The following is a 111,552-nucleotide window of genomic DNA, read 5'->3' as shown; positions in this document are numbered from 1 at the left end:
GGCTTTCGAGCCAGCGCCGGGCTCGCGTCACGCGACGCCCGGCCCGGAAATCCGGGGATTACCCTAGGGTGTGTTGCGAAAGCGCATCCTGGGACGCAATCATCCCTGTCGCGCGCATGTAAGCGTCCAGCGTCCAGCCCTTGCCCAGCAGGATCATGCGGGTGTGCAGATCCTCCCGCACGCCGGGACTTACCTCGCGCCCCAGGTAGGTCAACTGCTTGCGGCGCAGGTCCACGAAGCCCAGCGCGTAGTCGCGCGCCAGCCCCATCCACAGGCGGTGCGCGCCGATCGACTGGCGAGCCCCGCTCAGGATGCACAGGCCCGCGTCCAGCGCCCACCGGTACACCGCGGTGGCCAGGCCCATGCCCTGGTACGGGGCGGCGTACTTGGAATGCGGGGCGCGCACATAGGGATCGGCGCGCCGGCCCACTTCGATCAGGCGGTTGAAAACGGTATAGCCCGCCAGCCGGCCCCGCCGCACGTCCACCACATACACGTAATACTCGCCGTCAGCCTCGCGATAGCGAAGCACAATGCCAGGGATGTCGGTCTTGACCTCCGGCAGTCCATGCAGGCGGTCCATGGGACGATTCATGCGGTTGTGGATGGCATCGAGTTCCTTGTCCACTTCCTGCGGGCAATGGTTAACGTCGATGCGCAGTTCCGTCACGATCTGCAAGACGTGACGGAAAGCGTGCAAGGCCAGCGTAGGCAAGGCCACCTCCTGTACAGGGTAGTAAAGCTGTCCGCGAGGGACGGGAAGACGTAAAAAAAGCCGCATCCGCGGCTCAAGGGGTTGTGGGCGGGTGCGCCGCCTGCTGGGGCGGCATATCGGCGGCATATCGGTGGCAATCGGCGGCATGTTCGGGCACATGGCGGCGGGGAAACGGTCAGGCTGCCGCATGCGTGTCCCTCCGCGCCGCGGGCTGTGCGTCCGCAGGGCCAAAAAAAGCCGGGAACTGCCGCTCGCCCTTGGACGTGACGCGCAACGCGCGCGAGTCCAGGTCCTTGCTGACCCAGCCGCGCGCCAGCAGCGCGTCGAGCAGCGCCGCCCCGAGGGCGCCGCCCAGATGCGAGCGCCGCTCGCTCCAGTCCAGGCACGCGCACGCAAAGCGCCGGCGACGCAGGCGCGCCTGCGCGACGTCCACGCCCACCTGCGCCAGCGAGGCTTCGCCCAGCGGAGTGAGCGCATAGTCGCGGCCGTCGGGCAAAAGCCAGCAGCGGGCGAGCATGGCGTCATGGATGCGCACGGCCAGCGTGCCCGCCATGTGGTCGTAGCAGGTGCGGGCGTCGCGCAAAAGGGATGGCGTGGTCGGCTTGAACGGCGCGCGATCGGCGCCCGCCACCACCAGCAGGGCCTCCAGCGCGCGGCCGACCTCGGCGCTCGCCAGCCGGAAGTACCGGTGCTTGCCCTGCACCGCCATCTCGACCAGGCCCTGCTCGCGCAGGCGCTGGAAATGGCTGCTGGCCGTGGACGCGCCGATGTCGGCGGCCGCGGCCAGCTCCGTGGCGGTGCGCGCACGCCCGTCCAGCAGCACGCACAGCATGCGCGCGCGCGCCGGGTCGGCGATGGCGCCCGCCACGGCGGACAGATTGATGTCGGCGAATCCGGATTCCATGATTCGGGGTGGACCAAAGTGTTGTGTGTCAGGCGTAAGCATACTTCGACTCACCAAAACTTGCCCCTCGCTGCTCATGCCCTCCTCTGCCCCCTTCTTCGGCTGGAAAGTCCTCTACGCCACCTTCGTGCTCGCCATCTTCGGCTGGGGCGTGGGCTTTTACGGACCGCCCGTGTTCCTGCACGCCGTGGTCCAACGCACCGGCTGGAGCGTCGCCCTGGTGTCGGGGGCCATCACACTGCACTTCCTGGCGGGCACGGTGGTCGTGGCCAACCTGCCGCGCCTGCACCGCCGCGTCGGCGTGGCGCGCACGACCGCGGGCGGCGCGGTGCTGCTGGCGCTGGGCGTGGCGGGCTGGGCCATGGCGCAGGCCCCATGGCAACTGTTCGCCGCCGCGGCGCTCAGCGGCATGGGCTGGGTCACGCTGGGCGCCGCAGCCGTCAATGCGCTGATCGCGCCATGGTTCGTGCGCCGGCGCCCTGCCGCCCTGGGCATGGCCTATAACGGCGCCAGCGTGGGCGGCATCGTGTTTTCGCCGCTGTGGGTGTTCCTGATCGCGCAGGCCGGCTTCGCGCAGGCCGCGCTCTGGGTCGGCCTGGCGATGGTCGCCGTCATCGCCGTCCTGTCGCGCAGCGTCTTCTCGGTGACGCCGCAGCAGCTTGGGCAGGAGCCCGACGGCGACTCGCCCGACAAGGCAAAGCCTGCCGCCGCAGCGGCGCCCGCGCGCGTCGGCAACCTGTGGCGCGACCGGGCCTTCCTGACGCTAGCTGCCGGCATGGCGCTGGGCCTGTTTGCCCAGATCGGGCTGATCGCGCATCTGCTGTCGATGCTGGCGCCGCTGCTGGGCGCACAGACGGCGGGACTGGCAATGGGGCTCGCGACCGCAAGCGCCATCGCGGGACGCGCCGCCGTGGGCTGGCTGATGCCGCCGGCCGCGGACCGCCGCAAAGTGGCCTGCGCGGCCTATGCCGTGCAGATAGGCGGATCGCTGATGCTGATGCTGGCCGCGGACCACGCCTGGGCGGTGTGGGCCGGCGTGGTGCTGTTCGGGTCGGGCATCGGCAATGCCACGTCCCTGCCGCCGCTGATTGCCCAGACGGAATTCGCCCGCGAGGACGCGGCGCGCGTGGTGCCGCTCATCGTCGCGCTGTCGCAGGGCGCCTACGCCTTCGCGCCGGCGGCGTTTGGGGCGCTGCGAACCGTGTTGCAGGCGTCGGGACTGGCGCTCTTCGGGTTCCTGGCGGCCGCAGCGCTGCTGCAGGCGGCCGCCATCGTCTGTTTTGCGGCCGGACGCGGCGCGCGCGGGGAACGGGCGCACGCCGCGCCGGGCGCGCGTTGACCCGGCCAGGGTTAGCCGCCCCCGCCGCGCCGCGCCACCAGGCCGGCCATGACCGCATCGCCGCGTTCGCTGACCAGGCCCTCGGCCACGCCATGGCGATCGGCCGCCGAACGGTTCTGGCTGACCTTCCATTTGCCTTCGATGCGCGAGATGGGGATCTCGACGCCGACAATGGCGCGCATCTGCGCGGCGATGAAGTCGGCGGGCGCCTCGTCCACCGTCCAGGGTTGGACGCGGGCCTTTTCCTGTTGCGCGGTCAAGGCATCGAGCTGGGCGCGCAGCCAGGCCGGATCGTCCTGGATCACCGGCGTGCCCCACACGTGGACGGCCACGAAATTCCAGGTCGGCACGACCTTGTGCGTTTCCGCCTTGGTGGCGTACCAGGAGGGCGTGATGTAGGCCTGCGCGCCATGGAACGCCACCAGGCATTCGCCGCCCGCGGCCAGCTCGGCCAGCTGCGGATTGGCGCGCGCCACGTGTAGGCGCAGGACGCCGTGCGGTCCTTCCGGATAAAGCAGACAGGGGATGTGGTTGGCCATCAGCCCCCCGTCGCCGCTGGTGATGAGCACCCCCAGCGGATGGGCGCGGATGAACTCGTGCTGGACATCCAGGGAATCTTCGCGAAAGGCGGCGGGCAGATACATGATGGCGGCGCAACAGGTCGGGGAAAAGCGACAACATACCGCCATCGTGGCACCACTGAAAGAGCCACCGAATCCGCGATTCATGGAACCAGGGCGGTTTGCGCGCCGCGCTCGCCGCGGGGCCGCTATCGTCGCGAGCGCTCGTAGGCGTCGTTCATCCGGTCGCGGGCCTGGGTCTCGTGCGCGTAGGCGCGGTCGTAGTTTTCCAGGCAGCCCGGCGTGGGGTTGGGCCACTTGATCGCGGCGATCGCCGCGGTGAGCTCGTCGCGCGCGCGCTGCCATTCCTTGACGGCGGCATACCATTCGTTGGCGGTGTCCATAGATGTCTCCTTCTATGTGCACACACCGATCGTAGTCCCGTCCGATCCGCCAGGACAACGATTTTGCATGGCACGCAAGGATGACGCGCGCCGGAAATTTCCGCCCGCATATCACGATGTAATGAATATTGACGTCAACCCTCACTTACCCAGGGCCACGGCTAATGCTACTGTTCCGCCTGTGCAAGGAGTACATGCAATGGATCAGAAAACGAAGCCCTGGGCATTTCCCAAACCCCACCCCGAAAACACCCCTCGCGGCGAGCGCAATAAACAAGAGTTCGACACGCCGCCCCAAGACCAGAAGCCCGCGGCCAAACCGCGCGCCAAGAAGCAGACCCCTGCCACCGGACGGGCGCGTCCGTGACGCTGCCGTCCGTTCCGGCCGTCCGGCGGCGATCTCACCGGGCGGGCACGCTGTCCTTGTAGATCACGCCGTCCTTCATGATCACCAGGAAGTTCCTGTCCGGATCCCCGATCAGCTTGATGTCCTGCAGCGGATCGCCATCGACCAGGATCAGGTCGGCCAGCGCCCCTTCCCGCACCACGCCCAGGTCGCCGCGATAGGGATTGCGCTTGCCCGACAACTTCAACAGTTGCGCATTCGTGCCCGTCGCCATGATCAGCGCCTGCGCGGGCGTGTACCACCGCGTCAGGCTCGCCAGAATCATTCCCTGCTGCTCGGCCAGCAGGCTTGAAAACAGGATGTCGGTGCCGAACGCCGTCTTCAGCTTGTGCTTGATCGCGAGCTGGTAGGTGCGGTCGGTGCCGGCAAAGACCTCCTGCGCCTTCAACCACTGATCCGAGCCGTGCGGAAACGCGTTGGCCAGTTCATCGGGAAACGGCTGCGTGCTGAGCCAAACGCCCGCCTTGGCCATCGCCTGCGCCGTGTCATCGTCCATCAGGCTGCCGTGCTCGATGCTCAGCACGCCCGCCTTGACTGCCCGCTGAATCGCCGTCGGCGTGTAGGCGTGCACGGCCACGTAGGTGCCCCAGTCCGTGGCGGCGTCCACCGCCGCCTTCAGCTCGGCCTCGGTGAAGGTCACCACGTCCAGCGGGCTGTGCGGCGACGACACGCCCCCGCCGCCCGTCAGCTTGATCTGCGTAGCGCCCTGCATGAGCTGCTCGCGCGTGCGCAGGCGCACTTCGTCGGGACTGTCGGCGATGGTGCTGTCGCCGGCAAGATCATGGCGCGACCCCGGCGCGCCCAGCGTGCGCGGCAGGTCAGCCATGGACCGGAAATCGCCATGCCCGCTGGTCACGGTGATCATCGCCCCGGACGGATAGATGCGCGGGCCGGGAATCACGCCCTGGTCCACCGCCTGCTTCAGGCTGAAGGCCGACCCGCCCAGGTCGCGCACGGTGGTAAAGCCGCGCATCAGCGCCTTGCGCGCCTCGACCCCGGCGACGATGTTCAGGTAAGCGGCATCCTGCGTCAGCGCCACCGCCAGCGGCACGCCCACGAACATGCTGTGCCAGTGCATGTCGATCAGCCCCGGCATCAGCGTGCGGCCGCCGCCGTCGACGACGCGCGCGCCCGGCGCGGACAGCGCGTCCTGCGACACTTTCTCGATCAGGTTCCCCTTGACCAGCACGTGGCTCGCCGGACTCAGCTCGGCGGACACGCCATCGAAGATGCGCACGTTCTGGAACAGGATGCGGGCATCCGGCGCGGGTTGCGCGCTGGCGGGCGTTTGCGCCGGGTCCGACGCGGCCGGCAGTTCGTGGGAAAACACGGCCGGAACGCCAAACAGCAGCGATGCCGCGGCGATTGCAATGCCAGTCCTGACAGCCATAAGCGCGCCTCTTGGTAGGGATTCCGCCCTCAGGACGGGAACAGGATCGGGATCAGCGTCACGCTGACCACCAGCGAAAACAAGGTCAACGGCGTTCCGACCTTCAGGTAGTCGGCAAAGCCGAAGCCGCCCGCCACGCTGACCAGCGCATTGGACGGCGTCGACACCGGCGACATGAACGCCGCGGACGACGCGATGGCCACGGTCATCGCGAAGGCATAGGGCGACGCATGCAGGCTTTCGGCGATGCTGATGGCGACGGGCCCCATCAGCACCGCCGTGGCCGTGCCGGAGACGACCATGCCCAGCGTGACCGTCGCCACGAACACCAGGGCGAGCTGCCCGTAGATGCCCCAGTCGCCCGAATAGTGCAGCAGGAACTGCGCGGCCAGATCCACGCCGCCGCTGCGCTTGAGCGCCAGCGCGAACGGCAGCATCCCCACGATCAGGATCAGCGCCCGCCAATTGATCGAGCGGTACGCCACGTCCAGCGTCACGCAGCCGAAAAGTCCCATCATGAGGCTGCCGATCAGGCCCGCCATCACGTTGGGCACCCAGTCCGTCAACATCAGGAAAATGACCGTGGCCAGCGACAGCAGCGCATGCAGGGCGCGATTGGGCACGGGCACCAGCGAATCGGCTTCGACCGGCATCGCCAGGCTGACCAGGTCGTGTTCCTCTGCCTGCAGGGAAAAAATGCCGGCCCACGGCCCCACCACCAGCAGCGTATCGCCCACCCGCATCTTGGTGTCCTGCACGTCGCTCAGGGCCTTTGCGCCGCGCCACAAGCCCACGATGAACAGCCCGTGCCGCGCCAGGACGACGGAATCGCGGGCGCGGGCGCCGACCAGCCGCGATTCGGACGGGACGATGACCTCCACCATCCCCACGTCGCGCGCCTGGTCCGTGAAATACACGCCGGACATCGCCAGCCGCTTGAGCACATGGCGGCCGCAGAAGCCGTCGATGTCGAACCCCTCGGCGTCCATGTCCAGCAGCAGGACGTCGCCGGGTTCCACCACGTCATCCGCCGTGGCGCGCATCACCGACCGCGCAAAACGCGAACTCCGCTCGATGGCGATGACGCGAGCCGCCTTGCCCAGCTCATCCGCGCAGACGCCAAGGCGCCGCCCGACGAGGTCGGAGTGCTCGCCCACCAGGAGGCGATAGGCCCGGTTCTGCAGGGAATACTTCGTCGCCCAATCGCCCAGGCTGGGCCGGTTCGCGGCGCGCGGGCCCTGCCCCGCGTCGATCAGCCGCCGGGCAAACAGCATGTAGGCCAGGCCGCCCGCCAGCACCACCACCCCGATCGGCGTGAAATCGAAGAACCCGAAGCCCTCATAGCCCGCATAGCCCAGCGCGCTGTTCAGGACGAGGTTGGGCGTGGTGGCCACCAGCGTCAACATGCCGCTGATGGCGGCCGCCGTGCCCATCGGCATCAGGATGCGCCGGCTGGCCATGCCCGATTTGCGCGCGATCCGCAGCACGATGGGGATGAAAATCGCGACCACGGCGGTGGAACTCATGACCGCGCCCATCGATCCGACCGCGCCCATCACCAGCAGGACCAGCCAGCCTTCGCTCTTGCCGCCATGCCGCAGCAGCAGGTCGCCCACCGCCTGCGCGACGCCGGTACGCACCAGCCCTTCCCCGACGACGAACAGGCACGCGATCAGGATGATGTTGGGATTGGAAAACCCGGCCAGCGCCTCGCGGTAAGTCACCGTGCCGCTGAAGGGAAGCAAGACCATGACCAGCAGCGCGACGGCATCGGACCGCGGCCGCCCGATGACGAACAGCACGACCGCCGCGCCCAGGATGCCGAGGACTATCGCCAGTTCGCCGCTCATCGCCGTGTGTTCCCCTGTCCTCGCGTCAGCCTAGAACGCGGTGTTGCCCGTGCTGATCGCCCACACCCCGATGCCGCACGAGACCAGCACGAGCAGCAGGATCGGCCATTCGTAAGGGGCAAAAATGTTCCCGCGCTGCTCGCGCCGCGAAATCAGGAAGAGGATCGTGCCCGGCGCGTAGATGACGCAGGAAAGAATGAAATACCGGAAGCCCCCCGAGTACACCAGTCCGGCCGCATAGACCGTGGCCACCACCGCCAACGCCAGTTCCACCTTGCGGCGCCGGGTCCAGCCGTCATAGGTGTCGCCGCGCAGCGCCAGCATCAGCCCGAACGCCGCCACGAAGAAATACGGGATCAGGCTCATGGAACTGGCCATGTTCTTCAGGAGCACGAAGGTGTCCTCGGTGAAGAGCGTGACGATCAGAAAGAGCTGCACGATGCCGTTGCTGAGCCACAGCGCGGCGGCGGGAACGCCGTGGCGGTTCTCGCGGCCCAGGAACGACGGCATGATGCCCGCGCCGGCCGCGGCGCGCAGGACTTCGGCCGCCAGCAGGATCCAGGCCAGGTAGGCGCCCGCCACCGACACCATCAGCCCCACGCTGACCAGCAGGCTGCTCCAGGGACCGACGGCCGCCCTCAGCACGCCAGCCATCGATGGATTGCGCAGCGATGCGATTTCCGCGCGCGGCAAGACGCCATACGACAGCATGGTGACCAGCACCAGCAGCGCAAGCACCAGCAGGAAGCCGACGATGGTGGCGACCGCTACGTCCTCCCGGCGCTTGGCGTAGCGCGAATACACGCTGGCGCCTTCCACGCCCAGGAACACGAACACCGTGACCAGCATGGTGTTGCGCACCTGTTCGAACAGGCTGCCCTTGCCTTCCCCGTGCAGGCCCTCGGCGATGTTGGCGCGCAGGACGTCAAGGTCGACGGCCATGGCCGCGAACACGATGAAGATCGCGATCGGCACGATCTTGGCGATGGTGACCACGGTGTTCATGCCCGCAGCCTGCCGGATGCCGCGCAGGATCAGGAAATGCGTGGACCACAGCAGCACCGAGGACACCAGCACGGCGGGGATCGTGTCGCCGTCGCCGAAAACCGGCAGCACCGCGCCCAGCGTCGCCTTGAAAATGACGAAGTAGCTGACGTTGCCCAGGCAGGCCGCCGTCCAGTACCCCAGCGCCGCCAGGAACCCGATATACAGCCCGAAGCCGGCCTTGGCATAGGCAAAGATGCCGGCATCCAGGTCCGGCCGGCGTCGCGCCAGGAACTGGAAGACCATCGCCAGCGTCAGCATGCCGGTGCCTGCAATCGCCCAGGCCACCAGGCCGCCTACCGGACCGGTATTGCGGGCAAAGATGCTGGGCAGCGAAAAAATCCCCGCGCCCACCATCGAGCCGACCACCATGGCGGCCAGCGCCATGCGAGAAAGTTTGGCAGTTTCCCCGCTCACGTTGTTCTCCCGAAAGCGATCCGGTTCTTGCGCGTGCGCGCGGCCGCCGCCCCAGGCAGGGCTGCGGCCGCGCGGCCTGTCGCGCGCCCGCCTGCGTCAGGCGGGATCGCGCGAGATAGGGCACGTCATGCAGTGCCCGCCCCCGCGACCCCGGCCCAGTTCGGCGCCGACGAAAGTGACGACCTCGATGCCCGCCTTGCGCAGCAGCGTATTGGTGTACACGTTGCGGTCATAGGCCAGCACCACCCCCGGCGAGATGCAGACCAGGTTGGCGCCGCTGTCCCACTGCGTGCGCTCGCGGACATAGGCGTTGCCGCCCGTCTGGACGACGCGCATTTTCTTGACGCCGAGCGCGCCGCCGATCACGTCCACCAGCGAGCCCTTGTCCTTGTGCAGCTCCAGCGTGCCGGGCTTGCTGCCCGGCCGGTAGGAGAACGCCTGGACGCTGTCGACGATGTCCGGGTACATCAGCACGCAATCGCGGTCCGCGAAGGTCAGCACCGTGTCCAGGTGCATGGCGGCGCGCAGCTTGGGCATGGCGGCCACGATCACCCGGTCCGCCGCCTCTTTCTCAAACAGCGTGGCGGCGAGCTGGCTGATGGCCTGGCGCGAGGTCCGCTCGCTCATGCCGATCATCACCGTGCGGTTGCCGATGGGCATGACGTCCCCGCCTTCCAGCGTGGCCAGCCCATGGTCGGCCGTGGGGTCGCCCCACCAGACGTTGACCTTGCCGGCAAAGCGCGGATGGAACTTGTAGATCGACGAGGTCAGGATCGTCTCTTCGTGCCGCGCGGGCCAGTACAGCGGATTGAGGGTCACGCCGCCGTAGATCCAGCAGGTCGTGTCGCGCGTGTACAGCGTGTTGGGCAGCGGCGGCAGCAGGTATTCCGTGACGCCCGCGGCCTCCTTGATGAGCGCAAGCTGCTCGCCGCCGATCGACTCCGGAAACTCCTCGGTCGACAAGCCGCCGATCAGCGTCTCGGCCAGTTTGCGCGGCGGCAGGCCGTCCAGGTAGCTGCGGATCTCGTCGAGCAGCCCCAGGCCCACCTGGTTGGCGACCACCTGGTTGTCCAGGATCCATTTCTTCGCCTCGGGGACCGCGACGGTTTCAGCCAGCAGATTGTGCATTTCCAGGACGTCCACGCCCCGGTCCCGCATCTTGGTCATGAAGTCGAAATGGTCGCGTTTCGCGTTGTCGACCCACATCACGTCATCAAACAGCAGCGCGTCGCAATTGGACGGCGTCAGTCTTTCATGGGCACGTCCCGGCGCGCAGACCATCACCGTGCGCAGTTGCCCGACTTCTGAATGGACTCCAAATTCTTCGGTATCAGCCATGACTAGCTCCCAGACGTTAAATGGTGATCCAGCCGGAGACCAGGCCAACGATGGCGGCCGCGGCTCCGATGGATGCCACAATGAAAACGGTCAACTCCCAACCGGTGAAGAATGACCTGCCCTGCTCGCGCCGGGCCCAGAAGTACAGGACCGATCCGGGCGCGTACAACAGTGCCGACAGCAGCAGGAACTTCAATCCGCCGGCAAGAATCATGAAGATGGTGTAGATGGCCGCGATGCCGGCCACGATCAGGTCGCGCTTGCGGTCCTTGCCGTCGATATAGGTTTCGCCCCGCTTGGCGAGCAGGTAGCCGAATCCCGCGACCAGCAGGTAAGGCACCAGGGACATGGCGCTGGTCAGGCTCAGCATCAGCGCGAAGGCGTCGCGCGACCAGTACGTGCTGATGACGAAGAGCTGCACGATGATGTTGGTCACCCACAGCGCCACGACGGGCACGCCGTTCTTGTTCTCGCGGGCGAACGCGCGCGGCATGTCTTCGTTCTTGGCGGCGGCGTGCATCACTTCGGCGCAGATCAGCGACCAGGCGAGGTACGCGCCCAGCACCGAGATCAGGAGGCCCACGCTCACGAACACCGCGCCCCACGGCCCCACCACGGACTCCAGCACCCCGGCCATCGACGGCTGGCGCAGCGCGGCGATGTCGCTCTGCTGCATGGCTGCATAAGGCAGCAGCGTGACCAGCACCATCAGCAGCAGCGCGGTGACAAAGCCGATCAGCGTGGCCACGCCCACGTCCGACCGCTTGGATGCGAACCGGGAGTAGACGCTCGCCCCTTCGATGCCCAGGAACACGAATACTGTCACCAGCATCGTTCGCCGCACCTGCTCGAACAGGCTGTAGCCGCTCATCTCGCCCCAGAAGTTGATGCGGAAGAGATCCACCTTGAACGCCACGAACAGGACGATGATGAACACCACGATCGGGATGATCTTGGCTACCGTCACCACGGCGTTGATGAATGCCGCCTGCTGCACGCCGCGCAGGATCATGAAGTGGAACAGCCAGATGCCGACGGAGGCGACCGCGATCGCGATCACCGTGTTGCCATCCCCGAACACCGGGAAAAAGGCGCCCAGCGTGGACTTGATCAGCACCCAGTACGACACGTTGCCGATGCAACTGCCGATCCAGTAGCCAAACGCCGAGAGAAAGCCCAGATAGTCGCCGAACCCCGCCTTGGCGTAGGCGAACACACCGGCGTCCAGGTCGGGCTTGCGCTCGGCCAGCGACTGGAACACCCGCGCCAGCGTATACATCCCCGCGCCCGCGATGATCCATGCGATCACGGCGCCGACCACACCCGTCGCGCCGCCAAAGGTCCTGGGCAGCGAGAAGATCCCGGCGCCGATCATCGACCCCACCACCATGCCCGTCAACGCGAGCAATCCTAGCTTCTTGGGAGTACTGCTTTCCATCATGCACCTCCAGTAATGAGCAAAGACGTGAGCAGATTGGCCGACGTCCCTTTTTTCTGCCCCGGGACGGAAGGCTGTGACGAAGGTACCGCGCGATCAGGTGTTGGCCGCCCCCCGTTTGAAATTTGCGGTCGCGCCATACACCGTCGTCATGACGATGAGCAGCGGAACGCCGATGAAGGTGCCGGGAATGCCCCACACCAGCCCCCAGAAAAACACCGCAACCATCACCATCAGCGGCGACAGCGAAAACGCGCTGCCGGCAAGCCGGGGTTCGAGGTAGCAGCCGTAGACGATCTGAATGCAGTTCAGCACCACCAGCACGGCAATGCTCGTCTGCAGCGATCCGTACTGGACGAAGGCAAAGAACGCCGGAAACACCGTCGCCACCAACGGCCCCAGGAACGGGATGTAGTTCAGCAGGAACGCGAGCCCGCCCCAGGCGGTCGCCAGCTCCAGCCCGGCATAGATGGCGAACAGCCAGACCGTCACGCCGGTGAGCACGCTGGCCACCGTGCGGATCACCATGTACCAGCGCAGCTTGCTGGCGACCTCGCGGGCGACCGAGATCCAGCGCCGCGCGCGGGCTTCGCCCATCAGGCGCGTCAGCCGGCCCGGCGCCTCGTCCAGTTCAAACAGGCCCAGCGCAATGAAGACGAACGCCAGGAAGATCATGCCCAGCATGCTGTTGATCCGCAGCGCCACCTCCTGGATCGCGCGGACCAGCCACGACACGTTGAAGCTGTCCTGGAACATCTGGATTGCCATGGCGCCGTGCGGATGCAGCGTCTCGGTCTCCAGCGTGAACAGGTTCTGGAAGCGGGCGGCATTGGCCATGACCCATTGCGCGACCAGGCTGAAGCCCCAGGCCGCCAGCGACAGGAACACCATCGACACGACCAGCGCCACGATCAGCACCAGGATGGCGGCCAGCGGCGCGGGCATTTTGCGCCCCAGGTACTGCCGCAGCGGCGCGACCAGGCAGATGAGGAACAGCGCGAACGTCAGCGGAACGAAGACCGGACTGGCCAGGTACAACAGGCCCAGCAGCAGGATCGCGAAAATGCCGGACAGTGCAAAAGACATCATCTTGGAATCACCCCATCAACGCGCCCGACCAGATAGGCATAGAACGGATTGGACGTCAGCCGGGTCAGCGTATCCATGCCGATCACGAAGGCGCCGACCTCGCCGCGCATGGACATGGCGCCCAGGCTGATGCCGAATTCCTCGATGTTCCCCGGGTGGGTGCCGTACAGCGCATCGTCGGTCGGAAACGGCAGCGCCACGTGCGACAGCGAATAGACCTCGCGCGGGTAGTCCATGCCGATGGCGCGCTCCACGACCTGCGTGGCGTTCGGCTCGATCACGCGTTCGATCATCGCGCTGGACGTGGGACTGGCGTTGGTCACGAAGGTCAGGCGGTAATTGCGCTGTTCGCCGGGCAGCGTGCCGGCCAGCGACCACGCCACGCCGCGCCGGAACAAGGGGCCGAGCTTGGTCGCGCGGTTCAGGTCGAAGAGCACCAGGTCGCTGCCATTGGCGGGCAGGCGGGCATACAGGGCGTTGATGAGCGCGCGCGTGCTGACCGTGAAATCCAGCACCGAATGGAACGTGATGATGGGCGGCAGGCGCTCCAGGCCGCCGGATCGCTGCTGCGCGACCAGCCGGTCCTGCAGGGTCTGCGTCAGCTCGAAGGATTGGCGGGCCGCGTGGACCGGAAAGGAGTTGTACTTGAAGGGGTTGAATTCGGGAACGATGCTGAGCCAGGCGGCCTTGGCGAACGCCGGCAGCACGGCGGGCAGCCCGGCCACCCCCGCGAAGCGCGCAAACGACGTGATGCCCACCATCGGCGAGATCAGCACCAGGCGATCGGGCTTGGCGATGTCGGGGTTATCTAGCGCATCCAGCGTGTGCATCAACGCCAGCGCCCCGCCATTCGAAAACCCCACCAGGTGCAGCGGGCGCGGTGCGGGGACGCGGTGGCGCGCCTCGCGCACGGCCAGCCGCGTGGCCGCCGCCCAGTCTTCCCAATGCGCGTCCGTCAGCCCGCCAGGCACCGTGCCGTGGCCCGGCATCCGGATCGCGATCGCCACGTAGCCGACGGACTGGTAATGGGCGGCGATGTGGCGAAGGCTGTAGGGCGAATCAGTCAGCCCATGCAGCAGGACGGCCACGCCCAGGGGCTCGCCGGCGGGCAGCAGGACGAACGACCGGTTCCAGTCATGGGCGAAATGCTCGGGATACACCTTCGCGCCCGAAAAATAGCGGTTGCTGTCCACCTTGTCCTCGGGCAGCAGCTTGTCGCCGACGTTCTGCCGGACCAGCGCGAACAGCTTGTCCTCGTGGGCCAGATAGTCGGCCCAGGTGCTCTGGTCCAGCCGTTCGGCGTCCAGCTCCTGCGGCACGTAGGTGTGCCAGGCCGCCAGCGGCGGACCCTGCTGCAGGTCATAAAGGCGCACGCCCATGAGCGTGACGACCACCAGCAATGCCACGGCCACGGCGATGAGCGCCGCCTTTCTGAGCCGCCGCCACAACGGGCGGGGACCGGAAGGCTGGCCGGCGTTCATGGCTGGGCTCCGGCGCCGGACGGTGGGGCGGCGGGCGCGGGGGGGACTGCCGGGGGAATGCCGGCCGCTGCAGCGCCGCCCGCCGCAGCGCCGGCCGCCGGAACGCCGGCCGCCACGAACACCTCCGGCTCGTCGTCGCCTCCCCCCAGCGCCACATACAGCGACACCCCGTTCTGAAGCTGCGAGGCCCGCAGCGACAGCATCTGCTGTTCGGCCGTGAACAGCCCGCGTAGGGCGTCGACGACCTCCAGGTAGATTGAGATGCCGTTCATGTAGCGCAACTCGGCGGTCTCGGCCAGCCGCCGCTGGGCCTGGATCGCCGTCTCCTGCGCCACCACCTGCTCCTGGAACCGCTTGCGGTTTTCCAGCGCCGTCGCCACTTCGCTGAACGCCGTCTGCACGGTCTTGCGGTAGGTGGCGACCAGCTCGTCGCGTTGCGCCGTCGCCAGGTCCACGGCCGCCCGCCGCTGTCCGTAGTCGAAGATCGGCCAGCCGATCCCCGCGCCGATGTTCCAGATCTGGCTGGGCGAGCTGAACAGGTCGGACAGCTCGGTGGACGCATAGCCGAACGAACCGGTCAGCGCGATGCGCGGGAACAGTGCCGCGCGCGCGGCGCCGATGTTCGCGTTGGCGCTGCGCAGCCGGTTCTCGGCCTGGCGGATGTCGGGCCGGACGATCAGCAGGGTCGACGGCAGGCCCGGATCCAGGGCGTCGAACTGCCCCGCCGCCTCGATAGGCCGGCTGGCCGTCATCTCGTGCTGCAGGTTTTCGCCGACCAGCACCCACAGGCGGTTCCAGTGCGCCGCGGTGGCGCGCTGCCACTCCGCAAGCTGGGTCTGCGCCTGGGTGAGCAGAATGGCGGATTGTTCGAAGTCGACCCGCGAGGTGACGCCGGCGTCCAGCCTGTCCTTCGCGACGCCCAGCGCGTAGCTGCGCGTCTCGACGGTGCGCTGGGCCAGCGCGATGCCCTCTTCGCCCGCCAGGGCGTCGTAATACGTGGAAGCCACGTTCGCGATCAGCGTCAGGCGAAACGCGCGCCTGCCCTCCACGGTTGCCAGGTATTGCTGCAGCGCCGAGGCGGTCAGGTTGCGCACCCGCCCCCAGAAGTCCAGTTCAAACGACGAGACCATCACCTGCGCGCTGAACTGATTGAACTGCACCGTCTGCCGGCTGCCCGCCAGCGCCGGATCCAGGATGGTGAGCGGCGCCTGGTTGCGCGAGGCCGCCGCCCCGGCGTCGAGCTGCGGCAGCTGGTTGGCGCGCTCGATGCGGTAGAAGGCGCGCGCCTGCTCGATCCGCGCCGTGGCGGCGGCCAGGTCCTGGTTCAGCTCCAGGGACCGCGCGATCAGGCGCTTGAGCTGGTCATCGCCGAAGAACTGCTGCCAGGTCACGTCCTGGGCGGCCACGGCGTCCGCCGGCACCTCGCCCGGGAACGTGGGCAGCGTCGCGACCTCCGGCCGGCGATGCTCCGGCGCCATGTTGCAGGCCGACAGCCCCAGGCCCAGCACGGCCGCCGCGGCGATGCGGGCCGGCTTCATGGGTTCTCTCCCTGCTCGCCGGTCTTGGCCGGTCCCGCCGGCGGGACCTTGGGCGCGTCCGCGCGGCGTCCCGACCAGCGCCTGGCGACCATGTAGAACAGCGGCGTGAAGAACACGCCGAACAGCGTCGCGGTCAGCATGCTGCCCATCACGCTGGTGCCCACCGCCTGCCGGCTGGCCGCGCCCGCGCCGGTGGCCAGCACCAGCGGCAGCATGCCCAGCACGAACGTGACGCTGGTCATGATGATGGGACGCAGGCGTTGGCGGGCGGCGTCGACCACCGCCTCTTTTCGGTCGCGGCCTTCCAGTTCTTCCTTGAGGGCGAACTCCACGATCAGGATGCCGTTCTTTGCGGCCAGGCCGATGATGGTGACCAGCCCGATGTTGAAATAGATGTCCGCCGACATGCCGCGCCCCAGCGTGAACGCGGCCGCGCCCAGGATCCCGAAGGGCAGGATGAGCAGCACGGACACGGGCACGGACCAGCTCTCGTACAGCGCCGACAGCAGCAGGAACACCACGACCAGCGACAGGGCCAGCAGCAGCGCCACCTGGTTGCCCGCCTGCTGCTCTTCGAACGCCGTCCCGGTCCATTCGTAGGTGATGCCCTGCGGCAGGACGCGCTCGGCGATGGCCTCCATCTCGGCCAGCGCCACGCCGCTGGAGCGGCCGGCGGCGGCTTCGCCCGAAATGGTGATGGACGGGAAGCCGTTGTAGCGTTCGAGCTGTTGCGGGCCGTCGATCCAGCGCATGCGCGAGAACGCCGAAAACGGCACCATTTCGCCCCGGTTGTTGGGAAGCTGCAGCGCCGAGATGTCCTGCGGCTGCATCCGCTGGTCCGCCTCGGCCTGGATGAAGACGCGCTGCACCGAGCCGTCGAGCAGGAAATCGTTGACATAGTTGGAGCCAAAAGCGAGGGTCAGCGCCTGGTTGACCTGCGCCACCTGCAGGCCCAGCGCGCGGGCGTGCACGCGGTCGATCTCCACGTACAGGCGCGGCCCCGGCGGCATGCCGTCCAGCCGCACGCCTGTCAGCACGGGGCTGGCCGCGGCGGCTGCGATCATCGCCGCGCCGGTGGCGGCCAGGCCCGCGCCGCCCTGCGCCGTGCGGTCCTGCACCTTCATCGAGAACCCCGACGCATTGCCCATTGACGGAATGGGCGGCGGGTTCAGCGCAAAAATCATGGCCTGCGGAATCGACCGGAAGGCCAGGTTGCTGCGCCCCACCAGCGCGTCGACCGCCTCGCTGCGATCGGTGCGCTCGCTCCACGGATACAGGTCCACGAACGACAGCGCGGCCGTCTGCCCCTGCCCGAAGAAATTAAAGCCCACCACCGACGCCACGTTGCGCACGGCGCGTTGCTCGCGCAGCATGCTTTCGGCCTGCTGCACCGCCACTTCCGTCTGGTCGGCCGTGGTGCCGGGCGCGCCGGTGTACGACACGAAGAAATACCCCTGGTCCTCCAGCGGCAGGTAGCCGCCCGGCAGGCGCGAAAACAGAAAGACCGTCAGCCCGCAGACGCCCAAGAAGATAAGCATCCAGCGCAGCGGTCGCAGCAGCATGTACTCGACCGCCCGCACGTACTGGCGCGTCATCGCGTCAAAGCCCGCATTGAATTTGTCGAATACCCATTGCTTCGCCTTGGACACGCGTCCCTTGGGCGGCGCGTCGTCCTTGAGCTTGAGCAGCGTGGCGCACAGCGCGGCGCCCAGCGACAACGCCAGCACGGTGGACACGACAATGGCCACCGACAACGTGATGGAGAACTGGCGGTAGATGGCGCCGCTGGAACCCGGAAACATCGCCATCGGCACGAACACCGCCACCAGGACCAGCGTGCTGGCGATGATCGGCCCCCACACCTGCCCGACCGCCTTGCGCGTCGCCTCGGGCGCCGACAGTTTTTCGTCCTGCATGATGCGGGCGACGTTTTCCGACACGACAATGGCGTCGTCGTTCAGCACCCCGATCGCCACCACCATGCCAAAGAGCGACAGCAGGTTGATGGACGCGCCGAAAAGAAACAGGCCGGCGCAGGTGCCCACCAGCGCGATCGGCACGATCAGGGTCGGGATCAGCGTGCTGCGCCAGCTCTGCAGGAACAGGAACACCATCGCCGTCACCAGCAGCAGCGCCTCGACCATGGTGACCAGCACGGAGCTGATGGACGTCGTGATGAAGGGGGTCGTGTCAAACGGCACCGTCCAGCCGACTCCGGCCGGGAACACGGTCTCCAGCTCCGTCATGCGCTGGCGCACCTGGCGCGCGACGTCCAGCGCGTTGGCGTCGTTGGCAAGCTGGATGGCGATGCCCGCGGCCTCCTTGCCGTTGACGCTGAGCCGGAAGTTGTAGCTTTCATTGCCCAATTCCACCCGCGCCACGTCGCCCAGCCGCACCAGCGAGCCGTCGTTATTGACGCGCAGGATCACCTGCCGGAACTGCTCGGGGGTAGAGAACCGGCTCTGCGCGACGATCTGGGCGTTGAAATCCGCCCCCAGGGCCAGCGGCAGGTCACCCAGCGACCCGCCAATGGTCTGCGCGTTCTGTTCCTGCACCGCGCGCATCGCGTCGCTGGCCGACATCTGGAAGCTGGCCAGCCTGCGCTCGTCCAGCCAGATCCGCATGGCGTAGGAAGAGCCGAACAGCTGCACGTCGCCCACGCCCGGGATGCGGCGCAGTTCATTGAGGATGTTGTTCGAGGCAAAGTTGCCCATCTGGACCGCGCTGACGTCGCCGGTCTCCGACTGCAGCGCCAGCAGCATCAGAAAGCCGGACGACGCCTTGGTGACCGCCACGCCCAGTTGGCGGACTTCCTGCGGCAAGCGCGGCTCGACCCGGCTCAACCGGTCCTGCACCTGGCTGCGCGCCACGTCCAGGTCGGTGCCGGGCTTGAGCGTCACCGTAATCTGCGAAGTGCCGTTGGCGCGGCTGACCGACGCCATATAGAGGAAGTTGTCGACCCCGTTCATTTCCTCTTCGATGATCGACGTGACCGTGCGGTCGATGGTGGTGGTGTCCGCCCCCCGGAAGGTCGACTGGATCGTGATCGACGGCGGCGCAATGTTCGGATACTGCTCGACTGGCAACAGCACCAGCGAGATCACCCCGAACAGCAGGACGAACAGCCCCACCACCCAGGCAAACACCGGCCGCGCCACGAAGAATGAGCCCATCGCCGACTCCGCTAGGGTTTTGCGTTTTGCTGCTCGACGGCCTCGACCTGCTGGCCGGGCCTGATCCTGTGCCAGCCGTCCACCACGATCCGCTCTCCCGGCTCCAGGCCGCGGCGCACCAGCCAACTGCCCGCGATCTGCTCGCCGACCTCGATCTGCCGGGGCTGGGCCGTGCCGTCGGGGCCGACGACGAAGACGGTGGCCGTGTCACCGCTCAGCCGCGCCGCCCGCGCCGGGATCAGGATGCCGTCCTGGCGCACGCCGACAAGGATCTGGCCCGTGACGAACTGCCCGGGCAGCAGTTCCCGGTTGGCATTGTCGAAACGGGCGCGTATGGTCTGCGCGCCGGTGGTCCGGTCCACGCTCAGGTCCGCAAAGTCCACCACCCCGGTTTCGCCAAACTCGCGGCCATTGGCGAGCGTCAGGCGCACCTGGAAGGTATTGCCCTGCGCGGTGGCCAGCGCGCCGGACCGGGCGTAGTCCGTCAGGTCCATGATGGCGGTGTTGGACTTGGTGAAGGTGGCGCTGATCGGCGACAACTGGTTGACCTGCGCGAGCAGCGTGGCCGCCGATGCGCTCACCAGCGCGCCTTCGGTGACCAGCGCGCGTCCGACGCGCCCCGCGATGGGCGCCCTGACCGTGCACCGGTCCAGCCGCAACTGCGCCAGCGTGACGGCCGCTTGCGCGTCCGCCACATTGGCCTGGGCCTGGCCCAGCGCCGCCAGCGCGGCTTCGTACTCCTGCGCGCTGACGGCCTGGCGCTTGACCAGCGGGCGGAACCGCTCCGTGACCGAGCGGGCGTTGGTCTGCACCGCCTGCGCGCGCTGCAGCATGGCATTGGCCTGCGCAAGCTGCGCCTGGTAGTCGGCGGGATCGATCTGGAACAAGGGGTCGCCGGCCTGGACGTCGCTGCCCTCGGTGTAGAGCAGCTTTTCGACGATGCCGTCCACGCGCGCCCGGACTTCGGCGGTGCGGATGGGCTCGATCCGCCCGGGCAGGTCCACATTCAAGTCCACGGGCTGGCGCCCGACGGTGACCACCACTACTTTCATCGGCGGAATCGTGACGGCCGACGCGTCGTTCCGATCCCCACACCCCGCCAAAGCCAGCGTCCAGGCGCCCACGGCATGCAACAGGACACGACGGACATTGCAGCTACTTTGCGTCATCCACTACTCCCAGGCGGTCGGACTCGAGGTCTCGCGCTGCCCTTTGCCCCGCGCCGGCGGAAAGGGCCCAACTAGCACTGATCAAAGGCGCGACAAGCGCGCCGGACTGGCGTTGATGTTCTGGTATCCCGGCGCGACAGAGCGCCGGGGGGACATTGAGTCGAGGACGGGAGGAGACGCCGAGCGGGAGAAATCCGTTCGGGGGAGCGCCTGCCTGGCAGGGCGACGCCGGTTCTGGCCCGGCATTGGCCGCCGGGCGCTGCATAGAACCATCGAGACCATCGAGACCATCGACTTTCGCACAGGCATCCTTTATGTCGTTGACAAGGGAAACTGGCAGAAAAAGTGCTACGTGGTCGTAAGCGGGCAAGGCAGCGGTCCGCCTGCGGGCGCGGGCACGGTTCATGCTGGGTCCGCGCGCAAACACAGCTTAAGTAGGGACGGCGCTTAACGCAAGTTTTTATCGTTCAAACGTTTTAGCCGGCGCATGCGACGGCCAAGGTGGCAGCGACGCATCGGTGCAACAATTGTCTGAAAGGACGATGGCGCGCCGGCGGCAAGATGGCGCGCGTCGAGGGAAATGCCGGTGAGCCTGCACGCCGCGCGCGTCAGCCCAGCATCGCGGCCAGCGCGCGCAGGCGGCGCTCAGGGAAGCGTGTGCGCGTCCTCGGTCAGCACCTGCATCAGGGCCTCCACCGAATACGGCTTCTGCATCACCGGAAAGCCCAATGCGCGCGGTCCCGCCATTGCGTCGCTGTAGCCGCTGGCCAGCACGATGCGGATGGCGGGCCAGCGTTCCCGTATCCGGCGCGCCAGATCCATGCCATTCATGCCGGGCAGCACCAGGTCCAGGATGGCCAGGTCGAAGCCGCCGTCGCGCTTTTCCAGCTCGCGCAGGGCCTGTTCGGCGTCGACGGTCCAGGTCAGCTCCTGCCCAAGCTCCTCCAGCCACGCCGAGACCACTTCGCCCACCATGCGGTTGTCTTCGACGAGCAGCACCTCGCGGCGCACCGGAGCATTTGCCGTGGCGTCTGAGGCCGACGTGTCTGGCGCCGCGGCGGCCGGTCTGGCGGCCGGCAGGAACAGCGTGAACGTCGCGCCCTGGCCCGGCACGCTGTCCACCGTGACGTCGCCCCCGGATTGCTGCACAAAGCCCTGCACCTGGCTCAGTCCCAGACCCGAATTCTCATGCTGGCCCTTGGTCGTGAAAAAGGGCTCGAACACGTGCGCCAGCACGCCCGGCTCGATGCCGGCGCCCGAGTCCTGCACCGACAGCGCCACATACGGCCCCGCAAGGTTCTTGCTGCCTTCATGCAGCGCCGGGTCGCGCACGACCTGGGCAGATATCCGGATCTGGCCGCCGGAAGGCATGGCGTCCCGCGCGTTGATGACCAGATTGAGCAAGGCCGATTCAAGCTGGGCCGGGTCGGCGAAGATCATGCAATTGCCAGGCCCGAACTCGTAGCTGATCGCCACGGACGAGCCCACCGACGTCTCGAACAGTGGGCGCAGCGACGCCAGGCTGTCCCGCACGTCGAACGCGTGCGGCTGCAGCGGCTGCTTCTTGGCATAGGCCAGCAGTTGCCGGGTGAGCTGGGCCGCCTTTTCGGTCGTGTCGATGATGATGCCGACGTAGCGCATCAGCGATGCCGGCAGGTCGGGATAGCGCTTCACGAACTCGGCGGAGAACCGGATCGCCGTCAGGAAATTATTGAAATCGTGGGCCACGCCGCCCGTCAGGCGGCCGATCGCTTCCATGCGCCGGGCGTGGTGCATCGAGTCGCGGGCTTCCTGGAGCTGCTCGTGGCGCTCTTTCTGCTCGGTGATGTCGCGGGTGATCTTCGCATAGCCCACAAGCGCGCCGCGATCATCGTGGACGGGGTCGATCACCACGCTGCACCAGAACGTGCTGCCGTCCTTGCGCACGCGCCACCCTTCCGCCTCGAAACGCCCTTCAAGCCGGGCGGTCTCCAGCGCATGCCGGGGCACCTGCGCGATCCGGTCGCTCTCCGTGTAGAAAACGGAAAAATGCTGCCCGATGATCTCGTCCGCGGTGTACCCCTTGAAGCGCTCGGCGCCGGGATTCCAGCTACTGACGCGGCCTTCGGCGTCCAGTAGGTAGATGGCGTAGTCCCGCACCGCCCCCACCAGCAGGCGATAGCGGTCCTCGGACGGAAAATCCGGTAAAGAAGTCATGCAATGTCCCCACCTGCATATTGGATCAAGCCCAGGTTGTCGTCAGCAAACGGCGTGCCGGGGTCAAAGGAGGGACTTTACCAATGTTGAGCCGGGCACGGAATTTGCTGGAAACCCGTCCATAGGCGGCCCATCCCTGGCGCCGCCCGGGTACAGAGGGCATTAGCAATGCAACCCATACGAAAAGCTGTATTCCCCGTTGCGGGCCTGGGCACCCGCTTTCTTCCGGCCACCAAGGCCATGCCCAAGGAAATGCTGCCCATCGTTGACCGGCCCTTGATCCAGTATGCCGTCGAGGAAGCCGTCGCGGCCGGCATCACCGAGCTGATCTTCGTCACTGGGCGCAACAAGCGCGCGATCGAAGACCATTTCGACCGCGTGCCGGAACTGGAATATGACCTGGAAGCCAAAAACAAGAACGCGCTGCTGGAAACCGTGCGCAACGTGATCCCGGACAGCATCAAATGCGTCTACACGCGCCAGCCGGCCGCACTGGGCCTGGGCCACGCCGTGCTGTGCGCGGCGACCATCGTCGGCAACGAGCCCTTCGCCGTTCTGCTGGCGGACGACCTGATCGACGCCGACGCCCCCGTCATCGGCGAGATGATGAAGGTCGCCCGCGAATTCGAGGGCAGCGTCCTGGCCGTCCAGCAGGTTCCCAAGGCCCATACCAACCAGTACGGCATCGTGTCCGGCACCCGCAAGGCGCACGGCGTCCTGAGCCTGACGGGCATCGTGGAAAAGCCCAAGCCCGAAGACGCGCCAACGGACCTGGCCGTGGTCGGGCGGTACATCCTGGAGCCTGAAATATTCGGTCTGCTCGAAAGCACGCAGGCCGGCGTGGGCGGCGAAATCCAGTTAACCGACGGCATCGCCGCCCTGCTCGCGTCGCGCAAGGTCTACGGCTTCGAGTACGAGGGCGTGCGCTACGACTGCGGCAGCAAGGAAGGCTTTTACCGCGCCACCATGGAGATCGGGCGCAAGTATCACAACCTGGCCTGACGTGGCTTAGCCCTTCATCGTCGCAAGCACCCTCGCGCGCACGTCCCGTGCGCGCGCGACATGCTGCGATGCGTATTGACCGGGCGGGGTCCCCATGTCCCAATACCCTTGCGCGATCAACACAGGAGGCGAACATGCCCAACCATGCCTACAAGCGCGTCATGGAAGTGGTGGCCGCTGCCGACGATGGCACGACTTACCGGATCGACCGCTATTGCCGCTCGCAATCCGAAGGCGACGACACGACAAATTCCTATTGCTGCCTGCCCGATGGCCAGCGGGTGCTTTGGCGCGGCGATGGTCACTACCAGTTGCCTGACGGCACCATCGTCGCGACCGTCGCGTCGCGGCTCTGCCAATAGACAGCCGGCCGCGGCCCACCCGCTTCTCCGCCTTGGACCGCGGATCAGGCTACATATTGCGCAGCATCAGGCCCACCAGGAACAGGACGGCCACGACGCCGATCCAGATCGCCAGCATCAGCCAGGGCCCGCGGCCCGTCCTGGCGCCGCGGCGCGCCGGCCGCACGGAGGGTCGGGAATCATCGGCCGGTTTCATGGTGTCCTCCTGGCGCGCGGCGCCGGGGAATGATTATTTCGTCTTCGCGGACACGCTTTGCTGCAGGGCCTTGGCGGCCTGAAGATGCTGCTGCAGGCTGGGAAGCGTTTCGATCGCGAACTGCTTGACCTCAGGATCCTTCACCTCCTTGGAGGCCTTTTCGAACAGCTTCACCGCGGACTCGTGCGCGTCCACCCCGATCTCGTCGGCATACGCCTTGTCGAACCCTTCATCGCGCAGTCCCATGGCCTTGAGCTTGGCCGTCTGCATCAGGGAAGGTTCCTTGGGCGGCTCGTAGCCCTTGCTCTTGGCCAGCGCTTCAAGCTGCTGGCCGACCTTGGTGTGATCGTCGATCATCTTCTGCGCAAATTGCTTTACCTCGGCATTTTTCGACTTCTCCAGCGCCATCTTGCTGCCGGCGATCTCCATATGACCGGACTCCGCGGCATCGGTCAGAAAGCCGCGGGCTTCGCTGTCCAGCTTGTTGGTCGCGGCGGGCACCTGGCCGCCAGAGGTTGCCGGCGTCTGTGCCAGCGCAACCGACCCCATGCTCAAGACCATCGCGGCGCCAAGCCCCAGCTTCAAAAGATTGTTCTTCATGCAGTCCTCCAGTAAGAAACTCGTCTCGCCGAATGACGGCTTGGTGCCGCCCGGCGAGCGCCTACCATGCAGCAAGCGTCATGCCCGCTCCTGGCACGCGTGCCGCTTCTGGGTGGCCAGTCGCTGTCGTGGCTCGTTACCGCAAGTTTTACGTCGATGTAACAAAGAAACGCAGCGTTACACGCACTTCGTTGCATACGCGAAGTGCGCTGGGCAAACTAAGCGCTCGCATCTTTTGGGAGAGTTGCCATGCAAGTGGATATCCAGAAGCTGGGAGCAGACGCCGCGCGCCAGGGGTTGACCCTTTTGGATTGCCCCTACCTTCGCACCGCAGCCATGCCTGCGCAAACCGGCGAATCCGTCACGGAATGGCGCAGCCGTGTGGAAATGTGGAAAGCGGGCTGGAAGGCCGGAGTCAAATCCCGCGCCGTCGTGAGCCGTGCCCCCTCGTCCCCCTTCATGAGCGCGCGCAGGTAGCCACTGCCTGCCGCGAGAGTACCCGGCCAGGGCCCTGGACATCGTCCAGGGCCCTTTCTCTTTGCCCGGGCCTCCTCGTTCTGGCGTCCCACTTTGGGCGTGCCAGCACTGGTCGAAAACTTTTGCATTTTGTTGCACCACGACCCCGCGGTTTCCGGAAAATGCTGCCCGCAGGGCGATTCCTGTGACCCCCATGCTTTGGAGCGCACGATGAATACTGAATCAGGTATTTGCGTAGATGGATTCAAAGTCCACTGCGATGTCATTGAGTTGCCGAGCGGCCAGTACCGCCTGGACGTCAAGACCCGGCGCGACGGCGACCAGACCGAAGGGCAATCTGTGTGGCCGATCCCGAGCGGCAAGCTGTTCTCCGCGCAGCATGAAGCCGAACGGCACGCGAAATGGATTCTCAAGGGGATCCGGCGGGTCGATGCGAGCGGCGCGCCTCAGTTCTGCCTGACCTGACAGCGCCCGTACTGGGAACGACTGGGAGCGCCTGCGGGCGCTCTCTTCTTTTCCGGTCATTGCCGCGGTCGAACCGCTCCTCCATCCTGGAGGCCATTCAACCGGACCGGTACTCATGCGCCATGGCTCGCATTTATTCGCCGGCTGCGTTGACGGCGCCCGTTCCTATTCAGTACCGTAAAAAAGTGAGTTCAAGCTCACGATTTCTCAGTAAGCCATTTCTCAGTAAGCCATATCTCAATAAGCCATTTCGTCTGCAAGCCAACCCAGGAGCTCGAACATGAAGAAGCACCTAGTGATGATTGGTCTGCTTGGATCGTTGACCTTCTCGGTCACGGGCCAGGCAGCGGACGCGAAAAAGCCTCTCGCCATGTGGCAATGCCAGGATTTCCTTGGTGTGCAAGAGTCCTTTCGCCCCGTTGTAGTGAGCTATGCAGAAGCGCTTAACCACAAAGGCAAGCCGGAAGAGGCCGTACTGGACGTGGAGGGCATCAGCTCCCGCACGCCGCTACTGGTCAAGCAGTGCAATGAAAATCCGAAGCTCATGCTGCGCGACGCCCTGGCCGGTCTGAAGAAGTAATCGCCCCTGCCCCTGAGGCTCGCCTCAGGGGTTCGTCCCCCCCACCCAGCAAGGTGCGCAGCCGACGCACCTGCTCGTCAAGCTGCGCCCGCAACCGTTCAATCTCCGCCAGGTCAGCGGACTGCGCGGCCGCGGCGCGGACCTGCGCGACCATCGTGGCCAGTTGCGCGAGGTCGGGGTCGGGCAAGGGGTCGCTCACTCTCCGCACCTGCAGGCGGCGCATCAATTCGGCAACCCGGTCGCGCATCGCAATGGCCGCCATGGCTCTGAGCGGCTGGCGCAGGAAGCGCGGCCATCCCAGCGCCCCGCCCGCGGCCAATGCGGCCGTCCTCACGCACGCCCCACCCGGTCCGCCCGACCTCCCCGCCGGCACGCCGCGCGGCAAGGCAATGGCGAGCGCCTGGCGGTCGCGCTCCATCTTGGCCAGCAGGGCCTCTTTGTCAGCCAGCGTGGTGGTCTTGGACATAATGGCTCCGGGCGGCGGCGGTATCCAGGCGCACCTGGTGACTCAGCTCCGCAAATGGCGACCCCTTGGGCGCGCTGCGGGTCGAAATGGCCAGCGAAATCAACGTGATGAGCAGCCACGCGCCCGCCACCAGCCAGGCGGCCAGCTTGCGATGCTCGGTATCCCAGAAGCTCACGATGGCGGCCACCGACACGAATCCCAAGGTGCCCAACGCGCAGAACACGAGCGCAATGCTGCTGATCACGGTTGCGACCAGCGCGGCACGGTACAGCGACAACTCGATGCCGATGAGCTCCACATAATCCCCCGAGCGTTCCGCGGCAAACGCCGCGATGCGGCGCAATCTGCGCAATCGTTCCGAAATCATGGCGTCTCCTTGGGGCGATGACGCGTGAAGTCAGCAATTGCCATACCCGTGGCCCGTGATCCGTCCTCCGCCCGAGCCGCCGGAAAATTGACGATAGTCAAATCCCTGAATCCTGACCGATCTACGCTGGCGCTGAACACTCGCTCAACACCCGCTCACCCCCCGATCAACGCGCATTCCAACCTACAGGGCATCGTGCCGACCTGCTTCGACAGGCGTCGAAGTCGATATGCATCCGGGCCTGCCGACCAGGATTGTTCGTGCTGGCTCCGCACCGCTATGCCGAGCATCAGAGGAAGCCGGTCGTGAAAGCCCTTTCTGCAGCCGCTCCCGAATTCAGATACGTTGTGTCGATGTTGATCATTGCGGCGCTGCTCGCTGCGATCGCGCTTCCCGTATCCGCCCAATCCTCCGCCGTGGCCCCCTCCCCGAGCGCAAAGCCGCCGAACCGGCCCAAGATCGGCCTGGTGCTTGCCGGCGGCGGCGCCAAAGGCGGGGCTCACGTCGGCGTACTCAAGGTGTTGGAGGAACTGAACATCCCGATCGACTACGTGGCGGGCACCAGCATGGGGGCCGTCGTCGGCGGCCTTTATGCGGGCGGGATGCGTCCGCATGACATCGAGCGGGAAATCCAGGGCATCGATTGGCATGGGATCTTTGTCGACTCCCCGAATAGGGAGGACCTCTCTTTCCGTCGCAAGCAGGATGACATCCTGTATGTTTTCAAGACAAAGCCGGGCTTCAACGATGGCGAGATCGAATTGCCGCTCGCCTACGTCCACGGTCAGAAGTTCGACCTGCAACTGAACCGCCTGACCGCGCGCGTGAGCGGAGTCAAGGACTTCGGGCAGCTTCCCATTCCCTTCCGGGCTGTCGCAACCGACCTGGAAACCGGCCGTGAAGTGGTGCTCAAGTCCGGCAACCTCGCCCGCGCCCTGCGCGCAAGCATGGCCGTGCCGCTCGCCTTCGATCCGGTCGAAATCGACGGCAAGCTGTTGATCGACGGCGGCACGAGCAACAACGTGCCCGTCAATGTGGCCCGAGCCATGGGCGCGGATGTGGTGATCGTTTCCGATCTGGGCAGCGAGCTGCTCAAGCGCGACCAGATCAACTCCGCGGTGGATGTGACCGAACAAATCGTCAACTTCCTTTTTGCGCTGAACTCTGAGGAACAGCTCAAAAGCCTGGGTCCTGGCGATGTTCTCATTTCGTCCAAACTGGGCGACATTGGCGCCGGCAGCTTTGATCGCATCAACGAGACCATCCCGATAGGCGAAAAAGCCGCGCGCCAGGCCACGCGGTCATTGCGGCAGTACTCACTCAAGAACGACGACTACGCCCGGTATTTGGCCGCCCATGCCGCCCCGCCGGCGCGCGTCGTCAAGTTGGCCTTCGTGCGCATCGAAAACCAGTCCAAGGTCAGCGATGCCGTTGTTGCCAGCCACATACACGCCAAGCCGGGCCAGCCGCTCGATGTCGCTCAGCTGGAAAAGGACGTGCAGGAGATCTACGGCCTGGAAATATTCGAGTCCGTGCGCTACGAACTCGTCGAAGAAAACGGTAAAACCGGCTTGCTCGTCCGGACCAAGGAGAAACCCTGGGGCCCCGGCTATCTCCAGGGCGGCCTGATCACGTCAAGCAATTTCAGAGGCGACGCCCCATTCCGCCTGGGCGTGGCCTACACGCGAACGCAAATCAACTCGCTCAATGGGGAATTCCGTCTGGGCGGCCAGATAGGCGACGAACCTTTGTTGTCTGCGGAAATCTTCCAACCGCTCGACCCTGGTGCACGATATTTCGCCATCGGCAGGGTCGGGTATCTGACCAGGAACATCAACCTCTACGACAACTCGGGCAACAATTTCGCCCAGGCCCGCACACGCGGGTATGGCTTTGAACTTGGTGCGGGTCGCCAGTTCGGCACGTGGGGAGAGGCGCGGCTTGGCTACTACTACGAGACAGGAAAAATCGACACCAGCGTAGGCGCGCCGACCCCCAGCCAGCACTATGACACCGGGATGTTGTTCGTACGCCTGACCGATGACAAGCTCGACGACGTGAATTTCCCTACCAAAGGCCATTTCGGCAAATTCGAATACCGCATGTCGCGCAAGGCTTTCGGTGCGGATACCGACTTCGACCAGATATCGCTCGGCTATCAACAAGCCTACAGCTGGGGACGCAATACCTTATTCGGCGGCATGCAGGTACACCTCACCGTCAATGAAAACGCGCCGATCCAGAGCCTTTATCGGCTGGGCGGCTTCCTCCGGCTATCTGGCTATTCACTGGATGAGCTATCCGGCCAACAGACTGGCCTGGCGCGGGTGGTCTACCTTCGTCACCTCAAAGACACCGAGTTCTTCAAGGCCTATGCCGGGGCGAGCCTGGAAGCGGGTAATGCCTGGCAGGATTCCGGAAGGATCTTCGATCGATCCATTTTCGCGGGCAGCGTGTTCGTGGGTGCCGATACGCCTATCGGCCCGCTTTACCTAGGCGCAGGGCATACCAGCACGGGAAGCAATAGCGTGTATCTCTTCCTCGGACCGCTGTTCAGCTTCTGACAGGCATGCCGCTTTGCTCGAGGATGATTTTTGTCAGAGCCGCTTACGAACCCGGGGCAACCCTACAACATCGTATTCATCCTGACTTGGGGTTCAGTTCTAAGATCCAGCAGTGCTTGCAACCCGCCGCGCGCCAGCGCCACTCAGGTCGCAAATTGACTTTCGTCAAGTTTCATCGCGGATCAAATGCTAGCGTACCTGGACGCCGCGTGATTGCTGATGAGCAGAACGGTTGGGTGGCGCGCGCGTCGCGCCGCCTTAGCCGAAACGGGAGAGACCGTCATGATCAGTAGCCTTGGAACGCTCATAAGGTACCCGCTGCGCCAGGCCGGCGCGGCGCTGGGGCTGGCCCTCCTCACGGCGGGAATTGCAGCCGCACAGCAATCCGACGCGCCGCTCGGTTCCCCCGCTGCCACGCGAGCGATCGACGGACTCCAGCTACCTGCACCGGAAGTCCCCTTTGGCGGCAAGATAGAACGCAACGCGATGCAGTCGACCCCGTTCTGGCAGCCTCGCATCGCTCCGCCCAACGGGGCCCCGAACGTGCTCTTGATCATCACCGACGACGTGGGTTTCGGCGCGCCGGCCACCTTTGGCGGCGTCATCCCGACGCCAGCGCTCGACAAGATCGCCGCGATGGGCTTGCGCTACACCAACATGCATTCCACCGCCCTCTGTTCGCCCACCCGGGCCGCGCTGATAACCGGGCGCAACCACCATTCGTCCGGCTTTGGCGTGATATCGGAACAGGCGACCGGATACCCCGGCTATGACAGCGTCATCGCCAAGGACAAAGCCACCGTCGGCACGATCCTCAAGAGCAACGGGTACAACACGTCCTGGTTTGGAAAGAACCACAACACGCCGGGCTACCAGGTCAGCATGGCGGGACCCTTCGATCAGTGGCCCACGGGCATGGGCTTCGACTACTTCTACGGCTTCATGGGCGGCGACACGAGCCAGTGGACGCCGGGCAACCTGTTCCGCAACACGACGCAGATATACCCGTATGAATCCCACAAGGGGTACAACCTGATCACCGCCATGGCTGACGAAGCCATCGACTACATGTCCCAACTGAACGCGCTGGCACCCGATCAGCCGTGGCTGGTCTATTACGCGCCGGGAGGCACCCACGCGCCGCACCATCCAACGCCGGAATGGATCAAGAAGATCGAAGACATGCACCTCTTCGACGACGGCTGGAACAAGCTGCGGGACACGATCTTTGCCAATCAGAAAAAGCTCGGTGTCATCCCGCAGACAGCGGAGCTTACCCCTTGGCCGTCGGACCTATTGAAGAACTGGGACCAATTGACCGATGACGAAAAGAAGATGTTCATCCGGCAGGCCAATGTCTACGCCGCATACCTCGCCTACACCGACGCCGAGATCGGGCGGGTCATCCAGGCCGTCGAAGACGCCGGCGAATTGGACAACACGCTCATCATCTACATTTCTGGCGACAATGGTTCGTCGGCCGAAGGCACGCTACTGGGAACGCCGAACGAAGTGGCGATGTTCAACGGCGTCGAAGTGCCTGTCAGCACGCAACTGAAGAATTTCTACGACCTCTGGGGCTCGGAACACACCTATAACCACATGGCTGTTCCTTGGTCCTGGGCTTTCGACACCCCCTTCAAGTGGACCAAGCAAATTTCGTCCTATTTTGGCGGCACCCGGCAAGGCATGGCGATCGCCTGGCCCAAGGTCATCACCGACAAGGGCGGCATACGCAACCAGTTCGCCCATGTCATCGACATCGCCCCGACGATACTGGAGGCCGCGTCCATTCGCGAACCCTCGGTGGTGGACGGCATCGCGCAAAGCCCAATGGAAGGTTCAAGCCTGATGTACACCTTCGACGCGGCCAACGCCAAGGTCCCTGGTCGGCACCTGACTCAATACTTCGAGATGTTTGGAAATTACGCCATCTACCACGAGGGCTGGATGCTGGTGGACAAGGTCAGCCGTCCGTCATGGGTGACGGCAGGTCCGCAGGACGTCAACCCGGCCAAGGCGGATTGGGCGCTTTACAACATCAATACCGACTGGACCCAGAACCACGACGTGGCCGCGCGCCATCCCGAGAAGGTCAAGGAGCTGGAAGCGATTTGGTGGCGGGAAGCCAGGAAGTACAACGTGATGCCGCTCGACGCCTCGGTGGTAAGCCGTCTGGTCACACCACGTCCGTCCAGCACCGCCGGGCGCTCGGATTTCACATTCCCCGGCAGGATGACCGGCATCTCGAATGGCGTCGCCCCCTCCATCCTGAACGCCTCCTACACCTTCACCGCAAAGGTGACGGTGCCCGAGGGCGGCGGCGAAGGCATGATCATCACGCAGGGCGGCCGCTTCACCGGCTACGGCTTGTTCCTCCACAAAGGGAGGCCCACCTTCGTCTGGAACCTGTTCGGTCTCCAGAAAGTGGCCTGGGAGGCGCCCGACGCGCTGGCGCCCGGCAAACATACGCTAGTTTTCGACTTCAACTATGACGGCCTCGGCGCGGCGACGCTCGCCTTCAACGACTTCAGCGGCATCGGCAAAGGCGGCACGGGCGAATTGAAGGTCGACGGCGCCGTCGTGGCGAAGCACAAGATGGAGTACACGGTCCCGCTCATCCTGGCCTGGGACGAGAACATGGATATCGGCTCCGACACTGGCACACCCGTGGATGACGCGGCGTATGCGGTGCCTTTCGCGTTCACGGGATCCATCGACAGCTTGAACCTGATCGTCAACCGGCCAGTTCTGAGCGACGCCGACAAGGCCAGGCTTGAAGATGCCATGAAGAAGGCCTCGGACTAGGCGGTAAGGCCGACTTCGGCTTACCCCCGCCCCGCAAAATGCGGCGACTGGCCGAAATGCTCGTGGGTAAGGCAATCGGGCAGGTATGCGACCCCAATTTTGGCCGTTGCCGCTGCGATCAAGGCCGCGCCATTGTCGGCCTTGAAGCGCCCTTGCGGACGCACCGCAATGATCTTGTCGCCATCCATGAACTGCCACGTTTCGGTGCCCTGCATCAGGGCTTCATGGGCGACGAGTAGCTCTGGCGATTCTGGCGCCCCATGGGCCTTGATGTAGTCCGGGCTGGCGAGCAGCTTGCCGTGGATGGGACCGACGCGTCTTGCGATCAGGTTGGAGTCCGGCAGGTAGCCCACCCGTATCGCACAGTCGTAACCCTCTGCGATGAGGTCAACGAAGCGATCGCCATAGCAGGTCTGCACATGCAGCTGGGGGTGGCGCCGCGCCAATTCCGCGACTACGGGCGCGAAATGCGTCAGGCCGAATGACACGGGCACAGCCACTCGCAAGCGACCGCGCAGTTCGCCAGAAGGCAGGATCGTCTCCCGGGCCACGTTGATCTCGGCGCAGGCCCTGGCCGCGTGGTTCCGAAAAATTTCTCCGGCTTCCGTCAGCGCCGCCCCGCGTGTGGTGCGCGCGAGCAACTGGATTCCCAGCTCTGATTCCAACCGCAGCAATCGACGGCTGACGATGGACTTGGACACCCCCAGCCGCAGCGCTGCGGGCGACACGCCCCCCGCATCGGCGACTTCGATGAAGGTCTGAAGTCCCCCAGATCACCGATGTGTTCCCCGGCCAGGAAGTCATCGACCGCACGTTCATCAACACATGGGAAGACCCCAAAGTGGTCGGCGCGGCCAAGTCCACGGGCCGCAAGCAGTTGATCATTGCCGGGCTGTGGACCGAAGTCTGCGTCGCCATGCCGGCGATCCAGGCCGCGGGCGAAGGCTGGGACGTGACAGTCATCACCGATGCCTCGGGCGGCGTGTCGGTCGAGTCGCACGAAGTTGCGCTGCAGCGCATGGCGGCGGCCGGCGTGAACCTGATGACGTGGATGGCGCTGGCCGCCGAATGGCAACGCGACTGGGCGCGCGCCGGGACCGCCGCCGGGCTGACCGACATCCTCGTTCAACATGCCGCCGGTAGCGGAATTGCCTATCTATGGGAGCAGCAATTGCTGAACACGCCGGTGCCCGCGTCGACGGCCTGATCCGGCGGAGGCACGGCAACCCTGCGACGATGTGCAGGGTGTGCGACCGGCGCCGTGTCGTGGTGGGCAAGAGCGCCCGATGCCGCCAATGGGTGCTCTTGCCCACCATCGACACAAAGAAAAAGGCGCCTCGCTTTCGCGTAAGTGCCCATGAACCGCCCCGGCTATCGCGGAGGCTGTTTGGTCGCCTCTCGACCGGTCAACGGAAATGGGGCTGCCTTTGACCGGTATGAAAATGCGCGGGCGTATATGGATACGCGCTCAAGTCAATCTCGGCCGGCGAGTCCTGACGATGGTTCCATCGGGCAGTTGGTAAGTTCCCGTGCCTATGTGGTCCACGACCTGCCCGTCGGGAAGGCAGCAGTAGAACGAGGTCCCGGGTGTTTCATCGGGACGAAACTGACTGCGACGTTCGATGCGGTAGGTCCGCCCATCTGCCGCGACGGCGATCACGGCGATGGGATGTTTGGGGTGAATTGAATTGGACATTGGCTTGTCCTTCGGAATTTGTTCAATCAATGAAAAACCCGCTCCTAGTGTGCGCCGGGTGTTCCAGTAAAAACTGACAAAGATCAGTTTTCTTGCAGGGGGGAGTAATCCAAAAGTGGGCGCAGGAACAGCGCTGTGGATGAGCTCAGGTTGCGTGACCTGATCATATTGGGCGCGTACGGCGGACGTGGCTCGTGGAGTGTGCCATTGGACGGCAGTACGCAGGGAATGTCTCGGCAGGCCGGCCCGCGGGATTTAACCCGACCTGCGCCTTATGCGCCCCCCTGACCTCGCCCGTCAATGTCACCCAACCTTGTTGTACTTTGACCTGCACCTTGTTGTCAGGAATGGAGACATTCCATCCGAGGCTGTGGATCGCGCGTTTGGCCAGCTCTTCGTCCGAGTTGCCTTGCTCGTAGCTGGTGCGCACCTCGATTTCCTGTGCGATCCCTTTGACGCCTTTCACGTGCGAGAAAGCGTGATTTTTGTCAACAACAGCTTCCTGTTCGCGTTCAACATGATTTGTCGAGCTGCTTCGCTCATTGGACATCCTGGAGGTCATCATGCAACAGCCCGCCAAAACTCCCAATCCCAAATCTGAGAAGGTGCGGCCGCACCAGAAGGAAGACGCAGAGGAACAGCGCCAGAAGGCCGAACGGGCCGAGATACTGGGGCGGCACAAAAACACCGGACAGAAGGACCACAAAGGCGCGCGCTGAGGTCAAAGGGGCGGCGGCCGACGCGACAAACCGACGACTCTCGATTTAGGTGCTCTTATGAAAATTCTCTTCGAGAATCGGCAAGAGGCTGGCCTGTTGCTCGCGCAAAAGTTGAAGAAGTACGCGGAGCGCTCGGACGTGATCGTCCTGGCATTGCCGCGTGGCGGTGTGCCGGTAGGATTTCAGATCGCCGTCGAGTTGAAGGTCCCGCTTGACGTGGTGGTGGTACGCAAGATCGGAATGCCAGGGAACCCGGAATACGCCATAGGTGCGATCAGCATTGATCAGTCTCTACTTCAGGCAGAGGTAATCGAGGCGTACGGAATCGATCCGAAGGAGATAGAAGCCGTCATAGCGCGTGAGCGCAAGGAGATGGCGCGTCGGGAGTCGCTATATCGCGCAGGGCGGCTACCGCTGCAGTTGCAGGGCAAGGTCGTCATTGTGGTGGATGATGGCCTTGCGACGGGTTCGACGATGCGTGTGGCCCTTCAGTCCGTACGAAAGATGAATCCAGCTAGGGTTGTTGTCGCCGTACCCGTTGCCGCGGCCGAGACCAGGCAGGAGCTCGCAGGTGAGGCCGACGAAATAACGTGCCTCGATACGCCTACGCCTTTTTATGGCGTCGGCCAATGGTATGCCAATTTTGAGCAGACAGAGGACGACGAGGTCATACGCCTGCTGCATGAGGCAGAACGAATGCATCCGCTCGGCGCCTGGACGAAGGCATCCTCAGCGCGTGGCGGCTGAAGCGCCCGTTGCAGATCTTTTGGAATTGCCATGGAATCGACATTCGATGCCAACGCCACCTTTATGGCCCGGCTAACTGCAGCGGCGCGGCCGCTTACTGGAGGCATCAAAGACTATGACGCCCTTCTTGACAACATTGGCGCCGCGCGTTTCGTGCTGATTGGGGAAGCGAGTCACGGCACTCACGAGTTCTATGAAGAGCGGGCTCGCATTACGCAGCGCCTGATTGCCGAAATGCACTTCTCCGCAGTCGCTGTCGAGGCGGATTGGCCTGATGCCTATCGCGTCAACCGGTACCTCCGATGTCAAGGCGAAGACAATTCCGGGGAGCAAGCCTTGGCGGGGTTTAAGCGCTTTCCAACCTGGATGTGGCGAAATACCGAAGTCGTCCACTTTGTCGATTGGCTCCGGTCCTACAACCTGTCGCTGCCATCAAACGTCGCGCCAGTCGGATTTTATGGGCTCGATCTGTACAGTCTCTTCACCTCGATCGCGGAAGTGCTGAGGTATCTGGATAAGGTCGACCCCAGCGCCGCGCGAGATGCTCGCGAGCGTTACGCCTGCTTTGACCATTTCGGAAGGAGTAGTGAGCGTTATGGCTACATGGCTCACCATGGCGTTTCGCCCTCATGTAAAGAAGCCGTTATCGCGCAAATGCACGACATCAACTCCCGTGCGGCCGAATACATGAAGCGCGACGGCCAGGCGGCTAGTGATGAGGTTTTTTACGTACAGCAGAATGCACGCCTCGTTGCCAATGCTGAACAGTATTACCGAACCATGTTCGACCAGCGGGTTTCATCCTGGAATCTGCGGGATCGGCACATGATGGAAACGCTTGATGCGCTGGCCAGGCATTTGCCGCGAACGCAGGACGGAATGCCCGCCAAGATCGTCGTCTGGGCTCACAACTCTCATGTTGGCGATGCCCGGGCCACCGAAGTGGGACACGCTGGGGAATTGACGGTGGGACAGCTGGCGCGCGAGTCCTATGGCGGTCAGGCGGTTCTGGTGGGAATGACGACATACCAGGGAAGCGTAACAGCAGCGAACGATTGGGATGCGCCGGCTGAACGAATGCGGGTGCGCCCGGCACTGCGGGAAAGCTACGAAGCCCTTTTTCATCAGATTGGACTTGAGCGCTTCATGTTGGCGTTCAATGGAGATCATCACTTGAATCAGGCGTTGTCCGCGCACCGGCTGGAGCGCGCCATCGGCGTCGTCTACCGCCCTGAGACCGAGCGGGGAAGCCATTACTTCTATGCGTCTTTGCCGCGGCAGTTCGATTATGTGCTGCATCTTGATCAGACGCGAGCGGTCGAACCCTTGGAATGGGGTGACACCTGGCAATTGGATGAAGCGCCCGAAACCTTCCCTGCCGGCTTGTAGCGGCGCCCGCCCGACTGCATTGATGAGATCGCCGCCGGGGGTGAATTTAAAAGCGGCAAGTTCCGTTTGAAAATTCTCAATGTGAAATAAAAAAACCCGCCGAGGCGGGTTGCTTTGCTGATTATGCGAAACAGATAAAATCCCATCCTTCGACTAGGCGAGGGCGGCATGGCACTTCCGTATTACCGCAAGTTCCCCATCTATGACTTCTGGCGAGGCCTGTTCATGGGCAAGGCGCTCATTCAGCGCAAGCTGTTTGGCCACATGAAGGATCAAGTCAAAGATTGGCCCAAGGAGAAGCAGTATTCCCACGGCTACTTCTATCAGGGCCTGGAACAGCTTGGGATCACCGGAGGCAAGCCCACCGGGTTCCGGTTCAAACAGTACGACGTCGACCAGATCCTGACCGGCGCTGAAGTGCTTGATATCGGCAGTAACGCCGGCTTCGTTGCCGTCTACTGTGCGTGGCGGGCCAAATTCGTCACAGCGATCGAGCTGAACCCGCACCTGAATCGCGTCGCCCGAGACACAGCGAAGCACTTCAAGTTGGACAACATGGAGGTGATCGACGGTGATTTCTCCACGTTCCAAAGCGACCGGAAGTACGACGTGGTCCTGTCGTTCTCGAACCACCACACCATTGATGGGAACCTTGATATGGGGTTCGAAAACTACATCAAGCGGATCGTGTCGTTCTTGCGGCCGGGTGGGTACATGCTCTTCGAAAGCCACAACGTCTTTGCTGAGGGCAAAGGGGGAATGGGCGACGACGGAGACATGGAGCAGAAGGTCGCCATCATGAACAAGTACTTCACCATCGAGCGATACCGTATGGTCAACTGCTTTTTGAAGCACGGGATCGAAGACCTGGACAAGCTCTTTATCGTGGCGCGCCTGGCAGACAACCCCGCGCCCATCGACTTCAAGCTTCCTGAAGCGATCAAGAAGTACGCGTACTAGGCCGGCGCCAGAACGGTAATCGTGCCGTTCCCGCCCATTGCCTTCAATGCGCCGCTTTTTACCTAGAGCTGAACCACTCCAGCGACAGGCGCAATAGGAGTTGTGCCGACACCGACGGCGACCCCGCCGGTCATACCCTGCCCCGCTTTCGCGGGCGGTTCAATCAGCATGTTGGCGGTCTCCGACGCCGTGAAGCGTACACCCCGCGTCATCCCTCCCGTGCCGCTCGTTCGCCATGCTGAGGCGCGCCGGCCAGGCCCCTGCAGGTATCTCATCGATACCGCGGCGCCAAGCACACCGGCAAACTTTGCCGCGAAGGCGTCGAAGTCTTGGATGTTCAATCGCGTCCCCTATGGACATAAAAAATCCCGCCGAGGCGGGTTGGTTGCGTAGCACTGTGCTCACGTTCGCGTCAGTCTTCCGTCCGCGGAAGAACGCCGGTCGAACAATGCCCCGCGTAGCGCCTTGGTCAAAGGGTTGACGAGCAGATCCAAGATGGCCGCGATTACGAAGCTCACCAACAGGACTCCGCAAAACAGGAGCAGGAGTCGCGTTGAGGACAGCGCTCCAACCTGGACGCGAGGGAGCCAGACGTAGATGACTTGATGGTGGACCAGGAAGGCGAGAAACGAATACTGGGCAGTTTTTGAAACCACGGCAGCCATCCGACCAGACACTGGAATGACGCTGCCGACGTATGCCAGAACACAAAAGCAGGCTATGCCAAGCACCAGTCCATAAAACAAAATGTGGATGGGTGGCATCCATACTGCGAGGACCGCCAGCGCTGCGAGCGACACCAAGAACGTGATGAACTTATGCGGCATCACATATCGCGCCACGCAAACACCAAAGAGGAACTCCGGTAAGCGCATCAACGGATTTCGATCAACCTGCAGCGAAAAGAGCGCGGTGTAGTTCCGAAAGAGCAGATACACCAGTGCCGCCACCGCTATCCATGTCAACAATGGTCGGGTGAAGACCGCAGCCCGCAGCAATGGAAAGAGAGCATATAGGCACAGGATGAAGCCTACGAACCACTCGCCGACCAAGTAAAAATTTGGCCCCTTGTAGAAGAAGAAGCCGTCAAAACCCGTCACAGTGAGGATGGCCTTCCATGTTGGCCCCGAGCCGGGCCACACCCCGGATAGACCCAATAGGACCAGGGCGACGAACAACCAGGCCGTCCAAAATGAAGGATAAATGGCTAGGGCGCGCTTCAAATAGAAATCGCCCGTCCCTTTCCATTTGTTGGCGGTGAGGCCCAGCGATGCGCCAGAGATGATGATGAAGAGCGTGACCCCGAGGTCACCCATCATTTGGCGGAAGACTGTCATCGAGCCGACCACCGACGCATCCGGTGCCTGCGCTCGAACTTGGATGTTGAAGTGGTAGAGAACGATCAATACGATGGCTAGCACTCGAATGGCGTCCAAGTAGAACAGGCGCCCCTTCCCGCCGGATTTCAGACCCACCTCGCTTCCAAGCGCCCCAGCCGTCATCGTCATTCCACTCTGTCTCTAATATGGCGGCGGACGATATCAGAACCCGAAACTAGGGTCTACTCCAGGGCGGGCGGGCCCAGAAGCAGCTCCTCGTCCGACGGTACTGCGTGGCCATGTCCGATCACCTGATCCGCCACCTCATCAAAACGGGCCCGAACCAGGCTGCGCCATGATCGCAAGGCCCGCCCGCATTCCTGGAACTGCGGGACCGCAGGCTCTTCCGCGCACGAGACCGCGTCGGCCAAATTTTGATAGCCCATCTCCACTGCTTTCGCGTCCATGAACGCCTGTACCAGGGGTCACTTAACGGCGATTGCGGCGGCCGCATCTACCGGCGCCTCGGCCGGCGGCACCAGCTTGCCCAGGCGGTACAGCCAGCCGTCGCGGACCTCGAAGCCCGCTGGAAGCGTCACAGCACGGCATATGTGTTCGCTGCTCGATCCGGCGCACCGTATACGGATTCCGGGTTCAAAGCGAACTGGTCAAAAAAAATGGCCGATTTCGTGAAAGCTGGCGGGGAGCGCTTACGGCGCATGACCTGCGCGCGATGTACGTGACCGAGATGGTCAGCCGAGATCAGAACCCTGAAACCCACAAAAACGCCGCCACAACACGCCGCGTCTATGCCCGGTGCCGGAAGGTGAAGGTCACCCCAACGTTCTGATTAAATTAGAAAGCGCCTCAGATATTAGAAGTTTGCAGGCGCTAGAAAAGAAAAAAGCCGCTCTAGGCGGCTGATTTCTAAGAAATTCTTGGGGTGGCTGATGGGACTCGAACCCACGACAACCGGAATCACAATCCGGGACTCTACCAACTGAGCTACAGCCACCACTGGGTACTGCTTGGGGTATTGCTTCGGTGTTACCCAATACCTTGCGGTGTTTTCGCTTGCCGCGCTGTCTTCAAAACCTGTTTCGAAGAACGCTCAACAACGAAGAGGCCGAATTCTAGCACGTTTTTTTGGAAGGTGTGAAATCCTGCTGCGAAGGACGTGTTGCCACTCGCAGCAGCCTTGCTATTCTTGCGCATGGTTAATCTCCGGAGGCCGCGTCTCAAGCCATCGCCATGGATCGCATACACGCATTTTTGACTGAATATTGGCCCCATATTGCCTTTGCCATCAGCATCGTGGCGGGCACAGGCGCGGCGGTGCATGCCGCGATGACCAAGCAGGATGTGCGGGCGGCCATCGGATGGGTGGGGGTGGCGATGTTCTCGCCGATCCTTGGGGCGCTCTTCTATTTCGTGGCCGGGATCAACCGCATTCGCAAGACGCGGGTGTCGCAGCAGCGCGACGACGCCATGCTGGAGGATGCGGAACAGGTGGCGACGGCGGCGGTGGACGTGGTGCCGATTTCGGGCGAGCAGTTTGCCTCGCTGAAAGTGCTGGGCGACCGGGTCAGCCGCTTTCAGCTTCTGGGCGGCAACGAGGTGCGGCCGCTGGCTGGCGGCGACGAGACGTATCCGGCGATGCTGCAGGCCATCCGCGCGGCGCGGCGCACGGTGGCGATGCAGAGCTACATCTTTGACAACGATCCGATCGGCCGCGAGGTGGCCGAGGCGCTGATCGAAGCGCAGGCGCGCGGCGTGCAGGTGCGGGTGCTGATCGACGCGGTCGGTTCCAAGTATTCGCGTCCGCCCATCGTGCGCATGCTGGCGCGCGCCGGCGTGCCGGTGGCGCGGTTCATGACGAATCCGCTGGGCGTGCTGCGCATGCCCTATGCCAATCTGCGCAGCCACCGCAAGGTGCTGGTGGTGGACGGGCGCGTGGGGTTCACGGGCGGGATGAACGTGCGCGCGGCGTTCGTCACCGCGCTGGCGGGCGAGGCCACCAACCACGATACGCATTTCCGCCTGGAAGGGCCCATCGTGACGCAGCTCATGTCGGTGTTTGCGCACGACTGGAACTTCACCACGCACGAGTCGCTGCCCGCCGCGTTGTGGTTCGATCCCGACGCCCTGCCGCCTTCGGGCCGGGTGCCGATCCGCTGCGTGCCGTCGGGGCCCGACCGCGCGCTGGGCAGCACGCACAACATGCTGCTGGGCGCGCTGGCGGTGGCGCGGCATCACGTCCGGATCCAGTCGCCCTACTTCCTGCCCGACCAGACGCTGATCGGCGCGCTGGCCACGGCGGCGCGGCGCGGGATCCTGGTGGACATCGTGATCCCGGGCAAGAACAACCTGCGCCTGGTGGACTACGCGATGACGGCGCAGCTTGACCAGGTGGTGCGCACCGGCTGCCGCGTCTGGCGGTCGCAAGGCGCGTTCGACCATTCCAAGCTGATGACGGTGGACGATGCCTGGACCTACGCCGGCTCGTCGAACCTGGACCCGCGCAGCCTGCGGTTGAATTTCGAGTTGGACACCGAGATCTACGATCCCGCGGTTGCGCGCTGGATCGGCGCGCGCTTCGATGCGCTGGTCGCCAATGCGCAGCGCGTGACGCTGGAAGACCTGCTGCGCGCGCCCTTTGCGAAGCGCCTGCGCAACAAGGTGATCTGGCTGGCCACGCCGTATCTGTAGCCTGCCGCGCGCGCCCCGCCCCAGGCCGACGGCCGGGACGGCGCCGCGCACGCCTAGCCGTCTGAGGCGGGCACGGCGGCGTGGCGCACCGCGAACACGGCGCTGGCCTTGAGCATGGGGCGGCCGTCCACCTGCAAGAGGCAGGTCGCATAGATGAGCCGCTTGCCCTGCTTGTCGATATGCACGTGCGCCTCGAGCCAGTCGCCGGGATTGACCGCGTTGAGGAATTCGACGGACATCTGTGCCGTGACGACGGAGACGTGGGCCTCTTCCGAAATGACCAGACCCAGCGCGCTGTCGGCGAAGGTGGCCAGGAATCCGCCATGCGCCATGCCGTGCATATTGCCGTGGGCCGCGTTGACGCGCAGCGCCAGCACGTTGTCGGCCTTGCGCCGATAGAACGCGCCGAGCTCGTTCAGATGGCGCATGAACTGGCTGCTGGGATACCAGGGCGAAAAACCGTCGGGGATGGAGTCTGTCATGGCTGCCGCTGCAAGAGTCCCCAGGTGGGACGATTCCCGGAAGTATTCCAGACACGCCGGCGCCGGCATAGCGCGGTGGTCGGCGCGCGGACGCCTGCCGGGCGTTGCCGCGTCGCTGCCGGCCCGGCCCGCGGGTTCTGAGGGTAAGATTTACGCCACAACAATCACCCCACATGGCAGGAGCAGTAGAAGATGGCGAAAGTCGGCATGGTTGGTATCGGCCTCATGGGCCACGGCATTGCAAGCAACCTGGTCAAGCATGGTCACGCGCTGACCGTGCTGGAACACCCGGGCAACCAGCCACTGGACGCGCTCAAGGCCGCCGGCGCGGTCAGCGTGGCCACTGGCGCCGAGCTGGCCGCGCAGTCGGACGTGATCATCCTGTGCGTCACGGGCAGCCCGCAGGTCGAAGCCGTGCTGCTGTCGCCGGGCGGCGTGCTGGAAGGGCTGCGTCCCGGTACCGTCATCATTGACTGCTCGACCGCGATCCCGTCGTCGACCGTGAAGGTCGCGCAGGCCGTCACCGAGCGCGGCGGGCGCTTCCTGGACGCGCCCATGACGCGCACGCCGAAGGAAGCCGCCGAAGGCCGACTGAACCTTTTGGTGGGCGGCGACGCGGCGCTGTTCGAGGAATGCAAGCCGATCCTGGCGTGCTTTGCAGAAAACATCACCCATGCCGGCCCCGTCGGCGCGGGCCATCGCATGAAGCTGCTGCACAACTATGTGTCGCTGGGGGTGGTGGCGCTGCTGTCCGAGGCCGCGGCCTGCGCGCTGCGCTCGGACATCGACCCCGCGGTGTTCGCCGAGGTGCTGTCCAAGGGCGGCGGCGGCGGCGTGGCGCTTGAACGCATCAAGCCTTATCTGCTGGAACAGGATCCGTCGTCGCTGCGCTTTTTCATGTCGAACGCGCAGAAGGACCTGTCCTACTACAACACCATGGCCGCCGAGGCCGGGGCCGTGCGCGAGATCGGCGCGGCCGTGCAGCACACGTTCGACCAGGCCGTCACGCAAGGCGGCGGCGACCGCTACGTTCCGGAACTGGTGTCGTTGCTGAAAGACCGATAGGTCCGGCCGAGCGGCGGGCGGCGGTTCAGCGCCCGCCGGCAGGCACCACGCGCGGCGGCCGCGCGATTCCCCGGGGCGGCAGCCGCATGGATATCGCCGCGGCCAGCAACAGCAGCGCGCCCGCCGAGCCGAACGCCACCCAGTGCGTGCCGAAGGTTTCAAAGGCCCAGCCTCCGAGCCACGAGCTGATCATGCCGCCCACCTGGTGGCCCAGATAGGTCAGCCCATACAGCACGCCGACCAGCCGGATGCCATACACGTCGGCCAGGATGGCCGACGACAAGGCAATGCTGCCCGCCCAGACGATGCCGCCGATGGTGGCGGCCAGATACAGTTCCCAATGCGCGCCCACCATGACGAGCGCGAAAAAGCCCAACCCCCGCACCAGGTAGATGGCGGCAAGGATGTTGCGGCGCTCGACCTGGTCGGACATGCGACCCAGCACCAGCGTGCTGAAGATGGCGACCAGGCCGATGAGACCGATGCCCAGCGAGCTGGTGGTGGCGTCAAAGCCGTGGTCCATCAGCATGGGCATGCCGTGCGTGCCCAGCAGGTTCATGCTGAAGCCACAGGCGAACAAACCCAGCGCGACCTGCCAGAAGGGCACGCTGCGCAGGGCCTCGCCCAGCCCCGGCGCCGGCGCCTTGGCGGCCGGCTTGGCCGCGGCGGATTTTTCAACGATCTGGTGGGGGAGCAGGTCGGTGTGCTCGGGCGCCTCGTCGCGCATCACGAAGAGCGCCACCGGCACGGTCAGCAGCGCGAACAGCGCGGCAAAGCCCAGCAGGGTCGCCTGCCAGCCCGCCGCCGCGATGGCAAACGTCAGCGTGGGCGTCATCAGCGCAATGCCGGCCATCGAGCCGGTGGACAGGAAGAAGAGCGCCATGCCGCGCTGGCGCGTGAACCAACGGCTGATCACGGGCGTCAGCGCGACCGGGCTGGTGAAGGCCAGGCCGATGGACAGCGCGACGCCGAAGGACAGCAGGAATTCGAGAGGGCCGCGCGCGTAGACGGTCCAGATGGACGACGCCACGACGATGGCGGTGCCGGTCAGGAGCACGAAGCGCGTGCCGCGGATGCTGACCAGATAGCCCGCCAGCGGCATGCCCAGCCCGTAGCACAGCATCCCGATGGCCACGATGCTCGACAGCACGCTGCGCGAAAATCCCAACCCGTCGGCCATGGGCAGGAAGAACGGTCCGATCCCCATCCGCAGGCCGACCGTCAACAGGGTGAGCACCGTGGCGGCGCCCACGATGTTCCAGCCGAAATACCAGCCGCCCGATGCTTGCTTGTCCAATCTCTTCTCCTCCATGTCTTTTTTTGGCCGCTTGCGCGCCCGGACTTGCAGACACCGCGGGGGAGGCACGGAGCGACGCTCCGCTGTCGACAGGGGTGGGAAGGGCCAGGCGTGGATCGGCGTGCTCGTGCCGGCGCAGTCGCGTCGGCGGACGCGACACATATTACTCCCGGCTATATGCGAATGCTGCCGGGGCGTGAAAATCCTGTCCGGTGAGCGGCCAGATGGCCCGCGCAGCGCGGTCGGGTCAGCCCGCCTGCGCCAGGAACGCCTGCAAGGCCGGCACGGTGTTGAGCACGTGTTGGCGCATCGCGGCCTCGCAGCGCGCCGCGTCGCGGGTCTGCAGCGCGTCGATCAGTTCCTGGTGCGACTCGCGCACGCGCAGCACGCGGCCAGGTTGGGCGGCCCACAGGCGCATGTAGGGCTCGACCACGGAATGCAGTTCGGATATCTGGTTCAACAGGCGCGGCTGCTTGCAGAAGCTGCACAGGTATTCGTGGAACTCGCGGTGGGCGGTGGTCCAGTCCAGGTCTTCGCCGGCGCCCTGGTCCAGCTGCTCGAGCATGTTGGTCAGCCGGCGCAGGGGCTCGGCGCCCATGTTGGAGACCGCGTTGCGCACGGCCAGCCCTTCCAGCACGGAACGCATCTCGAAGACCTCGAGCATTTCCTGCTGGTTCAGGCCGCGCACCACGGCGCCGCGGTTGGCGCGGATTTCGACCAGACCCTCCGAGGCCAGGCGGCGCAGCGCGCCGCGCACCGGCATGCGGCTGGTGCCGATTTCCGCGGCGACGACGTCGGGCACCAGGCGCTGGCCGGGCGCGTAGCGTCCCAGCCGGATTTCACGCTGCAGGTGCAGGTACGCCTCGTCTTCGGCGCTGATGGCTGTCTTCTGGAATTGCAGCACTTACGTCCCCGGGCTTGGAAAGCCGCCATGATAGATAAGGGCGAAAATAACACAAACTGGATCCAATGATCCATGGATGCAAACACTAATGGCCGGGTGAGCGCGGCTTGCGTCTAATCCAGCCAGGACGCGGCCCGCCGCGCCCGACCGGCCGGAAGGGGCAAGAGACCCGCCCGGCTTATACGCTTTCCAATACGCGATCAAGGGGAACCCATGAAATTTCGTCTCATCCGGGCGCTGGCAGGCGCCGCCGTGATGGCCTTTGCGGCTCAGGCCGGGGCCCAGGCCACGGACTGGCCGCAGCATCCCGTGCGCATCGTCGTGCCGTTCCAGGCCGGCTCGGCCACGGACCTGATCTCGCGCCAGCTCGGCGCGGCGCTGTCGGCCGAACTGGGCCAGCCCTTCGTCATCGAAGCCCGCCCCGGCGCCGCAGCCGCCATCGGCAGCGCCTCGGTCGCGCGCTCGGCGCCGGACGGCTACACGCTGCTGATGGGCGGCCCGGCCGCGGTCGTCACCAACCGCTTCCTGCAAAAGCGCCTGGCCTACGATCCGGACGCCTTTGAACTGGTGTCGATGGTGGCCTACACGCCCAACATCCTGCTGGCCAATCCGTCGCAGCCCTTCAAGACCCTGCCCGAGATGGTGGCCTACGCGCGCGCCAACCCCGGCAAGCTGACCTACGCCTCGTTCGGCACGGGCACGACCTCGCACATGGCGGGTGAAATGCTCAAGTCCGTCGCGGGCATCGACATCCTGCACGTGCCCTACAAGGGCGCCGGCGAAGCCATCCCCGCGCTCCTGAGCGGCCAGGTGTCGATGTATTTCGACACGATCATGACCGGCCTGCCCCAGGCCAAGAGCGGCGCGCTGCTGGCGTTGGGCATGTCCAACTCGAAGCGGTCGGCGTTGGCCCCCGAGATTCCCACCATCGCCGAACAGGGCTTCTCGGGCTACGACATCGCGCCGTGGTACGGCCTGGTCGCCCCGCAAGGCACGCCCGCGCCGATCCTGGACAAACTCAACCGCGCCGTCAACAAAGTGCTCGCCGACCCCGCGTTGCGCGGTAAGCTCGCCGAAGCCGGCGCCGAGCCGCGTGGCGGCAGCCGCGAGGAATTCGCCGCCTTCATCAAGGCCGAGATTCCGCGCACCAAGCAGTTGATCGACCAGGCCGGCATCACCCCGCAGTAATCCCCTTACGAGTTCCAGCATCCATGTCCTCCCCCTTCGATTGGTCTTTTCCGTACGCTTCCCGAAAAATGCCGGTCCTGGCCGCCAACGCGGTCGCGACCAGCCAGCCGCTGGCTGCGCAGGCGGGACTACGCATGCTGCTGGCCGGTGGCAATGCCGTTGACAGCGCCATTGCCACCGCGATCGCCCTGACCGTCGTCGAGCCCGTCATGAACGGGATCGGCGGCGACATGTTCGCCCTGATCTGGCACGACGGCCAGTTGCACGGCCTGAACTCCAGCGGCTGCGCGCCGGCCGCCTGGACGCCCGAGTACTTCAAGGGCCGCGACGCCATGCCGGGCACCGGCTGGGGAACGGTCACGGTGCCCGGGCAGGTCGCGGGCTGGAAGGCCCTGTCCGACCGCTTCGGCAAGCTGCCCTTCGCCAAGTTGTTCGAGCCCGCCATCGCCTACGCCGAAGACGGCTTCGCGGTGTCGCCCACCATCGCGCGCCAATGGGCCAACCAGGCGCCCAAGCTCGCGGCCGAGCCCGGGTTTGCCGACGCGTTCCTGCCGCAGGGCCGCGCGCCGCAGGCCGGCGAATGGTGGCGCTTTCCCGAGCAGGCCAAGACCCTGCGCGAGATCGCCGAAACCGGCGGCGAAAGCTTCTACCGCGGCGAACTGGCCCGCAAGATCGCCGACTTTGCCAGCCAAACGGGCGGCGCGCTGACCGCCGCGGACCTGGCCGAACACCAGGCCGAGTGGGTCAAGCCCATTTCCCAGTCGTTCCGCGACTACGAACTGCACGAGATTCCGCCCAACGGCCAGGGCATCTCGGCGCTGATGGCGCTGGGCATGCTTGAACAATTCGACCTGGAAGGCATGGGCCGCGACAGCGCCGACTACTACCACGTCAGCATCGAAGCCATGAAGCTGGCGTTCGCGGACCTGCACCATCACATCGCCGACCCGCGCCACATGCGCACCGACGCGCGCGCCCTGCTCGACCGTGCCTACCTGGCCGACCGCGCGCGCCTGATTTCCATGGAACGCGCCAGCGTGCCGACCGCCGGCACGCCCGCCACGGGCGGCACGGTCTACCTGACCGCGGCCGACGCCGGCGGCACGATGGTGTCGTTCATCCAGTCCAACTATCACGGCTTCGGCTCGGGCGTGGTCGTGCCCGGCACCGGCATCAGCCTGCACAACCGCGGATTGAACTTTGTGCTCAAACCCGGCCACGCCAACCAGGTCGCGCCGCGCAAGAAGCCCATGCACACCATCATTCCGGCGTTCGTCACGCGCGGCGGCCAACCCGTCATGTCGTTCGGCGTGATGGGCGGCTCGATGCAGGCGCAGGGCCATCTGCAGATGGTCACGCGCCTGGCGGCCTTCGGCCAGAACCCGCAGGCCATGAGCGACGCGCCACGCTTCCGCGTGGAAAACGGTCCGGTCGTGAACGTGGAATCGCACCTGCCGGCCGACGTGGTCGACACGCTGCGCGCGCGCGGCCACAACGTCGCGGTGGCACCGTCGGACAGCCTGGAGTTCGGCTCGGCCCAGCTCATATGCCGCCTGCCGCAAGGCGGCTACGTGGCCGCCTCCGACTCGCGCCGCGACGGCCAGGCAGTCGGCTTCTGAGGCATTGCGGGGCAAGCCGGACTTTCCCGCGAAAGTTCGGCGACAATCCGTGACCGTCCGGCGCGCGCCCGCGCCGCACGCCAACCGCCTCGCGCGCCGTCACATGCCTGCAGCAGCGCCGGCCGATACTGCCGCCTCGCTGCAAGAAGGACCGAAATGCCCCACCCGGCTTCACCGCCCCGCGTCAATCGCCGCCCCGCCCCGCGGCCCTTGCTCCCGCACCGCCTGCGCGCCACCCTCGCCGCCGCGTGCCTCGTCCTGCTGGCTTGCAGTCACATGGCCGTCCGCGCCGCCCTGCCGCTGGCGGTTGACGGCCAGCCCCTGCCTTCGCTGGCGCCCATGCTCGAACGCGTGACGCCCGCCGTCGTCAACATCTCGGCTTCGGCCGGCACACAGGCCGCGGGCGCCGCGCGCGCGCCAGGCAGCATGCGGCAGAACGTGGGCTCGGGTGTCATCGTCGATGCGGCCCAGGGCAATATCCTGACCAACCATCACGTGGTGCGCGGGGCCGCGTCGATCCGCGTGTCCCTGCAGGACGGACGCAGCTTCAATGCGACGGTCGTGGGCAGCGATCCGGATACGGACCTGGCGGTGCTGCGCATCCCCGCGCAGAATCTGCAGGCACTGACCCTGTCCGACTCCAGCGACCTGCGCGTGGGCGATTTCGTGGTCGCGATCGGCGACCCCTACGGCTTGGGACAGTCTGCGTCGTCCGGCATCGTCTCCGCGCTGGACCGCTCCAGCCTGCGCGCCGCGGGCTACCAGAACTTCATCCAGACCGACGCGTCCATCAATCCCGGCAATTCCGGCGGCGCGCTGGTCAATCTGAACGGCGATCTGGTCGGCATCAACACCATGATCTACACGCCGTCCGGCGGCAACGTGGGCATCGGCTTTGCCATTCCGTCCAACCTGGCGGGCGAGGTCATGCGGCAATTGCTGCAGCACGGCCAGGTGCAGCGGGGCGGACTGGGGCTGGACACGCTGGACATCACGCCGCGCAACGCACGCCAGCTTGGCCTGGCGCCCGGATCGACCGGCGTCGTCGTGGCGCGCGTGGCCGACGGCTCGCCCGCGCAGAAGGCCGGCATCCAGGCCAGGGACCAGATCCTGTCGATCGACGGCAAGGCCATCGGCTCCAGCGCCCAACTGCGCAACGCCGAGGGCCTGCTGCCCGTCGGCCGCCAAGTGCGGCTGGGGCTGTCGCGCGCCGGCGCGAAGACGGAAGTGCTGCTGCGCATCGAACCGGAACAGAGCGAACGCCTGCATGCGGGTGCGCTGGATGCGCGCCTGACAGGCGTGGAGCTGTCCGAGGTCGGACGCGCGCAGCGCCTGCAGGGAAACGACGGGGTCGCCGTCAGCGCCACCTTTCCCGAACGCGGACCGGTAGCCGCGCGCCTGCAGCGCGGCGACATCGTCATCGGCGTGAACCAGCGCCCGGTGAGCAAGCTGGCGGACCTGCGCGACCTCCTGGCCGGGGCCGGCTCGCAGCCGCTGGTGCTGACCCTGCTGCGCGGCCGCGCGACCTACACGCTGGTGGTGAATTGAGGCAGGCGGCGCGGGGGATTCATGGCAGAATGGCCCGATCCCGGACCCAGCGCCGGACCACGGGCACGCGCAACACGCCACTGCCACCGCGGGCGCGCCCGGCCCGCCAGAAGGAGCACGGATGAACCGCATTCCGACTCACAAGCGTCCGGCATTGTCCGCCCTGCTGCTCGCGGCAAGCCTCGCGGCCGCCTCGGCCAGCGCGGCGGCGCAGGGCAACGTGCCGCAGATCATGCAGGTGCCGGCCGACAACCGCATCGTCTGGCAGGCCCCGGCGCAAGGCGCGGTCACGTATGAATGCCGGATGATGCCCACGGACGGCGGACGTTACGCCTGGGTGATCGCCAGCGCGGCCGCCACGCTGGGCGCGGGCCAGTCCGGCCAGACCGGCACGTACCAGAGTCCGCCCGAGACCTGGCGGGCATCCGATGGCTCGGCGTTGACGGGGATGGAAACCGTGCGCGCTTCTGCCGGGCCCGACCGCCTGTACGACCAGCTCGTGCTGGCCAATCCGTCGGCAGGCGTGGGGCTTTTGACTGGCGTCACGTACATCCAGCGGCTCGTCCGCTCGGGTGGCGGCGCGCCGTCCGCGCCTTGCTCGGCGGCCAACAAAGGCCAGCGTGAGCAGGTCAGCTACCAGGCCGACTACGTGTTCTGGAAACCCAACTGACCCGGCTGTCCCGCGAGGGGCTCGGCACAACCGCGCGCGCAACGCAGGCCGGCGCGCACGGCATCACTACCCCGCCGACATGCCCCGCTTCAGCGCTTCGATCAGCTCGGGATGCCGGGCCTTTTCCTGCGCGAGGGTATAGGCGGAAAACGTCACGACCTTCTTGCCCGACGCGGCGAACAGCGCCGTCAGTTCGGCCGGACGGCCGGACAGCCTGCTGCTCGCGTCCAGCTGGAACACGCCGATGCCGCCGACCTTGAAGGCGCCATCGCCCGTCTTCTTGAACGAGGGCACCGCTTCCTGCTGCTGCGACTGGAAGCCCGCGGCCATGGCGCCCAACGTGAATGCGTCGTCGTCGCCCACCGCCAGGTCGACCGGCACATCGATCACGATGATGGCCTGCATGGTGGCGCGGTTCAGATAGATCTTGCCTGCGACCTCGGGCGTGGCCGGGTCGGACGGAAATTCGGTCTCGGTGAAACCCGCGGGAATGACGACCTTGAGCTTGCCGTCCAGCACCTGCAGCGTCTGCGGCGGCTGAGGCGCGGCGTCCACCGGCGCGCCGTTGGGATCCTGCGCCGCCGCTGGGGCATCCTGGGCCAGCGCGGGCGCGCCCGCGCCCATGGCAAGCGCCAAGGCCAGTGTCATTTCCGCGAGCCGTGCGTGGTGCGTGTGCATAGCTATCCGTTGATTGGGCAGAGCTTCCAATACTACAACGGCGCCGGGCCGGAAAATGGCAAGGCCCGCGCATCGCTGCGCGGGCCTTTTGCTTGCCATGATCGGAGTTCGGGTGAGCGGACTGAGAGTGGAGCTAGGGAGGTGGCCGCTTTTTTCGCGTCTGTGGCCGGGTAAGACGCCCAATCCGCTCAGTGCAACCGCGGTGCAGGGCGCAAGCGGCGCGCGCCTGGCGCGCGCCGCCCATCACGTCTGCCGCTTAGAAGCGATGACGGATACCAACCAGACCCACGGTGCTCTTCACGCCGTCGATGAACGCGTAGTCGGTGGCGTAGGACGCCAGCGCGTACAGGTTCGTGCGCTTGGACAGGTTGTACGTGTAGCCCAGGCTGTACACGTTCATGGCGGAATCGCCACCGGTCAGCACATCGCTGTCCGGATCGGCGCGCTGCCACGAGGCCATGATGCTGCTGGCGCCCAGCGGCACGGTCAGGCCGACCATGTACGAGTTGGCCTTGAAGTCGTCCACGGCGACGTTCGTGCCGAAGCCCTTGGCGGTGGGGCTGCCGCTGCCGAAGGCGTTGATGCCCTGGCCGGCGAACCAGCCTTCGCGGGTCTGGCCGTAGGCCATCGCCAGCTTCAGGACTTCAAAGTCATACGAGCCGCCGATGCTCCACGACTTGGGCGTGGCATCGTTGCGCAACTGGTTGGCCGGGTTGAGCTGATCGTACGTCAGGGCGACGTTCAGCGGACCGTTCACGTAACGCACACCGGCGGTGATGCCGCGGGTGTTGTCGGCCGTCGCGAAGCCGGTCTGGGCCGAGGTCGTGTCGGCGACGTTGAACGAGTAGCCGATGCCAGCCTGGAAGCCGCCGAACGACGGGGTCGAGTACTGGACCATGTTGTCGTAGCGGACGGTGTTCGCGGCGCTGAAGGCCACGCCGATGTTGGCCTGGCCGTAGCTGCCGCCGAACGGATCGATCGAGCCCAGGTACTTGGAGGCGATGTTCGTCTGACGGCCGAACTCCAGCAGGCCCCACGACGCGCTCTTCAGGCCGACGGTGGCCTGGCGGCCGAACAGGCGGCTGCTCTGGCCCGACTGGCCGTTGCCCGAGTTGAAACCGCTTTCAAGCGTGAACACGGCGCTCAGGCCGTCGCCCAGGTCTTCCGCGCCGCGCAGGCCCCAACGCGAGCCGCTGGACACGCCGTTGGTCATGCCGAACTTCGACTCGTGGTCGTTGTCGCCCTTGATGCGTTGGTAGCCAACGCCCGTATCGATCAGGCCGTACAGCGTCACCGAGGTTTCCGCCTGCGCCGCGCCGGACAGCGCGGCGAAGAGTGCGGTGACGAACAAAGTCTTTTTCATTACTGATTCCCATTGGTTTGAACAGACATGCGCAGGTGGCCTGGCCCGCAGCGCGGGCGGCACAGTGATGCACACGGCGCATGGCAGGAACGAATTCTAGGGACGCAATATGTCAGTTCTGGGGACGCAAGCGATTTCGCGCCGGGAACCGTAAACAAGGGGATTTTTGTCGCGCACGCCCGACATCCGCGCGGCGATGCGCAGCGCCGGAAAGGGCGTAACGCGCGTGTGCTATGAAGGATGGGCGCGGCTCGAGCGAGCGCGTCGCGCCAAGGCGATGCGCGGCCAGGCGGCCGGGCGCTCGCTCAGTGCGTTGTGATCAATTGCCGAACAGCCGCCGCAGGCGCTGCGCTTCGGCCAGGTTCAGGCGCTTGGCCTCGTCTTCCGCGTAATCGCGTTCGCCCACGTCGTAAGAGCCCTCGTGCAGGCATTTGCGGCGGTTGGCCTTGCATTCGTTGCTGGCCCGGGCGGGCGTGGCCTCCGACATGCTGGCCTTGTCCGCCGCCGGCGGTTTGCTGGACGAGCAGCCTGCCGCCAATGCAACGAAGAACAACGCCGCGCCGCAGCGGCTGATGGTGAGAATCGACATTTACCCGGCCCCTTCCGAAAAGCTATAGCCATTCTTATAGCAAAGCCGGGCCGGGCAAGACGTGTTAAGTCGTAGCAGAACGCCGGGCAGGCGGCCCCCTTTTCCGGGCCGCCGCCTTGCGCGGCCTACTCGATCTGGATGCCGGCCGCCTCGATCAGCGCCGACCACTGCGCCGTGTCGCGCCGTACCGTGTCGGCAAGCTGCTGCGGCGTGCTGGAGAGGAACTCCACGCCCTGCGACTCGAACTTCTGGTTCAGCTCGGGATTCTTCAGCGTGTCGATGACCGCCGCATTCAGCTTGGCCAGCACCTCGGGCGGCGTCCCCGCCTTCGCGAACAGTCCGTACCACGTGGTGTAGGAGACGCCCGGCAGCGTCTGCGAAATGAGCGGCAGCTTGGCCGTGTCCGCGCCCTTGCTCGGCGCGCTCATGGCCAGCGCTTTCACCGTCCCCTTGTCGATCATGGGCTTGAGCGACGGCATGCTGCTAAAGAGCGCCTGCACCTGGCCCGACGCCAGGTCAGTCAGCACCTGCGACGTGCCGCGATAGGGCACGTGCACCACGTCGACCTGGGCCTTGCTCTTGAAGAGCTCCATGCCCAGATGCGCCACGCCGCCCACGCCCGCCGATCCGAAGTTGACCTTGCCCGGGTGGGCGCGGGCGTAATCGACCAGTCCCTGCACCGAGTCCACCGGCATCTGCGCGTTCACCACCAGCACGTGCGGGCTTTCGGTCAACTGGCTGATGGGCGCCAGGATTTCCAGCACCTGCTTGCCCTGCATGGCCTTGGACGGCACCGTCATGTTGCCCGAGGCCGGCATGAGCAGCGTGTAGCCGTCAGCCTCGGCGCCCAGCACCTGATTGAGGGCGGGCACGCCGTGGCCGCCGCCCGCGTTCACCACCACGACCGGCTGGCCGAGCTTTTCGCCGAACAGCTTGGCGAATTCGCGACCGACCATGTCGGCCGGACCGCCCGCCGCGAACGGCACGATCATGCGTATCGGCCTGTCCGGATAATCCGCGTGCGCGGCGGCCAGGGGCGCGAGGCCCGCCATGAGGGCGATCGCGCCCAGGGTGTGCTTGAAGTTCATTGTCTTCCTCCTGTTGTATTGGATAGCTGTTATGCCGACGCCGGCCGGGCCGGGCCGATGTCGATCGTGGCCTGGGCCAGTGCATCGTCGAGCCAGGCCGGACGCAGTTCGCCGCGCGCAATGGCGGCCATGCGGCGGGCTTCGGCCTGGGCCTTGGCCAGCGCGGCCGTGACCATGGATTCGAGTTGCTCCGGCCCGACCACGACCAGCCCGTCGTCGTCGCCCAGGATCCAGTCGCCCGGTTCGACGCGCACGCCGCCGCACTGGATCGGCCGGTTCACGCTGCCGCCCCCGGCCTTGAAAGGGCCGGCCGGCGACACGGCGGCGGCAAAGACGGGCAACGCGCCCTGGCGCAATTCCGCGGCGTCTCGCATCGCGCCGTCGATCACCACGCCGGCGATGCCGCAGGCCGCGGCCTGCGCGCACATGATGCCGCCCATCACCGCGCGCTCGGCGTAGCCCTGGGCATCGACGACCAGCACATCGCCGGGCTGCGCGATGGCCAGCGCGGCGTGGATCGCCAGGTTGTCGCCGGCGGGCACCGAGACCGTCAGCGCGCGGCCGCGCACCGACCAGCCCGCACGCAAGGGTTTGATCGCCGCGCGTAGGTGACGGGCGCCGGCATCGGCCAGCAAGGTGCTGGTCAGGGCGGCTTCCTGCATGTCTTTCATCGGAATCACTCCATCAGGGCCGAGACGACGGCCGGAAAAATGCTTTGAAAGGCCTCGCCATAGCGCGTGCCTGCCGTCTTGCCGCGGCGGCCAGCCTGCGCGCCGCGCTGCAGCGCCACGCGTTCGTAGTACGCCCACAGATTGCTCTGGGTCGGCATGGCCTGCATGGCCTGCCACTTGCGCTCCCAGACGTCGGTAATGTCCAGCAGGACGTTGGGTTTGAAGCCGCACAGTTCGGTCTGGTGCGGCTCGAAGCACAACACCTGCGGCGGCACCACGAAGTCGGCGCCATGGCCGGGCGCCATCGCCTGCATGCGGGCGCGCAGCGCCATTTCGAACGTGCGGCAATGATCCAGATTGGACGGGTCGTGCTCGGGGTGCGTCAGCACCACCGACGGCTTGATGCGGCGCATCGTTTCCGAGATGCGGCGCACGGAATCCGGCGAATCGGGCAGCGGGTAATCGCCCAGATCGTGGAAGTCCAGCGAGCTCACGCCGAGGATCGCGGCGGCGGCCTGGGCTTCGGCGTGGCGCTGGGCCTTGACGGCATCGCGCTGCGTATCGCCCTTCCAGGCGGCGTTGGATTCCCCGTTCTCGCCATAGCTCAGGCAGACCAGGTGCACCTCCACGCCGCGCTGCGCGTGCAGGGCCATCGCACCGCCGCAGCGCCAGACAAAGTCGCCCACATGGGCGGTCACCACCAGCATCGAACTCGACATCTCGGACTCCCGAATCAACAGATTTCCGGTATTGTAGATTTCTGAAACGGCGTTGTATTACGTACAATTACCCAATAAATTCAATACTTTTGGAGCGTTCATGAGCAATGACGGTGTCGTGGCGGTCGAACGGGCGCTAAGCGTGCTGGATTGTTTTCGGCCCGGCGCCGAACATCTGTCGCTGGCGGATTTCGCGACGCGCCTGCCCTTGCACAAGACGACCATCTTTCGCTTGCTCAATTCGCTGGCGCGCTGCGGCTACGTCGTGCGCGAACCCGACGGACGCTACGGCCTGGGGCCGCGGGTGCTGTTCCTGGCGCGCGTCTACGAACGCGGCTTCGACCTGGAGGCGGTCGTCATGCCCGTGCTCGAACGCCTGTCGGCCGATACCGGCGAAAGCGCGGCCTATTACGTCGAAGGCGGGGAACCGGGGCAGCGGCTGTGCCTCTTTCGCCATCAACCGCACGAAGGACTGCACAGCCAGGTCATCGCCGGCAGCGTGATGCCGCCGGACAAGTCATCGACCGGCCAGGTCTTCGCGATCTGGGCGCAAGGCGCCCGGCGCGACCAGACGCGCCTGCCGATCTTTTCCTGCGGCGCGCGCGACCCCTACACCTCGTCGTGGTCGGTGCCGGTCATCGGCCAGGAAGACCGCTTCGTCGGCGCGCTGACGATAGCCGGGCCATCGGCGCGGCTGAAGACGGTGGATGCGCCGGCATTCGAGGCGATGATTCTCGAACGCGCCGATGAACTGTCCCAGCGGCTGGGCGCCTCGGCCGAGATGCGGACCGTGCTGTACCGTCCGGACGCGGCGTAGCGCGCCGCCCCGGGGCCACCGGCTGGCGGCTGTCAGGCGTCGTCCGCCTTGCCGTTTCGTCCCGGGTCCCGCCGCATCCGCAGCGCCTCGATCACCAGGGCCAGCGCCGGTGAGATCTGCCGGCGATTCGCGTAGTACAGGTGGTATCCGGGAAACACGGGCCACCAGTCCTGCAGCACGGGCGCCAGCCGGCCCGCATCGAAGTGCGGCTGCACCAGGTCGTAGGGCACATAGGCCAGACCCATGCCATCCAGGGCCGCCTGCAGCATCAGGAAGGTGTTGTTGAACACCGTCTGCCCGTCGACGCGCACGCTCAGCTTGCGCCCGTCCTTTTCGAAGTCCCACGCATACAACCCGCCGTGCGTGGGCAGCCTCAGGTTGACGCAGCAGTGCTCGGTCAATTCCTGCGGCGTGGCCGGCAACGTCCTGCCGGCCAGATAGCCGGGCGCCGCGGCGACCGCCATGCGCAGGTCAGGCGCGATGCGCACGGCGATCATGTCCTTGTCCACGCGGTTTCCCACCCGCACCCCCGCGTCGAACTGCTGCGCCGCGATGTCGGTCATCGCGTAATCCACGCTGAACTCGATCCGCACGTCGGGATACTGCCGCAACAGGGGCAGAAGGCGCGGCCAGAGGGCTGTCACGATGGCATGGTCATGCGCCGTGATCCGCACCGTCCCCGCCGGCTTGTCGCGCATCGCCGTCAAGGACTCCAGCTCCTGCTGAATTTCGCTCAGGCGCGGTGCCAGCACGCCCAGCAGCCGCACGCCCGCGTCGGTGGGCGACACGCTGCGCGTGGTGCGCGTGAGCAGGCGCACGCCCAGCCGCGCCTCCAGCGCCAGCATGGCGTGGCTGAGCGCCGACCGTGACAAGCCAAGCTGGGCCGCGGCCCGCGTGAAGCTGCGCGCCTGCGCGACGGCCACGAAGGCCTGCAGGTCATTGAGGTTTTCTTTGGACATTGGTGAATCTTTTGCACTAGCGCATGCGCATTTTGCAATCTTCTCAACTAATCGGCTCGATCATACAGTGCCAAGGGTGGCGCCCTTTCCGGGACAAATCCGCACTGTGAATCCGCGCGGGCGGACTCGCGATGCGAGGCGGTGTGCGCCCGCCCCCGCCAATCAAACCAAGGTTGAACAGCATGAAGAAAGACATCAGCAAGTTCGCGGTCTGCGCCGCGCTCGCCCAGACGGCGGCGGCAGGCGCCGCCCAACCGCCGGTCAACGCAGACCTGGACGGCCAGCAGATCACGCGCGCGGGCGAGCAGGCGGCCATTGCCGGTCCCGATGATTACTTCACCGGCCGCGCGCGCATCGACCCCGTCTGGCCGGCCGACAAAGACGTCAACGCCTCGGGCGCCTTCGTCACCTTCGAGCCCGGCGCACGCTCGGCCTGGCACACGCACCCGGCCGGCCAGCGCCTCGTGGTGACGTCGGGGGTCGGGCTGACCCAGGAGTGGAACAAGCCCGTGCAGGTGATCCGCCCGGGTGACGTGATCCACTGCCCGCCCGGCGTGAAGCACTGGCACGGCGCCGCGCCCGGCACGGCAATGACCCACCTGGCCGTCACGCCGTCGGTGGACGGAAAGAACGTCACCTGGATGGAGAAGGTCAGCGATGAACAATACAACGCGCGCTGAACGGCGCAAGATGCCATTTCGCGCCGGCGCACTGGCTGCGGCGCTGGGATTGGCGGCGGCACTCGCGCACCCGGCCCACGCACAAGGAACGGCAACGATGACAGACAAGACACAGCCCGCACCGGGCGCCACCGACTCGCTCTCCGCCCGCCAGGCGGCCATCGTGCCCATCGCGGCCCTCGCGGCGGCCGGCGACATGGCGCGGCTCGACATCGCGCTCGACCAGGGCCTGGACGCCGGTTTGACGGTGAGCAACGCCAAGGAAGTGCTGGTGCAGCTCTATGCCTATGCGGGCTTTCCGCGCAGCCTCAATGCGCTGACCGCGCTGATGAAGGTGTTGGACGAGCGCAAGCAGCGCGGTATCGAGGATGCGCCGGGATCCGCGCCCAGCCGCCCGATACCGCAGGGCGACGCCCTGCTGGCCGCCGGCACGGCCAACCAGACCCGGCTGAGCGGCGGGCCGGTGCAGGGCCCCTTGTTCGATTTCGCGCCCGTGGCGAACGAATACCTGCGCACCCACCTCTTTGGCGATATCTTCGAGCGCGACAACCTGGATTGGCATAGCCGCGAGATCGCCACGGTCAGCATGCTGTCCGCGTTGCCTGGCGTGGCATCGCAACTGCAGGCGCACATGCGGATCAGCATGAACGTCGGCCTGACGGCGCCGCAACTGCGCCAGCTTGCGGACGTGCTGCATGCGCGCGTCGATCCGCAATCGGCGCAACGCGCGACCGAAGCGCTGGACCGGCACTTGCAGGGCTCGTCCGGCAGGTGAAGGCTGGCCCGGCCGATGCGGCCCGGCGGGCCGTTTTTCCCGGGGATAATGGGCCCTTAAAAGGCTTATAAGCCGGCCTAATGAATCCTCCGGGGATTTTTTGGGCAAAATTCCGGACTCTGGACGCCATGCGTCCGATCCCACCACCCGCGGCACGGCAGCGACTGTCATGCCCTCCCCAGGACTCCTCCATGACGCAATTGCAAATCAATGGCTCGACCCAGGACGTCAACGTCCCAGACGAGATGCCGCTCCTGTGGGTGCTGCGCGACGAGCTCGGCATGACCGGCACCAAGTTCGGCTGCGGGATGGCGATGTGCGGCGCCTGTACGGTGCACATGGACGGCGCGCCGGTGCGCTCCTGCCTGACGCCTGTGTCGGTCGCCACGGGCCGCCAGATCTCGACGATCGAGGGCATGGAGGCGGACCCGGTCGGCCGGGCCGTGCAGCAAGCCTGGATCACCCAGAATGTCGCGCAATGCGGCTACTGCCAGGCGGGGCAGATCATGACGGCGGTTAGTCTCTTGAAGGCCGCGCCGCAGCCGACCGAGCAGGAGATCGCGGACGCGATGAGCGGCAATATCTGCCGCTGCGGTACGTATCCGCGCATCCTCGCCGCCATCCAGCAGGCCGCCCGCCAACTCGCCCAGGGAGCCAAGCAATGACCGCCGCCGCTCACTTTTCACGACGCGCCTTTCTGCAGGGCAGCCTGGGCGCCCTCACCCTGGCCGTGACGGCAAAGGGGTGGATCACGACAGCCGCGGCCGCGCAGGCCGAGGCCCGCAAGTACGGCGCCGACAGCATGCCCGGCGGCACCGTGGACGATCCGCTCGTCTTCGTCAGCATCGCCGCCGATGGCGCCGTCACCATCGTGGCGCACCGCGCCGAGATGGGCACGGGCGTGCGCACCAGCCTGCCCATGGTGGTGGCCGACGAAATGGAGGCGCGCTGGGAGCGGGTGCAGGTCATCCAGGCGCCCGCCGACGAGGCGCGCTACGGCAACCAGAACGTGGACGGCTCGCGCAGCATGCGCCACTTCCTGATGCCGATGCGGCGCGTGGGCGCGGCGGCCCGGCAGATGCTGGAAGCGACCGCGGCCGCGCGCTGGTCCGTGCCCGTCGGCGAGGTCAAGGCCGAGCAGCATGAGGTGCTGCACCTGCCCACGGGGCGCCGCCTGTCGTATGGCGACCTGGCCGTCGACGCCGCCAAACAGCCCGTGCCGGCCGGCGACGCCCTCAAGCTGAAGGCCCGGTCCGAGTTCCGGTACATCGGCAAGGAACAGGTCCGCCTCGTCGACCTGGAAGCCATCGGCAAAGGCCAGGCCACCTACGGCATGGACATGCGGCTGCCCGGCATGGTGTATGCGGTGGTCGCGCGTCCGCCCGTGGTGGGCGGACGGGTGCGCCGCGTGGACAGCGCCAAGGCGCTCGCCGTGCCCGGCGTGCTGAAGGTCGTGGAGATCCCCGCCATGCAAGGCGCGCCGGCCTTCCAGCCGCTGGGCGGCGTGGCCGTCGTCGCGCGCAATACCTGGGCCGCCCGCCAGGGCCGCGATGCGTTGCAGATCGAATGGGACGACGGCCCGAACGCCGCCTACGACTCGGCCGCCTACCGCCAGACGCTGCAGGCGGCGGCGCGCGCGCCGGGCAAGACAATGCGCAACCAGGGCGACGCCGCGCAGGCCTGGGCCAAGGCGCCCGACGCCCAGCGCCTGGCCGCCGAATACTACGTGCCGCACCTGGCCCACGCCTCGATGGAGCCCCCGGTCGCCACCGTGCAGATCAAGGGCAATGGCGCGGAGGTCTGGACGTCCATCCAGAACCCGATTGCGGCCCGCGACGCCGTGGCGGCCCGCCTCAAGCTCGAACCTGCCAACGTCAAGGTCAACGTGCTGCTGCTGGGAGGCGGCTTTGGCCGCAAGTCCAAGCCCGACTTCGTGGACGAAGCCGCCATCATCGCCCGCGCCATGCCCGAAGGCACGCCGGTCAAGCTGGTCTGGACGCGCGAGGACGACATCCGTCACGACTACCTGCACACCGTGTCGGTCGAACGCCTGGAAGCAGTCATCGACCCGCAGGGGCAGGTGCAGTCCTGGCTGCATCGCAGCGCCGCGCCCACCATTGCCTCGCTCTTCGCCGAAGGCGCCAAGGGCCAGCAGATGTTCGAATCCGCCATGTCGGCGATCAACATGCCCTACCGCATCCCGAACGTGCGCGTGGAAACCGCCGAAGTCGAGGCCCATGCCCGCATCGGCTGGTTCCGGTCGGTCGCCAATATCCCGCACGCCTTCGCGGCCCAGTGCTTCATTGACGAACTGGCGCACCGCGCGGGCAAGGATCCCCAGGCGTTCGCGCTCGATCTCATCGGCCCGGCCCGCCAGATCGATCCGGGCGCCCTGGCCGACACCTGGAACTACACCGAATCGCCCGAACGCTACCCCTACGACACCGGCCGCCTGCGCGGCGTGATCGAAGCCGCGTGCAAAGGCGCCGGATGGGGCCGCACGCTGCCCAAGGGACACGGACTGGGGCTGGCCTTCTGCTACAGCTTCATGAGCTACACGGCCACCGTCGTCGAAGTGGCGGTCGACGACAAGGGCGAGGTGCGCGTCGTGGCCGTCGACATGGCCATGGATTGCGGTCCGCAGATCAACCCGGAGCGCATCCGCGCGCAGATGGAAGGCGGCGCCATCATGGGCCTGAGCCTGGCGCTGACCAGCGAAATCACCTTCGAAAAAGGCCGCGTGACGCAGAGCAACTTCCACGACTACGAAGTCCTGCGCCACAACGCCTCGCCGCGCGTGATCCGCACGCACCTGGTCAACGACGACCACGCGCTGCCGCCGGGCGGCGTCGGCGAGCCGCCGGTCCCGCCCGTCGCGCCCGCGCTGTGCAACGCCATCTTCGCCGCCACGGGCAAGCGCGTGCGCAGCCTGCCGGTGCGCAAGGTCGCCTAGCCCGGAGCCCGTGCGTATGCCTCATCGTGAACCGCCCCCCCGCCGCCCCCGCCAGGAGCACGCCCATGGAAAGCGTTGACGTGCGCGTGCTGCGCGCCGCGCGAGACTGGCTGGTTGCCGGGCATCGCCTGATGCTGGCCACTGTGGTCAAGACCTGGGGCTCGTCGCCCCGCCCGCTTGGCTCCATGATGGCGCTGCGCGAGGACGGCCGTTGCGTCGGATCCGTGTCGGGCGGCTGCATCGAAGACGACCTGGTCCACCGCTACACGCGCGCCTACGGCGACGGCGCCATTCCGGAATCGGCGCCCGAACTGGTCCGCTACGGCGTGACGGCCGATGAGGCGCACCGATTCGGGCTGCCCTGCGGCGGAACGCTGGAACTGCTGCTGGAATTCGCCCCTGAACTCGAGGCGCTCGATGCGCTGGTCCACCGGCTGGAATCCGGCCAGCTCGTGCAGCGCACGGTCGACTGCGCCACCGGCGCCGTGACCCTGAGCGCGGCGTCGGCGCCTGAAAGCCTGCATTTCGACGGCGCCACCCTCTCCAGCACGCTGGGCCCGCAGTACCGGCTGCTGCTGATCGGCGCCGGATCGCTGGCCGAATATGTCGCCACGATGGCGTTGTTCAACGACTTCGCCGTGACGGTATGCGATCCCCGCATTGAACACCGGGGCGCCTGGTCCGTGGACGGCGTGGCCTTCACCACCGAGATGCCCGACGACGCGGTACGCGCCCTGCGGCCCGACTCGCGGACCTGCATCGTGGCGCTCAGCCACGACCCCAAGCTCGACGACATGGCCCTGCTGGAAGCGCTGCACAGCCCCGCCTTCTACGTCGGCGCCATCGGCTCACGCCGCAACGCCGCCAGCCGGCGGCAGCGCTTCATCGAACACTTCGACGAAACGGACGAATCCCTGTCGCGCCTGCATTCGCCGGTCGGCCTGTACATCGGCAGCAAGACGCCCGCCGAGATCGCCGTCAGCGTGATGGCGCAACTGCTGGCCGTGAAGAACGGGGTGAATACGGGGTAGCGGCAGACGGGGCGGATCAGTCCCGGAGGGCTTCGATACGCGCATGCGATCAGGTCCGGAAATCGGGGTAGTCATGCCGGCTATCTTGGCAAATCGCCTGGACGCCGACTAGCTGATCAATGCTTAGAACCTCTATAAGATTGCCTAATCAATTCCCCGACCCCGCCCATGGCCCGACGCAACCTCAACGACCTCCTCTACTTCGTCACGGTGGCGCGCGAAGGCAGCTTCACCCGTGCCGCGTCCCTGCTGGGCGTCACCCAATCGGCGCTGAGCCAGTCCGTCAGCGGCCTGGAAGCGCGCCTGCGCATCCGGCTGCTCACCCGCACCACGCGCAGCGTATCGCCCACCGCCGCGGGCGAGCGGCTGCTCAATGCCATCGGCAACCGCTTCGATGAAATCGAGGCGGAACTGGATGAACTGACCGAACTGCGCGACAAGCCAGCGGGCACCGTGCGCATCACTTGCGGCGACTACGTCCTGCACAGCATCCTGCTGCCCAAGCTCACGCCGCTGATGCGCGAGTATCCGGACATCAAGCTCGAATTCGACGTGAACTACGGATTCCGGGACATCGTCGCCGACCGCTTCGACGCGGGCGTGCGCATGGGCAAGACCATCGACAAGGACATGATCGCCGTCCCCATCGGGCCGCCCATGCGCCTGGCGGTGGTCGGGTCGCCGGACTATTTCATGTCGCGGCCCATTCCGAAGGTGCCGCAGGACCTCATGCAGCACGCCTGCATCAACCAGCGGATGCAAAGTTCGGGCGGGCTGTACGTCTGGGACTTTGAACGCCGCGGCAAACAGGTCAACGTCCGCGTGGACGGACCGTTGATCTTCAATACGACCCAGCCACAGATCGACGCGGCGCTGGCCGGGCTGGGACTGGCGCTGCTGCCGGACGATGAATTGATGCCGTACCTGGCCGATGGCCGGCTGGTTAGGGTGCTGGAGGATTGGTGTCCCAGTTTCGAGGGATATCACCTCTACTACCCCAGCCGCAGACAGCCGTCGCCGGCGTTTTCGCTGGTGGTGAGCGCGTTGCGGGTGAGCAAGCCGCGGGGATGAAGGGCGCGCGCAAGCGAACTTATGCGCGAGCCCGGACGCCGCAGCGGGTACTCACACGCTGCCAGTGCTGGGCAGCGCCTGGAATTCGCGCTCAAGAATGTCCACGAACGCCTCCGTCACCAACGACGGCGCGGTCTGCGCGGGATAGGCCATGCTGACGCGGACCGGCAGGCGCGGCGTGAACGGGAGTATCGTCAGGCGGTCCGCGAACACGGCGGCAATGTAGGGATTGACCACGCCCAGCCCGCTCCCCGCCGCCGCCAGTGCGCAAATGGTCGATGAATACGTGGTCTCGATTTCCGAGGCCGGCTGCACGCGATGTTCCTGCATGGCGCCGCGCAACTGCAGATAGACGTCATCGTCCGCATTCAGCACCAGCAGTCGGCGCGCGTCCAGGTCCATGATGCCGACGGAAGGCTGCGCGGCCAATGGATGGTCCGGCCGCATTACACAGACGGCCGCGCTCTCGTGCAAAGCCTGCATGTGCAACTGCGCGCCGTCCAGCGTGGCCGTGGTGACCACCACATCGTAAGTGCCATGCAACAGCCCCTCGCGCAGATACTGGCTGCCCACGGTCTGCATGTTGATGTGCACGTCGGGATAGCGCTGCGCGAAGGCTTCGACCGCGCCAGGCAGCGCGCCCAGGCCGAGCGCCGGCGTGCAGGCCAGCCGCAACACGCCGCTGCCGCTGCGCCGCATGGCCGCCACGCGGTCCTCGATGCGCTCCAGGCCCACGAAGTGCCGCTGCACCGTGTCGAACAGGTCCTTGGCCTCGCGCGTGGGCCGCAGCCGTCCCCGTTCCATGTCGAAAAGCTTCAGGCCGCTGGCCTGCTGCACCTGCGCCAGCAGGCGGCTTACCGAAGGCTGGGTCGTGCGCAGCATCTGCGCCGCGCCGGTGGTCGTGCCGGCCACCATGACCGCGTGGAAGGCTTCGATCTGGCGGAAATTCAGGGGTCGGCTCATGGCAAGGCAATGTATAGCAATACTGCATAGCCTATGTTGAAAAAAGAATTTTTTCAAATACTTGTGGACTCCTACACTGGTTTTTCCAAGGGCGCCGCCAGATGCGCCCTGCGCACCGCCCAAACCTTTCAGGGGAAACCACATGAACCTTCGCCGCTACTGGCACCAATTCCTTCAGACGCTGTGCGTGGGCTTGACCGCCGCCTCGCTGCCGCTGGCCGCGCAGGCGCAGGCCAACTATCCTGACCGGCCCGTGCGCATCATCGTGCCCTTCACTGCGGGGGGAAGCTCCGACATCCAGGGCCGTCTGCTGGCCGAACACCTGGGCAAACTCTATGGTCAACCGGTGGTGGTGGAAAACCGCCCGGGCGCCGGCGGCCACATCGGCGGCAAGTTCGTGGCCGACTCCGGTCCGGACGGCTACTCCCTGCTGCTCGGCTCGATCGGGTTGCACGCCACCTACGGGGTCTACAAGCACCTCAACTACCAGCCCGCCCAAGACCTGAAGCTCATCACCATCGTGGCCGAAATGCCGCATGTGGTGGTGGCCAACCCCGGGCTGGAAGCCAACACGCTGGCCGAGCTCACCGCCCTGGCCCGCGCCAAGCCCGAAACGCTGCACTTCGGCTCGGCCGGCGTCGGATCGTCGGTGCACATGGTCGGCGAGCTCTACAAGATGTCTGCTCAAGTGCCCATCGTACACATCCCCTACCGCGGCAGTTCCGCCGCCACCAACGACCTGCTGGGCGGCCAGATCCAGCTTCTGTTCGAGAACGTGCCGACCACCATCGGCTACATCCAGGCCAAGAAGCTGAAAGCCCTGGCCATCACCGGCACCGCCCGCTCCCCAGCCCTTCCCGATGTGCCCACCGCCGCCGAAGCCGGCCTGCCCGGCCTCACCGTCACGTCATGGACCACGCTGGCCGCCAGCAAGGACGTCCCTGACGCGCTGATCGAGAAGATCAGCGCAGACCTGCGCCGCGTCTACGCCGACCCCGCGTTCCGCGCGGGCCTGGAACGCCTGGGCATGACACCCGTGGGCAACAGCCCCGCCGACGCGCGCGAATTCGTGGAGCGCGAGCGCGCCCGCTGGAACAAAGTCATCGAAAGCGAACACATCACCGCGGGTTGAACCTTCGACGGGGCGGCGCCTGCGCCGCCCTGTTGCGTTCGACCTGTCTTCTTTCCGTCTTTCTGCCGCACAGCCACACATGAACCGCATGCTTGCCACCCCCATCGCCTGCCGCCGCCTGGCCGACGCGCCCCATCACCACTTCTTCGGCTACTACAACAAGACGGTCTGGCACCGCGATGGCCGCTACCTGCTGGCCAACCGCACCCCCTTCAAGGATGCACGGCTGACGCCCTTGCTGAGGGCCGAAGTGGGCTACTTCGACCTGCAGGACGGCGACCGCTACCATGCCGTGGGCAGCACCACCGCCTGGAACTGGCAAATGGGCTGCCAGCTGCAATGGCTGGACGGCGAGCGCGACCCGCAGATGATCTACAACTGCCGCAGCGACGATGACAATGGCGTGTATCCCGGCTTTCGATCCGCCGTACACAATGTCGCCACCGGCCAGACGAGATACCTGCCAATGCCCATTTACGTGGCGGCTCCGAACAGCCGCTATGCCCTGTGCGTGGACTACCGCCGCCTCTACATCACGCACCAGACCATCGGCTACAGCGAGCTTGCCCCCGGCCCCGTCGCCAACGCCCCGGTCGACGACGGCATCCATCGCATGGATCTGGAAAGCGGCGCGCACCGCCTGCTGGTCAGCTACGCCGACCTGCGCAACTTCCATCCGCGCGATTCGATGGCGCGCGCCATCCACTGGGTCAGCCACATCGAGGTCAATCCCTCGTCCAGCCGCATCCTGTTCCTGCACCGCTGGACCGAACGCGTGGAAGACGAAACCTGCTTTCTCCACCGCCTGATCACCATGAACGCGGACGGCAGCGATATGCGCCTGCTGGAATGCTCTGATCATCCGCTGCCGCAACTGGCCGACGACTTCGACCCGGCTGCGGTCGGCACCTTCGACTACGAGAAGTCCGAATACCAGATCTCGCATCCGCTATGGCGCGACGACCATACGATCATCGTGTGGGGGCCGCATGCCGGCCGCATCCACTATCACCTCTATGAAGACGCGCCTGACGGCGCAGTCCAGGTCGTAGGCGCCGGCGTGCTCACGGAGAACGGCCACATGACCTTCTCGCCGGTGAACACGCGCTGGCTGCTGAGCGACACCTATCCGGACGCCGCCACGCACGAACGCATCCTGTTCCTCTACGACATGGAGACCGGACAGCGCCACGCGCTGGGCAGCTTCTACGCAGATCCCCACCTGTCCAAGGAAAACCGCTGCGACCTGCATCCGCGCTGGAGCCGCGACGGCACGCAGGTCTGCATCGACTCCGTGCATGAGGGCGAACGGCAGATGTATGTGCTGGATGTGACGCCCATTGTCGGGAGGGGGGCTGAGGTTTGAAATGACCGGCAAGTTGGGCGCGCCCGGGAAAGGTCCGATTTCCGAGCTGCTCCAGCGGAAGCTGCTGACCTTCTGCTCCGGCAGGGGGATGATGGTCTGCGGCTTCGAGAATTCGACTGTTAGGTGAAGGTCTCAGGCAATCAATATTGAAGCAGTCAGGTTTGAAGTAACCGGGAGCCCCGTGCGGGGCCTCTACAAGACCGACTACTCACCGCACTGACACTGGAGCATTACCACTATGTTGCAATACCCCGCAAAGATCGAAGCTGATGGGGATGGCTTTATGGTGTCCTTCCGAGATATCTCCGAAGCGCTTACAGGCGCCGATACCCGGGAAGAAGCCGAGAAAATGGCCGCCGACGCGCTTCTAACGGCCATGGATTTTTATTTTGAAGACGGCCGTGCCGTACCTGAAGCGTCCGCACCGGAAGGTGCAGAGGTTTTGGTCAGCTTGCCGGCCAGCGTCGAGGCGAAGATCCTCGTGCTAAATGGAATAGATCGAGTCGTCCCTTGACCCAGCGGTTTAGCTCGGCGCAACCGTAAACATAGTCGCGTGCGTGAACTTTCGCCGCAGTGCCGACGACGCTAGATTGTCGGCCCCGAGGGAGTAGGTGAAATCGATCAACGCGGCGCACTCTGTCGAGGGCCTCCGCCAGGTCGGTCCTCTCGCCTCGCGTCGCACTCAGCGTCCGTATGGATCCGCTTCGGGTCGATGAGTTGATTTTTATGGTTATTCTGGCGCGGCAGGAGGGGCTCGAACCCTTATATTAGGTGCGGAAGGCTAAACGCCCGCCTCATGCCACGCAAGTTATTGAATTAAAAAAGACTTCTCTCCAGCGCAAGCATGCAATCAGCTGCATGCTTGGGATCGAAGCGATAGGATACACGTTCGACAGCGCTTTGCCACTTAGACCCCAAGCTTGGAGTCTCGACGGCGCCGCCGGCTAAAGGCGCCTTGCCCACAACGCTGCCCACATTGATGACTCGGCCCCAGCGTTGCTCGTGCGTAAGCGCCCGGCAAACCCATATTGAGCGCCGAAGTTGTCCCCGATAGTGTCCACCACTTTAGGCGGACACCATGTCCAACACAGAATTAGCACCGGTGCCTAAGCGCCGGTCTTATCAGAAGGCGCTGAAGGCGCAGACGTCGCTTAGTGCGGCCGGCCCGGAACATCCATTGCTGGCGTGGCGCTGTCGCACGGCGTGAATGAAAACTTCGTGCACAAATGGATTCGCCAGGCTGACCGGCAGCCACCAGTAGCGCCGGCGTTCGTGCCGGTCGCATTGCCAGCGCTGCCCTCGCCAGGCCGTCACATCGAGACACGGTTGTCGCTCGGTCCTGTGCAAGCGGCTGTGCAATAGCCCGTGAGTGAGGCCGGCGCGAGCGTAGCCTGGTTACGCGACTGGCTGCGGTGATCCGTGTCGATGCGATCTGGCTGGCCACCGAGCCGCTGGACATGCGTGCAGGCAACGGCGTTGTCCCGGATGGTAGCCGTGTTCGGTTTGGCCCGTCCGCACCACGCCCATTGCTTCGCAAACCGGCGCGCCAACCGCATGAAGGTGCTGGAGCATGACGGGATCGGCGTGTGGCTGGCCGCGCGCCGGCTGAACCGCGGCAAGTTCGTGTGGGCCGATGCGCTGCGTGGCCCACACGTCGCGGTCGACAGCGAGCAGTGGCTGGCGCTGGTGCTGTGCCTGCCCTGGCCGCATGTGGGCGCGGCAGGCGTGATCTCGGTGTTGTAGCGCCGGACAAATCCGGCAAGACGCCAATACCGCCGCTGCGAGCCCTGCGGCCTACTGTCGGCCATGAGTACCGCATCCCTGGATCACCTCGACGCGCAGCAGCTGCGCGCGTTGGCCGAACGCCTGATGGGCGAGGTGGCCACGCGTGACGCCCAGATAGCGGCGCACGACGCGGTGGTCGCCGAGCGGGATCGAGTACTGCACTTCAAACAGACGCACATCGACCAGCTCATGCAGAAACTGGCGCTGTACAAGCGCTGGCGCTACGGCAAGCGCAGCGAGCAACTGAACCCGGCGCAGGCAAGGCTTCTGGAAGAGACGATGGATGCCGACTTGGCGGCCATCGAAGAGGAAGTCAACGCGCTGCGCGTAGCGGTCTCCACCCCGCCTGCGGCGCCGCAAGCGCCGCTTCGCATGAGGCTGCCGCCCGAGTTGCCGCGCACCGAGCTCCACCACGAACCGGCGTCAACGACGTGCCGCTGCGGCTGCGGCTTGAAACGCATCGGCGAGGACGTCAGCGAGAAGCTGGATTACCTGCCGGACGTCTTTACGGGCGAGCGCCACATCCGCGGCAAATGGGTGTGCGAGCACTGCGAGACGCTCACGCAGGCGCCCGTGCCCGCGCAGGTCATCGACAAGGGCATCCTGACGACGGCACTCGGGCGCAGGTACTGGCGGCCAAGTTCGCCGACCACCTGCCGCTATACCGCCAGGAAGGCATCTTTGCGCGCGCCGGCCTGGCGCTGCCGCGCTCGACGCTGGGCGAGTGGGTCAGCATGTGCGGGCTGCGGTTGCAGCCGGTGGTCGATGCGCTCAAGGCCGATGTGCTGGGCAAACCCGTGCTGCATGCCGACGAGACGCCAGTGCAGATGCTCAATCCGGGCGCGCGCAAGACGCACCGAGCCTACTTGTGGGCATAAACACCGACCTTCGTTCGACAGCCTGCGCGCGGTGCTCTACGACTTCGCGCCAAGCCGGGCCCGCGAGCACTGCCGCACGTTCCTGCAAGACTGGCGCGGCAAGCTGGTGACGACGATTATGCCGGCTACAAGGCCGGCTTCGCTGCCGGCATCCCGGCACTTGGCTGCATGGCGCACGCCAGGCGCAAGTTCCATGACCTGCATGCAAACCACCACAGCCAGATCGCCGGAGAGGCGCTGGAGCTGTTCGGCGCGCTCTAAGGCGCGGAGCGGGACGTAGCCGACCTGCCAGCCAACGAGCGCAGGCCGTTGCGGCAGGAACGCGCCGAGCCGATCACCGCGATGGCTAACGCAAATCGGGAGACGTCCATTGAAATTGGGTTATTGGCTGCTCACCCCTCATCGCCGCAGCAGCATCCCGGACTGATTTTAAGCTCTCGGTGTCTTTATAATTGAGCCGGGGAGAATAGATATTCCCTACATCCGGACGTTGCATTGACAGTTTCGACTCACGCATGATTTCCAAAATCATTTTATTGGAATTCACCACTGTATCCAATTGCGCGGGAGTTAGACCTGGATTGCCTAGAGATATTTTTCCCTCTAAATATGATTCGGTGTAAACGATTCTTTGAAAATCAAACCCAGGCCTAACCATCCCATCAACGATAGCGACCCCACCGAAAAAGCCCCCAGAATTAACGCGAACACCCGCTATGTCTGCTGTCCCACCGGTCATCCGGAACCCTCCGCTACCTCCACCTCCGCACTCTTTGCGGTGCAGGGCTTGCGCAAGACTTTCAATATAATAGTTTTCGCTTGCTTCTCCAGCTGGAGGACTGGCCGGAGGAGTGAGAACAGGGATCGCAATTCCGGGAGAGATCCCCGCAGCGTTGTGGCGATTATAGTCTTCCAGAATGGCCCTCGACAAAGTGTCGCGCATGTCCTTTTCGAAGCCGCTACCGATCATATCCTTCGCTCTTGAGGCGACTTTAGGACACCCCTGCGCGTATATTTCTATGTCCCAAAAAGATTGACTGAGCGCTATAGCTACCGCAATTCTACTACTTGAAAAGGCTACGGATACCCTTTGGTACGCTTTTTCAGCTAGAGGATCGGCAATGTCGCAGGGAATGGCTGGGGCAGCCGCCCAAGATGACGGGGCATAGAAAAAAAGAGAAAGCAGTATAAGTGGCGATTTCATACATTCACCTATCGCAAGGTGAGAATACTAGCCCTGCTAGCCCGGCAGTGGTTTGAAGCTCCCACCACCGTCCGGCTTTGCGGGCGTATCAGTAGCGTAACTAGGCCCTTCATATCTAGTTCTAGTGGTGGCATACAAAGAGCAAACGATTACAACCGCACCAACAATTATTGCAATTATCCCCGGTGAATGACTTGCCAGCCGAAATTTTGGCAACAGAGCTGCAGGCAACTCACCAGCCGAAAACACGCTTGCTTTCTCATGCGCGAAGAACGAAACCGCCAACCCAGAAAATGAAATGCCACCACCAACCAATACCACAATAAGCCTCAACAAAATTAGATTTGAGCTGCTCAACATACTGGCTGCAAATGCACGATCCTTAACACCCTCTTGGATCACCGCCAGGACACGCATCTGTGTTACCGCGACCAGTATTAGCATTGAAATTAGCAACGCTATTAAGGCCAAACCCAATCCCAGCCAAATAACGGACTGCCATTTCGGCACGTCGGATGGACATTGATTCGACATTAAGCGCCCCTTCGTGGTCAGGGATACCGGCTTCGTAGCAATTCGAAGTGCGGGCCGTCAATAAAGGCGGACAGCCCTTGCTTCCCGCGCCGCGAAACGTAATTGGCAGCCAGATCTGCTGGAGATTCTGTAGAGTTGGTGAAGTCCGCATCCCATGCACCACCCCAACGCAGCGGAATTTCCAATTCCTGCGCCCCCATCCGCATAGCATCCGCGATAAGATATATCGGAGGCCATTCCCAACGGGGCTTGCCATTTATATATGGCACAAGATCAACCGCATGCCCCGTAACGTGCCGCGAATCCAATGTCTGGGCAGCGCCTTTTTGGACCATTTTCTTATGTTCATCCACAGTGCGAATGCCGTCGAGCACGGCGCATTCCTGCGCTGAAAGTTGAGAGGCTTTCTTGACAACGCTGACCCAAGCATCATGCACCCTCAGAAGCTCTTTTCGAGATGCCGCACTAAGTTCGAAAGCGCCCATATCGCCCCCTTGCAGCTAGAATTCCAAGTTTGATGCGTCGACGAAAACACTAATCTGCCTTACTTGGCACGGCATGCGCCTCTTTTCGATCCGAGGTAGGCAGCCGGAATTCTGCAATTTATACTTTTGTTTTTGATGCAACGCGTACTCAAATTTGGGTATCGCCGAATGCAGTGGAAACGGTGACGTTTATTATCTCGACCGACCACCCGAAACTTCCCGATCAAGTTCGGTCCGCTGCACCGCGCTCATCCTTGCGCCCCGTTGCCGACCCCCACGGCGCAACGCATTGCGGGCCAGGCGATGATAGCTGGGGGATACCGCCTCCCCTTCGGCTTCTCTGTATCCGCAATTGCGCGCTTCCAACCACGCGGCGGGTCGCGTCCCGACTGATTCATGATTCCCGATGCGCCAATCTTGCGCATTCCTAGCTGTGGCTGGCTGCCGTGACAGGGGGAGCCGACAAGACCTTGACGACGACGGGAATGGCTCTCCAATCGCCCCGCGCCAGGGGTCGTTCGGCGCCTTTTCCGAGCGGGCCTTAATCGTGGTGTCCGAGCAGTGGTGCAAATCATTGTCAAACGCAATTGAACTGTGAGCCTCTTCGCGCGTCGGCGCGCAAAGTAAATCTGGGCCGTGCGATTAGTTCTTGGCGGCGGGCACATACCCAGCGCGGCGCTGGTGTGTGAGGCGTGACGATCTCCCTAAAAACATGCCTCTCGCTCCACGAAGAAGCATTTGATATCATATGGAAAATATCAGTAGCTTTTGACATATTCTGCGACAAAGGGAGGGCTCTTGACTGCTCAGTTTGACAATTGGCCGATCGAACGTATTCGAAGCTTATCTAAGCCTGAAGTACATAACCTTCGCCAAAATGCACTTTGCCTCGGACATGACGTCGTGGTGGAGCGCTGCGACCAAATTCTAAATGCAGTACCCGCCTCAAGGTCAGGAAGTAGGCTGAAAAAAAGAATTGCTATGATCATTCCAAGTACTGCCGCAGAAGAAATTGCGGAGCTATTTGTAAATTTGCCCCCCGTTGCCGCTGTACCTAACGCGCATGCACGCCTCAGACGACTTGCCGACCCCGTAAAGACTTTCTCTGAGCTGTGGCGGCAGTACATCAATTGCGGATTCTCAAGCCAGGAAAAGAGTGACCCCGATACCCCTCTTGGTCGGTTCGCCGAGGGCGAGTCACCACTTATGCATCTGCCGTCCGTTATTGCCAATGGCGAGAATCCGGATTGGATTGCCGCTGAACTTGCCGCAGCAGGTTTGAACCGCATGACGGGGAAGAAAAGGGATCTGGTCCTAGCAGCTCGACGCGCTTTCGTAAAGGCAAGAGGACTTGACGATCTGCTAGTCAATGGAAGATCTGGGGGCGGACTATCTGTCTTCCTCGATTTAGCACGCGGCCTCACGAACGATCACGAAATTGCCACTTCGGCGAGGTTTAGCAGGGGCCTTGACGCCGAAGAACTATATGGAATCAGCCACAAGCAGATTCGCAACATCCTCGTAAATACTGGCCTCGCCCATAATGTCATCCCACTTGATTCCCGCTGGAAAGGGTACATCGGCAACAGGATGCATTTCGACCCAGCCGATCTCGGTCGCCGTAACGCTTACCTTGAAGTCGAAGATGTGATTCGCAAGGCGCTGATGATCGCGCAAAACCATCGAAATGACATTCCAAACCTTGCCGTACTAGACTCAGTCGTTTTCGCTGTCCAATCTTCTAAAGGACATATCGGCGGAGGCTGGACGGGAGCGTGATCGTGGTGATGATCCGCCGGGCACGAGGCTTCACGCATAACTGGGCACAATTTAGCGACCGTAGCGTGCACTACCTATTCCGATCAATACTTTGCATGAATTATTGCCGGCTAGCCATCCGATTTAATACCCACAGAAGCCAATGAATTTCAAGGAATCACCTGGAAATATCGACCCTGCTCGAGCGCTTATATATCTATGGGAAATTCTTGATTCCCACGGAAATATTGTCTATAGATACGTCGGCAAAGCCTCCGGGGGAGCGCACCGACCTCGCACTCAATACAAACGCAATGTTATTAATTTGTTAACCGGCCAGCCATATCGAAAGAGCAAACCGACAAAGTTCAGGCCAATACATAGACGAATGGCGCAAGCTGTTAAAGCTGGCGAGACAATACGACTATCGTTCATTTGCAATGTATCACCAGTTGAGGACATAAATCAGCTAGAACGCTATTGGCAAAATTTCTTTGGATTAAGAAACGGCTAAGTGCGTTGAGGCATAAAACCGGTCGAGGAAAGGCTCTATAGCTCTGCCGCCAATATGTCGTTAAAGGTCAGTGGCTGTGGTATCGAAGCACGATAGAACATGAAGATAGTGGCTGGACTTTAATACTTCTTATATCCCGTGTATGAATACGGAACTGAAATTCACTTCTGATTAGAGAGAAAAATGGGTTTTTGGGATGTAGTAAAAAGCGTTGCGCTTTCTGCCAAGTGTGCAACTGGATAGCATGCAGGAGATTGGCAAAAAAGTGCCGGCGGCCCAGAATGCTCAATGGGAAAGACATGCCCCGATTGCCATACTTACGTGACAACAAACAAACACTCTTACACCGAGTGGAAAAAAATTAACTATTCAAATTGCAGTTCCGTCCGAGAGTGCAAACATTGCGGAGGCACTGAGGAACAAATAATTCACGAATACAAAAATAATGGAAAGGAAGAAAATTGCAGATTAATTAGCAAATGCCGTGACTGCGGCGCCATTGAAACAGGACGAGAAGATCATGAATGGGTAGAATTTCTTGACCACGAAGTGAAGGTTGGTGACAAAAGAAAATACAGACGATGCGGCACAACAGGCTGATTATTAATCAAAATTATTAACAAAAGCCACGCCTGCCCCAATTGAAAAATTGAGTGTGCGTTTACAACGGCGGCTTAGAAAATTGTTTGATACCGAGCCGTTGATTTGACGAAGTCCTCTGGCGCGGCAGGAGGGGCTCGAACCCCCGACCTCAGGCTTAGAAGGCCCGTGCTCTATCCAGCTGAGCTACTGCCGCGCGGTGTGGTGATGCCCGGAAGCTGTCCGGGCGCCGCATTTTACCTCGTTACGGAAAAAGTGGTTCGCGCCCGGGGGCCCCGGGGCAAACCCTATTCCTCGCCAATCTCCGTGTGCGTCGACACCCACAAAACAATCGCATCTTCCGGACTCAAACTGATCACCCGGTGCCCCATGCGGCTATCTATATAGAAGCTCTCCCCGGCCTTCAGCCTGGCGGGCTCGTAGAACTCGGTGTAGAGCAGGACCTCGCCCTCCAGGACGTAAACGAATTCCTCACCGCCGTGGCGGCTCCAGTCGTGGAATTCGTCGAAGGAGCGGGCCTTGACGCGGGTGTGGAACGGCATCATGCGCTTGTGCGACAGCGCAGTGCACAGCAGGCGGTGGTCGTAGTACGGGGTTTCGTACTGGCGCCCTTCCCCCTGGCGGCTCAGGCTGCGGCGGCCGGTGCCCATGTGGGCGTCGGACGCGGTGAAGAGTTCGGCCACGTCCAGGTCCAGGCCCGCGGCGATCTTGATCAGGTTGTCATAGGTGGGAGACAGCAGGCTGTTCTCGATTTTCGACAGGGTCGATGCGGACACGCCGGTGGCCTCGGCCGCCTGCTTGAGAGTCCATGCGCGCGCCTGGCGCAAGGCTCGCAGCCGTTGTGCCAATGCGCTCTGTTTGTTGCCTTGCATCTGTATGCCCTGTCATGCCTGCACTGTCATGCCCGCGATCGACGCTCCCGCCACCAGTCGCGCGCCTGGTAAGACCAATAAGTCAATTGAACCGCCGCCGTGCCCAGGCTGCCTCCGTTCCAGGCCAGCCCGAACGGTTCGAAAAGCCTGTAGCGCTGCGTGTCGCCGGTGATCGCCTCGGCCACGACGCGCCCGCCTATGGAGGTGGTGTTCATGCCGTGGCCGCCGAACGCCGTGCAATACCAGACGCCGGGGCCCAGCAGGCCGATCTGCGGCATCAGGTGCCGCGCGTAGGCCATGCGTCCCGACCACGCCGCTTCCACGCGCACCCCCTGCAATTGGGGATAGACGCTGAGCAGTTCGCGGCGCAGGGACTCGGCCAGATCGGGCGGGTCATCGACACGGGTGGTGATTCTACTGCCCCAGCCGATGCGGCCGCCATCGAGGACGCGGTAATAGTTGCCGGCGCGCCGGTCGTCGCCGATGGCGGCGGTGCTGCGGATGGCGTCGCGCACGCGGTCGCCCAGGGGCTCGGTCAGCATGATGTAGGTGGCGATAGGCAGCATCGCGCGGCGCAGGGCCGGTACGACGTCGCCGGTGTAGCCGCCCGTGGCCAGCACCACGGTGGCGGCGTCGATCTGCCCCTGTTCGGTCTTCAGGTGCTTGACCGCACCTTCAAGCGTGGCCTGCACGACCGGCGAATCCTCATGGATGCGCACGCCAAGCCGGACGCACTCGCGGGCCAGCGCGCGGGCGTAGTTGAGCGGATGGAAATGAAACGATGCCGGGTCTTCGACGCCCTGGAAGTACACGTCCGAGACGAGCCGCTCCCGGACCTCGCTGCGGGATAGCAACCGCACGTCGCGCCCGAAGTCGCGCTGCTGGCTGTCGCACCACTGGCGCAGGGCGTCGGTGGCCTCGTAGCGCACGACGCGCAGGCGCCCGTCCACCTTGTGCGCATCGGCGATGCGCAGGTCGCGGATGTTGTCGCGGATGATCTCGACGCCTTCCATGGACAGCCGGTAGAGCTGGCGGTAGTGGTCTTCGTCGACGTGTTTCCGGATGGCGTCGGCGCCCGCGGAAAACGCCGGGGACACGGAGCCGCCGTTGCGGCCCGACGCGCCCCAGGCGATGCGCCGGGCTTCCAGCAGGATGACGTTGCGGCCCCGCCGGGCCAGCTCCAGCGCGGTGGACAGGCCGGCCAGACCCGCGCCGATCACGCAGACGTCCGCGCTGGCCGCGCCCGCCAGCGGCGGATAGTAGGTCTGGCTGTCGGCGAGCGTGCGCTTGTAGTAGGTGTCGATGTACTCGGAGACCATGGTGTCCGCTCAGTGCAGGCCCGCGCCTTGCAGGCCCCCGGTCAGGCGCTTTTCCAGCCAGTTGGCCAGGCGCAGGAGCGGGTAGCAGTAGATGAAGTAGATGGCGGCGATCATGCCGTAGATGAATAGCGATTTGGCCGGGAAGGTGATGATGAACACTTCGCCCTGTCGGGTCAGTTCCGTGATGCCGACCACCGACAGGATGGCCGTGCTTTTGATCAGCATTACGTAGACGCCGCTCATCGGTTGCACGATCAGCCGCATCGCTTGCGGCAGGATGACCAGCCACAGGATCTGCAAGGGACGCAGGCCCAGCGTCATCGCGCCTTCCGTCTGGCCGCGCGGCACGGCCTGGATGGCGCCCATGACGATTTCGGCCACATAGCAGGACGTGTAGACCGACAGCGCGACGAACGCCGCCGTGCCGGAATCCCAATGCAGCAGTTCGATGCCGGAACTGGGCAGCACGAAATAGAAGATGTAGAGCTGAACCAGGAACGGCGTGCCGCGCAGGATGTGGATGTACAGGCCCAGCAGTTGGTGCACGCCGCGGATGCGGTAGCTGCGGATCACGCCGATGACGAACCCCAGCAGCGACCCGGCGATGATGGCCACGAACGAGATCTTCAGCGTTTCCCAGAAGCCCTTGAGCAGGAAAGGCAGCACGACGCCGGCGGTGGAGAGATAGGATTCCAGCATGCTTACCTCGCGTTCCAGGCCGGGCCGGCCAGCCAGAGGCTCACGCCCTTGGACAGCAGCAGCATGACGCAGTAGATCAGCAGGTAGCCCGCCGCGATGGTCAGGAAGGCTTCGTTGGGCACGATGCGCTCGCTGTTCATCTGCACGCCCGCGGCGACCAGTTCGAACACCGTGATCAGCGACAGCAGCGAAGTGTCCTTGATCAGCACGGCCGTCTGGCCCAACAGCGGCGGCAGCGTGTTGGCGAAGGCCTGCGGCAGCACCACGTAGCGCAGGCGCTGCTGATAGTTCATGCCGCAGGCCTTGGCGCCTTCGATCTGGCCGCGCGGCACGGATTCGATGCCCACGCGGATGATTTCGCTCATGTAGGCCGCGTGGTGCAGCGTCATGGCGATGATGCCCAGCGCCATCTCGCTCCAGCCCTTGGCGCCGGGCACGACAAACGGCACCGCGTAATAGACCAGGTAGATCTGCACCAGCAGCGGCGTGGAGCGGACGAACTGCACATAGCCCGCCACCGGGCGCCACACCACGGCGCGCGACGACATATGGGCAAGCGCCAGCGGCACGCCGGCCAGCACCGACAGCACCAGGCTTGCGCCCGCCGCGATCAGGGTGTTGGCCAGGCCTTCGGCGAATTGGCCCGTGTACTGGCTGACGATGCGCCAGTTATAGAAATCGATCAGCCAGTCCATGGGCGGTCCCGTCTCCGATCAGTGGTCTTTCTTCCAATCGGTGGAGTACCAATATTTCACCTGCTCCGGCAGCGTGTTGTCGGCGGTCTTCAGCGTCTGCCAGTTGTCCAGCCAGAACTTCAGGCGGAACGCGTTGGGGCCGACGGCGAACGCCAGCGGCTCGCGTACCATCACGCCCTCCAGCACCCGCAGGTTGCCGAAGTCGACCAGGAACTGATTGGCGGTGGACAGCGACATGATGCCGGCGTCCAGGCGGCCGCTGGACAGCGCCTGGCCGACCGGAGCGCTGCCGCCCGAGAATTCCTTCAGGGTGGCCTTGGGCAGCATCTTCTTGCCGACTTCGGCGTAGGTGCTAGCGCCCAGCGCGCCGACGGTCACGCCGTCCTTATTGAGCTCCTGGTAGGTCTTATAGGGAGAATCCTTGGGCACGACGGCGACGGTGTCGGCGTAGAACATGGGCAGCGAGAACAGCACTTGCGCGGCGCGCTGCGGCGTGGGCGTCATGTCGGCGGCCACCATGTCGGCCTTGCCCGACAGCAGCGCCGGCAGCAGGCCCTTCCATTCATAGTCCTGCAGCACCAGCTTGACGCCCAGGTCGTCGGCCATGCGCTTGGCCACTTCGACCGCCAGCCCGGTGCGCTTGCCCGACTTGTCCATGAAGCTCATCAGCGGCCCGGACGTCTGGACCGCGACGCGGAGCTCGCCGCGCTTGATGATGTCGGAAAGTTCGTCCGCCTGTGCCGGCAGGGCCACGGTGGCGGCCGCCAGGGCGACGCTGGCCACGCCCAGCCATTGTTTGATTTTCAGCATTGCTAACCCCTTTGGTGATTGGACCCATATCATTCCGGGCAAGGCACATCGCGCCGGCAGCGCCCGGATTAGCCGGACCGGCGGGACTACAGAATCTTTTCCAGGAAGGCGCGGGTGCGCGCCTCTTTGGGGTGGCCGAAGACGTCGTCGGGCGTGCCCATTTCGACGATGCGGCCCGCGTCCATGAAGATCGCGCGGTCGCCCACGTCGCGGGCAAAGCCCATTTCGTGGGTCACGACCGCCATCGTCATGCCATCGCGCGCCAGGGCGCGCATCAATTCGAGAATGCCGCCCACGGTCTCGGGGTCGAGCGCCGAGGTGGCCTCGTCAAAGAGCATGAGCTGGGGGTCCATTGCCAACGCGCGCGCGATCGCCACGCGCTGCTGCTGGCCGCCGGACAACTGGCTGGGATAGCGGTCGCCGAATTCGGCCATGCCCACGCGGCCCAGCAGTTCGCGGGCGTAGCGCTCGGCGTCGGCGCGGCTGCGCCCGCGCACCACGCGCTGGGGTAGCGCCACGTTGTCGAGCGCGGTACGGTGCTGGAACAGGTTGAAGTGCTGGAACACCATGCCCACGTCGGTGCGCCAGCGGTTGACGTCGGTGGCCGGATCCGTGAGGGACACGCCGTTCACCCGGATCGTGCCGCTGTCGATGCTTTCCAGGCCGTTCAACGTGCGCAGCAAAGTGCTCTTGCCCGACCCGGACGGACCGACCACGACCATCACCTCGCCGCGCTCGAGCTGGCAATCGATGCCGTCGAGCGCCAGATGCGGGGGGTGCCCGTCGCGCCGATAGGTCTTCTTGACTGCCTGGACAACGAGCAAGGGTTCCGCCACGTATTCACCTTGAAGGTGCAGTGCGCGGCGGGTCCGCATCCCGCGGGGACCCCTGCCGCCAACACTGGCGTTTCACAAGGCGCCGCCACCGGACGCCTCAAAAATATTTCGCATTTCACGTCATAGTTTCGTATAGTAAATTTTTTTCCAGAATCGCCACTTAGGCATAACCCTTAAGCCCCACGCGAAGGCGCTCACTTCGCAAGGCTTTCCAAGGAACCGGCATGGACACTCCCCAAGACATCCTGCGCAATCTCGGACTGAATCCCAGCGCGCTGACCGGCGGCACGTTGATTGCCCGCAGCCCCATCGACGGCGCCGAACTGGCGCAGGTGCACGAACACACGGTGGCCCAGGCCCACGCCGCCATCACCCGCGCCCGCCAGGCCAGCCTTGCCTGGCGCGACGTGCCGGCCCCGCGCCGCGGCGAACTGATACGCCTGTTCGGCGAAACCCTGCGCCAGCACAAGCAGGAACTCGGCCGACTGGTCAGCCTGGAAGCCGGCAAGATCGTCGCGGAAGGCGAAGGCGAAGTGCAGGAAATGATCGACATCTGCGATTTCGCCGTAGGCCTGTCGCGCCAGCTCTACGGCCTGACCATCGCCTCCGAGCGCCCCGGCCACCGCATGATGGAAACCTGGCATCCGCTGGGCGTCGTCGGCGTCATCAGCGCCTTCAACTTCCCGGTCGCCGTATGGTCCTGGAACGCCGCGCTGGCGCTCGTTTGCGGCAATGCCGTCGTCTGGAAGCCCTCGGAAAAGACGCCCCTCACCGCGCTCGCCTGCCAGGCCCTGTTCGCGCAGGCCGTGCAACGTTTTGGCGACGCCCCCGCCGGCCTGTCCGAAGTCCTGATCGGCGGCCGCGACATCGGTGAAGCCCTGGTCGACTCGCACACCGTGGCGCTGGTGTCGGCCACCGGCTCCACCCGCATGGGCCGACAGGTCGGCCCGCGCGTCGCGCAGCGCTTTGGCCGCGTCCTGCTCGAACTGGGCGGCAACAACGCCATCATCGTCGGCCCCACCGCCGACCTGGACATGGCCGCGCGCGGCATCGTCTTCGGCGCCATCGGCACCGCCGGCCAGCGCTGCACCACCACCCGCCGCCTGATCGTCCACGAAAGCGTCGCCGACGAACTGGTCCAGCGCCTGCACAAGGCCTACGCCAGCGCCCCCATCGGCAACCCGCTCGACAGCGGCAACCTCGTCGGCCCCCTGATCGACCGCGCCTCCTTCGACGCCATGCAGGCCGCACTCACGGCCGCCCGCGAACAGGGCGGCAAGGTCACGGGCGGCGAACGGGTGCTGGCCGACCAATTCCCCGACGCCTGGTACGTGCGCCCGGCCATCGCCGAAATGCCCGGCCAGACCGACGTGGTCTGCCACGAAACCTTCGCGCCCATCCTGTACGTCATGCGCTACAAGGAATTCGGCGACGCGATCGCCATGCAGAACGGCGTGCCGCAAGGCCTGTCGTCGGCCATCTTCACCAACGACCTGCGCGAAGCCGAGACCTTCCTGTCGGCCGCGGGCTCGGACTGCGGCATCGCCAACGTCAACATCGGCACGTCCGGCGCCGAAATCGGCGGCGCCTTCGGCGGCGAAAAAGAAACCGGCGGCGGCCGCGAATCCGGATCGGACGCCTGGCGCAACTACATGCGCCGCGCCACCAACACCGTCAACTACTCGCGCAACCTGCCGCTGGCCCAGGGCATCAAGTTCGGCGAATAAACCGGCCCGCCGCCGCACGCGCGGCGGCGCGCAATGCCGCAAGCAGTACACATTCAGCCCCGCGCCTTGTCGACAATGCGCGGGGCTGCATCATTCTTACAGCCCATACATACGATTAGCCTGACTTACAAACTGTTGCCGGGGACGGTGCTACATTTCTTCATCACAAAAACCATACACGTCCCCAATGACCTCCAGCCGTCCCTTCCACCGCACTCCCACTTCCCGCCTCATCGCCGCCGCCCTGGCGCTGAGCGCCGCCGGCTCCGCCGCGGCAGGCGTGTCGTACCGGCTGGACCGTCCCGCCGCGGCGCCCGGCGAAACCATCACCATCGAGGCGGTGTACTTCAATGAAGGCAGCGCGCGCGTCGACTGGCAGGCCCCGCCCGAACTGGTCCTGCAATGGCGCAGCCCGGACGGCCAGATCGTCCGCAGCCTGGCCAAACTCAAGAGCGGCCGCGACAGCTACAGCGTGCCCGTCAACAACTTCGCGCGCATGTCCTGGACCGCCGAAGTGCCCAGCACCGCGCGCGGCCTGCAAGCCGTGTCCATCGAAGGCCAGCCCTCGCTGATGGCATTGGACGCCACCGGCCGCGACAGCGGCACCCTGGCCACCACGCCCGCCCAAACGCCCGTCGTCGACGCCCGCAGCGGCCAGCCCCTCCCGCCCGCCGCCGTCGCCGCGGCCGGGGCCTCGCCCGACGCCGGCCCCGCGCCCGCAGCCAACGTCGAGCAGACCGTCGAACAGGCCGCCTTCGAGAAATTCCGCAGCGCCTTCTCGGCCTACAAGCCCGTCTACTTCGCCGTGGGCACCCGCGGCCTCACCACGGCCCGCTTCCAGATCAGCGCCAAATACCGCCTCATCAGCCCCCGCGGCACGGGCGACTCGTGGCACGACGACTTCTACTTGGGCTACACCCAGACCTCGCTGTGGGACCTGGAAAGCGACTCCAAGCCTTTCATCGACACCACCTTCAACCCGAGCGTCTTCTGGCTGTCGGACGACATCTGGAAATCCGAGAACCAGAACTGGCGCTTCGGCATGAACACCGGCGTCGAGCACGCGTCCAACGGCAAGGACGGCGAGGACTCCCGTTCGCTCAACGACGGCTACATCGAGCCGCGCTTCCACTACCGCTTCGACAGCGGCAGCACCCTCACCTTCGCCCCCAAGGTCAAGGCCTACTTCGCCGTCGCCACCGAGAACAGCGACTACTCCCAATACGCCGGCCACGTCGACTGGCAACTGCGCTGGGCCCAGGACGACGGCGCGGTCATTTCGGCCATGTACCGCCAGGGCGACCAGAAGCGCCGCACCACGCAGCTGGACTTCGCGTGGCCCCTGCGCCGCACGTTCCTGAACTGGAACGGCTACCTGCACCTGCAGTACTTCAACGGCTATGGCGAGACGCTGCTGGGCTACAACCAGCGCAACGAAAGCCAGTTCCGCGTCGGCCTGTCGCTGATTCCCTAAGCGCCCAACGCGGCACTCAAACTTCAAATGGAAATCGCCGGCCTCAAACGCCGGCGATTTGCTTTGCGTGAAACCCGCGAAACGGTGTGCGAGCCGATGTCAGCCCCCTTGAACTAAAGACACTCGAACGCCAGATAAGGCCGCCCGTGCGGCCGACATCTGGCAGCCCCGCAAGATCTTCCAACCCTCAACAGCCCCACAAAAGAAGGCCAAGCAAGCCGCCCCCCCCAGCAACCGTCCGACCTCACACGACGCAGCCCGGTGCGGCGGCGGCCTGGGTGCGCGGGGCGTGTAGATGCGCCCGAGGGAATCGGAAGGCAGGCGCCGAAGGGCGCCAACGACGATGACGACGGGGCAGTCCGGAGCGAAGGCTCCGGACCGCAATCGTAGCCCCGCGCGCCCAGGCCGCCGCCGCACCGGGCGTCTCAAGAACCATTCACCGCAGCCAAAAACAAGCCAAATAAAGCAACGAAGGGATTTCCCTCGATCCCATCCACAACGCCCCCGGCTCCCGTAAACTCCGCGCCAAAGCGCAGCCACAATCCGCGCAACAAGGGAACCCGGTCAATCACCCCCGGGGGATAAAGAAGCACACACCAAGCCAGTCATGTTCGCCGACCTGAAGCACCTCTCGCACCACGCCGCCTGGCGCCGCCAGCTGGAAATGCTGCTCGAAGCCGCTGGCGAAGGCATCTACGGCATCGACCTGCGCGGCCGCTGCATCTTCATCAACAGCGCCGGCGCCGACATGCTCGGCTACACCCCCGACGAACTCGTCGGCCGCAACATGCACTACCTCATCCACCACTCCCACGCCGACCGCCGCCTCATGCCCGTGCATGACTGCCGCATCTTCAAGGCCTTTCGCGACGGCCGCGGCGAGCGCGCCGACGACGAAGTGCTCTGGCGCCGCGACGGCAGCTGCTTCGACGCCCAATACGCCTCCTACCCCATCCGCAACGACCAGGACGTCGTCGGCGCCGTCGTCACCTTCTCCGACATCACCGCCCGCAAACAGATCGAACGCGAACTCCAGAGCACCCAGGCCCTGCTCGAACGCCGCGTCGGCGAGCGCACCGCCGAACTCAGCGCCGCCCACGAATCCCTGCGCCGCCTGTCCTCCCACCTGAGCACCCTGCGCGAAGAAGAACGCGCCCACATCGCCCGCAACATCCACGACGACCTCGGCGCCTCCTTCACCGCCCTGCAGCTCGACCTGAACTGGCTGCGCCGCCAGCTCGGCGCCGCGCCAGAACTCCAGGCCCATCTGGACCGGATGCTGGACGTCACCCAGACCGCCATGGGCGCCACCCGCCGCATCCTCAACGACCTGCGCCCCGTCGTCCTCGACCACCTCGGCCTCTGGGCCGCCCTGGAAGCGCTGCTGCAGGACCTGCAGACCCGCAGCGGCCTGCAATGCCGCTACCTCTGCCCGCCCGACACCGAAAGCCTGCGCCTGGACCGCAACGCCGAAATCGCCATCTATCGCATCGTCCAGGAACTGCTCACCAACGTGCAGCGTCACGCCCGCGCCCGCAGCGTCAGCGTCAGCGCCGTCTTCGGCGCCGACGGCCTGGTGCTCACCGTCGAAGACGACGGCGTCGGCATGCAGTTGCCCGAAGACCGCCACACCTTCGGCATCCTCGGCATGCGCGAACGCGCCCGCGCCATCGGCGGCGACCTCGCCCTGGACAGCGCCCCCGGCGCCGGCATGCGCGCCCGGCTGCGCCTGAACCCGCTGGCCGCCTAAAGGAACCGCCGCCATGGCCTTGAACCTGCTCATCGTCGACGACCACCTCATCATCCGCCGCGGCCTGGCCCGCATCCTCGAAGAAGACCCGCGCGTCGCCCTCGTGCACGAAGCCGCCGATGGCCCCGCCGCCTTGCGCGCCCTGCGCCAGGCCCACTACGACGCCATCGTCCTGGACGTCGCCCTGGGCGAACGCGACGGCCTGGACGTCTTGAAGAGCGTGCGCGCCGACTACCCCGCATTGGGCGTCGTCATGCTGTCCGTCTACCCGGAATCCCAGTTCGCCGTGCGCGCCCTGCGCGCCGGCGCCCACGCCTACCTCAACAAAGGCTGCGAACCCGAAGAACTGCTGGCCGCCCTGAACAACGCCGCCGCCGGAAAAATGTACGTCACGCCCACGGTCGCCGAACTGCTCGCCCACACCGTCCGGCAGGACAGCTCGCGCCCGCCCCATGAGCTGCTGTCCAACCGCGAATTCCAGGTCCTGCAACTGCTGGTCGCCGGGCGATCGGTCTCGGCCATCGGCGAACAGCTCGCCCTGTCCGTCAACACCATCTCCACCTACCGCAGCCGCATCTTCGAAAAACTCAACGTCCGCACGCTCGTCGAACTGGTCGCCTACGCCAACACGCACCAGTTGGGTGCCATCTGAACCGCCGCGCACTATCGCGGCGCAAGACGCGCACCACGTAGTAGGTCCCCTACACGCGTATCGTTGAACCGGCGATACCGGCCACCGGCGGCCGGCCCCATGATGGCTCCATTCCCGACCGAAGGAGCGACCATGTCCCTTTTCAGCAACCCGTTCGACGCCAACAGCCGCCTCGCGTGCGGCTGCGGCCGCCACGCCTCGCAGGCCGAACACGAGCGCGCCGCGCAGGCCCAGTCACAGGCCAGCGCCACCGACAACGCCGTCGAACAGGCGGTCATGCGCGCCCTGTTCCCGCAGGACGCCTTGCGCCGGCGCTTCCTGCGCGCGGTCGGCAGCAGCACCGCCATGGCCGCCATCGCCTCGATCTTCCCGCTGGCCGCCGCCCGGGAAGCCTTCGCGCAGACCACCGGACCGCTGGAAAAACAGAAGCTCAAGGTCGGCTTCATTCCCATCACCTGCGCCACCCCCATCATCATGGCGCACCCCATGGGCTTCTACGGCAAGCAGGGCCTGGACGTCGAAGTCGTCAAGACCGCCGGCTGGGCGCTCATCCGCGACAAGGCCATGTCCGGCGAATACGACGCCGCGCACATGCTGTCGCCCATGCCGCTGGCCATCTCCATGGGCGTGGGCGCCAGCCGCGCCGTGCCGTGGACCATGCCCGCCGTCGAAAACATCAACGGCCAGGCCATCACCCTGTCCATGAAGCACAAAGACCGGCGCGACCCGAAGGACTGGAAAGGCTTCAAGTTCGCCGTCCCCTTCGACTACTCCATGCACAACTACCTGTTGCGCTATTACCTGGCCGAGCACGGCCTGGATCCCGACACCGACGTGCAGATCCGCTCCGTCCCGCCGCCCGAAATGGTCGCCAACCTGCGCGCCGACAACATCGACGGCTTCCTCGCCCCGGACCCCGTGAACCAGCGCGCGGTCTACGACGGCGTGGGCTTCATTCACACGCTCTCCAAGACCATCTGGGACGGCCATCCCTGCTGCGCGTTCTCGGCCAGCAAGGAATTCGTCACCAGCATGCCCAACACCTACCAGGCGCTGCTCAAGGCCATCATCGAAGCCACCGCCTATGCCCGCAACCCCGCGAACCGCAAGGAGATCGCCACCGCCATCGCCGCGCCCAACTACCTGAACCAGCCCGTCACGGTCGTCGAGCAGGTCCTGACCGGCACCTACGCGGACGGCCTGGGCAAGGTGCTGACCGATCCCAACCGCATCGACTTCGATCCCATGCCCTGGCAGTCGTTCGCGGTGTGGATCCTGACGCAGATGAAGCGCTGGGGGCAGGTCAAGGGCGACGTCGACTACCAGAAGGTGGCCAGCGAGGTGTTCCTTGCGACCGACGCCGTGCGCCTCATGCGCGAGGCGGGCCTGACCCCGCCGGCGGAAGCCGACAAGACCTTCAGCGTGATGGGCAAGCCCTTCGATCCCAGCCAGCCCGAGGCCTACCTCGCCAGCTTCAAGATCCGGAGGACCTGATGCGGTCCGTGCAACACTGGCGGGCAACCTTTCTGTCGGTTGCCCTGTTTCTGGTATTCCTGCTGCTGTGGCACGCCGCCACGCGCCCCGATGCGGGCGAGGCAACGGTGGACCCGGCCTATGCGGCGCTGGTCGGCAACGCCGCGGCCAGCGGGTCCAAGACGCCCTTTCCCGGGCCCGCCGAGGTGGGCGCGCAGTTGTGGCAGCACATCAAGGACCCCTTCTATGACCGCGGCCCGAACGACAAGGGTATCGGCATCCAGCTGGGCTATTCGGTGGCACGCGTGCTCGCCGGCTTCGGCCTGGCCGCGCTGGTGGCGATTCCGCTGGGCTTTCTGATCGGCATGTCCAAGACGGTGTACCGCGCGTTCGATCCCTTCATCCAGATACTCAAACCGATCTCGCCGCTGGCCTGGATGCCGCTTGCGCTGTACACGATCCAGGACGCCGACACGTCGGCGATCTTCGTGATCTTCATCTGCTCGCTGTGGCCCATGCTGGTGAACACCGCCTTCGGCGTGGGCGGCGTGCGGCAGGACTGGCTGAACGTCGCCCGCACGCTGGAGGTGCCGCGCCTGCGCACCGCCCTGCAGGTGATCCTGCCGGCCGCGGCGCCCACCATCATGACCGGGATGCGCATTTCGGTCGGCATCGCCTGGCTGGTGATCGTGGCCGCCGAGATGCTGATCGGCGGCACCGGCATCGGCTACTTCGTCTGGAACGAATGGAACAACCTGTCCATCTCCAACATCATCTGCGCCATTTTCTTCATCGGCCTGATCGGCATGCTGCTGGACAACCTGCTGGCGCGCGCCGCCCGCCTGGTCAGCTATCGGGAGTAACGCCATGAGCCAATCTTTCCTGCAAGTGCAAGGGCTGGGCAAGCGCTACCCCGGACGCGACGGCAAACCCCAGCCGCCCGTCTTCGAAAACATCGACTTCCAGATCGACAAGGGCCAGTTCGTCTGCGTCATCGGCCACTCCGGCTGCGGCAAGACCACCATCCTGAACGTGCTGGCCGGCATCGATGAAAGCAACGAAGGCGTCGTCATCATGGACGGCCGCCAGATCGCCGGCCCGTCGCTCGAACGCGGCGTGGTGTTCCAGGCGCACGCGCTGCTGCCCTGGCTGACCGCGCTGCAGAACGTGGAGTTCGGCGTGCGCTCGCGCTGGCCTACCTACAGCCGCGATCAGGTGCGCGGGCACAGCCTGCGCTACCTGGACATGGTGGGGCTGACCAAGGCCGCGGGCAAGAAACCCTGCGAGCTCTCGGGCGGCATGAAGCAGCGCGTCGGCATCGCCCGCGCCTTTGCGATCCAGCCCAAGATGCTGTTGCTGGACGAACCCTTCGGCGCACTCGATGCGCTGACCCGCGGCGCCATCCAGGACGAACTGCGCGCCATCGTCCAGGAAACGCACCAGACCGTCTTCATGATCACCCATGACGTGGACGAGGCCATCCTGCTGTCGGACCGCATCCTGCTCATGAGCGCGGGCCCCTACGCCCGCATCGCGGAGTCCGTCAACGTGGACCTGCCGCGCGACCGCACCCGCGCCAGCCTGCATCACGAACCCCGCTATTACGAAATCCGCAACCATCTCGTCGACTTCCTGGTCGACAAGGCAGCCCAAAAGGAGTGAACCCACCATGATGTCCCGCGCAGAAGTCACCGAACTCGTCGTCACCCGCAAACTGGAAAAAAAGCTCACCTGGAGCGCCATCGCCGAGGCCGTCGGGCAGAGCAAGGAATGGACCGCCGCCGCGTTGCTGGGTCAGATGACCATGACCGAAGAACAGGCGCAGGCCGCCGCCCGCGTGCTGGACCTGCCCGCCGACGCGGTGGTGCAACTGCAGGTCGTCCCGTACAAGGGCTCGCTGCCGACCACCGTTCCCACCGACCCGCTCATCTACCGCTTCTACGAGCTGATCAACGTCTACGGCACCACCTTCAAGGCGCTGATCAACGAAGAGTTCGGCGACGGCATCATGAGCGCCATCGACTTCAAGATGGACCTGTCGCGCGAGCCCGACCCCAAGGGCGACCGCGTGCAGATCGTGATGAGCGGCAAGTTCCTGCCGTACAAGACCTATTGATGCAACGATGGCGGGGCGCGGCTGCGCCGGCCCCTAGCCTTCGGCGGCCAGTTCTTCCCAGCCCAGTTCGCGCGTGCGCTCCAGCGACGCCGTGACTTGGGCCGCCGCCTCGCGCACCGCCTCGACGAGGTCCTGGTCTTTCAGCAGCCGCGAAGCGACGCCCGCCATGAACACGTCGCCCGTGCCGTGCACAGACGGCGGAATCGCGATCTCGGGATGGGTCACCACCGTGGCGTCGTCGCGCGTCACGACCACGAGCTGCAACGTGCCCGGCGTGGCCGCCATCGGGGCGGCGCTGGTCGCGACGATCCAGCGCGGTCCCCGCGCCATCAGCTCGCGCGCCGCCGCCACCACCTCGTCGACGGACGACAATTGCCGGCCGACCAGCAATTCCAGCTCGAAATGGTTGGGCGTCATGCCCTCGGCCAGCGGCACCAGCAGATCCCGGTACTGCGCCACCAGGCCTTCGTTCACGTAAAGGCCGTCGTTGCGGTCGCCCATGACCGGATCGATGAACACACGCAGCTCGGGACGCGCGGCCCGCACGGCGGAAAGCCATCGGGCCAGCAGGCCCGCCTGCCCCGGCTGGCCGAGATACCCGCAGACCACGGCGCGCGCCACCTGGGTCACGCGCCGGTCATCCAACCCCTGCAACAAGCCTTCGAACCAGTCCAGCGGCACCGCGCCCCCGTGCAGCGTGGGATAGTGCGGCGTATTGCTCAGCAACACGGTGGGAAGCGCGATCGCGCGCAGGCCCGCCTTGCGGAACACCGGCATCGCGGCGTTGTTGCCGACATAGCCGTACACGACCTGGGATTGGATGGAAACGATGTCCACCTGCGCGGTGCGGGCGGGCAGCGCTGCGCCCGAGGCGGGGGCAGCGGGGATGGCGGTCATACGGGTAGCTCCTGGGGGTTGCTCGTGGCAGGAACGCGGATTTGCTGCGTAGCCTGGCGCGGGGTGGCGCCGGAGTGGCGCCGGATGCGCATCATTCTAGTCCCCGGCAGACGCCTGGGGCCTGCGTTCCCGCGCCGTCGCCCAGATGCTCAGGCCATCCGGGTAATGAAATAGATCTTCTTGACGAACTGGTCCACCTCCCAGCGGCCCGTATAGCCTTCAGGCATGACGAAGGCCTCGCCGGCCGTCAGTTCATGCACCGTGCCGTCCGGGTCCACCAGGCGGGCCGCGCCTTCGACGATGTAGCCGAACTCGATGTAGCCGGTGGTGTTGGACTGGAACGACCCCGCCGTGCTTTCCCAGACGCCGGCCTCGGCCTTGCCCGCGTTGCCCTCAAACGCCGTCACCGTGCGAAAGGCCGCATCGCCGGAAATCGGACGGCGGGGCTTGCCGGGCACCGGGTTCTTCATGGGGCCGGCGTCGATGCGGACGAGCCGCGATTGATCGTGTTTCATTGTTGTTCCTATGTCGATATCGGCGGGACGACATGCGCTGGCAATGCCCGCCGTGTCTAGTACCAAAGCCCCGCCAGCGAACGCGCGCGAGCGAGGGTCCCATCGTGCGGCTCGCGCGGATCAAGAGTACAGTGCGGACGCATCGATGGATCATTTCCGCACTTATACCAGCAAGTCGCCTATGTCCACGGCGCCCCTACCTCCATGCACATCTGCTCAATGACTTTCTATGGCCTGAGAAAACTGGGCCTGAACAATGGCGAAATCTCGTCTCATGCCAATACCATGCAGGGGCAGCCGCTGCTGGGGCCGGTGAATTTGTTGATCGGGCCAAACGGCGGCGGCAAATCCACGGCAGTGGACATCATTCGCAGCCTGGGCGACGTGGATGTCCTCAAAACCTTGGTGCGGGAGAACCTTAGAGCCACCACCAGATCGGGCTTTGAGCTGGCCCTCGACAACGACCGCATGATCAACGTCGCGCTCAACAAGACCGGCATGGATGAGGCGGGGGTCGCGGTCGCGGTCAGGCTATCCTCGGCCGAACCGACTTATGCGCTGTATCGCGGCACCCTCGATTTACGCGCCCACGCGGCTGTTCCGGGCGATCTAGAGGTCGCCTTCCAGATGCTGGGCGCCTGCGTGCACTACCGGAACTGGCATGACGAAACCGGTGTTCCCAACGATGCCTGGATCGCGCAGCTCAATCTCCATGCCTCGCATCTGATCGGCGTCGGCGCCTATCCCTTGGCGCCTGGCCAGCATGCCTATCTGGGGCTGTCAGACTGGGAGGCGACACGTATCCCGCCCGTTCAGCTACGAGACGAAGAAAGCCTGTCCATCCGCTTCAATGACGATCAGCTACAGCAGAACCACGTCAGGATCAGCGCCCTTCCTTCCGGTTGGCGCGCCTTCGCGGGCCTGCTGGCCTGGCTGTCCACGCGGCCCGAAAACTGCATCTGCGTGGTCGAAGAGCCTGAAATCCATCTACACCCAACGCTGCAGCGCGTATTGATGCAGGCGATCACGCGCATAGCGACCGAACGTGGCTTGCAGATCTTCATTACCACCCATTCGGCCGCCCTGATCGACTTCGCCCACAGTCCCGCGCCGGTGGGACTTTTCGAAGCCGACGGCTGGCGGTTGCGGCCGCTTTCGGAACCTGCCGCCGCCGTGCAGCGATTGGGAGGACGGCCCAGCGATCTTTGCCTGGCCAACGGATTGGTGTGGATAGAAGGCCCTTCCGACAGGCTCTATCTGCTGCATTGGTTGAAATTGTGGTGTGAGCACACTGGCCAGCCCATGCCCGCCGAGAACATCGCCTTCGCGTTTTCCATGTATGGCGGCGCGTTGCTGCGTCACTATTCCGCGGGCACGGACGACACGCTTATCCGGGTCTTCGATATCAACCCGCACGCATTCCTGTTGATGGACCGCGACCTGGATTTTCTTCCCGGCCCTTACCTCCAGGCAAAGGCCAAGGATCCGGCCAGCACAAAGGCCCGGATCCTCAAGGAAATTCGAGACCAGGAAAGTGGCTCCCGGGTATCGTGGGTGACCGACGGCTATACCATCGAGTCCTACCTGCCGGATGAATTCCGCGAAAAGCACTTCGGTATGCAGGAAGGCAGACTGCATGCGTTAAGCAAAAGCAAAGTGGAAATCGCCCATCTGTTTTCCGACAGCCACACGCGTTTCGCTGACTCGTACGCATCGGACAGGCTGCCCGAGTTCATCGCAAAGCTCCATGCGACGATAAGGACCTGGCAACACGACGCCTGAAGACGCATGTCCAGCACCGCGGCAGACCCTCGGCCCCCGCGGGCCGTCAGTGCGCCGCCACCACCAGCACCTCGGCCATGGCCCGGCTGACCGTGCGCATGCGGTGCGGCAGTTCTGAATCGAAATAGACGGAATCCCCGGTCTCCAGGCGGAACTGGCGCTCGCCCACGTGCACCTCGATGGCGCCCTTGAGGACCAGCAGGAATTCCTCGCCCGGGTGCGGAAAGACCGCGGCGGCATCGGGGAACTCGCGGGGCGGGTGCACGACGAAAGGCTCCATGGCCTTGACCTTGCGCCGCCCGGCCAGGGATTCGTAGTGGTATTCGCTGCCCAGCCCGCGCCGTTGCAGGGCTTCACGGTCGGCCACGCGGACCACGCTGACCACTTCGTCCTGCGCGGCGTCGTCGCCGCCCACCAGTTGCGAGACGCCCACGCCATAGGCTTCGGCCAGGCGCAGCACCGTGGAGATCGACGGCTCGCTCAGCCCCCGCTCCAGCTTGGAGAGATAGCTCTTGGTCAATCCCGTGCGCTGGGCAAGCTGTTCCAAAGACAGCGTTTGCTGGCGGCGCAGGGTGCGTAGGCGGTGCGGCAGGTCGATCATGGGCGGGAAAGGCGCAAATAACAACCGGCAAGAATGCCCGAAACCCGCGCCGCCGTCGAGCGGACCGCTGGCGCGCAGCGTCGGCGCGCGCTTTCCCGACATCCCCGTCGTCGCACGGCCAACCCGATCCGCCGCACTTCAATCAGACCGATTCACGGGCATGACAGGACGATTTTGTCCGACCATAGGCGCGTTGGAAATCGAAGCGCAATCACGATGCAGTTCCACGGCCGCACCACCCGGCACAACGGAGAAAACAGTTGGCGAACACCCCGCACACCACCCTGAAAGGCGGCTTGAAATCCCGCCACCTGACCATGATGTCCATCGCCGGCGTCATCGGCGCCGCGCTCTTCGTGGGCTCGGGAAAACAGATCGCGCTGGCCGGACCAGCCGTGATCCTGGCCTACATTGGCGGCGGACTGCTGGTCATCCTGGTGATGCGCATGCTGGGCGAAATGGCCGTCGCCCACCCCGACACGGGCTCGTTCTCCACCTACGCCGACCGCGCCATCGGGCGCTGGGCCGGCTTTACCATCGGCTGGCTGTACTGGTACTTCTGGGCGCTGCTCATGGGCTGGGAGGCCTACGTGGCCGGCCAGATCCTGCACAACTGGTTTCCTTTCGTTCCTGACTGGGGCTATGCCCTGATCGTCACGCTGTCATTGATCGCCGTCAACCTCATGAACGTGCGCAGCTACGGCGAATTCGAGTTCTGGTTCGCCCTGGTCAAGGTCTGCGCCATCGTCATCTTCCTGGTCATCGGCAGCCTGGCGATCCTGCATCTCTGGCCATGGGGCCAGGCCCGCGGCTTGTCGCAATTGACCGCCCAGGGATTCATGCCCAATGGCGTCAAGTCCGTGGTCGTCGCGCTGCTGGGCGTCATGTTCGCCTTCATCGGCGCGGAAATCGTGACGGTCGCGGCGGCTGAGTCCGCCAATCCCGCAAAGGAAATCATCCGGACGATCAGGTCGGTGGTCGGGCGCATCTGCCTTTTCTATGTCGGCTCGATCTTCATCGTGGTCTGCCTGGTTCCCTATGACGACCCCATGCTGACCCAGCCCACCCACGGAAGCTACAACGCCACCTTGAGCCTGCTTGGCATCCCGTATGCCCAGGTCATCGTCAATTTCGTGGTGCTGACGTCGGTCTGCAGCTGCTTTAACTCCGCGCTCTATACCGCGTCAAGAATGTTGTATTCGCTGTCGCGTCGCGGCGATGCGCATCGCATCATGCAGACCACCGGCCGCCGCACCGGCGCGCCCTACGTGGGCGTACTGGTCTCCAGCGTGTTCGCGTTCGCGGCCGTCTGGATGATGGCGACCGCCACCATGGATCTCTACGACGTGCTGATGCAGGCCACCGGCACGATCGCCCTGCTGGTCTATCTGGTCATCGCCTGTTCGCAATTGCGCATGCGCTACCGCCTGCAGGCCGAGGGCGTGGAGCTGAAGTTCAAGATGTGGCTCTTCCCGTGGCTGACCTACGCGGTGATCGTCTGCATCATCGCGGCCTTGGCCACCATGATCGCGGAAGGCACGTACCGCACCGAAGTGGCCTACACCTCGGCCCTGGCGGGTGTGATCGTCGTCATGGGAATCGCCGCGCAGCGCCTGGGCATCGGTCAGCGCGTCGTCCAAGGCGAAAGCAAGGACCAGCCGCCGGCGGGCGCCAACCTGCGGGAATCGCAGGTCTGAGCGCCAGGGCGCGGCATGAACGTCCGGGCGGCGGCGCGGCTGGCCGCCCCGCCTTAGCCGAGAACGTCGGGGTGCGCGCGCAACGCGCGGCGCGCGTAATACGAAAAGCCCACCTGCGAACGCTTGGGTGTCAGGATCCAGTCGTGCGCCTCGCGCCCCAGCGCCGGCGGAATCGGCTGGATCTTGCCCGCCGCCATCGCCAGCAACTGCATGCGCGCCGCGCGTTCGAACTGCAGGGCCAGCACGCAGGCTTCTTCCACCGACCCCGCCGCGATCAGCATGCCGTGATGCGACAGCAGGATCGCGCGCTTGTCGCCCAGCGCCGCCGAGATGATCTCACCTTCCTCGTTGCCCACCGGCACGCCGGGCCAGTCCTTCAGAAAGGCCACGTCGTCATACAGCGGGCAGTTGTCCATGTGGGACACCTCCAGCGGCACCTCCAGCATCGACAGGGACGCGACATGCAGTGGGTGCGTGTGGATGATGCAATTAACGTCCGGACGCGCGCGGTAGATCCAGGAATGGAACCGGTTCGCCGGGTTGGGCATCCCGCCGCCTTCCTGGACCCGCAGGTCCTCGTCCACCAGCAGCAGATTGCTCGCGGTGATTTCATCGAAGCCCAGGCCCAGGCGCTGCGTGAAATACCGGTTGGGCTCGGGCGCGCGCGCCGTGATCTGGCCGGCCAGGCCCGAATCATGCCCGCCGTCGAACAGGATGCGGCAGGTCAGCGCCAGCCGCTCGCGCAAGGTCCATTGCGGAGTGTCGAACTGGCGCTGCATCTCGGCCTGCGCGCGCGCGATCAGTTCATCTTTTCCCAGGTGCATCGTATCGGCCATCATGTCTCCGTCATGCCGCTTCCATCAGCGGCGTAAATCCCGGCAAGGCGCGCATGCGCGTCAGCCAGGCAGTGATATGGGCAAAGTCGGACAGGTCATAGCCGCCCTCGTCCGCCATGCTCGTGTAAGGGTACAGCGCGATATCCGCAATGGTCGGCGCCGTGCCCACCAGGTAATTCCGGCCCGCAAGATGGGCGTCCATCAGCGCCGCCGCCTTCATCCCGGCGGCGCGCCACGCCACCATCTCCGGATCATCCCGCTTTGCCGTCTGGCGCAGGTGGATCAAGAGCCGCGGCTGCGCAAACGCGTGCATGTGCTGCGTCTGCTCGAAGCTCAGCCAGCTTGACACCTGCGCCTGCGCCAGCCGGTCGGCCGGCACCCAAGGGGTGCCCATGCCCAGATACCAGAGGATGGCCTGCGACTCCGCCAGCCAATGCCCCTCCGGCGTCAGCAACGCGGGCACCTGGCGCCACGGGTTGATGCGCGCGAACGCGTCGGATTCCAGATCGCCCCGGACGATATCGAACGTGCGCCGCGTAAGCCGCAGGCCCATCAGCCCGCAGGCCAACCGAATCTTCCACGCATTGCCCGATCGCAGCGTATCCGCCAGTTCCAGCGGCTTGCCCGCCAAGGGGTGGGACGCCTGAGTCGTCATGCCATGCTCCTTTTCATGAATAGGGTGCCTAGTCCATCCGGATGTTGGCGCGCTTGACGATGTCGGCCCACTTGGCCTTCTCACCGCCGATGAAGCGCTGGTATTCGTCGGGCGTGCCCGTATAGAGCTGCGTGCCCTGCGCCGCAAGCCGTGCCTTCAGGTCGGGCGAGGCCAGCGTCTTCTGCAACGCCGCGTTCAGCGCCGCCACCACGTCCGGCGGCGTGCCCGCCGGAGCAAAGAAGGCGTTCCAGGAACTGATCTGCAGGCCGGCGTCGCCCGCCTCCGGGCTGGGAGGCACGCCCGGCGCGGACGGCAACGGCTTGTCCGACGCCACCGCCAACGCACGCAGCTTGCCCGATGCCACATGCGGCATGATCACCGGACTGGCGTCCATCACCACATCCACCTGCTCGCCGATGGCGGCATTCACGGCCTCGCTGCCGCTCTTGAACGGGACGTGCACGATATCCACGCCCGCGGTCAGCTTCAGCAGCTCCAGCCCCAGATGCGGGGAGCTGGCGTTGCCCGCCGAGCCGAAGTTCAGCTTGGCCGGATTGGCCTTGGCGTACTTGACGAACTCCGCGAACGACGCGGCAGGCACGCCCGCGCGCACGGCCAGCAGATAGGGCGAACCGGACACCATGCCCACCGGCGCGAACTTGTCCGCGTCATAGCTGAGCTTGGCGTAAATCAACGGATTCACCACCTGCGTGCCCACAGTCCCCATGAACAGCGTGTAGCCATCGGCCGGCGCGGTGGCTGCCACCTGCGCCGCAATCACCCCGCCCGCGCCGGGCCGGTTCTCGATCACGATCCCCTGCCCCAACACGTCCCCCATTCCCTTGCCCACCTGGCGCGCCACGATATCCGTGATGCCCCCGGCGCCAAACGGCACCACCAACCGGATCGGCCGCTCCGGAAACGCGGCCTGCGCGCCGCCCGCCATTCCCGCCGCCATCGCCAGTGCAGCCACCATGCTCAAAACCTTCATGCCATTCCCCTTGTGTGCGCCGTCGCGGCGCTATGACACAAAGTGTCCTATAGAGCATTGATTTTCCGCAAGTGAAATTTGATTAGGGAAATCCTTGAGGGGCTGGAATAGGGTTCGCCTTTTTCTTATTGACCAGCAGCTGCACGGCGCCCGTGTCGCAACAATGATGCCCCCCCCCCCGACAATTCCTGATCCCGCGTCGCGAATCAAATCTGCAGCCACATATTGACATATAGCTATATTGCTATTTAACCTAGGGCATGATCGATCCCATAGAACAATCCAAGGCCCTTGCCAACGAGGCCCGCGTAGCCATTCTCGACTGGTTGCGGACGCCGAACGAGCACTTCTCCCATCAGGTCACGGGCGATCCGCGCGAGATCGGGGTCTGCGTCACGTTACTGACCGAGAAGCTGGGCATGGCCCAGCCCACTGTCAGCCGCCATCTGGAGTTGCTCCGCCGGGCGGAGTTCGTGACGGTCCATCGCATTGGCCGGTGGTCCTTTTTCAAACGCAACGAGGCGGCCATTGCCGCCTACAAGGAGTGGCTCCGTGAACATATCTGAGGCGGCCGATGCAAAGCTACTGCCTGGATTCAAACGACAGTTCGTCGAGATCGATGGAAACAAAATCCTGGCACTGGTCAGCGGGTCCGGCCCAGGCCTTCTGATGTTGCACGGCGATCCCCAGACCCATCTCTGCTGGCACGATATCGCTCCGAGCCTGACCGACCGCTTCACGGTCGTGCTGACCGACATTCGGGGCCGTGGCGAGAGCCACAAGCCAAAGGCAGGTCAGTCGCCCAACCCATTCGCGAAGCGAACCATGGCCGCCGAACAGATCGCGGTCATGCGCGAATTGGGTTTCGAGCGGTTTTCACTGGTCGGCCACGACCGAGGTGCACGGGTTGCCCGTCGCATGGCCCTGGATTTTCCTCACGACATCGAACGCCTCTGCGTCATGGACATTGTTCCTGCGCTGGACTTCTATGAGAACGCGACGGCCGAGATCGCGCAGGACTATTTTTATTTTTACTTCCTGACCCAGCCCTACCCGCAACCCGACCGGCTGATCGAAGGCGATGCCGAGGCGTTCCAGCGCCAAATCCTTTTTGGGCTCGGTGACAAGCCTGTGCCCTACGACGAGGACGCGCTAGCGGTGTATTTGGAAAGGTCCACGCAACCCGCTTCTATCTTTGCGATGTGCGAGTGCTTCCGCGCAGGCATTGGCATCGACCGAGAGCATGACGCGGCGGACCGGGCTGCGGGCCGCAAGATTGGCTGCCCCACGCTTGTCCTTTGGGGCGACGCGGGCGTGACTGGACGCCACTTCGACCTTAAAGCGATCTGGAACGCGTGGTGCGAGGATGCCCGCTTTGCGTCCATGCCAAGCGGTCACTTCATTCCGGAAGAGGCTCCCAACGAAGCCTTAGCCGCGCTCCGCCCCTTCCTTACAGAAGGACTGATATCGGCCCAATAGCGGCGGTTATCACCCAGGATTGATGTGCTCGCTCCAAGGGTTGCAGACCGGGGGCTAGCGCCGTGAAGTCGGCCGCGGGCAGCGCGAAGGCGTCATCCCCTGCGAGCGCGAACGGATCCCTTCGGCCGTATGACCCTTCCAGCACGCGTTCCCGTGCTGGCGCCGAACCGCCACGCCAAGCGCCCGTTGACCAACACATAATCAATACCCTGCGCCTGGCTCGTCGGCGCGGCCCAGGTGGCGGTATCCGCAATGGCCTCCGCGTCGAAGACAACAATGTCGGCCGCGAAACCCTCGGCGATGCGCCCGCGCGCGGGAAGGCGGAAATACGCGGCCGGCTTGCCGGTCATCTTGTGCACCGCCTGCTCCAGCGTGAACAGCCCGACGTCGCGGCAATAGTGGCCCAGAACCCGCGGAAAGGTGCCCCACAGGCGCGGATGGGGCGCGGGGTCGTGGGGCATGCCGTCCGAACCGATCATCGTGCCGGGGTACGCGAGGATGCGCTCGACATCGGCCTCGTCCATGATGAAGTAGATCGCGCCCGCCGGTTGCAGCGCATCGACCGCGTCTTCGGGACTTAGCCCCATGTCGCGCGCGATATCGTCCAGATCGCGCCCCGCGTACTGCGGATATGGCACGGACTTGGTCACGATGACCCGGCTGGATACCGCCAAGCGATCCTTGCGCAGGATCGTGGATCCGGCCACGTAGGGATAGCAGTCCAGCGCCACCTCCTGACGCTGGCTGGCCTGGCCGATGTGCGCCAGCGTCTGCACCGAGCGGCCATGGTTGCGAGGACCGATCAGCTTGTGGTGTGAAATCAGCACGGGCGCGCCGCCCGCCGCCCCGACCGCAAAGGCTTCATCCAGCGCCGCGAAGATGCGGTCGCCTTCATCGCGGATATGGCTGGCGTACAGCCCGCCATACTCGCGCAGCACGCTGGCCACCGCCATCAGTTCATCCAGCGTTGCCGGCATGGCGGCCGGATACGCGGTGCCGGTGGACAGGCCAATGGCGCCGCTCTGCATGGCCTCGCGCAGCAGCGCCTGCATGTGCTCGATCTCGGCGGCGGTTGCCGGCCGGTCCAGGTCGTCCATCGCGGCGGCGCGTAGCGACGTGTGCCCCACCAGGCAGGCCGCGTTCACGGCGGGCGGGTGGCGGTCCAGGTTTTCCAGGTAGGCGCGGAACGTCTCGTACGGAAAATCGCCGGCATCGTTGCCCAGCAGATTGACGGGCGCAGGCACCTCGCTGCGCCAGCCCGAACGCCACGGCGCCTGGCTGATGCCGCAGTTGCCGGTCACCACCGTGGTGACGCCCTGGCTCAGTTTGGCAGGCATGCCGGGATCGATCGACAGGTAGCGGTCGTCGTGGGTGTGCGTATCGATGAAGCCGGGCGACACGATGCGCCCGTCCGCCGCCAGCACCTGGTCGGCCACTGCGCCCCCCAGGTCGCCGACGGCCGCGATGCGGCCGCCGCGCACGCCAACATCGGCCCGGACGCGATCGGCGCCGGTCCCGTCGATTACCTTGCCTCCACGGATCAGCAGATCGTAGCGTTCGTGATTCATGAGGCTCAGTCGATCTTTACGTTGGCCTGCTTGATCACCTGGGCCCAGACCGGACGCTCGGCATGTGCGCGGTCAAACAGCTGCTGGCGCGGACCGATGTTCGGCACGTAGGACAGGGCCTTGAGCTTTTCCTGGACGTCCGGCGACTGCAGCGCGTTGTTGATCGTGGCGTTCAGGTAGTCCAGCACCTTGGGATCGGTGCCGGCCGGCGCGACATAGCCCGTCCAGGCCACGGCGCGATAGCCCTTCAGGCCTTGCTCGTCCAGCGTGGCCAGGTTGGGCATGGACGGATCGCGTTGCAGGTCGGTCACGGCCAGCGGCACGACCTTGCCCTGGTCCACGAATGCGGCGATGGACGAGATATTGTCGAACACCAGGTCGGCTTCGCCGCGCAGCACGGCCAGGTCCGCCTCGACCCCGCCCTTGTAGGGCACGTGCATGAACTCCACGCCCGCCATCGCGCCGAACATCGCCGCGCTCAGGTGCCCGGTGGTGCCGTTGCCGCCCGACGACACGACCAGCTTGCCCGGTTCCTTCTTTGCCAAAGCGATCAGCTCGGCGACGCTCTTGACGTTCAGGCCGGGACGCACGGCCAGCAGGTTCTGCACGGAACCGGTCAGCGCGACCGGCGCCAGCTGCTTGTCGGCGTCGTACTGCAGCTTGGCGTACAGGCTCTGGTTGATCGCCAGCGTGGCCACATTGGCAAAGCCGATGGTGTAGCCGTCGGGCGAGGCGTTGGCCACCGCCTGCGTGCCGATGATGCCGGACGCGCCGGTGCGGTTCTGCACGACGAAGTTGCCGCCGGTCTGCTTGGCCATTTCGGCGGCCAGCAGGCGCGATACGAGATCGGGCGTGGTGCCGGTATTGAACGGCACGACGATCGTGACGGCGTGCTCGGGATAGGCGGCCTGGGCGGCGGACGCCGCGGTCAGGCTCATCACTGCGCTCGCTGCCGCGAGCCAGCGCTTGGCGCTGCTTTGGAACGTGGACATGGTTTTCTTCCTTGGACTGTTATAGGTGTATCCGCGCGGGCTCTGCGTCCCCCGCGGGTCTTGCACGGCGCCCAAAAGACGCCGGTACTGCGCGGCGAGGCTTGCGGCCCCGCCGGCCTGGACGGTCGCGCGAGCGCTCAGCCCAGTGCGATCTGACGCAACAGCGGCAGATCGATGTTTCCGCCCGACAGCACGATGACCGCGTCGCGGCCTTCGGCAGACAGCTTTCCCGCCAGCAGCGCAGCCAGCGCCACCGCGCCGCCCGGCTCGACCACCAGGCGCAATTCGTCCAGCGCAAAGCGGATGGCCGCGGCGACGTCGTCATCGCTCACCGACACGGCCGCGCTCAGGCAGCGGCTGTTGATGGCATAAGGCAGTTCCGCCGGCGTCGCAGCCTGCAGCGCGTCGCACAAGGTCTTGGCGCCCGCCGGATTGGTCTCGCGCTTGCCCGAGGCCAGCGACCGCACCGTGTCGTCGAACTCACGCGGTTCCACCGCCACCATCCGGGCCTGCGGCGCCAGTTCGCGCAGCACCAGCGAGCAGCCCGCCGCCATGCCGCCCCCGCCGCAAGGCGTGGCGAAGAGGCCCAGGTTGGCGCGCGCGGCGGCCGGCAGATCCTGCAGCGCCTCCAGGGCCAGCGTGCCCTGGGCTGCCAGCACGTCGGGATGGTCGCCGGGCGGCAGCAGCGTGGCGCCGGTCTCGGCCAGCAGGCGCATCCCGATCTCTTCGCGGCTTTCGCGCGTGCGGTCGTAGCGCACGACCTTGGCGCCGTGGCGCAGCGCCTTCTCGACCTTGTTTTCCGGCGCATCCACCGGCATCACGATGGTGGCCGGCACACGCAGGCAGCGGCTGGCCCAGGCGACGGCCTGGCCGTGATTGCCGGTGGAATAGGCCACCACGCCGCGTTCGCGCTGCGCCGGGTCCATGTTCAGCAGGGCGTTGAACGCGCCGCGGGCCTTGAAGGAGCCCGTCACCTGCAGGTTTTCCAGCTTCAGCCAGATGGGCGCCTGCGCCCGTTCATCCAGCGCCGGCGAGCGCAGCAGCATGGTGCGGCGCACGTAGGGCGCCAGGCGCTCGGCGGCGGCGGTCACGTCGGCGTAATCCGGCACGCGCAGGGTGCCGAGCATTTCGTGTTCGATGGTCGACGGCAAAAGCATCGCGGTCATGAGGCTATCCAGCAAGGTAGGGAAATTCGGGCGGGTCAGGCCGACGGCGTCCAGACGGCGGGCGCGACGCTGCCGGTCTGCTCGACCAGGCGACCGTAGGCTTCGGGACGGCGATGCTTGGCGAAATTGAAGACAGTGCTGCGGCCCAGTTCGCACAGGTCCAGGTCGCAATCGGCGACGATCAGCTCATCGTCCCAGGTCGCGGCCATGGCGATGATTTCGCCCTGCGGGTTGACGATGATGGAGTGGCCCAGCAGTTCATGGCCGTCTTCAGTGCCGGCCTTGGCGACGGCCGCGGCAAAGGTGGCGTTCTGGTAGCAGCCCGCCTGGATGGACAGGTGCGAATGCAGCACGCGCAGGTGGTGCGCCTCGAAGCCGCGGTTGTCCTGGTTGCGGCTGGGCGTGTTGTAGCCCAGCATGACGAGCTCGACTTGCTGCAGGCCCAGCACGCGCCAGGCTTCGGGCCAGCGCCGGTCGTTGCAGATGAGCATGCCCAGGTTGGCGTCGACGCCGGACGCAACCGGCGCGCGCACTACCGGGAATCCCAGGTTGCCCACTTCGAAGTAGCGCTTCTCCAGATGCTGGACCTGGCGATGCTCGGCGAACTCGGCATGCCCGGGCAGATGGACCTTGCGGTACTTCAGCACGATCTCGCCGTTGGGCGCGATGACGACGGACGTGTTGAACCGGCGCTTGCGCACGATGCCCTGTTCGTCCGGTTCCCAGGCCAGTTCGGCGTATCCCAGGTACACCATCAGGCCGTAGCGCTTGATGGCGTCGAACAGTGGCTGCGTGGCGGGCGACGGCAGGCTGGGCTCAAACCAGGCATCCGCCTCGTCCAGGTCCTCGCAGTACCAGCGCGGAAAGAAGGTCGTCAGCGCCAGTTCCGGAAACACCACGACCTGGGCGCCGCGCTGATGCGCGCGCTCCATCAGCCGGACCATGCGGCCGATCGCCACGTCGCGCCCTTCGGAACGTTGAATCGGACCCAATTGGGCGGCAGCGACGGTGACGATGCGGGACATGTGGCAATCCTGGTTGTGTGAGCGATATCCGCTGTCAGCATGACGCGCGCTCCCGGCGGCGTGAAGACCGTCCGCCAGGCGGGAAGCGGATCCCGGCGCCCGGAAAAACATGCCCAAAACCCTTGAAAACAAAGGGTTTTGTCGCCACCGGAAGAGGCTCCCGCCAGCCACGGGACTGTGCATTTAGTAATGGGCTGCGCGCAAAACGTCATGGCAGCCGCGTGGCGCGCACGCCGCGCTGGCGTCCAGGCCATAAAATGGCGGGCGCTGACTTCCCTTCCACTTACGCCCCCTTCCCTATGGCCGGCCCCCTTCCCTCGGCGCCCGGAGCGCTGACGCTTCGCCAGATCGAGGTCTTCCACGCCGTGATGCTGACCGGCTCGCTCAGCGAAGCGGGCCGCATGCTGTCCGTGACGCAACCCGCCGTGAGCCGCGTGCTGGCCTCGGCTGAGAACCGGCTGCGCTATCGGCTGTTCGAACGCGTCAAGGGGCGGCTGCACCCCACGCCGGAGGCCCGGCGCCTGTTTGTCGAGGCCGAAGAGATCTTCGGCCGCGTCAATCGGTTCAATGCCCTGGCGGGCGCGTTGGGCGCGGGCTCGGCGGGGACGGTCAGCCTGGTGTCCAGCCCCAGCTTCAGCGAATGGCTCATTCCGCACGCCATCCAGAAGTTCCGCGAGCGGCATCCCGACACGCCAATCCGCTACCGGCCGCTGGCCTTTGACGCGCTGCTGCCGCACCTGCTGCTGGGACAGGCCGATTTCGGCATCGCGTCGATGCCGCCGCCGGTCAACGCCAATATCGTCAGCGAAGAGATCGGCCAGGGTTGGCTGGGCTGCGCGGTGCCACGCGGCCATCCGCTGGCGGTGCGCAGGCGCATTCGCGTCGAAGACCTGCAAGGCCATCTGCTGATCGGCTATGGCGCCGACACCCCTTTCGGGCGCCTTGCCAGCCGCTTCCTGCACGCCGGCCCCGTGCCGGTGCAGCCGCAGATCGAAATCCGCTCCACGCCCGAGGCGCTGGCGCTCGTACGCCAAGGCGTCGGCGTGGCGCTGGTCGAATCGTTCGGCTATCACCCCAGCTTCGGCAAGGACTTCGTGCTGCTGCCCACCGAACCCGCCATGAGCCACGCCATCCATCTGCTGCATTCGGCCAGCAGCCCGCTGTCCAGCACCGCCAAGCGCTTTGCGACCGTGCTGAAGACGCTGATCCGGCAGGCGCAAAAAGACGCGCCCTACTGAAAGTCCATCTGCGAGATCGGCCGCAGGCGCACGCCCTCTTCCAGCAGCGCCTGGCGCACGGCCCGTGCGATCTCGACGCCCTGCGGATTGTCCCCATGCACGCAGATCGTGTGCACCGGCATGGCGACCACCTTGCCGCCCACCGTGCGGATCGCCTGTTCGCGCACCATGCGCAGCGCCTGCGCGGCGGCCGCGGCCGGATCGTGGATCACCGCGCCAGGCTCGCTGCGCGGCAGCGTCAGGCCGTTGTCGCCATAGAGCCTGTCGGCAAACACCTCGCAGGCCACGCGGATGCCGGCCCGGCGCGCGGCGCGCTCGGTCTCGTTATGCGGGGTGCAGACCAGCACCAGGTCCGGGTCGAGCGCGCGCATGGCCCAGGTCAGCGCCTCTGACAGCGCCCGGTCTTCGAAGGCCAGCGTGGCCAGCGCGCCGTGCACCTTCACGTGCGTCACGCGATGGCCCGCGGCGCGGGCCATGCCCTGCATCGCGGCGATCTGGTACGCAAGCATGTCGCCGATGGCCTGAGGGCTGTCGCCGATGATCTTGCGCCGCCCGAATCCCCACAGGTCGTTGAACCCCGGATGCGCGCCCACATCGATGCCCCGTTTTAGGGCGGATGCCGCAGTCTGGTGCATGACCGATGCATCGCCACCGTGAAAACCGCAAGCCACGTTGGCCGACGTGATGAGGTCCAGCATGGCCTCGTCCGCACCGATCTTGTAGTGGCCGAAGCTCTCTCCCAGGTCGGAATTGAGGTCTACGTCGCGCATCTGAAGGACTCCGAAAAAAACGAATTTCAATGTTTGGCATACCGTTGGCATGCAATTTGCATGCCAAGGACTTGCTGAGGCGATATGCCCAGGATCGGGGCAGGTCTGCCCACCGCGTTTTTTATTGAACGGAGTCCAAGCAATGAATTTCAAATGGAAGAACGCCACATGCGCCGTGGCCGCAGCATTGGCGATGGCGACTGGCGTGGCGCAAGCGGCAGAACTCAATTTCGCCAGCTGGGGCGGCAACTACCAGGGCGCGATCCGCGACGCCTGGCTCAAGCCCTTTTCCAAGGAAGCCGGCATCACCGTCCACGAAGACACCGATCCGCAGGTGGCCAAGATCCGCGCCATGATCGACACCAAGTCGGTCACGTGGGATGTGGTGACCGAGAACAGCGCCCGCCTGACGCGTGGCATCAAGCTGGGCGTCTTCGAGAAGATCACGCCGGACATGGTCAACCAGGACCACGTGATCCCCAATGCCCGCAATGACTATGGTGTGCCGTCGGAGATCTTCTCGACCAACATCGGCTTCTCGACCCAGGCCTTCCCCGCCGGCAAGCCGCAGCCCAGCACCTTCGCCGACTTCTGGGACGTGAAGAAATTCCCCGGCAAGCGGACCCTCCAGGACGATCCCGCCACGGTGATCGAAGCGGCGCTCATCGCCGACGGCGTCGCGCCCGCCGATGTGTACAAGGTGCTGGCCACGCCCGAAGGCCTTGACCGCGCCTTCAAGAAGATCGAAGAGATCAAGCCCCACGTCGCCCGCTGGTGGAAGAGCGGCGCCGAACCCGTCAACGCGCTGGGAAGCAGCGAAGTCGTGATGGCGCTGGGCTGGAACGGCCGCTTCCAGGCCGGCATCGACTCGGGCCTGCCCATCGCCATGGGCTGGGGCGACAGCATCGCCCAGGTCGGGTACTTCGCCATCGTGAAGGGCTCGCCCAACCGCGACGCGGCCATCAAGCTGCTGAACTACATGATCCAGCCCAAGCATCAGGCCGAATTCAGCAAATACATCGCCTACGGCCCGACCACCGAGCAGGCCCTGCCCCTGATCGACGCCAAGCGGCTGGAGCGCCTGCCTTCGACCACCGAGCGCCTGAAGAACAGCATCTTCCTGAACTCGGAGTTCTGGGACACCCACGGCCCCGCCATCACCGAGCGCTACAACCAGGTCCGCGCCCGCTGATCCTCCTGCTTCCTTACTCAGACGCCGGCGCACGCGCCGGCGCCCCAATGCCATGACCACGAGCACCGACGCCCTTACCCTGCCCGTCGCCAGCGTGCGCCCGGCCGCCGCTTCCCGGCGCGGCCGCGTCGCGGCCCTTGCCGCATTGCCGCTGCTGCTGTTCCTGCTGCTGTTTTTCGCCGGCCCGATCGCGGGTTTGCTGGGCAACGGCTTCAAGGGCGAGGACGGCGGCCTGACGCTGGCCCATTACCGCCACCTGCTGGACACGCCGATCTACCGCATCGTGCTGGTCAACACCTTCACCATTGCCGCCGCCGTCACGGTGGCCTGCGTGGTGTTGAGCTATCCGCTCGCCTACCTGATGGCGACCGTATCGCCGACCGTGGCGCGCGTGGTGTTCTTCGCGGTGCTGCTGCCCTTCTGGTCCAGCGCGCTGGTGCGCACGTCGGCCTGGATCGCGCTGCTGGGCAAGAACGGGCCGTTGAACACCCTGCTGACGACCGTGGGCATCCTCGACCAACCCATGGCGTTCCTCTACAACTTCACCGGCGTGATGGTGGGCATGACGCACGTGCTGATGCCCTTTGTCGTGCTGCCGCTGTATGCGTCGTTCCGGTCCCTGGACGGCAGCCTGGTGCAGGCCGCGCAAGGCCTGGGCGCGGGGTCTGCGGGCATTTTCAGCAGGGTCATCCTGCCGCTGACCAGTCCGGGCGCGGTCGCCGGCGGCATCATTGTCTTCATGAACGCGGTGGGCTACTACATCACCCCGTCGCTGATGGGCGGTCCCGCCCAGCGCATGGCCGCCGAACTCATTTCGCACAACATCACCGAAGAGCTGAACTGGGGATTGGCCTCGGCGCTGGCCGGTGTGTTGCTGGCCACCGTGCTGCTGTCGCTGTGGCTGTTCAACCGGCTGTTCGGCCTGAACAGCCTGATCAGCGCCAGTTCGGGCAAAGGCAGCAACACCAGCGGGTATCGCCGCACGCCGGGCGGCCGGGTGTCGGTCATGCTGGGCGTGGCGTGCGCGCTGTTCCTGCTGCTGCCCATCGTCGTGGTCATTCCGATGAGCTTCGGCACCACGGAGTTTCCCATCTTCCCGCCGCCCAGCTACGGGCTGCGCTGGTACGAGAACTTCTTCACCGACGGCAAATGGCTGGCCGCGCTGGCCTCCAGTACGCGGATTGCCATCGTGGTGACGCTGCTGGCCACGGTTTTGGGCACCGCCGCCGCGCTGGGCGTCAGCCGGCTGGCAAAGCGCCACCAGGGCTGGCGGGACGCCTTCTTCATCGTCCCGATGTCGGTGCCGGCCATCGTCACGGCGGTCGCGCTGTACTACCTGTTCGCGCCCATCGGCTGGGTCGCCAATTCCATGGCGGTCATCCTGGGCCACACGGTGCTGGCCGCACCCTACGTCTACATCACCATGCGGGCGGCGCTGCGCAGCCTGGACCCCAGCCTGGAGCTGGCCGCGCTGAGCATGGGCGCTTCCTGGCCGACGATGTTCAGGCTGGTCATGCTGCCGGCCCTGATCCCCAGCCTGATCGGCGGCGCCGTCTTTGCCTTCGTCAGCTCGTTCGACGACGTGGTCATGGCGCTGTTCCTGACCACCATCCGTAACCGCACCCTGCCCAAGCTGATGTTCGAGGGCCTGGCCAACGACTTCGATCCCACCGTGATCTCCGCCTCCTGCCTGCTGGTCGGGGCGACGGCGCTGATCCTGCTTGCAAACCTGCTGATCAGCAGGAAGAAGGAACACTGACATGCATATCGCCAACGACATCCTCCCGCAACGCCCGCCGGAACGCCAGGGCAAGGAACTGACGCTTGCCGGCATCCACAAGCGATACGGCGATTCGATTGCGCTGCCCGACGTCGACCTGACCGTGGCGCGCGGCGAGTTCTGCACGCTGCTGGGCGCGTCCGGCTCCGGCAAGACCACGCTGCTCAAGATCATCGCCGGCTTCGAATCGCCGGACGCCGGCATGGTGAAGATCGGCGGGCGCGACGTCACGCATACCCCGATCGCGGACCGCAACATCGGCATGGTGTTCCAGAACTACGCCCTGTTCCCGCACATGAGCGTGTTCGAGAACGTCGCGTTCGCGCTGCGCATGCGGCGCCAGAACGAAGAGGACATCCGCCGCCGCGTAATGGATGCGCTGGACCTGGTGAGCCTGGCGCCGCTGCAGGACCGCAAGCCCGGCGCGCTGTCCGGCGGCCAGCAGCAGCGTGTCGCGCTGGCGCGCGCCCTGGTGTTCACGCCCGACATCCTGCTGATGGACGAGCCGCTGGGCGCGCTGGACAAGAACCTGCGGCAGTCCATTCAGCTGCAACTGCGCCGGCTGCACCAGGAACTGGGGCTGACCGTGGTCTTCGTCACGCATGACCAGGAAGAAGCCATGAACCTGTCGGACCGCATCGTCATCCTGGAACAGGGCCGCATCGTCGAGGCCGGCTCGCCGGAAAGCCTGTACCGCAAGCCCGCCAGCGCCTTCGTCGCCGGCTTTCTGGGCGAATGCAATTTCCTGCCCGCCAACGACGGCGTGCTGGGCGTGCGCCCCGAACACCTGCGCCTGGGCAGCCGCCTGGCCGGCGCCGATCTGCGCCACGCGGGCAAGGTCGTCGCGTCGACGTTCTGCGGCGTGCACTGGAAAGTCTTCATCGAAGCCTTCGACAAGGTGATCCTGGCCTACGCGCCGCTGGATGTAGACTCGGCCCAGCGCACGCCCGGACAGACGGTCACATGGGGCTTTCATCCGGCCGACGCCATGGAATTCGCCAACGCAGCATGACAGCCGACGCGCCAATTTCTTGCGGCCATGCCGCGCCGCGCATCGTGGCGGCGGGCGATCGCACGCTGCTGGTCGAATTTCCCGACCGCATCGACGCCGAGACCAACGCGCGCGTGCTCGCGCTGTCGCAAGCGTTGCGAGGCAGCCTGCGCAAGGTCCGCGGACTCCAGAGCGTGGTGCCGGCGTACCGCTCGCTCGCGGTGGGCTTCGATCCATTGCTGATCGGGCACGACGCCGTTTGCGAGCTGATCGGCCGCAGCCTGCAAGCCAGCGCCGTCGCGACTGCGCCCGCGCCGCGCCGCTGGGAAGTCCCGGTCTGCTACGGCGGCGCCCACGGCATCGACCTGCAGGCGCTGGCGGATCAGCATGGGCTTGATCCCGCGCATGTCATCGCCCGGCACACCGCGCCGGTCTACCGGGTCTACATGGTGGGATTCCTGCCGGGCTTTGCGTATCTGGGCGGCCTGGATCCTGCGCTGCACACGCCCCGCCGCGCCATGCCGCGCGCGCACACGCCCGCCGGCAGCATCAACATCGGCGGCCAGCAGACGGCCATCGCCTCGGTGCCGGGACCCAGCGGCTGGCACCTGATCGGCCGCACGCCCTGGCGCAGCTTCGATCTGCGCCACGCGGATCCCTTTCTGTTCGAGGCCGGCGACGAGATCGTGTTCACCCCCATCGATGAAGACGAGTTCGAACGCCTTGCCGCCTTGCAGGACGACCCCGCCCGTCGACCGCAACCGCTGACGGGAGTCGGCCCATGAGTGCGCGCCTGCGCGTCGAGAAGGCCGGCATGCTGACCACGGTGCAGGACCTGGGCCGCCCGGGCTATGAACACATGGGCGTGCCGCCGTCAGGCGCCATGGACCCCGGCGCGCTGCGCATGGCCAATGGACTCGTCGGCAACGCGCCCGGCCTGGCCGCGCTGGAATTCACCCTGCTGGGCGGCGCATTGCAGGTGCTGGAGGCGGACTGCACCATCGCCTTCGCCGGCAGCGCCTTGCTGCACGCCAGCGCCACGGCCGCCTCGCCCGCGCGGGCACTGAGTCCGTGGCAATCCCACCGCGTACCGGCGGGCGCCACCTTGACGATCGGACCGCTGGAACGCGGCGTACGCGGGTATTTGGCCGTCGGCGGCGGCATCGCCGTCGCGCCCGTGCTGGGCAGCGCGTCCACCCTGACGCGTGCCCGGCTCGGCGGCCTGGAGGGCCGTGCGCTGGCGCGCGGCGACGTGCTTGCCATCGGCGACGGCCGGCGCCGTTCGCCGCGTCGCTGGCTGGCCAGCCGCGACACCGGCTGGTTCTATCGGGACGCACCCATCGGCGTCATCCTCGGTCCGCAGCAGGATCACTTCGCGCCCGCCGAGATCGGCCGTTTTCTCGGCGCCACCTATCGCCTGGCGCCGCAGTCGGACCGCATGGGCCTGCGCCTGGACGGGCCGGCCATCGCGCACGCCCGGGGCGCCGACATCATCACCGACCCCATCGCCGCGGGCAGCATCCAGATCCCGGGCGCGGGACAGCCCCTCATTGCCATGAACGACCGCCAGACCACCGGCGGCTACCCCAAGATCGCCACCGTCATCTCGGCCGACCTGCCTCGTCTTGCCCAGATGCGCCCGGGCCAGCCGCTGCGGTTCGAAGCCCTGGACCCGGCCCAGGCCGTGCAGC

At 65.4% G+C, this 111,552-nt stretch carries 105 protein-coding genes, 2 tRNA genes and 1 pseudogene (1 of these 108 only partly in view); 51 read left to right on the top strand and 57 right to left on the bottom strand.

Annotated elements, in window-relative coordinates; translation table 11 throughout:
• Window positions 1-58: 58 nt before the first annotated feature.
• Together ACZ50Q_RS09045 and ACZ50Q_RS09040 are read right to left on the bottom strand one after the other, a co-directional pair.
• The gene (locus tag ACZ50Q_RS09045; RefSeq protein WP_464081257.1) at window positions 59-715 is read right to left on the bottom strand and encodes an N-acetyltransferase; all 657 of its coding nucleotides are present in this window, start codon (window positions 713-715) and stop codon (window positions 59-61) included.
• Between the two features lie 175 nt (window positions 716-890).
• Window positions 891-1,619, bottom strand: coding sequence for an ArsR/SmtB family transcription factor (locus tag ACZ50Q_RS09040; protein ID WP_464081256.1), 729 nt, complete (start codon window positions 1,617-1,619; stop codon window positions 891-893).
• Window positions 1,620-1,695: 76 nt separating this feature from the next.
• Here ACZ50Q_RS09040 and ACZ50Q_RS09035 point away from each other — a divergent pair, with 76 nt between their 5' ends.
• Window positions 1,696-2,958 (top strand): MFS transporter, encoded by a 1,263-nt coding sequence (locus tag ACZ50Q_RS09035; RefSeq protein ID WP_464081255.1) that lies wholly within the window; start codon window positions 1,696-1,698, stop codon window positions 2,956-2,958.
• 11 nt (window positions 2,959-2,969) lie between these two features.
• Here the strand turns inward: ACZ50Q_RS09035 and ACZ50Q_RS09030 are convergent, their stop codons facing one another.
• The gene (locus ACZ50Q_RS09030; protein ID WP_464081254.1) at window positions 2,970-3,602 is read right to left on the bottom strand and encodes an FMN-binding negative transcriptional regulator; all 633 of its coding nucleotides are present in this window, start codon (window positions 3,600-3,602) and stop codon (window positions 2,970-2,972) included.
• Between the two features lie 125 nt (window positions 3,603-3,727).
• Entirely contained in the window at window positions 3,728-3,922 is a 195-nt protein-coding gene (locus tag ACZ50Q_RS09025; RefSeq protein ID WP_076519986.1) for a hypothetical protein, read from the bottom strand.
• A 199-nt stretch (window positions 3,923-4,121) separates the two neighbouring features.
• Between ACZ50Q_RS09025 and ACZ50Q_RS09020 the strand changes: the two genes are divergently transcribed.
• Complete coding sequence (locus ACZ50Q_RS09020) at window positions 4,122-4,289, top strand: hypothetical protein (protein ID WP_172805878.1); 168 nt, start codon at window positions 4,122-4,124, stop codon at window positions 4,287-4,289.
• 34 nt (window positions 4,290-4,323) lie between these two features.
• Here the strand turns inward: ACZ50Q_RS09020 and ACZ50Q_RS09015 are convergent, their stop codons facing one another.
• From ACZ50Q_RS09015 to ACZ50Q_RS08965, 11 genes are all read right to left on the bottom strand, one after another.
• Complete coding sequence (locus ACZ50Q_RS09015) at window positions 4,324-5,718, bottom strand: metal-dependent hydrolase family protein (protein WP_464081253.1); 1,395 nt, start codon at window positions 5,716-5,718, stop codon at window positions 4,324-4,326.
• A 29-nt stretch (window positions 5,719-5,747) separates the two neighbouring features.
• Complete coding sequence (locus ACZ50Q_RS09010; RefSeq protein WP_464081252.1) at window positions 5,748-7,568, bottom strand: SLC13 family permease; 1,821 nt, start codon at window positions 7,566-7,568, stop codon at window positions 5,748-5,750.
• A gap of 30 nt (window positions 7,569-7,598) precedes the next feature.
• Complete coding sequence (locus tag ACZ50Q_RS09005; protein ID WP_464081251.1) at window positions 7,599-9,029, bottom strand: basic amino acid/polyamine antiporter; 1,431 nt, start codon at window positions 9,027-9,029, stop codon at window positions 7,599-7,601.
• 96 nt (window positions 9,030-9,125) lie between these two features.
• The gene (gene arcA, locus ACZ50Q_RS09000) at window positions 9,126-10,367 is read right to left on the bottom strand and encodes an arginine deiminase (protein WP_076519983.1); all 1,242 of its coding nucleotides are present in this window, start codon (window positions 10,365-10,367) and stop codon (window positions 9,126-9,128) included.
• A gap of 16 nt (window positions 10,368-10,383) precedes the next feature.
• Complete coding sequence (locus tag ACZ50Q_RS08995) at window positions 10,384-11,805, bottom strand: basic amino acid/polyamine antiporter (RefSeq protein ID WP_092582022.1); 1,422 nt, start codon at window positions 11,803-11,805, stop codon at window positions 10,384-10,386.
• A gap of 96 nt (window positions 11,806-11,901) precedes the next feature.
• A complete protein-coding gene (locus ACZ50Q_RS08990; RefSeq protein WP_464081250.1) occupies window positions 11,902-12,894 on the bottom strand; it encodes an AI-2E family transporter in 993 nt (330 codons plus the stop codon).
• Window positions 12,891-14,375, bottom strand: coding sequence for an alpha/beta hydrolase (locus tag ACZ50Q_RS08985; RefSeq protein ID WP_217646960.1), 1,485 nt, complete (start codon window positions 14,373-14,375; stop codon window positions 12,891-12,893). Before ACZ50Q_RS08985 ends, ACZ50Q_RS08990 begins: the two co-directional genes overlap by 4 nt.
• Entirely contained in the window at window positions 14,372-15,913 is a 1,542-nt protein-coding gene (locus ACZ50Q_RS08980; protein ID WP_464081249.1) for an efflux transporter outer membrane subunit, read from the bottom strand. The genes ACZ50Q_RS08985 and ACZ50Q_RS08980 overlap by 4 nt, the downstream gene beginning before the upstream one ends.
• Window positions 15,910-19,086, bottom strand: coding sequence for a multidrug efflux RND transporter permease subunit (locus ACZ50Q_RS08975; RefSeq protein ID WP_464081248.1), 3,177 nt, complete (start codon window positions 19,084-19,086; stop codon window positions 15,910-15,912). The genes ACZ50Q_RS08980 and ACZ50Q_RS08975 overlap by 4 nt, the downstream gene beginning before the upstream one ends.
• 11 nt (window positions 19,087-19,097) lie before the next feature.
• Entirely contained in the window at window positions 19,098-20,255 is a 1,158-nt protein-coding gene (locus tag ACZ50Q_RS08970; protein ID WP_076519978.1) for an efflux RND transporter periplasmic adaptor subunit, read from the bottom strand.
• A gap of 645 nt (window positions 20,256-20,900) precedes the next feature.
• Window positions 20,901-22,451, bottom strand: a complete 1,551-nt coding sequence (locus tag ACZ50Q_RS08965; RefSeq protein WP_464081247.1) for a PAS domain S-box protein — start codon at window positions 22,449-22,451, stop codon at window positions 20,901-20,903.
• A 168-nt stretch (window positions 22,452-22,619) separates the two neighbouring features.
• On the opposite strand from ACZ50Q_RS08965, the gene galU reads away from it, so the two are divergent.
• Together galU and ACZ50Q_RS08955 are read left to right on the top strand one after the other, a co-directional pair.
• Complete coding sequence (galU, locus tag ACZ50Q_RS08960) at window positions 22,620-23,453, top strand: UTP--glucose-1-phosphate uridylyltransferase GalU (protein ID WP_464081246.1); 834 nt, start codon at window positions 22,620-22,622, stop codon at window positions 23,451-23,453.
• A 134-nt stretch (window positions 23,454-23,587) separates the two neighbouring features.
• Window positions 23,588-23,815 carry a hypothetical protein gene (locus tag ACZ50Q_RS08955; protein WP_092582028.1) on the top strand — a complete coding sequence of 76 codons (228 nt, stop codon included), beginning with the start codon at window positions 23,588-23,590 and terminating at the stop codon, window positions 23,813-23,815.
• Between the two features lie 49 nt (window positions 23,816-23,864).
• Here ACZ50Q_RS08955 and ACZ50Q_RS08950 read toward each other — a convergent pair whose 3' ends face one another.
• Both ACZ50Q_RS08950 and ACZ50Q_RS08945 read right to left on the bottom strand, forming a co-directional pair.
• Window positions 23,865-24,011, bottom strand: coding sequence for a hypothetical protein (locus ACZ50Q_RS08950; protein WP_464081245.1), 147 nt, complete (start codon window positions 24,009-24,011; stop codon window positions 23,865-23,867).
• A 33-nt stretch (window positions 24,012-24,044) separates the two neighbouring features.
• Window positions 24,045-24,560: a DUF4142 domain-containing protein gene (locus ACZ50Q_RS08945; RefSeq protein WP_464081969.1), complete on the bottom strand. Its 516-nt coding sequence runs from the start codon at window positions 24,558-24,560 to the stop codon at window positions 24,045-24,047.
• Between the two features lie 300 nt (window positions 24,561-24,860).
• Here ACZ50Q_RS08945 and ACZ50Q_RS08940 point away from each other — a divergent pair, with 300 nt between their 5' ends.
• The 3 genes from ACZ50Q_RS08940 to hdeA all read left to right on the top strand — a co-directional run bounded on the left by ACZ50Q_RS08940 (window position 24,861) and on the right by hdeA (window position 26,133).
• The gene (locus tag ACZ50Q_RS08940) at window positions 24,861-25,088 is read left to right on the top strand and encodes a CrpP-related protein (RefSeq protein ID WP_076519972.1); all 228 of its coding nucleotides are present in this window, start codon (window positions 24,861-24,863) and stop codon (window positions 25,086-25,088) included.
• A gap of 210 nt (window positions 25,089-25,298) precedes the next feature.
• Window positions 25,299-25,553: a hypothetical protein gene (locus ACZ50Q_RS08935; RefSeq protein WP_076519971.1), complete on the top strand. Its 255-nt coding sequence runs from the start codon at window positions 25,299-25,301 to the stop codon at window positions 25,551-25,553.
• Window positions 25,554-25,833: 280 nt separating this feature from the next.
• A complete protein-coding gene (gene hdeA, locus ACZ50Q_RS08930; protein ID WP_076519970.1) occupies window positions 25,834-26,133 on the top strand; it encodes an acid-activated periplasmic chaperone HdeA in 300 nt (99 codons plus the stop codon).
• Here hdeA and ACZ50Q_RS08925 read toward each other — a convergent pair.
• Window positions 26,096-26,599 carry a hypothetical protein gene (locus tag ACZ50Q_RS08925; protein WP_464081244.1) on the bottom strand — a complete coding sequence of 168 codons (504 nt, stop codon included), beginning with the start codon at window positions 26,597-26,599 and terminating at the stop codon, window positions 26,096-26,098. The two genes, hdeA and ACZ50Q_RS08925, sit on opposite strands and share 38 nt — an antisense overlap.
• Window positions 26,574-26,966 (bottom strand): phage holin family protein, encoded by a 393-nt coding sequence (locus ACZ50Q_RS08920; RefSeq protein WP_076519968.1) that lies wholly within the window; start codon window positions 26,964-26,966, stop codon window positions 26,574-26,576. Before ACZ50Q_RS08920 ends, ACZ50Q_RS08925 begins: the two co-directional genes overlap by 26 nt.
• A gap of 260 nt (window positions 26,967-27,226) precedes the next feature.
• Here ACZ50Q_RS08920 and ACZ50Q_RS08915 point away from each other — a divergent pair, with 260 nt between their 5' ends.
• On the top strand, window positions 27,227-29,530 hold the full coding sequence (locus tag ACZ50Q_RS08915) for a patatin-like phospholipase family protein (RefSeq protein WP_464081243.1): 2,304 nt from the start codon (window positions 27,227-27,229) through the stop codon (window positions 29,528-29,530).
• 282 nt (window positions 29,531-29,812) lie between these two features.
• Window positions 29,813-32,338 (top strand): arylsulfatase, encoded by a 2,526-nt coding sequence (locus ACZ50Q_RS08910; protein WP_464081242.1) that lies wholly within the window; start codon window positions 29,813-29,815, stop codon window positions 32,336-32,338.
• Between the two features lie 20 nt (window positions 32,339-32,358).
• Here ACZ50Q_RS08910 and ACZ50Q_RS08905 read toward each other — a convergent pair whose 3' ends face one another.
• Window positions 32,359-33,066, bottom strand: a complete 708-nt coding sequence (locus ACZ50Q_RS08905; protein ID WP_464081241.1) for a substrate binding domain-containing protein — start codon at window positions 33,064-33,066, stop codon at window positions 32,359-32,361.
• 53 nt (window positions 33,067-33,119) lie between these two features.
• Between ACZ50Q_RS08905 and ACZ50Q_RS08900 the strand changes: the two genes are divergently transcribed.
• Window positions 33,120-33,545 carry an isochorismatase family protein gene (locus ACZ50Q_RS08900; protein ID WP_464081240.1) on the top strand — a complete coding sequence of 142 codons (426 nt, stop codon included), beginning with the start codon at window positions 33,120-33,122 and terminating at the stop codon, window positions 33,543-33,545.
• Between the two features lie 652 nt (window positions 33,546-34,197).
• Here the strand turns inward: ACZ50Q_RS08900 and ACZ50Q_RS08895 are convergent.
• Window positions 34,198-34,599 carry a BON domain-containing protein gene (locus ACZ50Q_RS08895; protein ID WP_464081239.1) on the bottom strand — a complete coding sequence of 134 codons (402 nt, stop codon included), beginning with the start codon at window positions 34,597-34,599 and terminating at the stop codon, window positions 34,198-34,200.
• Here ACZ50Q_RS08895 and ACZ50Q_RS08890 point away from each other — a divergent pair.
• The 4 genes from ACZ50Q_RS08890 to ACZ50Q_RS08875 all read left to right on the top strand — a co-directional run bounded on the left by ACZ50Q_RS08890 (window position 34,598) and on the right by ACZ50Q_RS08875 (window position 37,849).
• On the top strand, window positions 34,598-34,753 hold the full coding sequence (locus ACZ50Q_RS08890; RefSeq protein ID WP_464081238.1) for a hypothetical protein: 156 nt from the start codon (window positions 34,598-34,600) through the stop codon (window positions 34,751-34,753). The genes ACZ50Q_RS08895 and ACZ50Q_RS08890 overlap by 2 nt on opposite strands.
• 57 nt (window positions 34,754-34,810) lie before the next feature.
• Window positions 34,811-35,500, top strand: coding sequence for a phosphoribosyltransferase (locus ACZ50Q_RS08885; RefSeq protein WP_464081237.1), 690 nt, complete (start codon window positions 34,811-34,813; stop codon window positions 35,498-35,500).
• Between the two features lie 30 nt (window positions 35,501-35,530).
• Window positions 35,531-36,889: an erythromycin esterase family protein gene (locus ACZ50Q_RS08880; RefSeq protein ID WP_464081236.1), complete on the top strand. Its 1,359-nt coding sequence runs from the start codon at window positions 35,531-35,533 to the stop codon at window positions 36,887-36,889.
• A gap of 168 nt (window positions 36,890-37,057) precedes the next feature.
• Window positions 37,058-37,849: a class I SAM-dependent methyltransferase gene (locus ACZ50Q_RS08875; RefSeq protein WP_076515192.1), complete on the top strand. Its 792-nt coding sequence runs from the start codon at window positions 37,058-37,060 to the stop codon at window positions 37,847-37,849.
• A 401-nt stretch (window positions 37,850-38,250) separates the two neighbouring features.
• Here the strand turns inward: ACZ50Q_RS08875 and ACZ50Q_RS08870 are convergent, their stop codons facing one another.
• The 4 genes from ACZ50Q_RS08870 to ACZ50Q_RS08855 form a co-directional block, all read right to left on the bottom strand.
• Window positions 38,251-39,357 (bottom strand): acyltransferase family protein, encoded by a 1,107-nt coding sequence (locus ACZ50Q_RS08870; protein WP_464081235.1) that lies wholly within the window; start codon window positions 39,355-39,357, stop codon window positions 38,251-38,253.
• Window positions 39,358-39,410: 53 nt separating this feature from the next.
• Window positions 39,411-39,635: a hypothetical protein gene (locus tag ACZ50Q_RS08865; RefSeq protein ID WP_464081234.1), complete on the bottom strand. Its 225-nt coding sequence runs from the start codon at window positions 39,633-39,635 to the stop codon at window positions 39,411-39,413.
• A gap of 472 nt (window positions 39,636-40,107) precedes the next feature.
• Window positions 40,108-40,183 (bottom strand) — tRNA-His (locus ACZ50Q_RS08860).
• A 32-nt stretch (window positions 40,184-40,215) separates the two neighbouring features.
• Window positions 40,216-40,383 (bottom strand): hypothetical protein, encoded by a 168-nt coding sequence (locus ACZ50Q_RS08855; RefSeq protein WP_464081233.1) that lies wholly within the window; start codon window positions 40,381-40,383, stop codon window positions 40,216-40,218.
• A gap of 36 nt (window positions 40,384-40,419) precedes the next feature.
• Here ACZ50Q_RS08855 and cls point away from each other — a divergent pair, with 36 nt between their 5' ends.
• Window positions 40,420-41,877 carry a cardiolipin synthase gene (gene cls, locus ACZ50Q_RS08850; protein WP_464081232.1) on the top strand — a complete coding sequence of 486 codons (1,458 nt, stop codon included), beginning with the start codon at window positions 40,420-40,422 and terminating at the stop codon, window positions 41,875-41,877.
• Between the two features lie 53 nt (window positions 41,878-41,930).
• Here the strand turns inward: cls and ACZ50Q_RS08845 are convergent, their stop codons facing one another.
• Window positions 41,931-42,359: a PaaI family thioesterase gene (locus ACZ50Q_RS08845; RefSeq protein WP_092582747.1), complete on the bottom strand. Its 429-nt coding sequence runs from the start codon at window positions 42,357-42,359 to the stop codon at window positions 41,931-41,933.
• A gap of 192 nt (window positions 42,360-42,551) precedes the next feature.
• Here ACZ50Q_RS08845 and ACZ50Q_RS08840 point away from each other — a divergent pair, with 192 nt between their 5' ends.
• Window positions 42,552-43,424 carry an NAD(P)-dependent oxidoreductase gene (locus ACZ50Q_RS08840; RefSeq protein WP_076515202.1) on the top strand — a complete coding sequence of 291 codons (873 nt, stop codon included), beginning with the start codon at window positions 42,552-42,554 and terminating at the stop codon, window positions 43,422-43,424.
• Between the two features lie 25 nt (window positions 43,425-43,449).
• Here ACZ50Q_RS08840 and ACZ50Q_RS08835 read toward each other — a convergent pair whose 3' ends face one another.
• Together ACZ50Q_RS08835 and ACZ50Q_RS08830 are read right to left on the bottom strand one after the other, a co-directional pair.
• A complete protein-coding gene (locus tag ACZ50Q_RS08835; RefSeq protein WP_464081231.1) occupies window positions 43,450-44,721 on the bottom strand; it encodes an MFS transporter in 1,272 nt (423 codons plus the stop codon).
• 247 nt (window positions 44,722-44,968) lie between these two features.
• Entirely contained in the window at window positions 44,969-45,625 is a 657-nt protein-coding gene (locus ACZ50Q_RS08830; protein ID WP_076515205.1) for a GntR family transcriptional regulator, read from the bottom strand.
• 213 nt (window positions 45,626-45,838) lie between these two features.
• Between ACZ50Q_RS08830 and ACZ50Q_RS08825 the strand changes: the two genes are divergently transcribed.
• The 4 genes from ACZ50Q_RS08825 to ACZ50Q_RS08810 all read left to right on the top strand — a co-directional run bounded on the left by ACZ50Q_RS08825 (window position 45,839) and on the right by ACZ50Q_RS08810 (window position 50,650).
• The gene (locus ACZ50Q_RS08825; RefSeq protein WP_092582749.1) at window positions 45,839-46,813 is read left to right on the top strand and encodes a Bug family tripartite tricarboxylate transporter substrate binding protein; all 975 of its coding nucleotides are present in this window, start codon (window positions 45,839-45,841) and stop codon (window positions 46,811-46,813) included.
• 23 nt (window positions 46,814-46,836) lie between these two features.
• Complete coding sequence (ggt, locus tag ACZ50Q_RS08820; RefSeq protein WP_464081230.1) at window positions 46,837-48,432, top strand: gamma-glutamyltransferase; 1,596 nt, start codon at window positions 46,837-46,839, stop codon at window positions 48,430-48,432.
• Window positions 48,433-48,708: 276 nt separating this feature from the next.
• Complete coding sequence (locus ACZ50Q_RS08815; protein ID WP_464081229.1) at window positions 48,709-49,980, top strand: trypsin-like peptidase domain-containing protein; 1,272 nt, start codon at window positions 48,709-48,711, stop codon at window positions 49,978-49,980.
• Between the two features lie 121 nt (window positions 49,981-50,101).
• The gene (locus ACZ50Q_RS08810; protein ID WP_464081228.1) at window positions 50,102-50,650 is read left to right on the top strand and encodes a DUF3455 domain-containing protein; all 549 of its coding nucleotides are present in this window, start codon (window positions 50,102-50,104) and stop codon (window positions 50,648-50,650) included.
• 66 nt (window positions 50,651-50,716) lie between these two features.
• Here the strand turns inward: ACZ50Q_RS08810 and ACZ50Q_RS08805 are convergent, their stop codons facing one another.
• The 6 genes from ACZ50Q_RS08805 to ACZ50Q_RS08780 form a co-directional block, all read right to left on the bottom strand.
• Window positions 50,717-51,298 carry a DcrB/PsbP domain-containing protein gene (locus ACZ50Q_RS08805; protein ID WP_464081227.1) on the bottom strand — a complete coding sequence of 194 codons (582 nt, stop codon included), beginning with the start codon at window positions 51,296-51,298 and terminating at the stop codon, window positions 50,717-50,719.
• Window positions 51,299-51,584: 286 nt separating this feature from the next.
• Entirely contained in the window at window positions 51,585-52,691 is a 1,107-nt protein-coding gene (locus ACZ50Q_RS08800; protein ID WP_464081226.1) for a porin, read from the bottom strand.
• 319 nt (window positions 52,692-53,010) lie between these two features.
• A complete protein-coding gene (locus tag ACZ50Q_RS08795) occupies window positions 53,011-53,280 on the bottom strand; it encodes a hypothetical protein (RefSeq protein ID WP_076515217.1) in 270 nt (89 codons plus the stop codon).
• A gap of 125 nt (window positions 53,281-53,405) precedes the next feature.
• Window positions 53,406-54,368: a Bug family tripartite tricarboxylate transporter substrate binding protein gene (locus tag ACZ50Q_RS08790; RefSeq protein ID WP_464081225.1), complete on the bottom strand. Its 963-nt coding sequence runs from the start codon at window positions 54,366-54,368 to the stop codon at window positions 53,406-53,408.
• A 29-nt stretch (window positions 54,369-54,397) separates the two neighbouring features.
• Window positions 54,398-55,039: an RraA family protein gene (locus ACZ50Q_RS08785; protein WP_464081224.1), complete on the bottom strand. Its 642-nt coding sequence runs from the start codon at window positions 55,037-55,039 to the stop codon at window positions 54,398-54,400.
• 5 nt (window positions 55,040-55,044) lie between these two features.
• A complete protein-coding gene (locus ACZ50Q_RS08780; protein ID WP_464081223.1) occupies window positions 55,045-55,758 on the bottom strand; it encodes a PIG-L deacetylase family protein in 714 nt (237 codons plus the stop codon).
• Between the two features lie 100 nt (window positions 55,759-55,858).
• Between ACZ50Q_RS08780 and ACZ50Q_RS08775 the strand changes: the two genes are divergently transcribed.
• Window positions 55,859-56,575 (top strand): IclR family transcriptional regulator, encoded by a 717-nt coding sequence (locus ACZ50Q_RS08775; RefSeq protein ID WP_076515221.1) that lies wholly within the window; start codon window positions 55,859-55,861, stop codon window positions 56,573-56,575.
• Between the two features lie 32 nt (window positions 56,576-56,607).
• Here the strand turns inward: ACZ50Q_RS08775 and ACZ50Q_RS08770 are convergent, their stop codons facing one another.
• Complete coding sequence (locus ACZ50Q_RS08770; protein WP_464081222.1) at window positions 56,608-57,534, bottom strand: LysR family transcriptional regulator; 927 nt, start codon at window positions 57,532-57,534, stop codon at window positions 56,608-56,610.
• Window positions 57,535-57,716: 182 nt separating this feature from the next.
• Here ACZ50Q_RS08770 and ACZ50Q_RS08765 point away from each other — a divergent pair, with 182 nt between their 5' ends.
• The 6 genes from ACZ50Q_RS08765 to ACZ50Q_RS08740 all read left to right on the top strand — a co-directional run bounded on the left by ACZ50Q_RS08765 (window position 57,717) and on the right by ACZ50Q_RS08740 (window position 64,044).
• Entirely contained in the window at window positions 57,717-58,214 is a 498-nt protein-coding gene (locus ACZ50Q_RS08765) for a (R)-mandelonitrile lyase (RefSeq protein WP_464081221.1), read from the top strand.
• A gap of 97 nt (window positions 58,215-58,311) precedes the next feature.
• Window positions 58,312-58,989 (top strand): carboxymuconolactone decarboxylase family protein, encoded by a 678-nt coding sequence (locus ACZ50Q_RS08760; protein WP_464081220.1) that lies wholly within the window; start codon window positions 58,312-58,314, stop codon window positions 58,987-58,989.
• Between the two features lie 191 nt (window positions 58,990-59,180).
• Window positions 59,181-59,654 carry a (2Fe-2S)-binding protein gene (locus tag ACZ50Q_RS08755; protein WP_464081219.1) on the top strand — a complete coding sequence of 158 codons (474 nt, stop codon included), beginning with the start codon at window positions 59,181-59,183 and terminating at the stop codon, window positions 59,652-59,654.
• The gene (locus tag ACZ50Q_RS08750) at window positions 59,651-61,942 is read left to right on the top strand and encodes a xanthine dehydrogenase family protein molybdopterin-binding subunit (protein WP_464081218.1); all 2,292 of its coding nucleotides are present in this window, start codon (window positions 59,651-59,653) and stop codon (window positions 61,940-61,942) included. Before ACZ50Q_RS08755 ends, ACZ50Q_RS08750 begins: the two co-directional genes overlap by 4 nt.
• A gap of 65 nt (window positions 61,943-62,007) precedes the next feature.
• Entirely contained in the window at window positions 62,008-62,973 is a 966-nt protein-coding gene (locus ACZ50Q_RS08745) for an XdhC family protein (protein WP_464081217.1), read from the top strand.
• A gap of 168 nt (window positions 62,974-63,141) precedes the next feature.
• Window positions 63,142-64,044, top strand: coding sequence for a LysR family transcriptional regulator (locus tag ACZ50Q_RS08740; RefSeq protein ID WP_464081216.1), 903 nt, complete (start codon window positions 63,142-63,144; stop codon window positions 64,042-64,044).
• 51 nt (window positions 64,045-64,095) lie between these two features.
• On the opposite strand, the gene ACZ50Q_RS08735 is transcribed toward ACZ50Q_RS08740, so the two are convergent.
• Entirely contained in the window at window positions 64,096-65,007 is a 912-nt protein-coding gene (locus tag ACZ50Q_RS08735; RefSeq protein WP_464081215.1) for a LysR substrate-binding domain-containing protein, read from the bottom strand.
• Window positions 65,008-65,149: 142 nt separating this feature from the next.
• Here ACZ50Q_RS08735 and ACZ50Q_RS08730 point away from each other — a divergent pair, with 142 nt between their 5' ends.
• From ACZ50Q_RS08730 to tnpC, 5 genes and pseudogenes are all read left to right on the top strand, one after another.
• Window positions 65,150-66,139, top strand: coding sequence for a Bug family tripartite tricarboxylate transporter substrate binding protein (locus tag ACZ50Q_RS08730; protein ID WP_464081214.1), 990 nt, complete (start codon window positions 65,150-65,152; stop codon window positions 66,137-66,139).
• 79 nt (window positions 66,140-66,218) lie between these two features.
• Window positions 66,219-67,505: a hypothetical protein gene (locus ACZ50Q_RS08725; protein WP_464081213.1), complete on the top strand. Its 1,287-nt coding sequence runs from the start codon at window positions 66,219-66,221 to the stop codon at window positions 67,503-67,505.
• 238 nt (window positions 67,506-67,743) lie between these two features.
• A complete protein-coding gene (locus tag ACZ50Q_RS08720; RefSeq protein ID WP_464081212.1) occupies window positions 67,744-68,019 on the top strand; it encodes a type II toxin-antitoxin system HicB family antitoxin in 276 nt (91 codons plus the stop codon).
• Between the two features lie 980 nt (window positions 68,020-68,999).
• Window positions 69,000-69,248 (top strand): IS66 family insertion sequence element accessory protein TnpB, encoded by a 249-nt coding sequence (gene tnpB / locus ACZ50Q_RS08715; protein ID WP_464081211.1) that lies wholly within the window; start codon window positions 69,000-69,002, stop codon window positions 69,246-69,248.
• Between the two features lie 63 nt (window positions 69,249-69,311).
• Window positions 69,312-70,504: pseudogene (gene tnpC / locus ACZ50Q_RS08710) on the top strand (IS66 family transposase); the annotation flags it as partial.
• Window positions 70,505-70,514: 10 nt separating this feature from the next.
• On the opposite strand, the gene ACZ50Q_RS08705 reads toward tnpC, so the two are convergent.
• The 3 genes from ACZ50Q_RS08705 to ACZ50Q_RS08695 are packed head-to-tail and all read right to left on the bottom strand — an operon-like array spanning window position 70,515 to window position 72,391.
• Window positions 70,515-71,372: a hypothetical protein gene (locus ACZ50Q_RS08705; protein WP_464081210.1), complete on the bottom strand. Its 858-nt coding sequence runs from the start codon at window positions 71,370-71,372 to the stop codon at window positions 70,515-70,517.
• Window positions 71,373-71,408: 36 nt separating this feature from the next.
• Window positions 71,409-71,906, bottom strand: coding sequence for a hypothetical protein (locus tag ACZ50Q_RS08700; protein WP_464081209.1), 498 nt, complete (start codon window positions 71,904-71,906; stop codon window positions 71,409-71,411).
• Between the two features lie 17 nt (window positions 71,907-71,923).
• Window positions 71,924-72,391 carry a M15 family metallopeptidase gene (locus ACZ50Q_RS08695; RefSeq protein ID WP_464081208.1) on the bottom strand — a complete coding sequence of 156 codons (468 nt, stop codon included), beginning with the start codon at window positions 72,389-72,391 and terminating at the stop codon, window positions 71,924-71,926.
• Between the two features lie 798 nt (window positions 72,392-73,189).
• Between ACZ50Q_RS08695 and ACZ50Q_RS08690 the strand changes: the two genes are divergently transcribed.
• Window positions 73,190-74,170, top strand: coding sequence for a hypothetical protein (locus ACZ50Q_RS08690; protein WP_464081207.1), 981 nt, complete (start codon window positions 73,190-73,192; stop codon window positions 74,168-74,170).
• Window positions 74,171-75,382: 1,212 nt separating this feature from the next.
• Here ACZ50Q_RS08690 and ACZ50Q_RS08685 read toward each other — a convergent pair.
• The 7 genes from ACZ50Q_RS08685 to ACZ50Q_RS08655 all read right to left on the bottom strand — a co-directional run bounded on the left by ACZ50Q_RS08685 (window position 75,383) and on the right by ACZ50Q_RS08655 (window position 80,494).
• A tRNA-Arg gene (locus tag ACZ50Q_RS08685) sits at window positions 75,383-75,459 on the bottom strand.
• Window positions 75,460-75,550: 91 nt separating this feature from the next.
• Window positions 75,551-76,135, bottom strand: a complete 585-nt coding sequence (locus tag ACZ50Q_RS08680) for a helix-turn-helix domain-containing protein (RefSeq protein WP_464081206.1) — start codon at window positions 76,133-76,135, stop codon at window positions 75,551-75,553.
• Between the two features lie 26 nt (window positions 76,136-76,161).
• On the bottom strand, window positions 76,162-77,454 hold the full coding sequence (locus tag ACZ50Q_RS08675; RefSeq protein ID WP_464081205.1) for an NAD(P)/FAD-dependent oxidoreductase: 1,293 nt from the start codon (window positions 77,452-77,454) through the stop codon (window positions 76,162-76,164).
• A gap of 9 nt (window positions 77,455-77,463) precedes the next feature.
• The gene (locus ACZ50Q_RS08670; protein ID WP_076515237.1) at window positions 77,464-78,153 is read right to left on the bottom strand and encodes an amino acid ABC transporter permease; all 690 of its coding nucleotides are present in this window, start codon (window positions 78,151-78,153) and stop codon (window positions 77,464-77,466) included.
• 2 nt (window positions 78,154-78,155) lie between these two features.
• A complete protein-coding gene (locus tag ACZ50Q_RS08665; RefSeq protein ID WP_464081204.1) occupies window positions 78,156-78,848 on the bottom strand; it encodes an amino acid ABC transporter permease in 693 nt (230 codons plus the stop codon).
• 18 nt (window positions 78,849-78,866) lie between these two features.
• The gene (locus ACZ50Q_RS08660; protein WP_076515240.1) at window positions 78,867-79,658 is read right to left on the bottom strand and encodes an ABC transporter substrate-binding protein; all 792 of its coding nucleotides are present in this window, start codon (window positions 79,656-79,658) and stop codon (window positions 78,867-78,869) included.
• 86 nt (window positions 79,659-79,744) lie between these two features.
• Window positions 79,745-80,494, bottom strand: coding sequence for an amino acid ABC transporter ATP-binding protein (locus ACZ50Q_RS08655; RefSeq protein WP_092582784.1), 750 nt, complete (start codon window positions 80,492-80,494; stop codon window positions 79,745-79,747).
• Window positions 80,495-80,718: 224 nt separating this feature from the next.
• Here ACZ50Q_RS08655 and amaB point away from each other — a divergent pair, with 224 nt between their 5' ends.
• The 8 genes from amaB to cynS all read left to right on the top strand — a co-directional run bounded on the left by amaB (window position 80,719) and on the right by cynS (window position 89,686).
• Window positions 80,719-82,221 carry an L-piperidine-6-carboxylate dehydrogenase gene (amaB, locus tag ACZ50Q_RS08650; protein ID WP_464081203.1) on the top strand — a complete coding sequence of 501 codons (1,503 nt, stop codon included), beginning with the start codon at window positions 80,719-80,721 and terminating at the stop codon, window positions 82,219-82,221.
• A gap of 187 nt (window positions 82,222-82,408) precedes the next feature.
• A complete protein-coding gene (locus ACZ50Q_RS08645) occupies window positions 82,409-83,695 on the top strand; it encodes a phospholipase A (RefSeq protein WP_464081202.1) in 1,287 nt (428 codons plus the stop codon).
• A gap of 607 nt (window positions 83,696-84,302) precedes the next feature.
• On the top strand, window positions 84,303-85,445 hold the full coding sequence (locus ACZ50Q_RS08640; protein ID WP_076515247.1) for a sensor histidine kinase: 1,143 nt from the start codon (window positions 84,303-84,305) through the stop codon (window positions 85,443-85,445).
• A gap of 13 nt (window positions 85,446-85,458) precedes the next feature.
• Window positions 85,459-86,097, top strand: a complete 639-nt coding sequence (locus ACZ50Q_RS08635) for a response regulator (RefSeq protein ID WP_076515249.1) — start codon at window positions 85,459-85,461, stop codon at window positions 86,095-86,097.
• 132 nt (window positions 86,098-86,229) lie between these two features.
• A complete protein-coding gene (locus ACZ50Q_RS08630) occupies window positions 86,230-87,591 on the top strand; it encodes a CmpA/NrtA family ABC transporter substrate-binding protein (RefSeq protein ID WP_464081201.1) in 1,362 nt (453 codons plus the stop codon).
• On the top strand, window positions 87,591-88,433 hold the full coding sequence (gene ntrB, locus ACZ50Q_RS08625) for a nitrate ABC transporter permease (RefSeq protein ID WP_464081200.1): 843 nt from the start codon (window positions 87,591-87,593) through the stop codon (window positions 88,431-88,433). The genes ACZ50Q_RS08630 and ntrB overlap by 1 nt, the downstream gene beginning before the upstream one ends.
• A 4-nt stretch (window positions 88,434-88,437) precedes the next feature.
• Window positions 88,438-89,232: an ABC transporter ATP-binding protein gene (locus tag ACZ50Q_RS08620; protein ID WP_076515253.1), complete on the top strand. Its 795-nt coding sequence runs from the start codon at window positions 88,438-88,440 to the stop codon at window positions 89,230-89,232.
• A gap of 10 nt (window positions 89,233-89,242) precedes the next feature.
• Window positions 89,243-89,686 carry a cyanase gene (cynS, locus tag ACZ50Q_RS08615; protein ID WP_076521711.1) on the top strand — a complete coding sequence of 148 codons (444 nt, stop codon included), beginning with the start codon at window positions 89,243-89,245 and terminating at the stop codon, window positions 89,684-89,686.
• A gap of 33 nt (window positions 89,687-89,719) precedes the next feature.
• Here the strand turns inward: cynS and pdxK are convergent, their stop codons facing one another.
• Both pdxK and ACZ50Q_RS08605 read right to left on the bottom strand, forming a co-directional pair.
• Window positions 89,720-90,583, bottom strand: a complete 864-nt coding sequence (pdxK, locus tag ACZ50Q_RS08610) for a pyridoxine/pyridoxal/pyridoxamine kinase (RefSeq protein ID WP_464081199.1) — start codon at window positions 90,581-90,583, stop codon at window positions 89,720-89,722.
• Window positions 90,584-90,732: 149 nt separating this feature from the next.
• Window positions 90,733-91,098 carry a cupin domain-containing protein gene (locus ACZ50Q_RS08605; RefSeq protein WP_092582776.1) on the bottom strand — a complete coding sequence of 122 codons (366 nt, stop codon included), beginning with the start codon at window positions 91,096-91,098 and terminating at the stop codon, window positions 90,733-90,735.
• Window positions 91,099-91,317: 219 nt separating this feature from the next.
• On the opposite strand from ACZ50Q_RS08605, the gene ACZ50Q_RS08600 reads away from it, so the two are divergent.
• Window positions 91,318-92,880 carry an ATP-dependent nuclease gene (locus tag ACZ50Q_RS08600; RefSeq protein ID WP_464081198.1) on the top strand — a complete coding sequence of 521 codons (1,563 nt, stop codon included), beginning with the start codon at window positions 91,318-91,320 and terminating at the stop codon, window positions 92,878-92,880.
• Between the two features lie 46 nt (window positions 92,881-92,926).
• On the opposite strand, the gene ACZ50Q_RS08595 is transcribed toward ACZ50Q_RS08600, so the two are convergent.
• A complete protein-coding gene (locus ACZ50Q_RS08595) occupies window positions 92,927-93,481 on the bottom strand; it encodes a helix-turn-helix domain-containing protein (protein WP_076521712.1) in 555 nt (184 codons plus the stop codon).
• Between the two features lie 317 nt (window positions 93,482-93,798).
• On the opposite strand from ACZ50Q_RS08595, the gene ACZ50Q_RS08590 reads away from it, so the two are divergent.
• Window positions 93,799-95,178: an amino acid permease gene (locus ACZ50Q_RS08590; protein ID WP_464081968.1), complete on the top strand. Its 1,380-nt coding sequence runs from the start codon at window positions 93,799-93,801 to the stop codon at window positions 95,176-95,178.
• A 53-nt stretch (window positions 95,179-95,231) separates the two neighbouring features.
• Here the strand turns inward: ACZ50Q_RS08590 and ACZ50Q_RS08585 are convergent, their stop codons facing one another.
• Genes ACZ50Q_RS08585 through ACZ50Q_RS08575 form a run of 3 tightly spaced genes read right to left on the bottom strand, consistent with a single transcriptional unit; the run spans window position 95,232 to window position 97,660 of the window.
• A complete protein-coding gene (locus ACZ50Q_RS08585) occupies window positions 95,232-96,014 on the bottom strand; it encodes an aldolase (protein WP_464081967.1) in 783 nt (260 codons plus the stop codon).
• A 10-nt stretch (window positions 96,015-96,024) separates the two neighbouring features.
• On the bottom strand, window positions 96,025-96,669 hold the full coding sequence (locus tag ACZ50Q_RS08580; protein ID WP_464081197.1) for a glutathione S-transferase family protein: 645 nt from the start codon (window positions 96,667-96,669) through the stop codon (window positions 96,025-96,027).
• Window positions 96,670-96,697: 28 nt separating this feature from the next.
• Window positions 96,698-97,660 carry a Bug family tripartite tricarboxylate transporter substrate binding protein gene (locus ACZ50Q_RS08575; RefSeq protein ID WP_464081196.1) on the bottom strand — a complete coding sequence of 321 codons (963 nt, stop codon included), beginning with the start codon at window positions 97,658-97,660 and terminating at the stop codon, window positions 96,698-96,700.
• A 260-nt stretch (window positions 97,661-97,920) separates the two neighbouring features.
• On the opposite strand from ACZ50Q_RS08575, the gene ACZ50Q_RS08570 reads away from it, so the two are divergent.
• On the top strand, window positions 97,921-98,226 hold the full coding sequence (locus ACZ50Q_RS08570) for an ArsR/SmtB family transcription factor (protein WP_464081195.1): 306 nt from the start codon (window positions 97,921-97,923) through the stop codon (window positions 98,224-98,226).
• Complete coding sequence (locus tag ACZ50Q_RS08565; protein ID WP_464081194.1) at window positions 98,213-99,139, top strand: alpha/beta fold hydrolase; 927 nt, start codon at window positions 98,213-98,215, stop codon at window positions 99,137-99,139. The genes ACZ50Q_RS08570 and ACZ50Q_RS08565 overlap by 14 nt, the downstream gene beginning before the upstream one ends.
• 92 nt (window positions 99,140-99,231) lie before the next feature.
• On the opposite strand, the gene ACZ50Q_RS08560 is transcribed toward ACZ50Q_RS08565, so the two are convergent.
• The 4 genes from ACZ50Q_RS08560 to ACZ50Q_RS08545 all read right to left on the bottom strand — a co-directional run bounded on the left by ACZ50Q_RS08560 (window position 99,232) and on the right by ACZ50Q_RS08545 (window position 103,890).
• The gene (locus tag ACZ50Q_RS08560) at window positions 99,232-100,707 is read right to left on the bottom strand and encodes an N-acyl-D-amino-acid deacylase family protein (RefSeq protein WP_464081193.1); all 1,476 of its coding nucleotides are present in this window, start codon (window positions 100,705-100,707) and stop codon (window positions 99,232-99,234) included.
• Between the two features lie 5 nt (window positions 100,708-100,712).
• Window positions 100,713-101,699, bottom strand: a complete 987-nt coding sequence (locus tag ACZ50Q_RS08555) for a Bug family tripartite tricarboxylate transporter substrate binding protein (protein ID WP_464081192.1) — start codon at window positions 101,697-101,699, stop codon at window positions 100,713-100,715.
• 137 nt (window positions 101,700-101,836) lie between these two features.
• Window positions 101,837-102,865 carry a threonine ammonia-lyase gene (locus ACZ50Q_RS08550; protein ID WP_464081191.1) on the bottom strand — a complete coding sequence of 343 codons (1,029 nt, stop codon included), beginning with the start codon at window positions 102,863-102,865 and terminating at the stop codon, window positions 101,837-101,839.
• Between the two features lie 35 nt (window positions 102,866-102,900).
• Window positions 102,901-103,890, bottom strand: a complete 990-nt coding sequence (locus ACZ50Q_RS08545; protein ID WP_464081190.1) for an N-carbamoyl-D-amino-acid hydrolase — start codon at window positions 103,888-103,890, stop codon at window positions 102,901-102,903.
• Window positions 103,891-104,189: 299 nt separating this feature from the next.
• Between ACZ50Q_RS08545 and ACZ50Q_RS08540 the strand changes: the two genes are divergently transcribed.
• Complete coding sequence (locus ACZ50Q_RS08540) at window positions 104,190-105,128, top strand: LysR family transcriptional regulator (RefSeq protein WP_092582682.1); 939 nt, start codon at window positions 104,190-104,192, stop codon at window positions 105,126-105,128.
• On the opposite strand, the gene ACZ50Q_RS08535 is transcribed toward ACZ50Q_RS08540, so the two are convergent.
• Window positions 105,122-105,898: a LamB/YcsF family protein gene (locus ACZ50Q_RS08535; RefSeq protein WP_464081189.1), complete on the bottom strand. Its 777-nt coding sequence runs from the start codon at window positions 105,896-105,898 to the stop codon at window positions 105,122-105,124. The two genes, ACZ50Q_RS08540 and ACZ50Q_RS08535, sit on opposite strands and share 7 nt — an antisense overlap.
• A gap of 142 nt (window positions 105,899-106,040) precedes the next feature.
• On the opposite strand from ACZ50Q_RS08535, the gene ACZ50Q_RS08530 reads away from it, so the two are divergent.
• The 5 genes in view from ACZ50Q_RS08530 to ACZ50Q_RS08510 are tightly spaced (at most 52 nt apart) and all read left to right on the top strand, a layout consistent with a single transcriptional unit that may run on beyond the window.
• Entirely contained in the window at window positions 106,041-107,090 is a 1,050-nt protein-coding gene (locus tag ACZ50Q_RS08530) for an ABC transporter substrate-binding protein (protein ID WP_464081188.1), read from the top strand.
• A gap of 52 nt (window positions 107,091-107,142) precedes the next feature.
• Entirely contained in the window at window positions 107,143-108,849 is a 1,707-nt protein-coding gene (locus ACZ50Q_RS08525; RefSeq protein ID WP_464081187.1) for an ABC transporter permease subunit, read from the top strand.
• 1 nt (window position 108,850) lies between these two features.
• The gene (locus ACZ50Q_RS08520) at window positions 108,851-109,882 is read left to right on the top strand and encodes an ABC transporter ATP-binding protein (RefSeq protein WP_092582685.1); all 1,032 of its coding nucleotides are present in this window, start codon (window positions 108,851-108,853) and stop codon (window positions 109,880-109,882) included.
• A complete protein-coding gene (gene pxpB, locus ACZ50Q_RS08515; RefSeq protein ID WP_464081186.1) occupies window positions 109,879-110,646 on the top strand; it encodes a 5-oxoprolinase subunit PxpB in 768 nt (255 codons plus the stop codon). Before ACZ50Q_RS08520 ends, pxpB begins: the two co-directional genes overlap by 4 nt.
• Window positions 110,643-111,552, top strand: partial view of a 5-oxoprolinase subunit C family protein gene (locus ACZ50Q_RS08510; RefSeq protein WP_464081185.1) — the 5' portion only. Its footprint extends 92 nt past the window's final position; the window shows 910 of its 1,002 coding nt (coding positions 1-910); it begins with the start codon at window positions 110,643-110,645; the stop codon falls past the right edge of the window. The genes pxpB and ACZ50Q_RS08510 overlap by 4 nt, the downstream gene beginning before the upstream one ends.

This window comes from Achromobacter sp. T5-5, from assembly GCF_055397965.1.
The sequence above is the reverse complement of the archived record's forward strand: the minus strand, read 5'-3'. Positions and strand labels throughout refer to the sequence as shown.

What these genes read in the sequence shown, in the direction of transcription:
- ACZ50Q_RS08875 (WP_076515192.1), top strand. Translation starts at nt 37,058, where the DNA reads ATGGCACTTCCGTATTACCGCAAGTTCCCCATCTATGACTTCTGGCGA.
- ntrB (WP_464081200.1), top strand. Translation starts at nt 87,591, where the DNA reads ATGCGGTCCGTGCAACACTGGCGGGCAACCTTTCTGTCGGTTGCCCTG.
- ACZ50Q_RS08815 (WP_464081229.1), top strand. Translation starts at nt 48,709, where the DNA reads ATGGCCGTCCGCGCCGCCCTGCCGCTGGCGGTTGACGGCCAGCCCCTG.
- ACZ50Q_RS09010 (WP_464081252.1), bottom strand. Translation starts at nt 7,568, where the DNA reads ATGAGCGGCGAACTGGCGATAGTCCTCGGCATCCTGGGCGCGGCGGTC.
- ACZ50Q_RS08645 (WP_464081202.1), top strand. Translation starts at nt 82,409, where the DNA reads ATGACCTCCAGCCGTCCCTTCCACCGCACTCCCACTTCCCGCCTCATC.
- ACZ50Q_RS08585 (WP_464081967.1), bottom strand. Translation starts at nt 96,014, where the DNA reads ATGGCCGATACGATGCACCTGGGAAAAGATGAACTGATCGCGCGCGCG.
- ACZ50Q_RS08895 (WP_464081239.1), bottom strand. Translation starts at nt 34,599, where the DNA reads ATGATGACCTCCAGGATGTCCAATGAGCGAAGCAGCTCGACAAATCAT.
- ACZ50Q_RS08780 (WP_464081223.1), bottom strand. Translation starts at nt 55,758, where the DNA reads ATGTCGAGTTCGATGCTGGTGGTGACCGCCCATGTGGGCGACTTTGTC.
- ACZ50Q_RS08775 (WP_076515221.1), top strand. Translation starts at nt 55,859, where the DNA reads ATGAGCAATGACGGTGTCGTGGCGGTCGAACGGGCGCTAAGCGTGCTG.
- ACZ50Q_RS08705 (WP_464081210.1), bottom strand. Translation starts at nt 71,372, where the DNA reads ATGAAATCGCCACTTATACTGCTTTCTCTTTTTTTCTATGCCCCGTCA.
- ACZ50Q_RS08980 (WP_464081249.1), bottom strand. Translation starts at nt 15,913, where the DNA reads ATGAAGCCGGCCCGCATCGCCGCGGCGGCCGTGCTGGGCCTGGGGCTG.
- ACZ50Q_RS08665 (WP_464081204.1), bottom strand. Translation starts at nt 78,848, where the DNA reads ATGGACTGGCTGATCGATTTCTATAACTGGCGCATCGTCAGCCAGTAC.
- ACZ50Q_RS08555 (WP_464081192.1), bottom strand. Translation starts at nt 101,699, where the DNA reads ATGTCCACGTTCCAAAGCAGCGCCAAGCGCTGGCTCGCGGCAGCGAGC.
- ACZ50Q_RS08635 (WP_076515249.1), top strand. Translation starts at nt 85,459, where the DNA reads ATGGCCTTGAACCTGCTCATCGTCGACGACCACCTCATCATCCGCCGC.
- pxpB (WP_464081186.1), top strand. Translation starts at nt 109,879, where the DNA reads ATGACAGCCGACGCGCCAATTTCTTGCGGCCATGCCGCGCCGCGCATC.
- ACZ50Q_RS08595 (WP_076521712.1), bottom strand. Translation starts at nt 93,481, where the DNA reads ATGATCGACCTGCCGCACCGCCTACGCACCCTGCGCCGCCAGCAAACG.
- ACZ50Q_RS08545 (WP_464081190.1), bottom strand. Translation starts at nt 103,890, where the DNA reads ATGTCCCGCATCGTCACCGTCGCTGCCGCCCAATTGGGTCCGATTCAA.
- ACZ50Q_RS08965 (WP_464081247.1), bottom strand. Translation starts at nt 22,451, where the DNA reads ATGACTTCTTTACCGGATTTTCCGTCCGAGGACCGCTATCGCCTGCTG.
- ACZ50Q_RS09015 (WP_464081253.1), bottom strand. Translation starts at nt 5,718, where the DNA reads ATGGCTGTCAGGACTGGCATTGCAATCGCCGCGGCATCGCTGCTGTTT.
- ACZ50Q_RS08865 (WP_464081234.1), bottom strand. Translation starts at nt 39,635, where the DNA reads ATGGACGCGAAAGCAGTGGAGATGGGCTATCAAAATTTGGCCGACGCG.
- ACZ50Q_RS08670 (WP_076515237.1), bottom strand. Translation starts at nt 78,153, where the DNA reads ATGCTGGAATCCTATCTCTCCACCGCCGGCGTCGTGCTGCCTTTCCTG.
- ACZ50Q_RS08770 (WP_464081222.1), bottom strand. Translation starts at nt 57,534, where the DNA reads ATGTCCAAAGAAAACCTCAATGACCTGCAGGCCTTCGTGGCCGTCGCG.
- ACZ50Q_RS08720 (WP_464081212.1), top strand. Translation starts at nt 67,744, where the DNA reads ATGTTGCAATACCCCGCAAAGATCGAAGCTGATGGGGATGGCTTTATG.
- ACZ50Q_RS08910 (WP_464081242.1), top strand. Translation starts at nt 29,813, where the DNA reads ATGATCAGTAGCCTTGGAACGCTCATAAGGTACCCGCTGCGCCAGGCC.
- ACZ50Q_RS08530 (WP_464081188.1), top strand. Translation starts at nt 106,041, where the DNA reads ATGAATTTCAAATGGAAGAACGCCACATGCGCCGTGGCCGCAGCATTG.
- ACZ50Q_RS08765 (WP_464081221.1), top strand. Translation starts at nt 57,717, where the DNA reads ATGAAGAAAGACATCAGCAAGTTCGCGGTCTGCGCCGCGCTCGCCCAG.
- ACZ50Q_RS08840 (WP_076515202.1), top strand. Translation starts at nt 42,552, where the DNA reads ATGGCGAAAGTCGGCATGGTTGGTATCGGCCTCATGGGCCACGGCATT.
- ACZ50Q_RS08535 (WP_464081189.1), bottom strand. Translation starts at nt 105,898, where the DNA reads ATGCGCGACGTAGACCTCAATTCCGACCTGGGAGAGAGCTTCGGCCAC.
- ACZ50Q_RS08755 (WP_464081219.1), top strand. Translation starts at nt 59,181, where the DNA reads ATGACGCAATTGCAAATCAATGGCTCGACCCAGGACGTCAACGTCCCA.
- ACZ50Q_RS08945 (WP_464081969.1), bottom strand. Translation starts at nt 24,560, where the DNA reads ATGGGGTCGGTTGCGCTGGCACAGACGCCGGCAACCTCTGGCGGCCAG.
- ACZ50Q_RS08525 (WP_464081187.1), top strand. Translation starts at nt 107,143, where the DNA reads ATGACCACGAGCACCGACGCCCTTACCCTGCCCGTCGCCAGCGTGCGC.
- ACZ50Q_RS08580 (WP_464081197.1), bottom strand. Translation starts at nt 96,669, where the DNA reads ATGACGACTCAGGCGTCCCACCCCTTGGCGGGCAAGCCGCTGGAACTG.
- ACZ50Q_RS08745 (WP_464081217.1), top strand. Translation starts at nt 62,008, where the DNA reads ATGGAAAGCGTTGACGTGCGCGTGCTGCGCGCCGCGCGAGACTGGCTG.
- ACZ50Q_RS08975 (WP_464081248.1), bottom strand. Translation starts at nt 19,086, where the DNA reads ATGGGCTCATTCTTCGTGGCGCGGCCGGTGTTTGCCTGGGTGGTGGGG.
- ACZ50Q_RS08730 (WP_464081214.1), top strand. Translation starts at nt 65,150, where the DNA reads ATGAACCTTCGCCGCTACTGGCACCAATTCCTTCAGACGCTGTGCGTG.
- ACZ50Q_RS08540 (WP_092582682.1), top strand. Translation starts at nt 104,190, where the DNA reads ATGGCCGGCCCCCTTCCCTCGGCGCCCGGAGCGCTGACGCTTCGCCAG.
- ACZ50Q_RS08855 (WP_464081233.1), bottom strand. Translation starts at nt 40,383, where the DNA reads ATGCGCAAGAATAGCAAGGCTGCTGCGAGTGGCAACACGTCCTTCGCA.
- ACZ50Q_RS08570 (WP_464081195.1), top strand. Translation starts at nt 97,921, where the DNA reads ATGATCGATCCCATAGAACAATCCAAGGCCCTTGCCAACGAGGCCCGC.
- ACZ50Q_RS09030 (WP_464081254.1), bottom strand. Translation starts at nt 3,602, where the DNA reads ATGTATCTGCCCGCCGCCTTTCGCGAAGATTCCCTGGATGTCCAGCAC.
- ACZ50Q_RS08600 (WP_464081198.1), top strand. Translation starts at nt 91,318, where the DNA reads ATGACTTTCTATGGCCTGAGAAAACTGGGCCTGAACAATGGCGAAATC.
- ACZ50Q_RS08725 (WP_464081213.1), top strand. Translation starts at nt 66,219, where the DNA reads ATGAACCGCATGCTTGCCACCCCCATCGCCTGCCGCCGCCTGGCCGAC.
- ACZ50Q_RS08575 (WP_464081196.1), bottom strand. Translation starts at nt 97,660, where the DNA reads ATGAAGGTTTTGAGCATGGTGGCTGCACTGGCGATGGCGGCGGGAATG.
- ACZ50Q_RS08810 (WP_464081228.1), top strand. Translation starts at nt 50,102, where the DNA reads ATGAACCGCATTCCGACTCACAAGCGTCCGGCATTGTCCGCCCTGCTG.
- amaB (WP_464081203.1), top strand. Translation starts at nt 80,719, where the DNA reads ATGGACACTCCCCAAGACATCCTGCGCAATCTCGGACTGAATCCCAGC.
- ACZ50Q_RS08890 (WP_464081238.1), top strand. Translation starts at nt 34,598, where the DNA reads ATGCAACAGCCCGCCAAAACTCCCAATCCCAAATCTGAGAAGGTGCGG.
- ACZ50Q_RS08520 (WP_092582685.1), top strand. Translation starts at nt 108,851, where the DNA reads ATGCATATCGCCAACGACATCCTCCCGCAACGCCCGCCGGAACGCCAG.
- ACZ50Q_RS08760 (WP_464081220.1), top strand. Translation starts at nt 58,312, where the DNA reads ATGACAGACAAGACACAGCCCGCACCGGGCGCCACCGACTCGCTCTCC.
- ACZ50Q_RS08675 (WP_464081205.1), bottom strand. Translation starts at nt 77,454, where the DNA reads ATGGTCTCCGAGTACATCGACACCTACTACAAGCGCACGCTCGCCGAC.
- ACZ50Q_RS08640 (WP_076515247.1), top strand. Translation starts at nt 84,303, where the DNA reads ATGTTCGCCGACCTGAAGCACCTCTCGCACCACGCCGCCTGGCGCCGC.
- ACZ50Q_RS08925 (WP_464081244.1), bottom strand. Translation starts at nt 26,599, where the DNA reads ATGTCCAAGACCACCACGCTGGCTGACAAAGAGGCCCTGCTGGCCAAG.
- cynS (WP_076521711.1), top strand. Translation starts at nt 89,243, where the DNA reads ATGTCCCGCGCAGAAGTCACCGAACTCGTCGTCACCCGCAAACTGGAA.
- cls (WP_464081232.1), top strand. Translation starts at nt 40,420, where the DNA reads ATGGATCGCATACACGCATTTTTGACTGAATATTGGCCCCATATTGCC.
- ACZ50Q_RS08990 (WP_464081250.1), bottom strand. Translation starts at nt 12,894, where the DNA reads ATGATGTCTTTTGCACTGTCCGGCATTTTCGCGATCCTGCTGCTGGGC.
- ACZ50Q_RS08940 (WP_076519972.1), top strand. Translation starts at nt 24,861, where the DNA reads ATGCAAGTGGATATCCAGAAGCTGGGAGCAGACGCCGCGCGCCAGGGG.
- ACZ50Q_RS09040 (WP_464081256.1), bottom strand. Translation starts at nt 1,619, where the DNA reads ATGGAATCCGGATTCGCCGACATCAATCTGTCCGCCGTGGCGGGCGCC.
- ACZ50Q_RS08970 (WP_076519978.1), bottom strand. Translation starts at nt 20,255, where the DNA reads ATGACGCAAAGTAGCTGCAATGTCCGTCGTGTCCTGTTGCATGCCGTG.
- ACZ50Q_RS09035 (WP_464081255.1), top strand. Translation starts at nt 1,696, where the DNA reads ATGCCCTCCTCTGCCCCCTTCTTCGGCTGGAAAGTCCTCTACGCCACC.
- ACZ50Q_RS08790 (WP_464081225.1), bottom strand. Translation starts at nt 54,368, where the DNA reads ATGAACTTCAAGCACACCCTGGGCGCGATCGCCCTCATGGCGGGCCTC.
- ACZ50Q_RS08560 (WP_464081193.1), bottom strand. Translation starts at nt 100,707, where the DNA reads ATGAATCACGAACGCTACGATCTGCTGATCCGTGGAGGCAAGGTAATC.
- ACZ50Q_RS08870 (WP_464081235.1), bottom strand. Translation starts at nt 39,357, where the DNA reads ATGACGATGACGGCTGGGGCGCTTGGAAGCGAGGTGGGTCTGAAATCC.
- ggt (WP_464081230.1), top strand. Translation starts at nt 46,837, where the DNA reads ATGTCCTCCCCCTTCGATTGGTCTTTTCCGTACGCTTCCCGAAAAATG.
- ACZ50Q_RS09020 (WP_172805878.1), top strand. Translation starts at nt 4,122, where the DNA reads ATGGATCAGAAAACGAAGCCCTGGGCATTTCCCAAACCCCACCCCGAA.
- ACZ50Q_RS08955 (WP_092582028.1), top strand. Translation starts at nt 23,588, where the DNA reads ATGCCCAACCATGCCTACAAGCGCGTCATGGAAGTGGTGGCCGCTGCC.
- ACZ50Q_RS08695 (WP_464081208.1), bottom strand. Translation starts at nt 72,391, where the DNA reads ATGGGCGCTTTCGAACTTAGTGCGGCATCTCGAAAAGAGCTTCTGAGG.
- ACZ50Q_RS08680 (WP_464081206.1), bottom strand. Translation starts at nt 76,135, where the DNA reads ATGCAAGGCAACAAACAGAGCGCATTGGCACAACGGCTGCGAGCCTTG.
- ACZ50Q_RS08995 (WP_092582022.1), bottom strand. Translation starts at nt 11,805, where the DNA reads ATGGAAAGCAGTACTCCCAAGAAGCTAGGATTGCTCGCGTTGACGGGC.
- ACZ50Q_RS08550 (WP_464081191.1), bottom strand. Translation starts at nt 102,865, where the DNA reads ATGACCGCGATGCTTTTGCCGTCGACCATCGAACACGAAATGCTCGGC.
- pdxK (WP_464081199.1), bottom strand. Translation starts at nt 90,583, where the DNA reads ATGACCGCCATCCCCGCTGCCCCCGCCTCGGGCGCAGCGCTGCCCGCC.
- arcA (WP_076519983.1), bottom strand. Translation starts at nt 10,367, where the DNA reads ATGGCTGATACCGAAGAATTTGGAGTCCATTCAGAAGTCGGGCAACTG.
- ACZ50Q_RS08825 (WP_092582749.1), top strand. Translation starts at nt 45,839, where the DNA reads ATGAAATTTCGTCTCATCCGGGCGCTGGCAGGCGCCGCCGTGATGGCC.
- ACZ50Q_RS08885 (WP_464081237.1), top strand. Translation starts at nt 34,811, where the DNA reads ATGAAAATTCTCTTCGAGAATCGGCAAGAGGCTGGCCTGTTGCTCGCG.
- ACZ50Q_RS08620 (WP_076515253.1), top strand. Translation starts at nt 88,438, where the DNA reads ATGAGCCAATCTTTCCTGCAAGTGCAAGGGCTGGGCAAGCGCTACCCC.
- ACZ50Q_RS08740 (WP_464081216.1), top strand. Translation starts at nt 63,142, where the DNA reads ATGGCCCGACGCAACCTCAACGACCTCCTCTACTTCGTCACGGTGGCG.
- ACZ50Q_RS08590 (WP_464081968.1), top strand. Translation starts at nt 93,799, where the DNA reads ATGATGTCCATCGCCGGCGTCATCGGCGCCGCGCTCTTCGTGGGCTCG.
- ACZ50Q_RS08805 (WP_464081227.1), bottom strand. Translation starts at nt 51,298, where the DNA reads ATGACACTGGCCTTGGCGCTTGCCATGGGCGCGGGCGCGCCCGCGCTG.
- ACZ50Q_RS08795 (WP_076515217.1), bottom strand. Translation starts at nt 53,280, where the DNA reads ATGTCGATTCTCACCATCAGCCGCTGCGGCGCGGCGTTGTTCTTCGTT.
- ACZ50Q_RS08950 (WP_464081245.1), bottom strand. Translation starts at nt 24,011, where the DNA reads ATGAAACCGGCCGATGATTCCCGACCCTCCGTGCGGCCGGCGCGCCGC.
- ACZ50Q_RS09025 (WP_076519986.1), bottom strand. Translation starts at nt 3,922, where the DNA reads ATGGACACCGCCAACGAATGGTATGCCGCCGTCAAGGAATGGCAGCGC.
- ACZ50Q_RS08700 (WP_464081209.1), bottom strand. Translation starts at nt 71,906, where the DNA reads ATGTCGAATCAATGTCCATCCGACGTGCCGAAATGGCAGTCCGTTATT.
- ACZ50Q_RS08800 (WP_464081226.1), bottom strand. Translation starts at nt 52,691, where the DNA reads ATGAAAAAGACTTTGTTCGTCACCGCACTCTTCGCCGCGCTGTCCGGC.
- ACZ50Q_RS08845 (WP_092582747.1), bottom strand. Translation starts at nt 42,359, where the DNA reads ATGACAGACTCCATCCCCGACGGTTTTTCGCCCTGGTATCCCAGCAGC.
- ACZ50Q_RS08630 (WP_464081201.1), top strand. Translation starts at nt 86,230, where the DNA reads ATGTCCCTTTTCAGCAACCCGTTCGACGCCAACAGCCGCCTCGCGTGC.
- ACZ50Q_RS08920 (WP_076519968.1), bottom strand. Translation starts at nt 26,966, where the DNA reads ATGATTTCGGAACGATTGCGCAGATTGCGCCGCATCGCGGCGTTTGCC.
- ACZ50Q_RS08985 (WP_217646960.1), bottom strand. Translation starts at nt 14,375, where the DNA reads ATGAACGCCGGCCAGCCTTCCGGTCCCCGCCCGTTGTGGCGGCGGCTC.
- galU (WP_464081246.1), top strand. Translation starts at nt 22,620, where the DNA reads ATGCAACCCATACGAAAAGCTGTATTCCCCGTTGCGGGCCTGGGCACC.
- ACZ50Q_RS08735 (WP_464081215.1), bottom strand. Translation starts at nt 65,007, where the DNA reads ATGAGCCGACCCCTGAATTTCCGCCAGATCGAAGCCTTCCACGCGGTC.
- ACZ50Q_RS08605 (WP_092582776.1), bottom strand. Translation starts at nt 91,098, where the DNA reads ATGAAACACGATCAATCGCGGCTCGTCCGCATCGACGCCGGCCCCATG.
- ACZ50Q_RS08660 (WP_076515240.1), bottom strand. Translation starts at nt 79,658, where the DNA reads ATGCTGAAAATCAAACAATGGCTGGGCGTGGCCAGCGTCGCCCTGGCG.
- ACZ50Q_RS08880 (WP_464081236.1), top strand. Translation starts at nt 35,531, where the DNA reads ATGGAATCGACATTCGATGCCAACGCCACCTTTATGGCCCGGCTAACT.
- ACZ50Q_RS08785 (WP_464081224.1), bottom strand. Translation starts at nt 55,039, where the DNA reads ATGAAAGACATGCAGGAAGCCGCCCTGACCAGCACCTTGCTGGCCGAT.
- ACZ50Q_RS08750 (WP_464081218.1), top strand. Translation starts at nt 59,651, where the DNA reads ATGACCGCCGCCGCTCACTTTTCACGACGCGCCTTTCTGCAGGGCAGC.
- ACZ50Q_RS08935 (WP_076519971.1), top strand. Translation starts at nt 25,299, where the DNA reads ATGAATACTGAATCAGGTATTTGCGTAGATGGATTCAAAGTCCACTGC.
- hdeA (WP_076519970.1), top strand. Translation starts at nt 25,834, where the DNA reads ATGAAGAAGCACCTAGTGATGATTGGTCTGCTTGGATCGTTGACCTTC.